This is a genomic window from Methylobacterium sp. Leaf465, from assembly GCF_001424705.1.
GTDB lineage: Bacteria > Pseudomonadota > Alphaproteobacteria > Rhizobiales > Beijerinckiaceae > Methylobacterium.
Genome location: NZ_LMRA01000004.1, coordinates 1 through 112,605, shown reverse-complemented (window position 1 = coordinate 112,605; position 112,605 = coordinate 1). Strand labels below are relative to the sequence as shown.

The window sequence follows — 112,605 nt, the reverse complement described above, 5'->3', positions numbered from 1 at the left end:
CCTGGACCGCAAGGCCGAAGGGCTTGTTCAGGATCATCATCTCGGCATCCTCGTAGAGGATGAGCGAGCGGATGAAGTCGGCGTCCGTGGCGTCCTTCGCGGCCGAGCGGGGACGCTCGCCCTGGGCCTCGAGCTTGAGCGGCGGCACGCGCACACTCATGCCCGGATCGAGCCGATCGTTGGGCTTGGCGCGTTTGCCGTCGACCCGGAGCTCGCCCTTGCGCACGATGCTCTGGACGCGCGTGAAGGGAAGCTGGGGAAAACGCGTGGTCAGGAAGCGGTCGATCCGCATCCCGGCCTCGTCCTCCTCCACCGTGAGGGTCTGGACGCCGGAGGCCAGGGTGGCGGAGGCGGCCGCGCGCTGCTCGCGCCGGGTCGGTCCCTCCGGCGCCGGTGCGGTCTCACGCGAGGCCGCGCCCGGGCGACGCGCCGGCGCGGGACCGGCCGGCGCCGGTCGCTCGGCGCGGGTGCGCGGCGCCCGCCGGGGGGCTTCGGTCACGGTCTCGAAGCCGTCCTGGGGGCCGGCCTCGCGGTCGCTCGCCTCCTGGCCGGGGCGCCAGGGGGCGTGCTTGGCCGCGGCATCGCCGCGCCCTTGCGCCGCGCGCTGGGCGGCATCGAGGGCGCTGGTGCGCGGCCCCGTGCGCTCGCGGTCCGGCCGCCGGAAGGCACCCGGTTTGCCCGGCCGGGGGGAGCGGCCGGGCGGTGCGCCGCGGCCCGTGCCGGCGCCCTTGCGCCCGGAGCCGCCGCGTGAAGGTGGTCGTGTGGTCATGGCCTGCTCGTAACACCCACGGGCGCCACGACAAAGGGCACACGGAGCGTGTCGCCCGACCGGGTCGATCTTTCTGGGCTCCGATCGGCCTCAGGCCGCACGCCGGGCCGCCTCGAGGGTCAACCCGGTGCCCACGGAGCCGAAGGTGTCGCCATCGACCACGCGGGCGTTCGGGACGCCGGCGGTCAGGGCGGCGCGGACATGGGGCAAGCCGGTGGAGCCCCCGGTGAGGAACAGGGCGTCGATCCGGTCGGCCGTGAGGCCGGCTTGCGCGAGGCATCGGTCGATCCGCTCGGCGATCCGCCGCGCGAGTTCGTCCGTATGGACGACGAGGCCCTGCCGGTCGATCTCGGCCTCAAGCCCCGCCTCGACCCAGTCCAGGGCGATCCTGCCCTGACCGGCCTCCGAGGTCGCGATCTTGGCGCCTTCCACCTCCATCGCCAGGGAATGCCCGCGCTCGGCTTCGACGACGGTGTGGAGCCGCGCCAGCAGGTCGGGACGCTGCGCGTCGCGGCGGACCTCCTCGATCTCGCGCAGGGTCTTGGCGTTGTAGAGCCGGTTGATGCTCGACCAGGTGGCGAGGTCGTGGAAATAGCCCGTGGGAACATCGATATCGCCCCGCGTCATCGGGCTGCCGAGGCCGAGCAGCGGCATCACCGTGCCGAGGCTCAGCCGGCGGTCGAAGTCGGTCCCGCCGATGCGCACCCCGTCATTGGCCAGGATATCGCTGCTGCGATCGGGCTGCGCATGCCGCTCCGGCGAGAGGCGCACGATGGAGAAGTCCGAGGTGCCGCCGCCGATATCCGCGATGAGGGCGATCTCCTCCGCGCGGACCTGCTGCTCGTAATCGAGGGCGGCCGCGATCGGCTCGAACTGGAACGAGACGTGGCGGAAGCCGATGCTGGTGGCGATCGCGCGCAGGGCCTCCTCGGCGCGGGCATCGCCCTCCGGATCGCCGTCGACGAAGTGAACCGGGCGGCCGTGGACCACGGTATCGAGGACGCGGCCGGTCTCGGTCTCCGCCCGCGTCTTCACGGCCGCGAGGTAGCGGGCGATGACGTCGCGGAACCTGATGCGCTCGCGCCCGACGGGGGTCGTCTCCTCCAGGAGGGACGAGCCCAGCACCGACTTGAGGCTTCGCATCAACCGGCCCGGCGTTCCCTCGAGGTACTCGGCCATGGCGGCCCGCCCGACGAAGGGCGCCTGCCCCGGCGGAAAGAAGATCGCGCTGGGGATCGTGACGTGGCGCCCCTCCAGGGGCACGAGCTGCGGGCGCTGTCCGGTGACGAGGCCAAGGGTGGTGTTCGAGGTGCCGAAATCGAGGCCGCAGGCCGCCATGAGGATCTCCGGACGTCAGGTCCGCTGGTGGAGGGGCCGCCGGCCTACAGGCTGACCCGCGTCCGGTCCACCGTCCGTGAACCCGAAACGACGGACCGCGCCCGCGCGAGGCGGTCGGCGAACCGAGCCGGGCGGCGGTTTCGGCGACGGCCTCGCCGCGCGCCGGTGCACTTCGGCCGCCGCCGCGAGCCCCGCGCGGACAGGGCGGCGATCGCCCGGCGCAGGCGTCTCAGCCCTCTCCGAGATACCGGAGCCGCAGGTGAGCCATGAAGTCCTCCGCGCCGAGGGGTTTGCCGGTGGCGGCGACGAGCAGGTCGTCGGTCTCGAGCAGGGAGCCGCGGGCGTGGACGGCCTCGCGCAGCCATCCGCGCAGGGCCGTGAAATCGCCCCTGGTCAGATCGGACGGCAGGCCCGGCCTCTGGTCCCGAGCCGCGCGGAACAGCTGCGCCGCCGCCATCGCGCCGAGGGTGTAGGTCGGGAAGTAGCCGAAGCTTCCGCTCGGCCAGTGGATGTCCTGCAGGCAGCCCAGCCGATCATCGGGGACGGTGAGGCCGAGGAGATCGCGCAGGCCGTCGTTGAAGGCGCCCGGCAGGTCGGCGAGCGCCAGATCGCCCGCGATCATCGCGGTCTCGAGTTCGTAGCGCAGGAGGATGTGGGCCGGATAGGTCACCTCGTCCGCATCGACCCGGATGAAGCCCGGCGCCACGCGCGTGTAGCACCGGTAGAGGTTCCGCGCGCTCCAGGCGGGTCCCTCCCCGCCGAAGGCCTCCGCCAGGATCGGCGCGAGATAGGCGCAGAACTCACCCGAGCGACAGGCCTGCATCTCCACCAGCAGCGACTGGCTCTCGTGCAGGGTCATGCCGCGGGCCGTCCCCACCGGCTGGTGATGCCACGCGGCGGGCAGGCCCTGTTCGTAGAGGGCGTGGCCGGTCTCGTGCAGCACGCCCATCAGGGCGCCGGTGGCATCGGCGGCATCGTAGCGGGTGGTGATCCGCACATCGTCGGTGGCGCCGCCGCAGAAGGGGTGGAGGCTGACGTCGAGCCGGCCCCGCTCGAAATCGAAGCCGACGGCGCGCATCAGCCGTTCCCCGATCGCCTTCTGCGCCTCCACCGGGAACGGGCCGGTCAGGGGCAGCGGGGCCGGCTCCCGCGCCTGACGCGCCTGAACCGCCGCGATCAGATCCGGCAACGCAGCGCGCAGGTGGGCGAACACCGGATCGATCGTGGCGCGGCGCATCCCGGGATCGTAGCCGTCGAGGAGGGCGTCGTACGGATCGAGGCCGAGGGCGGACCCCTTCGCCGCGCCGACCTCCCGCTGCAGGCGCAGGGTCTTGCCCAGGGCCGGCGCCAGCATGGCGAAATCGGCGCGCGCCCGCGCCTCCCGCCAGATCATCCCCGACTGGGACGACGCCTTCGAGCTCGCCGCCACGAGATCGGCCGGAACCGCGGCGGCATGCAGATAGGCCCGGCGCATCTCCCGCAGGTTCGCCCGTTCCCACGGCCCGAGGCTCGCGACGTCGTCGAGGGACCGGGCGATCAGGTCGCCGGTCTCCGGGGCCGTCAGGATCTCGTGGCCGATGACCGCGAGCTGGGCGAGCTGCTCGGCCCGCATGTCGGCCGCACCCGCGGGCATCAGCGTCTGGCGGTCCCAATGGAGAAGCCCCGCGGCGTCCCCGAGGGCGCCGAGGCGCGCGAAGCGGGCGGAGAGGATCGGATAGGTCTGCATGCTGGCTCGAAGGGACCTGCTGGATCGTGGCCTGGGCACGGAGCGTGACCGAGGACCGCTGGGACGTCGGTCCGGGGTGTCACGCACCCGGCCGCGCGGCGAGACCGGAGACGCGAATCCCACCATGGCGGCCACCCGGTTGCAAGGCCGGGCCGCGCGATCGCGCAGCTCCGGCGCCTCGCGCCGAGCCGAGACATCGGACGCCCCGCAAGACTGGCCGCCGGCCCGGCCAGACCAGATCTGCCCCGGCCTGGGCAGTTAAGACGGCGTTAGCGGACTCGGTCCAGTTTGAGCGACATGGAACCCGTGCTTGTCCCGCTCAACGACGACTCCGCCGCCTTCGATTTCAGCGCATTCCCGCTGGCGCCGAGCGGCGCGGCGCCCGCGACCTCCCGGGCGGCGGCTGTCCCGGACGTGCCCGCCCGGATGCTGGCCGGAACGTCGGCCGGCTCACGGCCCCATTCCCTCCACCGGACGCTGCTTCCCTGGATCGGCGGTCAGGTCGCTGCGGCCATCGGTCTCGGCACCTGCCTCGCGCAGGCGATGCCGCCCGTCTCCGCCAAGCCGCTGCCCACCGACGAGATGGCCTTCGCCCTGCGCGTCGGCGATCCGGCGGAGTTCACGGGGCCGGTCCCGAGTGCGATCCGGGACGGCTTTCATCTGCGCCTCGTCTCGAGCGACTAGATTTCCCTCGTCTGCCTGAGGCAGCGGGCGCGCGACGCGTCGCGAACTTTCGACGGAGGAGACGCGGGCTTCAGTCCTCGTCGGCGCGTCGCTGCCGGCGCAGGGCTTCCCAATGGGCCAATCGCTCGGTGTAGCGCTGCTCCATGCCCCGATCCGTGGGATCGTAGAAGTGCTGGCGCCCGAGCTTTTCCGGCCAGTAATCCTGGCCCGAGAAGGCGTCGGGCTCGTCGTGGTCGTAGCGATACCCCTCGCCGTAGCCGATCTTGCGCATCAGCTTCGTGGAGCCGTTGAGAATGGTGCGGGGCGGTGGCAGCGAGCCGTGCTCCTTCGCCACCCGCGTGGCGGCCTTGTAGGCCTCGTAGACCGCGTTCGATTTCGGCGCGCAGGCGAGGTAGATCGTGACCTGGGCCAGCGCCAATTCCCCCTCCGGCGAGCCGAGGAAGTCGAAGGCGTCCTTGGCGGCGGTGGCCACCACGAGGGCGTGCGGGTCGGCCAGCCCGATATCCTCCACCGCCATGCGCACGAGGCGGCGGGCGATGAAGAGGCGGTCCTCGCCGCCGTCGAGCATCCGACAGAGATAGTAGAGCGCCGCGTCCGGGTCGGAGCCGCGCACGGTCTTATGCAGGGCGCTGATGAGGTTGTAGTGCCCCTCCTGGGACTTGTCGTAGATCGGCGCGCGGCGCTGGATGATCGCCTGCAAGTGCTCCGCGTCGAAGGTCTCGCCCGGCTTTGCCGAGCGCCAGACCTCCTCGGCGAGGGTCAGCGCGGCGCGCCCATCCCCGTCGGCCATGCGGACCAGGACCCCGCGGGCCTCCGCGTCCAGGGGAAGCGGCTGGCCGGTCAGGGCCTCCGCCCGCACCAGCAGCTTGGCGACGGCCGCGTCGTCGAGCGCCCGGAAGAGAAGGACGCGGGCGCGGGACAGGAGGGCGGCGTTCAGCTCGAAGGACGGGTTCTCCGTGGTGGCGCCGACCAGCGTCACCGTGCCGTCCTCCATCACGGGCAGGAAGGCGTCGAGCTGCGCCCGGTTGAAGCGGTGGATCTCGTCCACGAAGAGCAGGGTTCCCCGCCCCATGGCCCGGCGCCCGCGCGCCGCGTCGAACACCTTCCGGAGTTCCGCGATGCCGGAGAAGATCGCCGAGATCTGCTCGAAATGGAGGTCGGTCTCGTGCGCCAGGAGCCGCGCCACGGTGGTCTTGCCGGTGCCCGGCGGTCCCCAGAACACCAGCGAGCCGAAGGAGCGGGCATTGAGGAGGCGGGTCAGGGCCCCGTCGGGCCCGGTCAGGTGCTCCTGCCCGACCACCTCCGCCAGGGTTTTCGGACGCAGGGCATCCGCGAGGGGGCGGGGGGCGGCGTTTGCCAAGCCGGCGGAGGCGAACAGGTCGGACATCGGCGCATCAAAGACGCGGGTGTCCGCCGCCCGCAACCGGGAAAATCGCGGCCTCCCCTGCCGGCTGGGCCATCAGCCCCCGAACATCGAGGTCATGACCTCGCCGCCGCGGTTGATCGAGACCTCCCACATGTTGAGGCTGTTGCGGGTGATCCGTTCCAGGTCCTTGGTGGTGGCGATCGGCATGCCGTTGATGGCGACGATCATGTCGCCCTTCTGCAGGCCTGCGCGCGCGGCGACCGAGCCTTCGTCGATGCTGGCCACCGCGACCCCGTCCGACGGGAAGTCGGCCTGAAGCTCCTCCGCCACGGCCGGGGACGTGTTCACGAGGGTCGCGCCCAGGAAGGGCGAGCGGGTGCGCACCTTGAGGGTGTCGCGCGGACGCGTCTCCGGCGCGGGGCCGAGCTTCACCGCCACGGTCGAGCGCCCGGTGCCGCGCAGGATGCCGAACTGGGTCTGGCCGGTGAGTCCCTTCAGGGCGAAGCGGTAGCCGAAGGCTTCCGGGTCGTCGACGCTCTTGCCGTCCACCGTGAGGATGAGGTCGCCGCGCTTGAGGCCGGCCTCCTCCGCCGGACTCTTGGCCTGGAGGCTCGCCACCAGCACGCCGGTGGGATGATCCAGGCCCATGCTCTCGGCGATGTCGGGCGTCACGCTCTGCACGCGGGCGCCGAGCCAGGGACGCCGCACGGCGCTCGCCCCGCCCTTGGCGGTCTCCACCACGGCGCGGACCATGCTGGCGGGGATGGCGAAGCCGATGCCGTGGCTGCCGCCCGATTGCGAGTAGATCGCGGTGTTGATCCCGACCAGTTGGCCCTGGAGGTTGACCAGGGCACCGCCCGAATTGCCGGGATTGATGGCCGCATCGGTCTGGATGAAGAACTGGTAGTCGGAGGAGCCGACCTGCGTGCGCGCCAGCGCCGAGACGATGCCCTGCGTCACCGTCTGCCCGACCCCGAACGGGTTGCCGATCGCCATCACGAAGTCGCCGACTTCGAGGGACTCGGAGTCGCCGAACGCCATCGGGCTCAGCCCGCCGGACGGGCTCTTGATCTTGACCACGGCGAGATCGGTGCGGGGGTCGCGCAGCACGATGGTGGCTTCGAACTCGCGCCGGTCGGCGAGCGCGATGCGCACCTCGTTCATGTTCTCGATGACGTGGTTGTTGGTGATGACGAGGCCGGATTCGTCGACGATCACGCCGGAGCCGAGGGACTTCTGGGCGCGTTCGCCCGGCGCGCCCCCGCGCCCGCGTCCCGCGCCGTTGTCACCGAAGAAGCGCCGCATGAACTCGTCCATGGCGCTGCGGCTCTGACCCCGCGTGTCCACGTGCGAGGCATAGACGTTCACCACGGAGGGGGCGGCCCGCTTCACCACCGGGGCGAAGGACAGTTGCACCTGGCCCTTGGCGAGGGGCACCACCTTCTCCGGCGCCCCCGGCTCGGGGACCGCCGGCGACTTCATCATCTGCGCCGTGGCGGGCGCGGCGGCGAGCGTCGCGGTCAGCAGCGGGACGAGCAGAAGGGACGTGCGCGGCATGGGAACTCCCGGGACGAGGGCGCGGCGGCCCTGCCCCGGTCTGGGACGGCGCCGCGACGGATTCCCGGATATCTAGACGCGTCGAGCCGCCGGCGCGAGGGGCGCCGGAGCCGGATCTTTCAGCGCCGGCCGATCGTGCCGGTGAAGCGGCTCGCCCGCTTGGCGAGGGCCGCGAAGCAGCTCAGCGACGCGTCGGCGGCGCGCTGCATCTCGGTGACCTGGAGGCGGATGGCATCGGCCGGGGTCTTGGCGCCCGAGAGAGCCTGCCAGTGGGCCACCGCCGCGGCGCCCTCGCCGCGAAGATAGGTGAGCACGGTGGTGTTCACCTCACCGAGTTCACCCATCACCTCGGAGATCCGCGGCGACTTTGCGAGGTCCGCGAGCTTGCCGAAGGAAGCCTGGGAGCCTTCGAGGACGGACCGCGCCGCCGGCAGGGGCTCGGCCATGGTCGCGGGCAGGGTCTGAGCGATGGTCTCCACGGCGTCGGTCGCGACTTCGACAGCGTCGGCCGCGGCCTGGACCGTCTCCCGCCCGCCTCCGCCCGGTGCCGCCGTCTCTTCCGGGACCACGGTGAGATCCTCGACGCGTTCGGAGGTCTCGGTCGTCGCGGTGGCGGACTCGGTCACGACCGGGACCGGCGTGCCGTCGCTTCCGGCTGCCGCCGCCAGAGCGTCCGGGGACACGCCTTCGAGGAGCGCGTCATGGAGGTTCGGCGCATGGTCCGACCCCGATGGATCGTTCGGGTCACCCATCTCGACGGCCTGCACGGTGTCGATGTTCATCGGTCCATCCTCCTGGCTGCCGGCGGTCTGCGGGAGCGCTCCGGCTCGGTCCTGCGCTTTGGAGGGGGGTCTGCGCCGTCTTGCCATGGCTTCTGTCTCCTTGCCGCTTCGAGGGGAAGAATAACCCGAAACGGCGGGATGTCTGCGGGGAGCCGCGCGGGCGGGCGGCACCCCGAGGCGCTGAAGGGGGCCGGCCGCGCGTTTCGGGCCTTCGGCCGGGTTCAGGCGGAAGGGCGCAGGGTGTTCTGAGCCAGGGCGCCCAGATCCTTGGCCTGGGCCTGCAGGGTGGCGATCTGGCTGCGGATGAATTCGCCCTGCAACGCCATCGCCTCGCGGACGTCGCGGGTCCGGACCAGCTTCTGGGCGAAGTCGAAGGTCGCGGCGGCATTTTCCTGAGCCTGGTCGAGACCCTTCGCGACGACGGTCTGCATCGACTCCTGCACCGACTTCGACGTCGTCTGCATCTGCTCGGCCGTCTTGACCGCGGTGCCGATGAAGGTGCTCACGGCGGTGCGGGCCTGATCGACGCTCTTCTCGGCGAAGGCACGCATTTCGGCGGGGATTTCGAAGGTCTGACCGGTCATCTCGCTTCTCTCCAGGCTGCACCGACTCGTTCGATGCATCGCGGGAAATCTATGTTGCGATGCAACATGAACGTCAAGATCATCGGTCCGGAAAGATGCAGAATTTTGCCAACTTTCTGCGCCGCCTTCAAGCGGCCGAGGCAGCCGCTTCCGCGGGCAGCCGTTCGACGGCCCGGGTTGCGAGAATGCGTTCGTAGACCGCGATCAACGCATCGGTATGAACCCCCAGCGTCATCGGGCTTGCCCAGTAGCGGGCATGCGCGGCGGCGCCGAGGCTGGCTGTGCGTGCGTCGTCGTGGAGCGTCGCGGCCGCCCGGGCCCAGGCCTCGGGCTCCGGCGAAACGGAATAACCGTTCACCCCGTCGAGGACCTTCTCGGACGCTCCGGATCGGTTCGAGGCCATCACCGGGATGCCGTTGGCCAAGGCCTCGTAGACCGTCAGGGGCCCGGTCTCGTACCAGCGGGACGGCGCGGCGATCGCCCGGGCCCGGCGGCGCAGGAGCGACCAGACCGCGTCCGGCGCCTGCCAGCCCACGAGTTCGACCCCGGGGCGCGCACGAAGCTCGTTCTCCAGGGGACCGGTGCCGACGAACAGGGCCGGAAGCCCGGCGGCCCGCGCGGCGTCCGCCACGAGGTCGACGCCCTTCTCACGGGTCAGGCGGCCGACATAGGCTAGCGCATCGCCCCGTGCCGGATCGGCCGGCACCTGCTTCGTGACGCGCACCGGATTGTCCATCCGGTGATGGGTAACCGCGAGACCCTCCAGGAGCGTACCCATCCGCGCCACGCTCGCGTCGCAGACATGGATGACGTCGAGGCGCTGCCGCTTCAGGGCCGCGCGCAGGGAGACCGAGCGCCCGACGCGCACCAGCTTGTGGAGCCGGCTCCGGCCGTCGCAGGGCGCTGCGAGGCAGGCGGCCGAGAGAGGCTTCAGAGCACAGGGCTCGGCCTGATCGAAGCGGTAATAGACCCCGTTCGGGCAGGCCAGGAAGTAGTCGTGCAGGGTCGTCACGACCGGGAGACCGCGCGCGAACAGCGCCGGGAAGACGCTGGGCGACAGGCTGCGCGTCCATTGGTGCAGATGGATCAGGTCCGGCCGCACCGGCAGCGCGTCCAAGGCGGCGCCGAGACGGGCGGCGGCCTCCGCGTCCCAGAGCCCGTTGAGCGCGGCGCGATGCGCCGGACGCTGCCAGATGTCCGTGTTGCCGAGGCCGATCCGGCGGATGCGGGGATGGTCGAGGAGGTCATCCACCGGCCCGTCGATGGCCTGGATGTAGGTCACGTCGAGTCCGGCCTCGGCGAGGCCCCGTGCCGATTCGACGGCCACCTTCTCGGCACCGCCGCTCGCCACCGCGAATTCCGCCAACACGACGATCTGCATGGGAGGTCCGAGATTGTGCCGATGCCTGAGGAATTCGCAGCGGACGACCCGACGACCACCGCAAGAATCTGGATTTACCGGAGATCAACGTACGTTCGGTAAAGATCGGGGAAGACCTCGTCGTTGGCCGGGACAGTTCACCATGCACCTCGTCCTTGTCGTGGACCACGCCTTCATCAACGGCGGACAGGCCAAGGTGGCCCTGGATGCCGGCCTCGGGCTGCGTGCCCGCGGCCACAGCGTCACGGTGTTCGCCGCCGTCGGCCCCGCCGACCCTCGCCTGGAGGCGGCCGGCATCCGCGTGGTCTGCCTCGGCCAGGACGACATCGGCACGACCCGGAACAAGCTCGCCTTCGCCGCGCAGGCGATCTGGAACCGTCCGGCCGCCCGGCGCCTGGCGGAGGAACTGCGCGGTCTCGACCCGCGCGACACCGTGGTCCACGTCCACGCCTTCGCCAAGGCGCTCTCGCCCTCGATCGGGCGCAGCCTCGCGGCGTCCGGACTGGCGCTGCTCTATACGATGCACGAGTTCTTCCTCGTGTGCCCGAACGGCGGCTTCTACGAGTATCCGGCCGCCCGGATCTGCCACCGCACGCCGATGTCCCCGGGCTGCCTGACCACGAACTGCGACGCCCGCAGCTACCCGCGCAAGCTGCTGCGGGTGGTGCGCCACCTCGCTCTCGAGCACGTGGCCGGCCTGAAGGCGCTGTTCCCGCACATCGTCACCCTCAGCGCCCTGCAGGAACGGGTCGTCGCCCCGCATCTGCCGAGCGCGACCCGCTTCCACAGGGTCGACAACCCGATCGCGGTGGCCAACGCGCCCCTCCGCTCCGGGGCGCCGGGCGATTTCCTGTTCGTCGGGCGCATCTCCACCGAGAAGGGCGCGCCGATCTTCGCCGAGGCGGCCCGCCGCGCCGGCGTTCGCCCGGTCTTCGTCGGGGACGGGCCGGCCCGCGCCGACCTCGCGGCGCGCTATCCCGAGGCCGTGATGCTGGGCTGGCGCGACGAGGCCGGCGTCCAGGCCCTGATGCGGCAGGCCCGCGCCCTCGTCTTTCCGAGCGTCTGGTACGAGGGCCAGCCCCTCACGGTCTACGAGGCCCTCGCCTGCGGCGCGCCGGTGATCGTCAGCGACGCCTGTGCCGGCCGGGAGGCGGTGGAGGACGGCGAGACCGGCTTCTGGTTCCGCTCCGGCGACCCGGACTCGCTCGCCGCGCATCTCGTGCGACTCTCCGACGACGGCCTCGCCGAGCGCATGAGCCGGGCGGCCTACGAGCGCTACTGGGCGGCACCCCTCACGTCGGACGCGCATCTCGACCGGCTGATGCAGGTCTATGACTTCGTCCTGCGCGAGGCCCGAACCGCGGGCGCGCCGGCCGGCCGCGTCGCCACGCGCTCTCAGCTTCCGGCCGTATCCTGAGACAGCGGCCGAGATCCATCGACCGCGATGGAATGGCCCGGATGACGGATGTCCGGAACCGGGTTGGGCGTTTGGGCCGGCCTGTCGACCCTTGGGTGGACCGATCCGGTCATCGGGCCCGGATCCCCCAATGGAAACCCCACGCGCGCCCGGCGTTGTTTCGGACGACGTGCCGAAGAAGGCGCTGAATCCCCGAACCGAAGGAGTGCCCGCATGGCCGATCACCAGAAGACACCGGAGAGCGACACGATCTCCACCACGGGCCAGGCCGCCCCGAAGGGGTCGGATAAGAACCGCCCCGAGAACCAGAAGGGCGAACTCGACGCGCGCCTCGACGAGGCGCTGGAGGAGACCTTCCCGTCGAGCGATCCCGTCTCGGTGAAGGTGACCAAGTAGCGCGACCTCGACGACACCTTCTTTGAATACCGGAACGCCGGGGCGATCGGATCCCCCGGCGTTACGGCGTCGGAGTGCGAGGCTCAGGCGGCTTCGAGCAGGCGGCGGGCGATGACCTGCGCCTGGATCTCGGCGGCACCCTCGAAGATCGAGAGGATGCGCGCGTCGCAGAGCACGCGGCTCACGGCGTATTCGAGCGCAAAGCCGTTGCCGCCATGGATCTGCAGAGCGTTGTCGGCCGCCGCCCAGGCCACGCGGGCGCCCAGAAGCTTGGCCATGCCGGCCTCGAGATCGCAGCGCTTGCCCTCGTCCTTCTCGCGAGCCGAGAAATACGTCAGCTGGCGGGCGATGTTGATCTCCACGGCCATCATGGCGATCTTGTCGGCCACGCGGGGGAAGTTGATCAGAGCCTTGCCGAACTGCACCCGGTCCTCGGCGTAGCGCAGACCAAGGTCGAGGGCGTTCTGCGCCACGCCGATGGCGCGAGCCGCCGTCTGGATGCGCGCGGATTCGAAGGTCTGCATGAGCTGGGCGAAGCCCTTGCCCTCGACCTCGCCGAGGAGGTTGCCAGCAGGGACCTCGAAGTTGTCGAAGGCGAGTTCGTACTCCTTCATGCCGCGGTAGCCGAGCACGTGGATCTCGCCACCGGACAAGCCCTGGACCGGGAACGGCTCTGCGTCGGTGCCGCGCGGCTTCTCGGCGATGAGGAGCGACAGACCCTTGTGGCCCTTCTCCTCCGGCTTGGTGCGCACGAGACAGGTCATGATGTCGGCGCGCACGGGGTGCGTGATCCAGGTCTTGTTGCCCGAGATCTTCCAGACGTCGCCGTCCTTGACCGCCTTGGTGCGCAGGCTCGCGAGATCGGAGCCCGTGTTCGGCTCGGTGAACACGGCGGTCGGCAGGGTGTCGCCCGCGGCGATGCCGGGCAGGAAGCGATGCTTCTGCTCTTCGGTACCGCCGCACAGGATCAGCTCGGCGGCGATCTCCGAGCGGGTGCCGAGGGAGCCGACGCCGATATAGGCGCGCGACAACTCCTCGGAGACCACGCACATGGAGATCTTCGGCAGGCCCATGCCGCCGTACTCCTCCGGGATCGTCAGTCCGAAGACGCCGAGCTCGGCCATCTTGGTGACGATCTCCATCGGGATGTAGGCGTTCTGGCTGTGCCACTCGTGCGCGTGCGGCACGACCTCGGCGAGGCCGAAGCGACGCATCTCGGAGCGGATCGCCTCCATGTCCTCGTCGAGACCGGACTTGCCGATGGTGGCCGAGCCGCCGTTGTCGCGGATCCGGGCCACGAGGGCGGCCCGGTTCTCGGGGGTGTTGCCCTCGGCGATCAGGGTCTCGACCGCCTCGGTGCGGAATTTGGCGACTTCGCGCGCGGCTAGGCCGAGGGAGCCGGTGGGCCGCACCATCTCGCCCTGGCTCATCGGAATGCCCGAGAACATCTGGTCGAGGTACTCGCCGAGGCCGATTCGAACCAGGAGGCTCTCGGTCTCGCCGAACTCTCCACTCTCCGTCAGACGCTGCGCGTACGCGCCGAGCTCACGCACGCCCTCGGCATAGGTCGCGATCCATGCGAGACCATGCGTGGCGTGTTGCTGGGTCTCCATCTTCTCGGCCGAGATCTTGCCCTCGTCCGATAGGATCGTGGCGCGCACGCGCCGCGTGGCCTCGGCGACGAGACCCTTCGCGGCCCCGGCGGCCTCACGGGCCAAGGTCACGAGATCCTGCGGTTCGGTCGAGACGACGGGAGAGGCTGACATGGCAAACTCGCTAGCAAAGGAACGATACTTTGCAGTCCATTATAGGCAGGTTTGTCACGGCTGTAGAGGCGTCTCGCCGCACTGCGGCACTATCCCGCCTGAATTCATTATCCGTGGGCGTGAAAAACCCTGATTTCTGTTTGCTAACCAAGGGATGATGAATTTTATTGAGATGCTTCTCAAAGAAAAAGTCACCGCCGCACCGGCGGGGGCTCATCCGCGACTGGCCAGAGCGACACCGAGGGTAGCGATGGCCATGCCACCCATCTGGACCGGCGCGAGCGACTCTCCGAACAGGAGGTACGCCATGACGGCCGAGACCGGCGGTACCAGGAACAACAGCGACGCGACACCCGCCACGGCGCCGCGCTTAATCAGCATCAGAAGCAGGAGGATGCCACCGACGGAGTTGACGAGGACCGACCAGGCAAGGCCGAGCCAGAGGGGCGTGGAAGCATCGAATCCACCCGTCCCGAACAGGAGGGCGATTGGAACGGCAAGGAGTACAGCGCCCGCGAACTGAATGGCGGCATTGCTGAGGAGATCCGCACCAGCCCCATGTCGCTTCTGCCAGAGTGTTCCGCCCGTCATCGCCACCATCGCGCAAAGGCAAGCAGTCAGGGCCGGAACCGGGATGCCGGAAGGATCCGAGGCGCCGATCTTCGGTGCCAGGACGAGAAGCGCACCGGAAAAGCCGATGCCGATACCGAGCCAGCGCCGCCGGCTCACGGACTCCCCAAGGACGCGACCTGCCAGGCTCGCGGTCAACAGGGGCTGCAGGCTGCCAACGAGGGCAGCGATGCCGGACGGCAAGCCATGCTGCACCGACCAGAACACGCCGATGACGTAAACCCCCTGCATCAGCACGCCGGCGAACGCGGCATGGAGCCAGCCGGTGCGGTCGCGTGGCCAGCGGGCTCGGAGCAGGAGCGCCAGGGTCGCCAGCACCAGCGCGACGGCAACGACCCGGATTGCCACGAAGGTGAAGGCCTCGGCATGGGGAGCCACGAAGCGGGCCGCGACGAAGCCCGTCGCCCAGATCAGAACGAACAGGGCGGGGACGAGGAACGGAGCGGGCGCGGGCATGATGGCGGCCACGCATCACAGGGTCGCGATAAATTCAAGCGGGTAGGGCGCCGCCTCGCGCACAGCACGTTGCGCGAACCGGTCGCGTGACGTTTAGAAGACACGCCCGCCTGCCCCGTTCGAGGACGAACCCCCGCCCCGTGAGACGTCTCCGCAAACCTTTCGAGATCGCAGGCGTCGCCGCCCAGCGTTTCGTCGCCCATGACGGCTGGGCCATCGCCAGCCACATCGCCCTCTCGAGCCTGACCGCGCTGTTTCCGTTTCTCATCCTGCTCGCCGCCCTGGCTGGTCTGTTCGGCACGAAGTCGCTCGCCGACGAGGCCAGCGTCCTCATCTTCGATGCCTGGCCGCGCGAAGTGGCCAAGCCCATCGTCAATGAGGTGCACCGGGTGCTGACCGAGCAGCGCGGAGGCGTGCTGACCCTGGGTGCCTTGCTGGCGCTTTACTTCTCCTCCTCTGGGGTCGAGAGCCTGCGGGTCGGGTTGAACCGTGCCTACGGCCTGCGCGAGGTACGGCCCTGGTGGCTGACGCGTCTCGAATCCATCGGCTATGTTGTCTGCGGTGCCTTCGCCATGCTGGCCTTCGCTCTCTTGGTGGTGCTTGGCCCCCTGATCTGGCGCAAAGTCATCAACGTGGCGCCGGGGCTCGAGCCCCTCAGCCTGACCGTCGCGATCGGACGGATCGGAATCACGGCCTTCCTGCTCCTCACCGTACTCGTGATCGCTCATAAGTTTGTTGCGACAGGGCGCCGCTCCGTCCTGGCGGTGGTCCCCGGAATCGCGGTGACCTTGCTGCTGTGGTTCCTGGCCGGCCTCGGTTTCGGCTACTACCTCGACCGCTTCTCCAACGCCTACGCCTCCACTTATGGCGGCCTCGCCACCGCGATGGTGTTCCTGGTCTTCCTGTATTGGCTGGCCGCGATGTTCCTGTTCGGTGGCGAGATCAATGGCACCGTCATTGCAGCGCGACGCGTGCGGCTTCAGGCGCGGATGCAGGAGAAGCAGGCCCGGGCTCGGGGGCTCTGAGTCTGTACTGCTTCATCTGCGCGCAGGGCGCGCGATGACATCCGCCTGTGACCCTGGCGGCCTAGTGTCCCGGTTCGGGCACGGGCAGTGATGGCGTAAGCGGCGGCGCGGCGGCCGGCCCGGGGGAGCTTCGATGCGGATCAGGTTCGGTTGCGAGATGGGCTATGATTTTCCGCAGCCGACGCCCGTCATCGCCCGCCTGAACTCCTATCCGGTGAACGGCTTGGCTGCCGTACCGCCGGACGTGCTCACCCTCGATCCACCGCTGCCCCTGCGCACCTTCCGCGATGTCTTCGGCAATCGGACCGTGCGCTTCATGGCTCCCGCCGGTGCCCTGACCCTGAGCGTGCATGCGGAGACGGAGGACGACGGCGCCCTCGATCCGGTGGTGCCGGAAGCCGAGGAGCACGCGGTCGAGGATCTGCCGGAAGAGGCGCTGCCGTTCCTCGTAGCGAGCCGCTACTGCGAATCCGATCTCCTCTCGAGCGAGGCTTGGCGGCTGTTCGGGGACCTCGAGCCTGGGTGGTCGCGGGTGCAGGCGATCTGCGACTACGTCCACGGACACATCACCTTCGGCTATGGGTATGCCCACGTCGACCGCACCGCTGCCGGTGCCTTCGCAAGTCGGCGCGGCGTGTGTCGCGACTATGCTCACCTGTTCGTCGCCTTCTGCCGGGCCCTGAATATCCCAACCCGCTACTGCACCGGCTATCTCAGCTTCATCGGCGAGCCCGAGCCGCACGCTCCGGGGGATTTCGCCGCCTGGAGCGAAGTCTATCTGGGCGGCGCCTGGCACGTCTTCGATCCACGCAACAATGCTCCGCGCCGAGGCCGGATCCTGGTGGCCCGTGGGCGCGATGCGGCGGACGTGCCCCTGACCCATACCTTCGGACCGAACCGCCTGACGAAGTTCCGGGTTTGGGCGGAGGACGGCGCGACGTCCGCCGCGGCGGATTGATCGCCTGCACCTGAAGACGCCGCATCGAGCGGGACGCGGATACCGTTCAGACGCAAGCGCAGCGTAAAGCCATAACTTTCAGGGTGCCGTCTAAGTCCTTGGCAAGACAACCAAAAGCCCTCGTCCAAGAACCAGCGAGGGCTTTTGGTTGTCGATTTGCGCTGCGCGGATCACGCCGCGAGCGGCATGCCTTGCGGCTCGGACCCCGCCATGAACTGGGCTCGCGCGAGATCGGCGAAGCGTCCGTTCTGAGCGACGAGCTCGTCGAAGCTGCCCGATTCGACGATCCGGCCCTCATGAAAGACGAGGATGCGGTCGGCGTTACGGATCGTCGCCAGGCGGTGGGCGATGACGAAGGTGGTGCGGCCTTCCATCACGGCCTCCAGGGCACCCTGCAGCTTGCGCTCAGTGGTGGCATCGAGGGCCGAGGTGGCTTCGTCGAGGATCAGCACCGGCGGGTTCTTGAGGAGCGCGCGGGCGATGGAGAGGCGCTGGCGCTCGCCGCCGGAGAGCGAGCGTCCGCGCTCGCCGATCACCGTATCGAGGCCGTCGGCTTGGCGGGCCATGAACTCGGTGGCCTGCGCCCGCTCCAGGGCGTCGAGCATCTCGGCATCGGTGGCGTCCGGGCGGCCGACCTGCAGGTTCTCGCGGATCGAGCGGGCGAACAGCATCGGCTCTTGGAACACAACACCGATGTTGTGGCGCAGGCTGGACAGTCCGATGTCGCGGATATCGCTGCCGTCGATGCGGATGGCGCCGTGGTCCGGGTCGAAGGCGCGGTGCAGAAGGCCGAGCGTGGTCGACTTGCCCGAACCGGTGGTGCCGACCAGGGCGATCGTCTCGCCGGCCCGGGCTATGAAGGAAACATCTTCCAATGCCTTGCGGCGAGCGTTGTACGAGAAGCCGACGCCTTCAAAAGCGACCTCACCGTCGAAGCGCGTGACGTGCTGGGCACCCGGACGGTCGTGGACCGCTGGTGTGGTGTCAAGGATTTCGAAAAACTCGTCGATCTTGGGCATCTGCTGGAACAGGCCGTTGATGCAGGTCGCAACCTGGTCGAGGCGCGAGACCAGCATGGTCGCGAGGCTCATGAAGGCCACGACCTCGCCGACGCTCGCCTGACCGTGCTGGTGCAGGGCGATGCCGGTGATGAAGATCGCCGTCATGGTCAGGGTCGCGGAGGCGCGGGTGGCAACGTTGGCGAGCGCCCACCAGGACAGAACCGGGATCTGCGCGGCGAGCAGGTTGCGGATGATGTCGTGCATCGCGTCCTTCTCGGCCTTGGCACGGGTAAAGGATTGGATGACGGCGACGTTACCCAGCGCGTCAGAAGCGTGCTCGGCCAGGCCCGACTGGTAGGCCTCGACCCGGCCCTGCAGGGTCTCGGTACGACGCATGACCATCGTGGTCAGGGTCGTGAAGGCCAGCACGAGCACAACCAGGATCGAGCCGAGCTGCCAGTTCACGAACAGGGTCATCGGCAGGAGGACGATCAGGGAGACGAAGGCCACGAAGTGATCGCGGAAAAAGCCGAGCCAGAGCCAGAACATGCCGTTTGAGCCCTCCAGCATCGCCTTCAGGACGCGACCGGAATGGTTCGAGGAGTGGAAGGCGAGCGGCAGCTCGAGCACGTGCTCGAAGTAGTTGGCCATGGCGGTCAAACGGTTGCGGTGGGCCAGCCGGTCCGCGTGCAGGGCGATCGTCACGCCGGCCGCGATGGTGAACAGGCCGAAGGCCACCCAGGCACCAATCAGGGGCGCCAGCGTCGTGAAGGCATTGGTGCTGCTCTTGAGGTGGGTGAGCTGGTCGATGATGCGGCCCATGAGAAGCGGCTCGGCGAACGCCGCCACCGCCAGGGCCACATTGGCGCAGGCCAGGACCGCCGCCAGACGGCGGTCGGAGCCCAGAAGACCCATGACCCGTACGTAAAGACGAACCAACGACATGATACCGTGTGCTCCGATCCCTGACCGGGTTGCGCGAACGCGTCCCGGCGGAGGCCGCCAAATCCTTGGCGTTGCGTGCCTTATGCGGAGCGCTCCCTGAACGGTGCATGACGCGAACCCCTCGGGTTTGGCCAGAGTCCGGCGGTGTTTTTTACGGTTCGTTCAACCTGAATCCGTAACGGTGGGGACGGCGCCTCGTCGTGCGGCGCCAACGCGGCATGCGGGCAGCCGCTCAGGCTCGAGTGATCATGGATCTCGCAACCGGTATCGGCCTCGTCGGCGGCTTCGCCGTCGTCTTCGTCCTGATCATGATCGACGGCGGCAACTTTGCCGCCTATTTCGACAAGCACGCCGTCATCGTCATCTTTGGCGGCGCCACCGCCGCGACGATGATGCGCTTCCCCTTCTCGACGATGATGCACGGGCTCCCGATGGGCCTGCGCTACGCCTTCTCGATGCGCGCCATCAAGCCACGCGACCTCATCGAGGAGATCACCAAGATAGCCGACGTGGTGCGGAAGTCCGGCCCGATGGCCTTGGAAAACATGGAGATCTCCGATCCCTTCCTGGCCCAAGGGGCACGCTACATCGCTGATGGTTATGACCGCGAGTTCATCCGGGACACCATGGAGCGCGACCGCGACAACTTCCTCATGCACCTCGACGAAGGCTCGAAGATCTACCGCGCCTTCGGCGACTGCGCCCCGGCCTGGGGCATGATCGGAACCATCCTCGGCATGGTGACGATGTTCGCCAACATGTCGGACCCCTCGAAGCTGGGCCCGGCTATGGCGACTGCCCTCCTCGCCACCCTCTACGGCGCCCTGATCGCCAACATGATCACCCTGCCGCTCGCCGACAAACTCCACGTGAAGCTGGAGGAGGAAGATGTGTCGCGCTCGCTTATCATCGACGGCATCCTGCTCATCCGCGACGCCAAGAGCTCCTCCCTGGTGCGCGAGATGCTCATCGCCTACCTCCCGCACAACCACCGCGACGAACTCGTGGCCGAGCCGGCGTGATGGCGCGCACCCGCATCACGCGCGACGGCGCCGATGGCTAAAAAGAAGCGCGGCGGCGCGCATGGCGGCCACGGCTGGTTCGTGACCTTCGCCGACCTGATGGCGCTTCTCATGAGCTTCTTCGTGATGATCGCCGCCTATTCGACCCAGGACCAGAAGAAGATGCAGGCGGTGGCCGGCTCCATGCGCGACGCGTTCGGCGTCAACAAGGAGTCGCGCTTTGCTGGCATCATCGAGAAGGACGGCCTCGCCCACGCCGACAAGGTCAAGTACAAGCGCGACATTCCCCCTGACCTTGCCTCCGATCACACCACCCCGCCCGCGGTCGACGGCAACGTTGACGAGGGTATGCCGGACAAGGGCTACCCGGACGGCGCCGGTCTCGCGGCAGCGAGCCTGCGTCAGGCGTTGCAGGACATGCCCGAGGTCGCCGAGCTATCGAAGAACATCATCGTCGCCCCCTCGCAACGCGGGATCGACGTGTCGATCGTCGACCAGGATGGCGCCTCGATGTTTCCCGATGGATCGAGTCGGCCCAATGCCCGTACCCGACGCCTCTTGGAGCGGATCGCCGGGACCTTGCGCAAGATGCCTAATCGCATCGCCATCACGGGCTACACTGCGACGGAGAGACCCGGAACGCGACTTCTCGCTCCGCCTTGGGAGCTTTCGGCCAATCGCGCGATCAGCGTGCGCGAGATCCTGGCCGGCAGCGGCGTACCCGATGACCGTTTCGCATCCGTGACCGGGAAAGCCGATACGGAGCCGCTGTTTCCGGACAATCCCTACCTCCCGGCCAATCGCCGGGTGACGGTGACGCTCCTCAGCGAAACGTCACCGACGCCTCGCATGAAGAACTTTCCCTGAGCCGCCGAGCCTGCGCCTCGTGCACCGTCCGGCCTGACGGCTGGCTCGATCGAGAGGCGTCATCGGCAACGGAAAAGTTTTTCTCGCCCAGCCATCCGGGGAGGCCTCCCTCCCCCCACCCCCCGGAAAACGCGCTCGCAGTCTGACGTCCGGTGGCTGTGCCAGCTTCCGGCCGGGACAGGCTATCCCTGGATAAAGCCTACTGTGCCAATAGGAGGGCCCAATAGACCTTGTACTTCGATCCTGGTGCGTAGGCGGTGGCGATGCCCATACGCTGCACACCGGGCGCAAGCATCGCTGCATTGTGTGCCGGACTATCGCGCCACCCGGAGAACGCCTCGGCCAAGGTGTGATACCCGGCCGACAGGTTGGCCTCTGCTGACTCGAAGCCGAGCCGCTCGACGGCATTCTTGACGGTCTGAGCCCGGCTCGGTCGATCGGCGGCGGCCATGGATGCCGCCTCCGCCTCCGCCAGCTTCTGCAATTCAAGATCAAGGCGCAGGGGCCCTGCGCCGTTTCGCGCGCGGTAGGCCGAGATCATGTCACGTGCAGTCGCCGTATCGACCTGCGCCGACTGCGTCGTCATCGGCCAGTAGAGGCTGGGAAGCGTAGAATTTACAGGCTCCGGGGTAGCGCAGCCGGTGAGCAGAGCCAGACCGCCGGCCATCATGCCGGCTCCGAAAATTAGTACCGTCCTCCGCCCCACGCCTCGTTCTCCCTACGCACCGTGTCAGCTCCCCGCGCGCCGCCTCCCCGCCTCCGCGGAGCGCATCGGCTCGGCCTCGTCGAGCCGGTCCTCAACGCGCTGCGGCGCGGTTTGGTCTCCGGAGCGTTGCGGTTGGGCGAACGCGCTGGCGATCTGCCCTACGGCGCTCTGGAAAGAATCCAAGCCTTGCACCGTGACCACGCTGGACCCCGGCCCGAGGGCAGGGATCATTCCAGCCTGCGACAAGGTCTGAAAGACCGTAAGGTTCAAATCGTTCTGCACTTTCAGGCCAAGACTGACGTCGACGATCATGACGATCAGCTCGAATTCCAGGAAGGGATCGCCGATCTTGCGGAAGACGACGCGGGGCGGCGGTTCCTTGAGCACGTCCGGTTGGGCTTGAGCGCAGCCCATCAGGAGTTCGGCCGCGTGAACGGGGTCCTGGTTGCGCAGAACGCTGACCGTGATGCTGACGCGGCCGGTCCGATCGCCACGGACCCGGTTCTTCACAATACCGGAGATCAGGTTCGAGTTCGGCACGATCACAGCCGAGCGGTCGAAGGTCTGAATCTCGGTGGAACGCACCGAGATTCGTTTCACGATGCCTTCGCTGTCTCCGATCAGGACCTGATCGCCGACGCGGATCGGGCGCTCCCAGAGAAGAAGCAGGCCTGAGACGAAATTGTTGACGATGGATTGGAGACCGAAGCCGATACCGACCGAGAGGGCACCGGCCACGATGGTGAGTTTCTCCAGGCTCAGGCCCAGGTAGGAGAAGGCCAGCGCCAGGGTTAGTAAGAAGCCGATATAGCCCGCGATCGTCGAGATCGAATTGCGCAGGCCTGCGTCGAGGTCGGTGGCCGGCAGGTAGGTCTGTTCGAGCCAGCGCTGGATCGCCCGCGTCACCGCCATGCCGAGGAGCAGGAGACCGATGGCGAGCGCGATCGTGGAGAGCGAGATCGTGACGTCGCCGACCTTGAAGCCGAAGAAAGCGCTGCGAACCGAGCTGAACACGTCGGTCGAGTCGAGGCCCCAGGGCGCCAGGGCAAGCAGCGCGGCCACGAGGACCAGTACCACTCGCGCGAGGCCGGTCGCCAGCACGGCGATCTGATTGATCGAGCGCTTGCGCAAGCCGGTATTGGCCTGGAGCGCGGTGGCGATCTTGGTGTCGTCGCAGAGCGTCCCCCCAATGAAGGTGTCGGCGCTGGAGATCAGCAGGAACAGCAGGACGAAGAGCCCCGCCGTCCAGACGAGTTGGTCGATGACGAAGGCCGCGAAGGCCACGTAGCCGACGAGGGGGGCGATGGCGATGACCACCACCGCCGCCCAGCCGAGAAGCCGCGCCGGGCCGCCGATCCCGGTGGTCGCCTCCGGCGCCACGTAGGGGCCGAAACACGCCTCCTCCTGCTCGGCCGAATCGGCGAAGCGATGCAGTCCGATGGCGAGGATCAGCGCTGTGGCGAGCGCGCCGATGCCGCGCGTGGCGATGGAGATGGGCAGCGCCGCCGAGATCCCCGAGTTCAGGGCCTCGATCGACTTGACCACTGTGATGACGATGGCGATGCCGACGGCCAGACGGGTTACCCGCGCAGCGGCGGCGTCGCTCATGGTCGCGACGCGCCAGGACGGCTTGTCGGGTGAGAGCAGCGCGTCGGCCAGGGCCTCCACGAAGGCGATGAAGGCCAGGCCTCCGAGGATGGCGCCCGCCACCGGCAACAGGCGCAGGGGTAGGAGATCGGTGGCATCGAGGGCGTAATAGACCGCGTAGCTGCCGATGAACGCCGGGATGGTGCCGAGGAGGAACACGCGCCAGGCCGCGAGGAGCTTCCGGCGCTGCGAGGGGTCGACGGCCTTGGCATCGCGCCGGCCGAGGCGTGGGGCGATGTTGCGACGCCCGAAATACAGGGCGATCGAGATACCGAAGGCGATCCCGAGGAGCAGCAGGTTTCCAATGGTGCCGTTGCGGGCGAACAGGGCCGCCGTATCCTCCACAGCGCCTTGCAAGGCGCGTCCGTCGCGTGGGATGTCGGCCGCGATCCTCATCCACAGGTCGGGATTCACGAGGGCGGTCGATCGCTCGAACAGGCCGCGAGTGAAGGCCGCGCGACGGCGGTTCGAGACCTGATCGACGATCTGGTCACTCTGGACCAGGAGGGAGCGGGCAAGTCGCTGGGTCTCGTCGATCTCCGCAACGGCGTGCTCGCGCTCCGTCCGCTCGCGCGCCACGTCCTCGCCCTCCTCACCGTCCTTCGGCTTCGGACCGAGCTGTGTCAGCCGCTCGCGGGCCGCATCGAGGCGCGGGGTGGTGATGTCGATGACGTGACGGATCTTGTCCGCGATCACCTCGATGCCTTCGCGGGCGCGGGTCAGGTCGCCGCTCCCGATATTCGGTCCGGTGAGAATTTTTTCGCGCTGCTCCAGATCCGCCTTGGCGCTGTCGAGCTGGTCGCGGACGTTTTGGATCTGCTCCGAAACGGCCGGCTTCGGGGCTACCGCTTTGGCGGCCGGCTTGCCATCTGCGGGGGCTGCTGGCGCAGGGGCCGGGGCAGCCTTCGTCGGAGCCGCGGCGGGCGCCGCCGTGGGCGTGCCCTGCCCGACTGCGCCCGCAGGAGCCAGGACGAGGACACCCAGCCAAGCAGCGATCAGTGCCGCACCTCGGGTGCCTCGGGTCGTCTGGCCTCTCGGGATACCACCCATGATGATCCTTTCGCGCTGCGCCGTCGCGCGGTTCTGGCGCGCTGTCGCGCCTCGCCTCGTCGGGCCACTGGCAACCCGCATGCCCGAACCGGACGGGTAGAACCTGCACGACTCGGAAGCACGGGGAGCGACCGGAAACCGCCCCATCGCCGAGCAATGGGGCGAAAGGCTGACGGTGCGGCAGATACAGGCAGCTGATCGGTACGGATCGCCGATCTGTGGGCGCGACCTCGTGGAGAGCGGGGGTGACCTTCACAAGCGTGTCACGCTGATATTAGACTAAATCCCGATGGACTTGGCCTTTTCGTTCCCGTGCGAGGAGGTGGCGACGACCATCCGCGCCGATGTGCGTCGCCACGAACCGGGCGTTCCCGCCCGATGCGACGGCTTTTGGCCAATGCCTGGCTCTCCCACCCCTCCTCGGCGCTTGTCGAGCGGCTGGGCCCTACCCCCATTTCCGCCTGCGCCACGACGCTCCGGGACGCGGAGATGTTTGATCTTTCACCAACCTGGGACGATGCGCCCACCGACCTCCGCGCGTTGTCCCTCTGTTGACCCGTCGAGAGGGTAGCGCCGATGCTGGATCTTCAAACGCTCGTACTGAATGCGGATTATCGGCCGCTCTCTTATAATCCGCTCTCCTTGTGGTGTTGGAAGGATGCCTTCACAGCATTGTTCCTCGATCGAGTCACGCTGGTGGCCAGCTACGACGTCGAGGCTCGGTCCCCGTCTCGCTCGCTGCGCGTGCCTAGCGTCGTTGCCCTGAAGAGCTATGTGACGCTGGCACGTAGCCCGGCCTTCACCCGCTACAACATCTACCTGCGAGACACTTTTTCCTGTCAGTATTGCGGCCTGCGCCTTCCGGCGGGTGGCCTAACCTTCGACCATGTCGTGCCCCGGTCCCGCGGCGGCCTGTCGAGCTGGGAGAACGTCGTCGCGGCCTGTTCCCCCTGCAATCTGCGCAAGGCCAATCGCACCCCGGCAGAGGCGGACATGCCTCTGCTCCACGAGCCGCACCGGCCGACACGGCATGAGCTGCACCGCCGCCAGCCGGAGTTCGATCACCGGGAGTATCACCACACTTGGCTCGATTATCTCTACTGGGACACCGAGTTGGAGACCTGAGTGCGGTCAGAGCGCCTGGAAGCGCGGCGGAGGCTCATTGTAGAGCGGTAGTGCGAGAGAGCGCGGCACGCGACGGACGGGAATCAGGACGACCGGGCGTCGCGGGGCAACGTAGACCGGATCCCGGTAGGCGATGTGCGGCGGGAGGAGCGGGCGCCGGTCGCCCCGGCCGGGTTCACCGCCTGCGTGAGCGGGCGCTGCTCCTACGAACGAGGCCGCAGCGCTCGCGAACAAGGCCGCGGCGCTGCCGAGTAAAATGTGGCGACGCATGAACGAACTCCCGGCGGCGGCGTGGTCGCCGCGCGGACGACCGTAAAAGAAAAGAGCGAGCGATCGCTTAAGGGCCTTCAGAATTTCACGGCGGCGCCGGCCCGCACGGTGCTGATGGCGATCCGGTTCGCGGCACTCTGCTGGAAGTCGTTGAGCATGACGTACTGATATTCGCCACGCAGGAGGATGTTGCTCGTCAGGGCGAACTCCAGGCCGCCACCAAGAACGAAGCCGCCCATGGTCTTGGTCTTGGCAGTGCGGACCACCTGGGTGGCCGGAGTTCCGGATTCCGGGTTGTTCGGGTCGAAACCGTTCGCAGTGTAGCCGAAGTTCTTGACCGCCACGGGATTGCCCGTCGTCAGAGCTTGATTGGCCTTGTAGGCGATCGTGTCGTAGCCGTAATCCTGAATCGCGACGGATTGCTCGGTATGGACCCGGCCGATGGCGAGGCCGCCCGTAACGTATGGCAGGAAGTTTCCGATCGCGTAGCCGCCGCGGGCGCGGATCGTGCCGTAATCCTCGATCCGCGCGGTCGCGGCACCGGTCAGCGAGACCGTCTCCAGGTAACCGTCGGATCCGACCTTGAACCGGCTAAGGCTGTCCCGCGTCGAGGCTGTCCGGTCGAACCGCGTATAGTCGGCCTCAATGCCGATCACGGTCTCGTCAGACTGGTAGTTGAAGCCCGCGAAGGCGCCGTAGCTGGCCCCTTCCATATTGCCACCGCGGGACGCAAGCAGGCTGGAGGCGTTGAAGGTCGTTTCTGCGGTGGAGTAGCGCAAGGCGTTCGACACCAGCGGCGTGTAGGCGTTCTTGAAGCCGGCGGTCGCCGACGAGTACCCGCCGTGTCCACCGAAATAGACGCCGTTCCAGTCGATGATCTGGACTTCGGGTTCGTAGTCGGAGCCGCGCAGGATGCCGTAATCGAGGTCCGCGCCCCACGCCGGCACGACGATTCCGACAGTGAAACCGGTCAGGAGCGCGAGGGAAACGGTACGCATCGATGTCGTCCTTAGGGCGTGAGCCCGATGGGTCAGATGGCTGAGCCTATGGTTCGGTTTTACTTGAGTAACCTTAACGTTCCGTTGCCCTGTCCTTCGCGGGAACGGTAAGGAGCCCGGCGGCGAGGCGCTCGCCGGGCCGGGTCCCTTATTCGTAGGGATTTCGGTTCCAGCTCGCACCGGGGAGGCTCGCCGGACCGCCAGCGAAGCGGTAGCGCAGGCCGACGCGGACCTCATGCGAGGCGAGGTCCTTCAGGCGCGAATCGAAGCCGTAGGTGTCGAGCCCTGTCTTGGCGCGGCCGAGATCGACGTAGCGATAGCTGGTGTCGAGGCTCAGGCCGGCGCCGATCTCGTAGGACACGCCGCCTATGAGGGCCCAGGCCAAGGAAGCGACCGAGCGGCTCGGGCGCCGCACAACGTCGCGCAAGCCGGTGCCCGCATTGCCGTCGCAGGCTTCCAGGATGCAGGTCGTCTGGGTGTAGGCCTTGCCGAGATGCTTATCGGCGAAGCCGATGCCCCCGCCAATATAGGGCGTCAGGCCCCACCAGGTCCCGAGGTCGGCATAGATGTTCACCAATCCGGTGAGGACGTCGAGCTGAGCGGATTCGATGTTGTAGCCCGTCACGAAGTCCGAGCCCGACGAATAGGCGCTGTAGCGGGCGGGTATCCGCTGATCGATCGTGGCGTCCACGCGCAGCCAGTTGTTGATGCGGTAGCCGACGCCGCCGCCATAGCCGGGAACCGTCTCGAGATTCAGGCGCGTGAGGGGATTGAGGGGGCGTCCGTCGGCCGGCGCTGGGGTCGCATCATGGGGACGGGCATAATCGCTGACCGTCGCGTCGACCCGGAGGTACCACCCCTCCCCGATGGCGACCGGGGCCGGTGGCGGTGGTGGCAGGGGGCGAAGATCCGCCGCCGAGGCGGTGGGCGCCAGCCCTTGAGCAGCGAGCATCAGCCCGAAGGCCGTGACGAACCGGAACGTGGATGCGGCCATGACACTCTCGAACGCTGAACGATTTGAAGCGATCGAAGGGGCGCGCGGCACGCCTCGGATCACGCAACGCCGCACTTTAGAGCGGAACCGTTAGAGAGGACTTAACCCTAACGCTTTGTCGCAACGGGGTTTTTGATGATCGCCGACGCCCGGAAACGGACGAAGGCCGAGGACGCGGCACCCCGCGTCTTCGGCCTTCGGATCCATCCGGTCTCTGTCCCTGCTGGGGGGGGCCACCCGGCAGGGCACGCCTCCGTCAGTATTTGCGAACCAACGGGGCCGGCTCGGGCTGATACTCGGCGACTGCAGGGGCGACGATGCCACCGAGCAGCCAGCGCATGCCGATCCGGACGTCGTGGGAGGTGACCTCCTTCACCTTGTAGACCGCGCCACCGCAATCCTGGTTGATGCAGTTCACGACACCCGAGCGCACGTCACCCAGATTGAGGTAGCGATAGCCGAGTTCCAGCTTCAAATTGGGCGTCACGCTGTAGGCGAGACCGGCCATAGCCGCCCAGGCCAGCGTGTTCGAATGTTTGTCCTTCGCGAATCCATACCCGCCGGTCGCGTTGCCGAAGCCGCGATCGTTGAATCCGGAAAAGTCGTGGAACGCAGTGCCGACGCCGCCGCCGACGAAGGGCGTCACGCCATACCAGGTGCCGAGATCAATGTAGCCGTTCGCCATTACGACGACGGACGCCAAGTTGGCTTGATACGCGTTGACCCCGCGGCACCCATCCGAGCGGCAATCCGCTCCATAGCTGTCCTGGAAGGTCAGCTTGCCGCCGCCGCGGTACTCGGCCGTGATATCGCCGTGGAAGTAAGCGCCGAACTGATAGCCGACACCGCCGCCGGCGAAAAATTGGCTTTCGATGGCCTTCTGGTCGTATCGGTACCCGTCCGGAAGCGATCCCTTCAGGACCGTGGTCGAGATGGCGCCCACGCTGGTTGCGCCAACGCCGACGTCGCCGCGCAGGTACCAGCCGCCGCCGATCTCAACGGGCGGGGGCAGCGGCTCGGGCGGCAGGGGCGGAAGCAGATCCGCCGCTTGGGCGAGGCAGGGCGCTGCCACGCTCGCAAAGAGCGTGATCGAGCGCGCCAAGGCAGACAGCTTGGTGCGGCGCATCGGATGTCCTTCAATCGACCGTGTGCCGGAAGCCTGAAATGCCGGCGGGATGACGGGGACATCATGGGATCCAAGAGTTAAATCGGATTTAACGTTAAATTTTATCCTTGCGGATGCGTTGACGGCTGTCACACAACGCTTGGTCCGTGATTACGGCGGAATGCACGCTCGTTTTGAGTAGAAATTTAAGCGACAGGGAAACACTGCCCGTGCCCAGCAGACCAGAGGATGTTCGCCGCTTGGCCGGGGCACTTCCTGAAGTAACCGAGGGGGCGCACAACGGACACCCGGACTTTCGGGTTCTTGGGCGGATCTTCGCGACGCTGTGGGTGGAAGAGGAACGGTTGGTTCTGCGCCTCTCGCGAACGCTGCAGGCCGAGTGGATCGAGGCCGAGCCCGATCTCTTCGAAGCGGTGGACGGCGCTTGGGGTCGGCGCGGTTGGACTTGTCTCACCCTTTGGGAGGCGGATGAGGACATGCTGGCCGCAGCTCTCCTGGCCGCCTGGCGAGAGGTCGCACCTGCGGCTTACGATCAGATCTAAGGTCTCGCATCTCGAATGGGCCAAAGCATCTGTGCCGAGCCGTTTTAGTCAAACCCGAGCGAATTCACGCCGCAGCTTTGGCAACAGCCTCGACTACATCATCCACCACCTCCGTGACGAGGCCCCGGTCGTCCCCTTCGGCCATCACACGGATCACCGTCTCTGTGCCCGACGGGCGGATCACCAGGCGGCCGGAATTGCCGAGGCGCTCACGCGCCTGAGCAATTGCCGTGACGACCGAATCCGCACTCAGCGGCTGGCCGGACCGGTAGCGTACGTTCTTGAGGATTTGCGGCAGCGGCTCGAAGCAGTGGCAGACTTCGCTAACCGGGCGCTCCTGACGCTTCACGACGCTGAGCAACTGCAAGGCCGCCACGAGGCCGTCGCCGGTGGTGGCGTAATCCGACATGATGATGTGTCCAGACTGCTCGCCGCCGAGATTGTAGCCGTGCTCTCGCATGTGTTCGAGCACGTAGCGGTCGCCCACTGCGGTGCGCGCTAGATTCAGACCGATGCCACCCAGGAAACGCTCTAGGCCCAGGTTCGACATGATCGTTGCGACCAGCCCCGGCTGCGTTAGGCGGTCATCCTCCTTCCATGACCGAGCGACCACGGCCATCAGCTGATCACCGTCGACGGACTGGCCCTTCTCATCGATGATAAGGACCCGGTCTGCGTCGCCATCCAAGGCGATGCCGATATCAGCGCGCAGCTCCCGAACCTTGGCCGCAAGCGCAGCCGGCGCGGTTGAACCGACGTCACGGTTGATATTGAAGCCGTCTGGCTCAACGCCGATGGCGATCACTTCGGCACCCAACTCCCAGAGGGTTTCGGGTGCCACTCGGTAGGCGGCGCCGTTCGCGCAATCCACGACGATGCGCAGGCCGTCAAGGGTGACGTTGCGCGGCAGGGAGCGCTTGGCGAATTCGATGTAGCGGGCGTGCACGCTCTCGATGCGCTTGGCACGTCCAAGGTCCCGCGAACCAGCCAGACGCTTATGCAGTTCGCCGTCGATCAGTGCCTCGATCTCCCGCTCGACATCGTCACTGAGCTTGAAGCCGTCGGGCCCGAACAGCTTGATGCCGTTGTCCTCGAAAGGATTGTGCGAAGCTGAGATCATCACGCCGATATCGGCGCGCATGGATCGGGTGAGCATCGCAACGGCCGGGGTTGGCATCGGCCCGAGTTGGAGTACGTCCATGCCCATCGATGTGAAGCCGGCAATCAGAGCGGTTTCAATCATGTAGCCCGAGAGACGCGTATCCTTGCCGATCACGACTCGATGGCGGTAATCGCCGCGCTGGAAGATTAAGCCTGCCGCTTGACCGACCTTCAGGGCAAGTTCCGGCGTGATGACGCCGTTGGCCCGTCCCCGGATACCATCCGTGCCGAAATACTTGCGCGACATGCTTTTCGCGTCCCGTCTGCTGTTCTCGTGTGTAGGGGAACTGAGTCCGCCTTAAGACGCAATCCTCCGACTGACCGCCGGTGATGATGCTTCGGCATTAGGTTCACCCATGGGATGAAAATCCGGTTGCCGGATCCCGCCCTTGAAGACCAAATCCATCATATCGTTAGGACGGCCTTGATACGAACGAGCCCGCCGGTGGCGGGCTCGTGATGTCAGATGTGGCTTATCTCAGGTTTTAAGTCTGTGGCTGAGGCTCCAGTCCATCACTGCCGCGTGGACGGCCACGGCCGGCAGACGGAACGGATGAGCCGCGCAGCGTGGTCGGTCCATCGCCCGCGTCCCGTATCGGAGGTTTGCCCGCGATGAGGTTCTTGATCTCGTCACCGGACAGGGTTTCGTATTCGAGGAGACCCTGAGCCAATGCCTCCAGATCGTCCTTGTGCTCACCGAGGATGCGGCGCGCCTCTTCGAGGCCGGTTTCCACGAGGCGGCGAACTTCTGCGTCGATCTTCTGAGCGGTCGCCTCCGAGACCGTCTGCTGACGACCCATCGACATGCCCAGGAAGACCTCGTCGTTGTTCTCTCCGTAGGCCACGGTCCCAAGCTCGGGCGAGAAGCCCCAGCGGGTCACCATCATGCGGGCAAGACGAGTCGCCTGCTCTATGTCGGACTGTGCACCCGAGGTCACCTTGTCGGCGCCGAAGGTCATCTCTTCGGCGATGCGTCCGCCCATCATGATGGCGAGGCGCGAGGTCATCTGTTCAAAGGACATCGAGAGCTTGTCGCGCTCGGGCAGCTGCATGACCATGCCCAGTGCCCGGCCGCGCGGGATGATCGTAGCCTTGTGGACAGGGTCCGTCGCCGGGACGTTGAAGGCCACGATGGCGTGGCCGCCCTCGTGATAGGCGGTCAGCCGCTTCTCGTCCTCGGTCATGACCAGGGTGCGCCTCTCGGCACCCATCATCACCTTGTCCTTGGCATCCTCGAACTCGTGCATCGTGACTATGCGCTTGCCGCGCCGCGCGGCGAGCAGGGCCGACTCGTTGACGAGGTTCATCAGATCGGCGCCCGAGAAGCCGGGGGTGCCGCGCGCGATGACCTTGAGGTCAACGTCCGGCGCCAGGGGCACCTTGCGGACGTGGACGCGCAGGATGCGCTCACGGCCGACGACGTCGGGATTCGGCACCATGATCTGGCGGTCGAAGCGGCCCGGACGCAGCAGGGCGGGGTCGAGCACGTCGGGACGGTTGGTCGCCGCGATGATAATCACGCCCTCGTTGGCCTCGAAGCCGTCCATCTCCACAAGGAGCTGGTTCAGGGTCTGCTCGCGCTCGTCGTTGCCGCCGCCGAGGCCGGCGCCACGATGGCGGCCGACCGCGTCGATCTCGTCGATGAAGATGATGCAGGGGGCGTTCTTCTTGGCCTGCTCGAACATGTCGCGCACGCGCGAGGCACCGACACCGACGAACATCTCGACGAAGTCAGAGCCGGAGATGGTGAAGAAAGGCACGTTGGCTTCGCCCGCGACCGCCCGGGCGATCAGGGTCTTACCCGTGCCGGGGGGGCCGACGAGAAGCACGCCACGCGGAATACGGCCGCCGAGACGCTGAAACTTCTGCGGGTCGCGCAGGAACTCCACGATCTCCTGCAGGTCCTCCTTGGCTTCCTCGACGCCGGCGACATCGTCGAAGCTTACGCGGCCGGAGGCCTCGGTGAGAAGCTTGGCCTTCGACTTGCCGAAGCCCATTGCGCGCCCTGCCCCGGACTGCATCTGCCGGGAGAGAAAGATCCAGGCGCCGATGAACACGAGGATCGGCAGCCAGCTCACGAGCAGCTGAATGAACCATGGCGTGTTGTCGGATGGGGGACGAGCGGTGATCTGCACGCCCTTGCTTTGCAGCTTGGACACGAGGCTCGGGTCGTTGGGGGCATAAGACGTAAAGTTGCCGCCGCCGACATAGGTGCCGCTGACATCCTGCCCGGAGATCACAACCGTCTGAATCTTACCGGAATCGGCATCATTCAGGAGCTGGCTGTAGGCGATCTCGGAACCGCCACCACGATGACCCGGGTTTTGAAACAGGGTCACAAGGGCGAGCACGAGCAGGAAGATGACGACCCACAAGGCGAAGTTGCGGAAATTCGGGTTCATCGATCAATCCCTGGAGGCATCGGGGCCCGCCGCGCGAATTGGGGCGGGTCGCTCCTGACGCTCCCCGCCAATGTAGGCAGCGAGTCCCCCCTTGCCAAGTCGAAGGGGAGGCCGTGCCATGGCCATGCCGCCGCGGCAAGGCCGCATCGGATGGGAGGGTTACGAAGATTTCCTTCCTCGGCGCAGTGGCGCCGAGGTCAGCACCAGATCCCCTGCCCGCGTCACTTCGAACAATATCCCACGCAGAGTCCGGCGTACTGGAATCCCCTCATGCAGGGCGGGTCGAAGGTCATCCAGAACGAGGGCTTCGAGCCGTTCCAGCCGCTCCGGGCTATCGGGCTTCATCTGCTCCGCCGCGAGGCTCGCAACACGAAGAAGTACGGCGTCCGGCAGGAAGCGAAGATGGGGACCGTCCAGGTGGATGCCGGGGCGGCACTCCGGCCGGAGTGCCGTCGCGAAAGCGATCCGCGCCGCTTCCGTCAAGGCCGCGTCGTCACGAGCGCAGCGCGCCGCGAGACGGCAGAGCCGATCCGGACTCAGACCTTCGCGAGTGAGGTCCGGTATGAGCCGGCGCAGGCGTGCTCGGGCGAAGCGTTCGTCGTCGTTGGATGGGTCGCGCACGAAGGCGAATTGCCGGCGCTCGCAATAGTCCACGAGTTGAGCCTTCGCGATTTTCAGGAAGGGCCGTGCCAGTCTGATGGAAGGTGTCAGGGATCGCTCGGTGCGCATACCCGCGAGGCCTGCCGGCCCGCTCCCCGCCAGGAGACGCATCAGAACGGTCTCGGCCTGATCGTCCCGGGTGTGCCCGGTGAGCACGAGCCCGGCACCGATGGTTTCGGCATGGGTGGCAAGGAGAGCGTAACGCGCGATGCGGGCGGCCTCCTGAAGCCCCCGCGACGGCTTTGGTCCGGTCCAGGCCAAGGTTCGGTGGGGGAGACCGACAGCTTCGGCGAGGCTGGCGACCGCCTCGGCTTCCACGCCCGCTTCAGGCCGAAGGTTGTGATCGACCGTGGCGACGTGGACGGTCGCCGCAGGATCGACGGCCGCCGCTGCAGCCATCAACGCGGTCGAGTCGGGTCCGCCGGAGACCGCGAGGAGGACCGTTCCGCCAGTCAGATAGGGGCGGAGCGCGTCCTCGACCGCGTCGACCGGTTTGCTCAGGCGGCGCAGCGCGCGCGCTTCTGTTCGCGGGTCACGCCCTGGCGGACGCTGGCGCTGGCAGAAGGAAATTTACGCTCCAATTCCGCGAGGGTCGCACAGGCCTGCTCGCGGGCTCCGAGCGCATTGAGCGAAGCTCCGAGCTTCAACATGGCATCCGGCGCCTGCGCCGAGCGTGCATAGTCCGTGGAGACTTTCAGGAATTGCTCGGCCGCCTCGCGGTTGCGATTGCGCTGTAGGTAGCTCTCGCCGAGCCAGTAGGTTGCTGATGGCACCAGTGCGTCGCGCGGGTGGGATTGGATGAATTGGCGCAGGCCCATCTCGGCCTGCTCGTACTGGCGCTGAAGGATGTAGGCGTAGGCCATCTCGTAATCGGCGCGCGCATCCCCCGTCCCCGTAGCAGCGACGCTGCCGGCCCGGGGCGGATTCGGAAGTGCACCGGTGGTCGGAACGCGGGCGGGCGGTGACAGGTCGACTGGGCCGCCGAGACCAGGCGGCGTCAGGCCGGGCTCCTCGTCATCCGCCTCGACGACCGCCGGAGGCACGTTGCGAGCCCGGGGCGCTTCGGCCCCCGCCCCGCTCGGCGTGGTGGTACCCAGCTGCATCGGCGCGCCCGGTTTGCCAAGATTGTGCTCGGGATCGAAGGCGTCGCTGCGCTTCTGGGGCTTGGCCGGAGCCGGATTGGTCCCCGATGGAGCGCCGCTGCGGCCCCCCTTCGCCTCCTGCAGGCGGAACTCCACGTCCTCTTGAAACTTGCGGAGCTGCTCCTTCAACTGGCGATTTTCATACTGCAGCGTTTCGATCTGCCCCGCGGTCTGACGCGACTGGTTTTCCAACCGATTGAGCCGGACGACGAAGTCGGACGCGTCCTGCGCCATCGCGGGAGCCGACATCCCCCAGAGGATCGATCCCGTGACGGATCCGGCTGCAGTGGCGAGGCGGGTCGCGAGGAGGAGGCGGGCAAGCATGACGGTGGTTACCGGTGGTCGAGGATCGGAGGTGCGTTCGCGAAGATCGCAGCCCGCCGATAGCAAATGCTGTCCCACGCGGCAAAAATGCGGCCATGCCGCGGCACATCGTTTCGGGCGCGGGATCCTGAAGAGGGTTCGGCTCCGAGATCCCGCGGCATCCTTGCGTCAGGAACCAGCGCCGCGATCGAGCACAGTGACGGCGCGGCGATTCTGGGACCAGCACGAGATGTCGTTGCACACGGCCACCGGACGCTCCTTGCCATAGGAGACGGTACGGATCCGCCCATTCGCGATGCCGCGCGAGGCCAGGTAGTCCTTCACAGACTGGGCGCGGCGCTCGCCGAGGGAGAAGTTGTACTCTCGGGTGCCGCGCTCGTCGGCGTGCCCCTCGATCAGGAAGGTGTAGCGCGGATAGCGCTGCAGCCAGTTGGCCTGCTTGTCCAGGGTGGCGGTGGCGGTCGAGGTCAGATCGGTGGAGTCCGATTCGAAGAACACCCGGTCGCCGATATTCACCACGAAGTCCTGGGCACTGCCGGGGGTGTTGGCGCCGCCGTTCATGCCACCGCCGGCGCCGAACCCGGAGGCGTCGGCCAGATCCTTGTCGTTGGTGCAGGCTGCGACGCTGAGGGCGGCGCAGAGGGCGGCCGCCAGCGGAAACACGCGGAAGCGCGCAATCATGGACATGATCCTGTTCTCCTCGGGCACAGCCGCCGGATCCCTGATGATCAGACCGACGACGTCGCCTCATGTGACCCCCTCGGGGACACAGCGGCGGTTCTTATGCGGTCTCGGTTAAGCGAAGGTTCCGTCAACCTTGAACGGATCTTTCCGAAATCGGCCAAAGTCTCGTGAAACCCAGTCTCCATGCACGCCCGCTCCGGATCGCTCCATCGACGGCGAGGTGAGACGAACCCCGGAGATCGGCCCCGATTGCGGCATCGGCGCGACGCTGAAGTCGATGTTTGTACGCGCGTCCAATCCGTGGCGGCATGGCAACATACGAAGCCCCGCGGGCTTTAGGATTGGTTTCGGATCGCACGGATCGCCGTCACCGCGGCTTCGGCGGATCGCCGGACGGCTGCCAAGGGCGCCGCAAGATCGGTTCCATCCAGGCAAGCCCGCTCCATCTCCGAACAGCGCTGGGAGAGATCGAAGAAGCCCAGGGACCCACTCGCGGAAAGCAGGATGTGGGCATCCTGCCCGAGGACGATGCGTTCCGAGGCGGGCGCCTGAAGCCGTCGGCCGATCTCGGTTCTCAAACGGTCGAGAAGATCCATTAGGCGGGCCCGGCCGAAGATGTCTTCCAACTCCTTGAGTGTGCGGGGCTCGTAGATCGGCCCTACCCGCGGGGCGGGCGCATCAGGGGCTGCGGACGTCTCGGCCTCGCGGGTCGAATGGTCCGGCATGAGGTCGTCCAGACTAGGTCGAGGGCGGGACTTGGCCCAGCCACCGCCTCTGTTGATCGGTGGTTAACCTCTACCGGACAAAGCCCACTGTGCAAAGAGTTGGTGCGATCCATGCACCGGCGTCAGGTCCTCGTCGTCGGGGACAATCACCGGCTTCCTGAAATGCCGACCGCCCTGTGCCAGCGGAACGGCATTGCCGTGGTCTCGGTTTCCGGCGGCGAGGCGGCTGTGGCCGTCCTCCGGCAGGCCAGCGCGACAGAGAACGGAGTGGGCAATACTTCGTACTCCTGTTCACCGCCATCAACCTTCCAGGCCTCATCGACGGCTGGTCCGTTGTGCAGGCTTTTCGCGCGCTCGATCCCGATGGACTGGTCGTCTGTTCGTCGACCCGCGTCTGCAAAGATCGCCATGCCGTGCCAGACAGCGTCTTCCCGGCAAGCCCTTCCGGACCCGGGATGTGCTTGTTTTCGCCGGCTCGCTAAAGCCTGAACCCGCCGCCGGATGGGAGCCGCTGAGTCTGCCGGCGACAGGCTGATGTCGGGGCGCAGTCAGGCCCTGAACAATGCCCGCACGGCGGGGTTCGCCCGCCAGCCCGCGACCCGGATGCATCCGAGAGCCTCCGGCGCATGGCGCCGATAGATCGCGAAGCTCGCCGCAATGAAGGCCCGTAAGTCGTATAGCTTCGGGTCGCCCCGGCGGGCCCGGTCCTTGAACAGCATCGTGCCGGTTAGGCCATAGTGCACCGCGAGGTCAGGGTAGAGGGGCCAGACCACGTCGGCGGCCAGATCATCCGGGAGATAGTCCTCAACCCGGGCCGGAAGCGGTTCCAGGCCCGCTTCGGTGGCGAGCCGCCGGGCAATATCAGCCAGCACGAACAATTTGGGATGGTTCAAGACGTGCATGAAGCAGCCGCGTCGGGACCATCGGGCGAGCTCCGCCTCCAGCGGAAACATGATGTCGCGTGCGCTGCCGAGAAGCTCCGCTGCGGCGACGTTCCAAGCTTCGTAGAAGCCGAGTCGTGTGTAGACCGACTCGCGGAACAGCTTCACGGTGTCCTCCAGTCCCAGCCCTTCCAGATAGGCGCACAGGACGATAGCGGAGTGATAAGGACCTGTCGGCGAGGCGATGAGGCGCGAGGCGGAGAGCGCACCGACATCACCCACGAGGACCATGTCGGGCTGATAGCCCGGGAACAGGATGGTCGGGTACAGGCGGAGGCGCGGATCGCCGTCGCCGAGGGCATGGACGTTGCCGCCCTCGACGAACCCTTCGGGGAAGAACTGTGTGAAGACGTGGTCGAAGGGGGCGAGATCGGCCTTCAGGCGCTCGAGGCTGCCATACCGTCGTCCGAGGCCGTCGAAGGGTACGAGGTGGACCTGCGCGCTCGGAAGCAGCAGTCTCAGAGATTGGGCGACGCCCTCGGCCTGGCAGTTGCCTAAGACCGCTATCCGCGATCCGTCCCGAACCGGGTCAAGCGAGTCGATGCGGGGCTTGCGCCATGCTCCCGCCCAGGATCGCCACGATGAACCCGGGCGTGCGAGGGAGGCAGCCAAGGCCGCGACAGAGTCCGGGACCAGTGTCTTGGTGGACGTGCGCGGCAATGGCCTGAGCGATCGGATGGAGATGCCGCCGTGGTGATGAACCCTTACGCCGATCTACCGGCCGAGCGATTTTGGCGCAAGGCCGTGGCAGGCGTGGCGCCCTTCGCCCTGGCACCCGCCCCGAGCGGCCGCTTTACCATCGCCCCCGAGTCCCGGGTGGCGACCGCTGGTTCGTGTTTCGCCCAGCATGTCGCCCGCGCCCTGACCCGGGCAGGGTTCGGGCATTATCTCGCCGAGGCCGCGCCCGACGGCATGGCGCCCGAAACCGCCGCCGACCGTCAATACGGGATCTACTCGGCCCGCTACGGCAACCTCTACACCGCCCGCCAGCTTCTGCAGCTCTTCGACCGGGCTTACGGCACCTACGCCCCTGCCCTCTCGATCTGGACGCGTCCGGACGGTCGCCTGGTCGATCCCTTCCGCCCCGGGATCGAGCCGGCGGGCTTCGCTGACGCGGCCGAGGTAGATGCCGATCGCCGGCGGCATCTCGCGGCGGTCCGGGCGATGTTCGAAAGCCTCGACGTCTTCGTCTTCACCTTGGGTCTGACGGAGGGCTGGATGCATCGCGCAGATGGCGCGATGCTCCCGGTGGCCCCCGGGGTCATCGGCGGCAGCTTCGACCCGGATGCCTACGCCTTCGTGAATGCGCGGGTGGGTGACGTCCGCGACGACATGCTAACCTTCCTCGAGCGGCTGTTCGCGGTCAATCCAGCCGCCCGGGTCATCCTCACAATCTCGCCGGTGCCCCTGATCGCGACCTACGCGGACCGGCACGTTCTGGTCTCCAACACCTACAGCAAGGCCGCCCTGCGAGCCGCGGCCGAGGAGATCGTCGCGGCCGAGCCGCGCGCCGTCTACTTTCCCGCCTACGAGATCGTCACGAGTACCGCCAATGCCGCGCGCTACTACGAGGACGACCTGCGCTCGGTCACGCCCATGGCGGTCGCCCACGTGATGCGAGCGTTCCTCGACGCCTTCACCACCCAGGCGAAGGCCCCGATCCTGACTCAGCCCCTCGGAATCGAGTATCGCCGCGCGGCCAGCGTGATTTGCGACGAGGAGGCCATCGAGCGAAGCCTGACGTGAGCGCCTACTGGAGGTGCCGTGTGTAGGTGTCGCCCGCCGCGCGCTTCAACGCCGCGCCGGCCTCGCGCCCGATGCGGGCGGCGTCCGACACGGCGCCGGAGCGCTGGACGGCCCAGTGGGCGCTGCCGTCGGGCAGGAACAGCAGGCCGTCGAGGTTCAGCGTGTCGCCGCTGATCCGTGCCAGGGCGGCGATCGGCGTCCGGCAGGAGCCATCGAGCTCGGCCAGCAGTCCGCGTTCGGCCTCGAGCTCGGCGGTGGCGGTGGCCGAGACCAGGGGGGCCAGGAAGGCGCGCACGGCGACGTCCGCCGCGCGGCACTCGATGCCGAGGGCGCCCTGCGCAACGGCCGGGAGCATCTCGCCGACATCTAGCACGCTCCGGGCCATGTCGGCCATGCCGAGGCGCTCCAGGCCGCAGAGCGCCAGGAGCGTGGCGTCGCAGGTCCCCTCCTCCAGCTTGCGCATGCGCGTGTTGGCGTTCCCGCGCAGGGGCACGATCCGCAGGTCCGGACGGCGCATCAACACCTGCGCCGCGCGGCGCAGGGACGAGGTGCCGACCCGGGCCCCCGACGGAAGCTCGGCGAAGCCGGACGCGCGCGGCGACAGGAAGGCGTCGCGGGGGTCATCTCGCTCCAGGATGCAGGCGATCACGAGCCCGTCGGGCAGCCAGGTCTCCACGTCCTTCATGGAGTGGACGGCAACGTCGACCACGTCGGCATAAAGCGCCTGCTCGAGTTCCTTGGTGAACAACCCCTTGCCGCCAATCTCGGAGAGCGGGCGGTCGAGGATGCGATCCGCGACGGTGTTGACCACCACGATCTCGGTCTCGAGGCCCGGATTGGCCGCGACGATCTTGTCCCGGACCATTCCGGTCTGGGCCAGGGCCATCGGACTTCCGCGCGTTCCGATGCGGAGGGGACGTTGGATCATGGGCGAGGATCGCTCGGTGGTGGGGGCGGCCGGAACCCGGGGGGCCGGGCCGGTCCGGTCTGCCGAACCTAGGTACGCAGTCCGCGCGCGGATGTCACCGGGACCGCGTTCGATCCGCCGCCGGCCGCTAAGTATTCCGAAACCACGCGTACAGGTCGCGCCTCCCGCGCCCCGCGATCTTAGGCCAAGCTTATCGCTCTCGACGTGTATCTGGTGCGACGAGGATGTCACGAGCCAGGTCGGCGGACGCTCACCGATGAAGCGCAGCAAGCTTGAAGCCTATTACGAGCAGGAGTTCGGTCCGCGCGACGACGAGCCGGACGACCGCCCGCTTCGGCGTTCGTCCGGTCGGGATCGGGCGCCGGCCAGGCCCCGGCGGCGGCGCGGCGGGTTCGGCATCGTCCGTCTGCTCAAGGTCACGCTGATGCTCGGACCCATGACGATCCTGCTGGCCGCGAGCCTGCTGATGGATTGCCAGGGGGGCGTCCGGGGATCCTGGGTCCCCGACATCCTGCGCAGCACCGCCTGCGCCCGCCGCGACCTGGCCGGCCGGGTTCTCCATCTCGACAGCGACCTTCGAACGGTCGCGAACGGCCTGCGGTAGCGCGGCGTGATCGGGACGGACCATCGCGATCGTGGCGGGAGGCCGCGGTGAAGCTCGGAGCTCGGATCATGCCCCTGGAGACGCTCGCCGCGCCGGTGCGGGACGACCCTGCGGTCGACGCGGGCACGCCCGCGCACGCCCGGATCCGTGAGGCGATCATCCGCGACGGCCTGCGCACGCCCCGGACGGTGCGCCGGTTCCGGGAGCTTGAAGGCGAAGCGGACGCGGAGGTCCGGTCCTTCACCCTGGGCTGGGCGCCGTCCCTCCTCCTCAACCTCCTCCTGCTCACCGCGCCCTTCGCCCTGGTGATCGGGCTGCCGCCGGTCCTGGCCTGTCGCGAGCGCGCCGAGCAGTTCGGCTTCTTCGCCGGCGAGACCCTGTCGGGTTGTGCCGCGCGCGGCGTCCGCGCGCGGATCGGCCGGCTTGACGACCGCATCAAGATGCTGGTGCGGGGCTCCGGCTCGTGACGCGGCCTTAAAAGGCCTGGAGCGCCAGCTCGGTGTGCTCGACGCTGGGCGGCGCCTCGAAGCAGGGCGAGACCATGGCCCGGTAGTCCTTCCAGGCCTGGGAGCCGGTGAAGTCCACGGTATGGTTCTCCAGGGTCTCCCATTCGATGAGCAGGCGGTAGCGCTGCGGCTTCTCGATGGAACGGCGGACGGCGAAGCTGCGGCAGCCCTTGGCGGATTTGAAGATCGCCGCCGCCTTGGCGATGCCGGCCTCGAACTCGGCCTCCAGGCCTGGCTTGACGTCGATCTGCGCGATTTCGAGGATCATGAATCTCTCCGGCCGTAAGGTTCGAGGGGGGATCAGCGAAGGGGGCGGCCGAGGGCCTGGGCGAGCAGGCGCTGCGGGCTGCGCTCGGGGCGGGCCTGGTCGGCCACCGCGAGGTAGGCGGTCTGCTCCAGCATGTACTGGCCGCCCATGGCGCCGTGCATCACGAGGTCCGAGAAGGTCACCCAGGTCTGGCCGGGGGAGAAGTGGACATCGGCCTGGGGCGCCGTCTCCTGGTAGGTCATGTCCTGCTTCAGGGCGTCGTGCAGGTGCAGCATGAGGTGGTCGTACTCGCTGCGCCGCGCCTTGGTGATCTTGAGGAGCGCCAGCATCCGGGCCGAGAGCGGCGAGTAGCCGGGCAGGCGCGGCAGGAATTTCCGCGCCATGGACGGAAAGTCCTCGCCGACCCGCCAGTGGCGCGGCTGCCCGTTGGGGTTGATGTTCCGGAAGATGCGCAGGATGCGCTTCTCGCCGATCGGGTTCGACGGGAAGGCGTCCACGTGCAGGCGGGTATCGTCGCGCCGCCAGCTCAGCTTGCGCTGGTCCACCTCGAAGGGGCGATAGGAGGTGCCCGCGAAGGAGACCTTGCCGGCATAGGCCGGCAGGTGCGCGGCGACCAAAGCCTCGGCGAAGGCGCGGTAGCGGATGAGGACCTGGCGCAGGGCCTCCTGCTCCTCCGGCGTGCCGGCCGCGCCCCGCAGGGTGGCTTGCGGCCCGCGGATGTTGACGTTCTTGGCCTTGCCGTCGGCGAAGGGGCGCTCGACGAAGCGCTCCTCGAAGGGGCTCAGGGGAAAGTCGAGGTCGGGGAACATCAGGACCGCGCCGCCTTCGAGGGCATCCACCAGAGACGGCGTGCCGGGGGGCGGCCCCGCGCGTGAGACGGATACGATCGGGCTGATCATCGGGCGGGGATCCTCGAAAACCGCGGCGGGACCGGCGGTTTAGCCGAACGGCGCGCCGCTGGCCACGGGCGCGGCGGCCCGTCGTCGATCCCCCTGCCCGTCCCGGCCCGGATCGGTCCCGACGGATAGCGGTGGATGACGGCGCTTGCCTGTTGTCACACCGCCCGAACCGGCCCAACCCTGACGGCCTGTCCGGAGCAACCCTGGCGTTTCGGTCGCGTTGATGGAACAGTCGCGGTTCCGACCTCACGGAACCCTGCGGCGATGAGGATGCCGACCATGGCGACGTTGAAGGAATTCGAGGAGTCCCTGCGCGAGCACGGCATGCACATGGCCCTCGCCCTGCTGGAGCGCCTGCGTGAGCGGGACCGGGCGACGCGGACGATCAAGCCGGCCCGGCGCCTGACTGGCCAGAAGATGACCTCGGAACTCGCCCGCGCGATCCTCGACCTCCACGCCTCCACCGGCATGACCCAGCAGGAGATCGCCTTCAAGGTCGGCGTGAACCAGGGCCGGGTCAACGAAGTGATCAAGCGCGGCAAGTGGCTGGACGACGATCCCCACGCCCCGGAGGCGGTCGCTCGCGACAGGGCGAAGGCCCGCCTGCGCGCCGATCCGCCGGCCGAGCGACCGGCCGCCCGCCGGTCCGTGGGCAAGCCCGCGGCCAAGCGGGCGAAGGGAACGCCGCCTGCGCGGCGTCCGAGCCCGCAAGGACAGCTGATCTTCGGCGACCTGTGATCGCACCCGGCGGTCGAGGAGCCTAGGCGTGGGGCGTTCCGCGTCTCTCTCGCGGGATCGACCGGGCGGGCTGCGCGTTGGCCCGCCATGCCGAACCGCGTCGCCCTCGCCGCCCTCGTTCTCGCCCTCTGCAGCGTCCCGGCGCTCGCGCAGCGGGCCTCGACGGTTGCCATGTCCTGCGGTCAGGCCAAGGGGCTGGTGGACCGGCGGGGCGGCCTCGTGCTCGGAACCGGCGGGCAGACCTATGACCGCTTCGTGCGCGATCGCAGCTTCTGCGAGGTCACCGAGATCACGGTCCCGGCCTTCGTGCCGGCACAGGATACGCCGCGCTGCTTCATCGGCTACCGCTGCAAGGAGCCGAGCCGCAGCGACTGGTTCGACGGCGGTTTCTGACGCGATCGCATCGCCCCATGGGAAAGCGCCCCGGCCACGGGACCGGGGCGCTCCGAACGTCCGTCTGGGCCGATCAGGCGGCCTGCTGCGTCGAGCCCTCGATCACAGGCGCTCGCGGGGTGCGGCCGGTGGCGATCTGGATCTGACGCGGCTTCTTCGCCTCCGGAATCTCGCGGACGAGATCGATGTGGAGGAGGCCGTTCTCGAGGGCGGCCCCCGTCACCTGGACGTAGTCCGCCAACTGGAACCGACGCTCGAAGGCGCGGGCCGCGATGCCCTGGTGCAGGAATTCCGCCGGCTTGGCGGGATCGGACTGACGCTCGCCCTTCAGCGTCAGCGCATTCTCCTTCACCTCGATCGCGAGATCGGACTCCGTGAAGCCGGCCACCGCCACCGTGATCCGGTAGGCGTTCTCGCCGGTGCGCTCGATGTTGTAGGGCGGATAGGTCGGGGCCGCGTCGGCGCTCACGAACTGGTCGAGGGCCGAGAACAGGCGGTCGAAACCGACGGTGGAGCGATAAAGGGGAGCAAGGTCGAACTGACGCATCACATATTCTCCGTAAGAAGCAACATGCTGGTTCTGGGTCCGCCCGAGGGCCGGACCAGTCGCACCGCCGTATTGGCCGGTGCTCACCTAATATCGGAGCCGGGTTTCAGCCTCGCAAGAGCCTCAGCCGGCGCCTCGGCCAAAAAATTCGGTTCCTTTCTTGCCGCGAGACTGCGTCGATGCTGACCCTGCGTTCCACCCCGGACAATCCCGTTCCACCGGGCGGTGCCCTGAAGGCGGTGCGCACCGATGACGGACTCGAGCTGCGGGCCGCCCATTGGCGTCCGACCACCCGCCTGGTGAAGGGCACCGTCTGCCTCCTCCAGGGCCGGGCCGAGTTCATCGAGAAGTATTACGAGACGATCGCGGACCTGCGCGGGCGGGGCTTCGCCGTCGTGGCCTTCGACTGGCGCGGACAGGGCGAGTCGCAGCGGCAGGTCGACGATCCGCATCGGGGCCACGTCGCCCATTTCGACGATTACCGCCTCGACCTGAAGGCGATCACGGATGCGATCCTGCATCCCCTGATGCCGCATCCGCATCTCTGCCTCGCGCACTCGATGGGCGGGGCCGTCGCCCTGACCGGTGCCCATGACGGCTGGTTGCCGTTCCGGCGCGTCGTCATGGTGGCGCCGATGCTGTCGATCCGGATGGTACGATGGCCGGCCGGGGCGGCCCTCCTGGCCGGCACCCTGCACGCGATCGGGTGGGGCCGGCGTTACATCCCCTTCGGCTCGGCGGTTTCGATCGCGACGAAGCCCTATCCGGACAATCGCCTGTGCCGCGATCCGAAGCGCTACGCCCGCAACGCGGCGGCCGCCCGGGATGTCGGGGCCGGTGCCGTGGGCGATCCGAGCATTGCCTGGCTCGCGAGCGCCTTCCGGGCGATGAAGCGCCTCGCCGACCCGCGCGTGCCGGGCCGAATCTCGGTGCCGACCCTCATCGTTGCGGCAGGCGCCGACCCCGTCTGCGGCACCTCCACCACCGAGCGGTTCGCCCGCCGCCTGCGCGCCGGGCACATCCTGGTGCTGCCCGATGCCCGGCACGAGATCCTGTCGGAGCGCGACAGCATCCGGCAGGACTTCTGGGCGGCCTTCGACGCCTTCATGCCCGGCTCCGACGCGACGGAACCGACCGACACGCGCGTGCGGCAGGAGGCGTGAGCGTCAGGAGCGGGAAGCGGCGCAGGACTCGGGAGCAAGGAGGGGCGTGCGCTTCAGGATCAGGTGCGGTCGTCCAACTCCGCGATGCCGCTCTGACGGTCCGCATAGGCCGCTTGGAAGGCCGGGCGCTGCTGCCAGCGCTTCCAGAATGCGTCGATGTGCTCGAAGCGCTCATCCAGCGGCGTGGCGTTGACCGGGAACTTCGAGAAGGCAATGGCGGTCGCCATGGTGATGTCCGAGAAGGTGGGTGCCGCGCCGCCGAGAAGCCATTCGCGACCGTCCGACAGATGCTGGTTCACCAGGCTCGCATGCGCCAGGGCTTCCTTGCGGCAATGTTCGCCCCAGGCCGGGTTGCTGGTGAGTTCGAGCTTCGGCCCCAGGCCCTGATGCAGAACGTGGAACGCGGTGACGATCCGGTAGAGGATGTGCACCCAGATGCGGTTGTCCCACATCGTGTCGAGCCCCTGCTGCAAGGGGTCTTCACCCATGATGCGCCGACCGGGGAACGCCTGATCGAGATATCGAACGATCGCGGCCGTCTCCGAGAGGACGCTCCCATCCTCCAGCTTGAGGGTCGGCGTTTCGCCCCAGGGGTTCATCTTCAGGTGCGGCCACTGCCGTTGCTCGCCGCCCGGTGACATGTCGTAGACCCGTTCGGCGAAGTGATCCGCGATGCCTTTCTCGTACAGGAAGATGCGCAGACGTTGCGGATTCGGGAATGCCGAGGGCGAGGTGAAAAGCTGGAGGCGGGACGCGGTCTCGGTGGTCATTCAAATCTCCCTGTCTGTCAGTAGGCAGGCGGAGAGCTAGGGCTGTCCTTTCGATCGGTCAACACCTATCTGCCAACTGGCAGGCACTGAAGGAACGCGAGGCGGCGCGATGAAGGCAGACAACAAGGAGGCGATCCTCGCAGCAGCGAAGCGGACGGCGATGGCGCATGGCTACGCTGGCTTGAACTTCCGCGATCTTGCGGCCGAGGTCGGCATCAAGGCAGCGAGTGTCTACTACCATTTCCCGGGCAAGGCCGAACTCGGTGTGGCGGTTGCGAAGCGCTATTGGGAAGACATCGCCGCCGATCTCGACGCCATCTCGAACCAAGCGTCTGACCCTCTTGCCAGTCTGCACAGATATCCCGAGATTTTTCGCACGTCCTTGCAGAACGACAACCGCATGTGCCTGTCGAGCTTCATGACGGCCGAATACGACGATCTGCCGGACGTCGTGAAGCACGAGGTGCGGGCCTTTGCCGAGGTGAACGTCGCTTGGTTGAGCGACGCTTTGACCGCAGCGGGGGTGGTGGAGGCGGTCGACAGCGACGGGCGGGCGGGCGCCATTTACGCGGCCGTTGCGGGCGCCCAACTCATGGCGAGAGGTCGAGCAGATCTCTCGCTCTTCGACACTCTCATCGACCACTATCGCGCGACCGGCCTTCTCCCCGCGTAGGGATCCGCCCATTACGGAAGAATGTCCGCTCCCGATCCGACGGCGGTCGTCCGGAGCGACTCGATCGGGTTGCCGCTGACTGTTCTTTGTAGGCCTCCCGAGGGAGGACCAAGGGCCAGAGCTGGACCACTGGGCGGGTGAGCCCCGAGGAGCGTCAAAAAGCCGTGCGCCTCACGGATTGAGGTGGCGCAGGGCCGCCTCGTGCAGGCGGCGGTCCCCGGCGGCGACGATGCGCCCGCCCCCCGTCGCCGGTCCGCCGTCCCAGGTCGTCACGATGCCGCCGGCGCCCTCGATGATCGGGATCAGCGCGACGATGTCGTAGGGCTTGAGCCCGGCCTCCACCACCAGGTCGATCTGCCCGGCCGCCAGCATGCAGTAGGCGTAGCAGTCGGTGCCGTAGCGGGAGAGGCGCACCGCGCCCTCCAGGTCGAGGAAGCGCTCCCGCTCCGCCCCATTCGCGAACAGGCGCGGGTCGGTGGTGGCGAGGACCGCCTGGTCGAGGGCGGTGCCGCGGCGGGTCAGCAGCCTGCGTTCGCCGCGGGGCGACCGCAGGCGGGCCTGGGCGCCGTCGCCCGAGAACAGTTCGCCGAGATAGGGCTGGTGCATCAGGCCGCGCACCGGCGCCCCGTGATGGGTCAGGCCGATCAGGGTGCCCCAGGTGGGCAGGCCAGCGACGAAGGCGCGGGTGCCGTCGATGGGGTCCAGGACCCAAACGCATTCGGCCTCGAGGTTTTCGGACCCGAACTCTTCGCCGAGGATGCCGTGGGTCGGCAGGTCGCGCCGGATCATGCCCCGCATGGCCACCTCGGCGGCCCGGTCCGCCTCCGTCACCGGATCGAAGGCCACCCCGCCCCGCGCCTTGTCGTCCATGCCGAAGGCGGCGCGGAAGAAGGGCAGGATCGCCTGTCCCGAGGCCGCGGCGAGATCGTCCATGAACCGCGCGAGATCGACGACGCTCATCGGCATACCCCTCTTCCGGTCGGTGCCCGCCGGACAAAGCCCCATCCGGCAGAGATCCATCGGGATGGTCGGGGAGCGAAGCGGAGGGAGGGGGCGGCGGTCAAGCCCAAAACCGTGCCGTCAGACCGGCATCGGTTGGACCGGGGCGAATTTCGTCTCGACCGCGGGCGGTTCGTCGGCCGGACGACGGGTCCCGTGCGCGGCGGCCACGACGGCCTCCACGGCGGCCTTCAGGGACGACACGTGGATGTCGGCCTCCACCGCCCGGCGCCGGGTCGCCTCGTCGAGGCTGGCATCGTCCGCCTGCCACAGGCCGAGGACGAAGCAGGCGCCCGGGAGCTTGCGGTGCAGGCGGTCGGCCAGCCGGCGCAGGTGCGTGGGCTCGCCGCTGATCGCCATCGACACGATGCAGACGAGCTTTGCCGGGCCGGGATCGAAGGCGTCGATCCGCGCCCGTGCCACGTCGGCGAACGGCACCACCCGGGTGCCGATCCCGCGCTTGGCGAGGAGCTGGGCCAGGATCGCGCAGGCGGCCTCGTCGACGAAGCTGCGCCCGGCGACGCACAGCACCGTGCCGTCGGGCCGCCAGGCTTCCGGCACCGGGTCCGGGCGCGGGGCGTCGGGGTCGGCCTTCGCCTCGGTGTCGCCGCGCAGGTCGTCGCGGTCGGCCATCTCCTCGATCAGTCCGCCGACACTGGCCCGGATGTCGTTCTTCTGCTCGGTGGTGAGCACGCCGCGGGCGGCGTCCCGGGCGGCGAGCTCGAGGCCCCTCACCACCACCTCGTCGTAATAGGCGGTGAGCGAGCAGGTCTTCAGGATGAGGTCGGCATGCTCCTGCGCCTCCTCCGGGTCGTCGGCCAGGATGCGCTGGTAGAAGTTCTCCACCGGAGTGAGGGCCGGCCGGTCGCCGAACAGGACATCGAGGAATTCGAGCTTGTCCACGTGGCGCCCGAGCACCACGAGGCAGACCGTCAGCGGCGTGGACAGGAGCAGGCCGACGGGTCCCCAGAGCCAGGTCCAGAACAGCGCCGAGACCAGGACCGCGAAGGGCGACATGCCGGTGGACTGGCCGTAGAGCATCGGCTCGATGAAGTGCCCGACCAGGGGTTCGAGGATGAGGAACAGGATCAGCGTCCCGATCACCATCGACCAGCCGGGATCGACCGCGGCGGCCAGCGCCAGGGGGAACAGGGCCGACACGAAGGCGCCCACATAGGGCACGAAGCGCATCAGCGCCGAGAAGATGCCCCACAGGACGGGATTCGGCACGCCGAGGAGGTACAGCCCGATCCCGACCACGAGGCCGAAAGAGGCGTTGAGGCCGAGCTGGACCAGGAAGTAGCGGCTGAGGCGCTTGGCGGCGTCGTCCATCGCCACGGTGGTGCGGTGGAGGTCGCTGGAGCCGGCGAGCCGGATCATCCGGTCGCGCAGGTCCTCCCGCTGCATCAGCAGGAAGAGCAGCACCACGAAGACGATGCCGATGGTGGCGAGGGGGTGCAGGATGGGCGAGATCAGCGTGCCCGCCATGGTCACCGGACCCGGCACGCGCTCCTTGACCTCCACCAGGATCGCCTTCTCGGGCGGGGCCGGATTGGCCTGGGATTCCGGCTTGGTTTCGGGCTTCGGTTCCTCGTGGCTCTCGTGCATCGTCCGGCCGATGCTGGCGACGTAGCCGGCCAGGCGCCCGGCGGGCGTGTCGTTGAGGCCCTCGATCTTGCGCTCGATCGTGCTGCGGTAGCGCGGCACGTCCTTGGCGATGTCGGCGAGCTGCACGCCGATCAGCGTCGCCAGGGCGGCGGCGGTGCCCAGCGCCAGGAGGACCGAGGCCGCCACCGAGAGGAAGCGGCCGAAATGCCAGCGCCGCAGCAGGTTCACCAGGGGGCCGAGGACGAAGGAGAGCAGGATCGCGATGGCGATCGGGATGAGGACGTCGCGGCCGACATACAGTCCCACCATGATCAGGGCGGCGACGATGATCGGCGACGTCACGGCCTGGGTCGGCGTGCCGGCGGCCGCGATGCGCGTGGGTCGCGGGGGGACGAGGGACGGCTTCGGGGGGGATCGCAGGGCCATTCCGATTCCGTGTTCGAGACGCGACGCGCGGGCCGCCGACGTGGGACGTGGCCGGCACCGACGCGGTGAGAACGACCCGCGCGCGCGAATCGATCCCTCCCAGGGGTTCATCTCGTCGCGAAACCGTGATCGAGGCGGGTTGAGCCTGCCTCCGATGCATAGCTGAGCGGCGGCGCCGCACCGGTCTTCGCGCCGTCCGCCCGGGGTTGCCGCGTATCCGTCCGCCTGGACGCCGTCATCCTGAACGTTCGGGTGCCAGCGGGAGGACGAGCGCTTCGTCGATCCTTGGGCGTGTCTTGCGCCGAGGACAGTTCGACCTGATCGCGTCCGGGTAGGATGGGCCGATCGTGTTCGACGCCGTATGGAGACGTGCTTGGACTGCGCGAATTCTATGTCTGTATTAGGACGCCTGCGCGAAACATAAGATAATTTCGGGGTCTATTTTGGGATGTGCAGGCGCAGCGATTGGTTTTAATGGAACTCTAAGCTTGGTTGCGTACGGTGTTCGACAGCGAGGGGACGGGGCCCGTCCGACGATGGCTGGAGGCAGGTGTGCACGACACGGCGAGTGATGCTGGCACGGGACCCGGCGTGGCCGATGCCACCAACCTGCGGGGCATTGCCACCGAGATCGCGGCGCTCCAGCGCATCGCCTCGGACAAGAGCCGGCGCATCCAGTCGATCACCGGCCAGGTGAAGATGCTCGCTCTCAACGCCCTGATCGAGGCCTCCCGGGCCGGCGAGATGGGCCGCGGCTTCTCGGTGGTGGCGCAGGAGGTGCGGGCGATCGGCGCCGAGGTCGAGACCGTCGCCCGCGCCCTCGAGGTCGAACTCTCGAACCGCATCGCCGGTCTCCAGGTCCGGGTCCGGAGCTTCGCCGACGAGTCCCAGACCCAACGGCTGATCGACCTCGCGCTCAACGCCGTCGAACTCATCGACCGCAACCTCTACGAGCGCACCTGCGACGTGCGCTGGTGGGCCACCGACGCGGCCCTGGTCGCCTGCGCGGCGGAACCAAGCCCGGAAGCCGCCACCCACGCGACCCGGCGGCTGGGCATCATCCTCGACGCCTACACGGTCTATCTGGACCTCTGGCTCTGCGACCTGAAGGGCAACGTGATCGCCCACGGACGCCCCAACCGCTATCCCGGCCTCATCGGCCGCAACGTCGCCGACCAGGACTGGTTCCGGCGCGCCGCCGCCCTCCCCGACGGGGAGGCCTACGTCGCCGCCGATGTCATGGGGCAGCCCGGTCTCGGCGGGGCGCAGGTGGCGACCTACTGCGCGAGCGTCCGCGCGGACGGCGACAGCCGGGCCGGGCCGATCGGCGTCCTGGCGATCCACTTCGACTGGCAGGCCCAGGCCCGGGCCATCGTCGACGGCGTGCGGGTGGCGCAGGAGGACCGGACTCGCACCCGCGTGCTCCTCGTTGACGCGCGCAACCGGGTGATCGCCGCCTCGGACGGGTGCGGCGTCTTGGAGGAAAACCTGCCGCTGGCCGCCGGCGGGCGGCTGAGCGGCGCCGACCAGGATCCCCGGACCGGCCGGATCGTCGCCTTCCACCGCACGCCGGGCTACGAGACCTATGCGGGCCTCGGCTGGTACGGTGTCATCGTCCAGACGCCGGAGTGAGCGCGCTCAGACCAGGACCGGCATCGCGGCCTGCCCCGCGGCGCCGAAGACGCGGGTGTAGCGCTTGATCTCCTCGGCCGGGCCGATCGCCTTCGACGGATTGTCGGAGATCTTCACGGTGGGCCGGCCGTCGGCGGCGATCACCTTGCAGACGATGGAGATCGGGTCGAGGCGGCCGTCCGGCACCAGGCCGCGGAAGTCGTTGGTGAGCAGTGTGCCCCAGCCGTAGCCGATCCGCATCCGGCCGTGGAAATGGGCGTGGATCGCCTCGATGGTGTCGATGTCGAGCCCGTCGGAGAAGATCGCGAGCTTTTCGCGCGGGTCGGAGCCCCGGGAGCGCCACCAGGCGATGGCCTCCTCGCCGCCCGCGATCGGCTCCTTCGAGTCGATGCGGATGCCCGTCCAGGCGTTCATCCAGTCGGGGGCGTTCGCCAGGAAGCCCGTTGTGCCGTAGGTGTCGGGCAGCATCACCAGGAGGTTGCCGGCGTAGTCCTGCTGCCAGTCGGCCAGTACCGCGTAGGGCGCGCGGGCGAGGCCCGCATCGTCGTCGGCCAGCGCCGCGTAGACCATCGGCAACTCGTGGGCGTTGGTGCCGACCGCCTCGACCTCGCGGCGCAGGGCGATGAGGCAGTTCGAGGTGCCGAGGAAGCGGTCGCCCAGGGCCTCGTGCATCGCCTCGACGCACCAGTCCTGCCACAGGAAGCCGTGGCGGCGCCGGGTCCCGAAATCCGCGATGGACAGGCCGGGCAGGCGCTGCAGCCGCTCGATCTTCTCCCAGACCCGGGTCATGGCCCGGGCATAGAGCACCTGCAGGTCGAGCTTGCCGAGGTGGCGCACGACGCCGCGCGTGCGCAGCTCGTTGAGGATGGCGAGGGCCGGCACCTCCCACATGGTGGTCTCGAGCCAGGCGCCGTGGAAGGTCAGGACGTACTGCCCGTCCCGCGCCTCCAGCTCGTAATCCGGCAGGCGGAAGCCCTCCAGCCAGTCCATGAAGTCGGCCGAGAACATCTGGCGCTGGCCATAGAAGGTGTTGCCGCGCAGCCAGGTGGATTCGCCCCGGCTCAGGCGCACCGAGCGGGCATGGTCGAGCTGCTCGCGCAGCTCGCCGGCATCGACGAACGTGGCCAGCCGCACCTGCCGCGAGCGGTTCTGGATGCCGAAGGTGACGCGGGCGTCGCGATGGCGGCGGAAGATCGTCTGCGCCATCAGGAGCTTGTAGAAGTCCGTGTCGAGCAGGGACCGGACGATCGGGTCGATCTTGAAGCTGTGGTTGTACACCCGCGTGGCAAGATCGAGCATGGTTCGGATCACGGCCCCTCAGGCGGCGCCCCCGGGCGTCCGCGCGGCCGCAGAGGCGCACGGCACCGCGGGCCGAGTCAATCGGTGACGCAGAGCGGTTGGGGGTGCGGCTGTGGGCGAGGCGGCGACCCGGCCGGTTCGGGCGATGGCGGGTGCCGCGGCGGCATCCACGTCACCGGTGCCCCACGCTGAGGGCAGGTTCTCAACGACTGCCCGCGACCCGACCTCGCCGCTTCGCAGCGCGGCGCGGACGCGAATCTCGGTCCGAGCGCGATCCCGCCTTCACCGAAACGGAATGCTTGGCCGAAACGGGATTCTTGGCCGAAACGGAATTTGGAGTTGTTCGCACTTGAGTGCATCCTGCCTGGGCATCGGGCCGGCTCGTCAGGAACAATAAGACGGGACGCTCGGCCGTGGAGGACACATGAACGAGATCGTCAAGCCCGACTCCCTGATCGTCGCCGAGGCCGAGAGCCTGACCGAAACCTTCTTCGGCGGCTGCCCGCACGATTGCCCCGACACCTGCTCGATGCTGTTCGAGGTGAAGGACGGCGAACTCATCGGGGTTCGGGGCAACCCGGATCACCCGATGACCCGCGGCGGTCTCTGCGTGAAGCTGAAGGACTACGAGAAGCGCCACTACCACCCGGACCGGCTTCTCTATCCGATGAAGCGGGTCGGGCCGAAGGGCTCCAAGCAGTTCGAGCGCATCACCTGGGACGAGGCCCTCGACACCATCGTGACGCGCTGGAAGGCGATCATCGATCAGCACGGGCCGCAGGCCATCGCGCCCTACAGCTATCTCGGCAACCAGGGCCTCGTGCACGGGCTGAACGGCGGCGACGCCTTCTTCAACCGGATGGGCGCCACGGTGATGGAGCGGACCTTCTGCGGCGAGGGGTCCTGCACGGCGTGGCTGCTCACCGTCGGCCCGACCGCCGGCCTCGACCCGGACAGCTACATCCACTCCAAGTACATCGTGATCTGGGCCTGCAACTCGGTCAGCACGAACCTACACCACTGGGCTATCGTCAAGGACGCCCAAAAAAAGGGAGCCAAGGTCGTCGTCATCGACACCTACGCCTCGCGCACGGCGAAGGCGGCCGACTGGCACATCGCGCCGAAGCCCGGCACGGACGGGGCGCTGGCCATGGCGCTGATCAATTCCATCATCGAGCAGGGCCTCGTCGACCAGGACTACGTCGACAACCACACGGTCGGCTTCGAGGAGCTGAAGGAGCGGGCCAGCACCCGCACGCCGGAATGGGCCGCCGCAATCACCGGCGTCCCGGCCGCGGAGATCCGCAAGCTCGCCCGCGAGATGGCGACCGAGCAGCCGGTGGGCATCCGCATGGGCGTGGCGCTGGAGCGCCACTACGGCGGCGGCCAGACGATCCGTGCCGTCACCTGCATTCCGGCGCTCACGGGCGCCTGGCGCCACGTCGGCGGCGGCGTCACGCAGTTCGGCGTCTGGGAGCACCCCTACAAGTTCGACGTCATGTGCCGGCCCGACCTGATCCCGGAGGGGACCCGCGTCGTCAGCAACCTGCAGATCGGACGCGCGCTCACCGGCGAGATGAAGCTCGACCCGCCGATCATGTCGATGATGTGCTGGAATTCGAACCCGGTCACGCAGGCGCCCGAGACCGACAAAATCGTCGAAGGGCTGATGCGCGAGGACCTGTTCATGGTCTCCGCCGAGCACTTCATCTCGGATACCGCCTCCTACGCCGACATCCTGCTCCCGGCCACGATGGGGGCGGAGATGGAGGACATGATTCTGTCCTGGGGCCACCTCTACCTGACCTACAACACCAAGTGTGCGGACGCGCCCGGCGAGGCGATCCCGAACAACGAGATCTTCCGTCAGCTCGCCGCGCGGCTCGGCTTCGAGGAAGAGAACTTCAAGTGGACCGACACGGAGTGCCTGGAGCACTACGTCGACTGGAACGCCCCGGCCTGCGAGGGCATCGACCTCCAGTACATGCGCGCGCACGGCTTCGCCCGACTTAAGGTCGGTACGCCGGACGACCGGGCACCACATAAGGAAGGCAACTTCCCGACGCCAACCGGCAAGTGCATGTTGATGGTCGAGGGTGCCACGAACTTCGTCGCCCCGCCGTTCCGTCAGATGTACGAGGGCTTCCAGCCCGGCGAGGCCCTCGACCCGCTGCCCGACTACCTGGGCCCGCGCGAGTCCCACACCAACGACCCGGAGCTGGCCAAGCGCTTCCCGCTCAACATCGTCTCGCCCAAGAGCCACTACTTCCTGAACTCCTGCTACGCGAACATGGAGGACAAGCAGAAGGGCCAGGGCGAGCAGTTCGTCATGATCAGCCAGCACGACGCCGATGCCCGCGGCATCCGGGACGGCGACCGGGTCCAGGTCGCCAACGATCGCGGCGCCTTCAAGGGCGTGGCGCGCATCACCGACGACGTGAAGGCCGGCATCGTGGTCGCGACGCTGGGCTACTGGCGCCAACTCAATGAGGGGACCGTCAACAGCATCTCGTCGGGGGCCTTCACCGACATGGGCCACGCACCGTCCTTCTCGGACAATCTCGTCGAGGTCGCGCGGGCGAATTGAGGGCGTCGCCGGCGAGCGGGGCGACCCCTCGAACCGAGGCGCGCAAGCGTCCCACGGGACGCTTGTCTTTCGCGCCGCCGCCCGCGTGCCGGATTTCCCGGCAATCGGCAGGGACGCAGCCCGCGTGCCTGTCGCCGGTGGGCCCGGCGCGGCTCCCCTGCCCGCCCCCGGGATGAGGCCAGGCCACGCGCGTCGTTCCGGCGCGATGCCTGTCCGCAGACGGCACTCTACGAACCAAGAGGGCGGCGCGCCCTTCGGCACGCCGCCCTCCGGCACGACACGGGCGTCCGATTCAGGCGAGGTCGACCTTCTTGGTCTCGGTCTTGGGCGACTCGCCGGTCAGCGCGGCCTTCACGTAGCCGTAGATGTGCAGCATCGTGGCGTTCGGGCTGTCCCAGTATTCGCCCTTCTCGGGATGGACGCGCAGCAGGGCGACCTCGGGATCCTCCTTCCCGTTGGGGAACCAGGTCTTCAGGCTCTCGCTCCACTTGTCGTTGATGACCGCCTCGTCGGTGACGATCTCGGCCTTGCCGGCGATCGAGACGTAGGTCTGGCTCGACGGATCCGAGTAGGCGAGGTTGATCTGGTTGTCCTTGCTGATCTCGGCGGTCTTCGGGGAGTGCAGCTTGGTGAAGAACCACAGGTCGCCGTTCTCGTCCGCCTCCTGGCACCACATCGGGCGGCTGTAGAGCTTCCCGTCCTGGTCGGCGGTGGTCATCATCGCGACCTTGACGTCCTTGATGAGGGCGAACAGCTTCTTGGCGCCCTCGTGGTCGCGGTGGTTGCCCTGGTGCATGGGATCGCAGTCTCCAACTCGTCGAAAGGGTTTCCGGCGCGATCATCGGCAACCGGATCGTGGGCTCAACGAGCCAGGACCGCATTGGTTTCGGAGAGGCGGGCCGGCGCCGGCGGCGCGAGGGCGGCCGGGGGCGACGTCCGGGCGGGCTTGCGACGCATCGCGCCGAGCCGGCCGAGGCGGCGGTCATCGAGGATCACGGCCGCGTCGCCGATGACCCGGACCACGTGGCAGTTCCGGCCCAGGCCCTTGGCCTCGTAGAGGGCGGCATCCGCCTCGGCCAGGAGTTCGGCCGGGGAGGTCGTCCGTCCGGCTGGCACCACGGCGACGCCGATGCTCACGGTGACGAAGGGATGGCCGTCGCCCCGGGCCACGTGCGGGATCTGCAGGCCGGCGATGCCGGCACGCAGGCGTCGGACCACCCGGGCGACGGACCGGGCGTCGCATCCGCGCATGAGCACGGAGAACTCCTCACCGCCGTAGCGGGCGACGCAGTCGCGTCCGCCGCGCGTCTCCCCCGCGATGGCTTCCGCGATCCGGCGCAGGCAGGCGTCGCCGGCCGGATGGCCGTAGGCGTCGTTGAAGCGCTTGAAGTGATCGACGTCGATCATCAGCAGGGCGGTGCCCCGCGCCTGGCGGGCCGTCCTGGCCAGGGCGGCATCGAGGGCGCGGCGGTTGGCGAGGCCCGTCAGGGCATCCGTCTCCGACAGCACGGTCAGGACCCGGCGATCCTGCTCGAGGCCGGCCGAGCGCAGGATCTCGCGCAGGGAGACGAGGTAGGCCCGGCGGCGCACGCCCTCGATCTGGTGGTTTCCGTAGAGGACGAAGAAGGCGCCCGCCAGGGTCTGGAACGCGAGGCAGAGGGCGAGCTCCGGGGCGAGATCCGTGCGCAGGGCGATGCTGGCGAACGAGGCCGCCGCGCTGAGGCCGGTGAGGAGGAGCGCATGGGGGAAGCGCAGCACCAGCATCATGGTGGCGAACACCATCATAAGCGGGTACTCGATGTAGCAGATGGCGCTCATCGCCTCCCGCTCCAGGCTGAACAGCAGGATCGGCACCGCCGTCACCAGCAGCATCGTGGCGGTGACCATGCGCTCGCGCCGCGGCCCCGGCATCCGGGTGACGGACCAGGCGAGCAGCAGGCCGAGGGGCGTGACCAGGAACAGCCGCAGGCCGATCGCCAGGGGCAGCATGCCCGGCATCAGCAGGGCGGTGGTGAGGTTGTAGGCGTTGTGGAAGACGAGGCCGATGAGGATCGTCCGGCGCAGATGGAGCGCCCGTTCCCGGCCGGTATCGATTTCGTAGCGGGCCGAGACGGGCCGGGAGAACCGCAGGAGATACGGGCTCATGGTCAGGTCGCCTTGAGCGACGTCGCCGCGCGGGTGCCGTCTCGATGGCCGCGCGGGGTCGGAAAACCTGTATCGGATCCAGGCGTACACGAATGAGCGTTCCTGCAACGGGCGAGACCGCCGCCGGGCGGTCTCTTTGTGTTGCATCGAACGTTGCGGCGGGCCGCGCGGACCCAAAACCGCGGCCGTCCCGTCGACTCATGCCTAGCGAAACCTGAACGCCTCCATGGAAACCCCGGGCGCGACGCCCCGTCCCGACATGTTCCGGCCCCCGCCGCGACCAGGGGTCTCGCCCCCGGCAGATCAGGGAAGCGCTTGCACTCCGGCACCGCCTGTGCTGTCGCATGGGTTCGTCGCGGGTGGGCCGGCCGAGGCCGCAGCGTCCGCGATCCCCCGTTTGTCGCCGCGCCTTGGCCCTCCGGCCGGACGCGGCCAGGAGCCCGAACCTTGGCGATCACCCGTGACGACGTGCTGAAGGTGCTCTCGACGGTGACCGTCGATGCCGCGGGCACCACCCTGCCCGCCTCCGGGCGCCTGTCCCAGGTGGTGGTGGATCCGACCAACCGTGTGATGTTCTCCATCCTGATCGACCCCAGCGAGGCCGAGCGCTTCGAGCCGATCCGGCGCCGGGCCGAGGGCGCGATCCTGGCGACGCCGGGGGTCTCGGGCGTGTTCGCCAGCCTGACCTCCGAGCGTGGCCCGAACCAGCCGGCCCAGAACGCCCCGCAAGCCGCTCCTCCGCAGCCGCCCGCCCCCGGCCGTCCCGCCGCGCCGCCGCCGCGGACCGGCCCGGCCCTTCCGGGCGTGCGCCACATCGTGGCCGTCGCCTCCGGCAAGGGCGGCGTCGGCAAGTCCACCACGGCCTGCAACCTTGCGCTCGCCCTCTCGGCCCAGGGCCTCAAGGTCGGCCTGCTCGATGCCGACATCTACGGCCCCTCGGTGCCCAAGCTGTTCGGCCTGTCGGGGAAGCCCCGCGTCATCGAGGAGCGGCTGCTGGCCCCGATGGAAGGGTTCGGCATCAAGGTCATGTCGATCGGCTTCCTGATCGAGCCCGAGACGGCGATGATCTGGCGCGGGCCCATGGTCCAGTCGGCCATCACCCAGATGCTCCGCGAGGTCGCCTGGGGCGAACTCGACGTGCTCGTGGTCGACATGCCTCCCGGCACCGGCGACGCCCAGCTCACCATGGCGCAGGCGACGCCGCTCTCCGGGGCGGTCATCGTCTCGACCCCGCAGGATCTCGCCCTCATCGACGCGCGCCGCGGCGTGACGATGTTCCGCAAGGTCGCGGTGCCGATCCTCGGCGTCATCGAGAACATGGCGACCTTCATCTGCCCCCATTGCGGCACGGCCTCGCACATCTTCGGGCATGGCGGCGCCCGCGCCGAGGCCGAGCGGCTGGAGGTGCCGTTCCTCGGCGAGGTGCCGCTGAACATGACGATCCGCGAGACCTCCGATGCCGGCCGCCCCGTGGTGGCGGTGGACCCGGACGGGCCGCACGCGCAGATTTATCGCGGCATCGCCGCCAAGCTCTGGGGCAACCTGACCGGCGGTCCCGCGCCGCGGGCGGCTCCCCGCATCGTCATCGAGTAGCCGCGATGGCGCCGGTGCTGGGCGTGATCCTCGCCGGCGGGCTGGCGCGCCGCATGGGCGGAGGCGACAAGCCCCTGCGCACCCTCGGCGGCCGCACCCTGCTCGACCGGGTGCTCGCCCGCTTCGCCCCCCAGTGCGCCGCCGGCGTGATCCTCAACGCCAACGGCGATCCGGGCCGCTTCCCGGATTTCCCGGGTGCGATCGTACCCGACGGCGTGCCGGACAATCCGGGGCCGCTCGCCGGCATCCTCGCGGGGCTGGACCACGCGGCCATCCATCATCCGACCACGCGCCACGTGGCCAGCGTCTCCGGCGACGCGCCGTTCCTGCCCCGCGACCTCGTCGTCCGCCTCGCCGAAGCGGCCGGGCGGGAGGGCGTCATCGCCATGGCGGCGTCGGGCGGGCGCGAGCACTTCACCGTGGCGCTCTGGCCGGTGGCCCTGCGGGCGGACCTGCGCGAGGCCCTGGTGGCCCGCGGCGAGCGCCGGGTCGGCGGCTTCCTGAGGCGCCACGGCGCGGTGGCGGTGTCCTGGCCATCGGAGCCCGCGGACCCCTTCGCCAACATCAACGCGCCGGAGGATCTGGCGGCGGCCGAGGCCCGGCTTGGCGGGAACGACGACGCCTGACGCCTCAGGGCGGGGCGCTCTCGACCGCGGCGCGTGCCCGCCAGCGCGGAGAGAGCAGCCCGAGGGCGAGGCCGCCGAGGACCAGGCCGGCGGCGGCGAGCTTCCAGGCCGGCAGCGGCTCCCCGAGCCAGACGGCCGAGGCCCCCATGCCGAAGACCGGCACCAGCAGGGCCATCGGGGTGATCTGGGCGGCGGGGTGGCGCGCGAGCAGCCAGCCCCAGATCGCGTAGCCGAACATCGTATTGCCGACGGACTGCCACACCACCGCGGCCCAGGTCGTCAGGTCGGCCCGCAGGAGGCCGTTGCGGATCGCGTCCCAGCCTTCGAGGAGGACCGAGGCAGCGAGAAGCGGGGGCGCCGAGAACAGGCTCGCCCAGACGACGTAGGGCAGCATCGCCCGCGCCCCGCTGCGCTTGGCCGCCATGTTTCCGCCCGCCCAGCTCAGGGCGGCGCAGACCACGAGCCCGAGGCCGAAGGGCGTCGTCGCGGCGTCGGTATGGGCGGCGATGACGGCGAGCCCGGCCGCGGCGAGGCCGAGGGCCGCCCATTGCGGGCCGGACACCCGCTCCCCGGTCAGTCGCATCGACAGGCCGATGGTGACGAAGACCTGGATCTGGATCACCAGTGAGGCGAGGCCGGGGGCGATGTGGCCGCGCAGGGCGATGAAGAGCAGGCCGAACTGTCCGGCCCCGATCAGGAGGCCGTAGGCGGCGAGGTTGCGCCAGGGGACGGTCGGGCGAGGCAGCAGGAACACGCCCGGCAGGGCGGCGAGCACGAAGCGCAGGGCGGCGAACAGCAGCGGCGGCAGGTGGTCGAGCCCGATCCGGATCACCACGAAGTTCGTGCCCCAGACCGCCACTACCGCCAGGGCGAGGAGGATGTCGCGAAGCGGAAGCGTGCCGGTCATGGGCCGCCATGTCCCAATTGGCGAGGGCCCTGCCTAGGCGTGGCGGGCCTCGAAACGAAAGAAGTGTCCGCACCTTCGCGCGGACACTTCCCTCGAACGCGGACCGAGCGAGTCGGATCAGGCGGCGCCGACGGTCGCCTTGACGATCTTGTCGGGCGAGCGCGGCGGCTCGCCCTTGTTCAGGGTGTCGACCACGTCCATGCCCTCCACGACCTTGCCCCAGACGGTATACTGCTTGTCGAGGAAGCGGGCATCGCCGAAGCAGATGAAGAACTGCGAATTGGCCGAGTGCGGGAAGTTGGTGCGCGCCATCGAGCAGGTGCCGCGCACGTGCGGCTCGGCGTTGAACTCGGCATTGAGGTCGGGGAGATCGGAGCCGCCCGATCCCGTGCCGGTCGGGTCGCCGGTCTGGGCCATGAAGCCGTCGATCACGCGGTGGAACGGCACGCCGTCGTAGAAGCCCTGGGCGGCGAGCGTCTTCAGGCGCTCGACATGGTTGGGGGCGAGGTCGGCGCGAAGTCCGATCACGACGCGGCCCTTGGTGGTCTCCAGGATGATGGTCTCGGTCTCTGCCATGGGTTTAGACTCCTTTTCCCTTAGGTCCTTGGTAGATGAAGCGGAGCGCGATGGGGCGCCCCGCGATGGCCGCGCCGAGGTCGGGGGTGATCCGGGCTGGCGTGCAGCGCCGGATCGCCGCCAGGGTCGCATCCGCGAGGATGCGATGGGCGCGGGGGTCTGAATTCGGGGCCGAGAAGATCACGCGCGGCGTCCCGAGGACGCTGCCGTCCCGCCGAACTGCGAAGCGGGTGGTGATCTCGGCCTGGGCCGAGCGGGACAATCCCCGGGGGGCCTCCCAGCAGGCCGCGAGGGTGGGATAGAGGTCTCGCAGGGTGTCGGCCGGTTTCGCGCTCTCGGCCAGGCCGCCCAGCGGGCCTTGCTCTTGGGGAACCCGGACCGTGCCGCGCAGGGTTTCCGGAAGGGTCAGCGGGCCCGTGGAGGGCGCCGCCCACGCGGGGAGCCCTACGGCGACGAGCGCCGCGAGAGCTCCGAGCTGGACGCCGCCCCGCAAACTACTTGGCTCCCTGCGCCATCTGCATCTTCACGATCTTGTCGGGGTTCTGCACCGCCCCGCCCGGCGCGCCGGGGGCCGCCTTCTTGATCGCGTCGACGGCTTCCATGCCCGAGGAGACGAGGCCGACCACGGTGTACTGCCCGTTGAGGAAGGGGGCGTCGCCGAGGCAGATGAAGAACTGCGAGTTGGCGGAGTTCGGGTCGGACGAGCGGGCCATGCCGACGGTGCCGCGCTTGAACGGCGCCGGCGAGAACTCGGCCGGGATGTTCGGCAGGCTGGAGCCGCCGGTGCCGTTGCCCTTCGGGTCTCCGGTCTGGGCCATGAAGCCGTCCATCACCCGGTGGAACTTGAGGCCGTTGTAGAAGCCCTGCTTGATCAGGGTCTTGAGCTGGGCGACGTGCTTCGGCGCGATCTCCGGGCGCAGCTCGATGGTGACGCGGCCGTCCTTGGTGTCGAGGTACACCGTGTTGTCGTCCGCCGCCCAGGCTGCAGGCGCCGTCGCAAGGAGACCGGCGAGGCTGAGGAGGGCGATACGGCGATTCAGTCCAAGGGCCATGGGGTCAGCATGCTTTCGTTGGTCGTGGAAGGAGAGATCAGGCCGCCCGGAAGCGCTGCGCGAGGCGCGTCGCCACCAGCGGCGGCACGAAGGGGGAGACGTCGCCGCCCATGGCGGCGATCTGGCGGACGAGGGTGGCGGTGATCGGCCGGACGCCGGTGGAGGCGGGCAGGAACACGGTCTGCACCTCCGGCGCCATGGCACCGTTCATGCCGGCGAGCTGCATCTCGTAGTCGAGGTCGGTGCCGTCGCGCAGGCCGCGGATGAAGACGCTGGCGCCGACCCGCCGGGCCGCGGTCACTGCGAGGTCGTCGAAGGTCACGATCGTCAGCGCCGTGCCCTCGGCCTCGGCCAGGGGCTCGCAGGTGGCGCGCAGGAGTTCCGCCCGCTCCTCGGGCGAGAACATCGGCGCCTTGCCGGGATGCACGCCGATCGCGATGACGAGAGTCTGCACGAGCCGGCACGCCTGACGGATGACGTCGAGGTGTCCGTTCGTGACCGGGTCGAACGAGCCGGCATAGAGGGCGGTGCGGATCATCGCGGCCCGGGGTAGAGCATTTCGACCCGAAACGGAACCTCCGGCCCCGGCATGAAAACGGGCTAACCCCCGCGCCCTGGGATGCGGACGGCCGCGGGGCCGTCCGCTTGACGGGGTGCGATCGGCCTTACGCGGCCTCGTCGCCGCCCTCGCTCTCGTCCTCGCCCTCGATGTGCTCGACGGACACGACCTTCTCGGTCTTCTCCGTGTTGAACACCGTCACGCCCTGCGAGGCGCGGCCGACGATGCGGATGTCGTCCACCGGCACGCGGATGAGCTGGCCGCCATCGGTGACCAGCATGATCTGGTCGGAGGGTTGGACCGGGAAGGAGGCCACGAGGTGGCCGTTGCGGGCATTGACCCGCATCGCCGTGATGCCTTTGCCGCCGCGGCCCGAGGTCCGGTACTCGTAGGACGAGGTCCGCTTGCCGAAGCCGCGCTCGGAGAGGGTGAGGACGAACTGCTCGTTGGCGCCCATCTCGTTGTAGCGCTCGAGGGAGATGGCGGTGGCCTCGGCCACCCCCTCCTCCGCCTCCGGACTCGCCGTCTCCTCGCCCTCGACCCCGTCGCCGATCACGGCGCGGCGCATCTTGAGGTAGCCCGCCCGCTCCTCGGGCGAGGCGTCGAAGGCGTTGAGGATCGTCATCGAGATGACGCGGTCGTCCTTGCCCAGGCTGATGCCGCGCACGCCGGTGGAATCGCGGCCCTTGAAGACTCGGACGTCCTCGACGGGGAAGCGGATACACTGGCCGGCCTGCGTGGTGAGCAGCACGTTCTGGTCGGCACGGCAGATCTCCACGTGGACGATGTGGTCGCCCGCATCGAGCTTCATGGCGATCTTGCCGGCGCGGTTCACCTGGACGAAATCCGAGAGCTTGTTCCGGCGCACGCTGCCGCTCGCCGTGGCGAACATGACGTCGAGGGTCTCCCAGGAGGCCTCGTCCTCGGGCAACGGCATGATGGTGGTGATGCGCTCGGTGCCGGCATCCATCGACAGGATGTTGACCAGCGCCTTGCCGCGGGCGTTCGGCGCCGCCATCGGCAGGCGCCAGACCTTCTCCTTGTAGACCTGGCCCTGGTTCGAGAAGAACAGCACCGGCGTATGGGTGTTGGCCACGAACAGGCGGGTGACGAAATCCTCGTCGCGGGTCGCCATGCCGGAGCGGCCCTTGCCTCCGCGGCGCTGGGCCCGGTAGGTCGAGAGCGGCACGCGCTTGACGTAGCCCGCATGGGACACGGTGACGACCATGTCCTCGCGCTGGATCAGGTCCTCGTCCTCGACGTTCGAATCCCAGTCGAGGATGACGGTGCGGCGCGGGGTGGCGTAGGCCTCGCGGACCTCCGCGAACTCCTCCTTGACGATGCCCATGATGCGCAGGCGCGAACGCAGGATGTCGAGGTAGTCGGCGATCTCGTCGGCGAGCTTCTTCAGTTCGTCGCCGATTTCGTCGCGGCCGAGAGCGGTGAGGCGCTGCAGGCGGAGATCCAGGATGGCGCGGGCCTGCACCTCGGAGAGGCGGTAGGTGCCGTCGTCCGAGACCCGGTGGCGCGGATCGTCCACGAGGGCGATCAGCGGGGCGATGTCGTGGGCCGGCCAGTCGCGCGCCATCAGCGCGTCGCGGGCGGTGTTGGGATCGGGCGAGGTCCGGATCAGGCGGATCACCTCGTCGATGTTGGCCACCGCGATGGCGAGGCCGCACAGGACGTGGGCGCGCTCGCGAGCCTTGTTGAGGAGGAACTTGGTCCGCCGGGACACCACCTCTTCGCGGAAATCCACGAAGGCCTGGAGCAGGTCCTTGAGGTTCATCAGCTCGGGGCGGCCGCCGTTCAGCGCCACCATGTTGCAGCCGAAGGACGATTGCAGGGGCGTGAAGCGGTAGAGCTGGTTCAGCACCACGTCCGCCATGGCGTCGCGCTTGATCTCGACGACGATGCGCATGCCGTCGCGGTCGGACTCGTCGCGCAGGTCGGAGATGCCCTCGACGCGCTTCTCCTTCACCAGCTCAGCGATCTTCTCCATCAGCGTCGCCTTGTTCACCTGATACGGGATCTCGGTGAAGATCAGCGCCTCGCGCTCCTTGCGCAGCTCCTCGACGTGGGACTTCGCCCGCATGATGATCGAGCCGCGACCCGTGGCGTAGGCCTGGCGGGTGCCGGCCCGGCCGAGGATCGAGCCGCCGGTGGGGAAGTCGGGACCGGGTACGTACTCGGTGAGCTGCTCGATCGACAGGCCGGGATCGTCGATGAGCGCGACGCAGGCGTCGATCAGCTCGCCGAGATTGTGCGGCGGGATGTTGGTGGCCATGCCCACCGCGATGCCGCCGGCGCCGTTGACGAGGAGGTTGGGGAAGCGCGCCGGCAGGACGGTCGGCTCCTCGCGCGACTCGTCGTAGTTCGGCTGGAAGTCGACGGTGTTCTTGTCGATGTCGGCCAGGAGCGCGTTGGCCGGCTTGGCCAGGCGCGATTCGGTGTAGCGCATGGCCGCCGCCGGATCGCCGTCCACGGAGCCGAAATTGCCCTGCCCGTCGATGAGCATCAGGCGCATCGAGAAGTCCTGCGCCATGCGGACCAAGGCGTCGTAGATCGATTGGTCGCCGTGCGGGTGGTAGAGACCGATCACATCGCCGACGATGCGGGCGGACTTGACGTATTTGCGCTCGGGCAGGTGCCCGCTCTCGTAGGCCGCGTAGAGGATGCGCCGGTGCACGGGCTTGAGGCCGTCGCGCGCGTCCGGCAGCGCCCGGCTCACGATCACGCTCATGGCGTAATCGAGGTAGGAGCGCTTCATCTCGTCGGTGATGGAGACGGGCTTGATGTCGGAGGCGGGCGGCGGCGTGCCGGCGCCCGGAATGTCGTTCTCTGCCAAGGTCTTCGGTCTCTACCTGTCCGGGGTCCGGAGCAAGGGCGGCCCGTGTCGGCTCCGCTCGCTCACGGCGTTGTCGCGCGCGTCTCCGGCCGCTGAGCCGGACCGTGCGATGTCCTGCCCAAACCTATAGCGCATCTCGCCGGCCCAGGCCAACAAATCGCGGCTTAACCCCCTGGTAACGAACGGTTTGCCCGCGCGGCCGGAACCCCGTGCGCGCCCGGCTTCCTAGAGGAACTTCGCCGGGTCCGCGCTCGGCGGGGCCGGCTTCACGTCGGCCCGGTTCCACCAACCGCCGCCGAGCGCCTGGAACAGGGCGGCGGTGTCGGCATACTGGTTGGCGCGCGCGCCCGCCGAGGTGACGAGGGCCGAGAGGTAGGATTGCTGGGCGATCAGCACCTGCGCGCTGTTCAGGGCACCGGCCGCGTATTGCTTGCGGATGAGGCCGAGGCTCTCGTTGGTGGCCCGCTCGGCGGCCGAGGCCGCCGCCACCGCCCTGGCGTCGGACTGGAGCGCCCGCAGGGTGTCGGCGACGTTCTGGAAGGCGCCGATCACCACCGCCCGGTACTGGGCCTGGGCCTCGTTCAGCGTCTCCTCCGCGGCGCGCTGGCGCCGGAACAGGGTCCCGGCATCGAAGACCGGCTGCGCCACGGTGCCGACGATGCCGTAGAACGAGGCGGCCGAGGTCGCGAGCTGCGCGATCCGCACCGCGCTGGCGCCGCCATTGGCGGTGATGGTGAACTGCGGCAGGCGATTGGCCACCGCGACCCCCACCGCCGCGCTGGCCTGCTGGACGTTGGCCTCCGCAGCCTTCACGTCCGGGCGTTGCTGCACGAGGCGCGACGGCAGGCTCACCGGTAGGTTGGTGGGCAGGCGCAGGGAGGCCAGGGTGAAGGTCGGCGCGATCTCCTCGCTCGGCAGGCGCCCGACCAGGGCCGTGAGCAGGTTGCGCTGCTGGGCGAGCTGCTTCTCCAGGGGCGGCAGCAGCTGCATCGAGACCGAGAGGGCGGCCTGCTGCACCACCACGTCGGCCCCGGCGATCTGCCCGAGCGAAAGCTGCTTGTTGTAGAGGTTGAGGACCTCGGTCTGGGCCTGGATCACCTTGCGGGTGGCGTCGATCTGGGCGCGCAGCGACGCCTCCTGGATCGCCGCCAGCACGACGTTCGTGGTCAGGGTGAGGTAGGTCGCCTCGAGCTGGAAGCGCTGGTTCTCGGCCTGCGCCTCCAGGGATTCGATCTGGCGCTGGTTGCCGCCGAACACGTCGGGGGTGAACGAGACCGTCACCTGCGGCGTGTAGAGGCTGTAGAACAGCTGCCGGGTGTCGTTGAGCGGCCCTTGCAGGGCACCGCCGGGGGCCTTCTGGCGCGAGCCGAGGCCGTTGGCGCCGACCACCGGGAACAGGGTGCCGCGCTGCGCCTCGACGTTCTCCTGCGCGATCCGGAGCGAAGCCTGCGCGGCGTCGAGGTTCGGGTTGTTGGCGAGCGCCTCGGCCACGAGGCGGTCGAGGGCGGGGGAGCGGAAGAGGGTCCACCACTGGCCCGGCACGTCGGCCCCGGAGACGAAGGTCTGGTCGGCGGAGCCGCCATGGGCGGTGCGGATGGTGTCGGCGGCGGTGGGGTTGCGCAGGGGCTCGCGGGTGTAGCGGGTGACCGGCGGATCGGCCGGCGGCACGTAATCCGGGCCGACGACGCACCCCCCGAGGCCCGTGACCGCCAGGACGAGCAGGCCGTCCCGGAGACGGCGCGACCTCCGGCCCCGGCCGGCCGGCGCCGCGTTCTGGGGGGATGCCACCATGGTGCCAAGGAATCCTGTCGCCGTCCTGGGCCGTAGAGGCGCCGGGCCGGGATCGAAGTCAACGCGGCCGGCGGCGCGCGCGCGAGGCTGTGACCGGCCCATCACGCGTGCTCCGCGCGGGCCGCCGCCCGGGCGGCCCCCTCCGACGGGATCGCGGCCGGGACCCGCCGGGAGAACAGCGCGATCAGGATCGGAACCACCACGAGGATGAGGTTCGGTGCGAGCAGGATGCCGCCGACCACCACCAGGGCGAGCGGCTTCTGCACCTGCGAGCCGATGCCGGTGGAGATCGCCGCCGGCAGCAGCCCGACGCAGGCGGCGACGCAGGTCATCATCACCGGGCGCATGCGCACGTTGGCGGCGTGCCACACCGCCTCGGTCCGGGCCCAGCCCTCGTCGATGAGCTGGTTGTAGTAGGAGAGCAGGATCACGCCCTCCATGGTCGAGATGCCGAACAGGGCGATGAAGCCGATCGCCGCCGAGATCGAGAACGGCGTCATCGTCAGGAACAGCGCGAAGATGCCGCCGATCATCGCCATCGGGATCACGCTCAGCGTCAGCACCATGTCGGTGACGGAGCTGAAGTTGACGTAGAGCAGCAGGGCGATCAGCGCGATCGTCACCGGGACCACGACGGTCAGGCGCTGCACGGCATCCTGCAGGTTGGTGAACTGGCCGACCCATTCGAGGTGGAACCCGGGCGGCAGGGTCACCTCCTCGGCGATGCGGCCCTGCGCCTCCAGTACCGCGCCGCCGAGGTCCCGCCCGCGCACCGAGAACTTCACCGGAATGTAGCGCTCCTGATTCTCGCGGTAGATGAAGGCCGCGCCGGAGACCAGCTCCACGGTGGCGATCTCCGAGAGCGGGACCTGGATCACGCCGCCGGCGGGGTTGGCCGCCCCGACGGTGATGTTGCGGATGGTCTCCAGGCTGCGGCGGTACTGCGGCGCGAGGCGCACCCGCATGGGGAAGTGCCGGTCGGAGCCGTACTCGTAGAGATCGCCCGCGGTCTGGCCGCCGATCGCCGCCTGGACGGTGGTGTTCACGTCGCCCGGCGACAGGCCGTAGCGGGCGGCCTTGCGCCGGTCGATGTCGATCCGCACCGTGGGCTGGCCGAGGGAGGCGAAGACCGCGAGGTCGGCAATGCCCGGCACCTTCGCCAGGGTGGCCTTGATCGCTTCCGCGGTCCTGGTCAGGTCGTTGAGGTCGTTGCCGTAGATCTTGACCGAGTTCTCGCCCTTCACGCCGGAGGCGGCCTCCTGGACGTTGTCCTCGATGTACTGGGAGAAGTTGAACTCGATTCCCGGGAAAGCCTCGTCGAGCTTGGCCGAGAGGTCGCGGACCAGCCCCTCCTTGTCGAGCCCCTTGCGCCAGGTGTCGAAGGGCTTGAGGGGGGCGAGGATCTCCACGTTGAAGAAGCCGGTGGCGTCGGTCCCGTCGTCCGGGCGGCCCTGGTGCGAGAGCACGGTGACCACCTCCGGTACCTCGGCGATGATCTTGCGCAGGCGCTCCACGTAGGCGTTGCCGGCCTCCAGGGAGATCGAGGCCGGCATGGTGCCGCGGATGTAGAGATTGCCCTCCTCCAGCTTGGGCAGGAATTCGAGGCCGAGCGTACGGGCGGCGATGCCCGAGACGCCGAGCACCGCGGCGACCACGAGGAGCGACAGTACCTTGTTGCGCAGGCCGAAGCGCAGGATCAGCACGTGGCCGAAGCGCAGGAGCCGCACCACCAGGGTGTCGCGCTCCTCCACGTGTTTGGGGAGGATCAGGGCCGAGAGGGCGGGCGAGACCGTGAAGGTGGCGATGAGGCCGCCGAGCAGCGCATAGGCGTAGGTCTTGGCCATCGGGCCGAAGATGTGTCCCTCGACGCCCGTCAGGGTGAAGAGCGGCAGGAAGCCCACGATGATGATCGTGGCCGAGAAGAAGATCGCCCGGTTCACCTCGGCACCCGCGAGGGCGATCGTGCCGAGGCGCCCGGTCAGGCTCCCGCGCGGCGTCTGGCCCTCGCCGTGTTCCGATTCGGCGAGGTGCCGGAACACGTTCTCGACCATGATGACGGTGGCGTCGACGATGAGGCCGAAATCGATGGCGCCGAGGGAGAGGAGGTTCGCCGAATCGCCGCGCAGGACCAGGATCAGGATGGCGAATCCGAGCGCGAAGGGAATCGTCGCCGCCACGATGATCGCGCTGCGCAGGCTCCCCAGGAACAGCCACTGCACCACGAAGACCAGCGTCACCCCGAAGACGAGGTTGTGCATCACCGTGTGGGTGGTGGTGTGGATGAGCCCGCTGCGGTCGTAGATGCGCTCCACCCGCACGTTCGGGGGAAGGATGCCGCTGGCGTTGATCTTGTCGATCTCGGCATTGACCAGGCCCAGGGTCGGCAGGCTCTCGCCGTCCCGGCTCATCAGCACGATGCCCTCGACGATGTCGTCGTCGCCGTCATGGCCGACGATGCCGAGGCGCGGCGCGTGCGAGACCCGCACCTCGGCCACATCGCGCACCAGCACCGGTACGCCGTTGACCTGGGTCAGCATCGTGTCGCGGATGTCGTCCATGTCGCGGATGAGGCCGATGCCGCGCACCACCGCCGACTGCTCGCCCACGTTCAGGGTCTGGCCGCCGACGTTGATGCTCGAATTGTTGAGCGCGGTGACGAGCTGCACCAGGGTCATGCCCTGGGCCTGGAGCCGGTTCAGGTCGACGGCGATCTCGTATTCCTTGGTCCGGCCGCCGAAGGCCGTGACGTCGACCACGCCGGGAATCGCCTTGAAGCGGCGCTGCAGCACCCAGTCCTGCAGGGTCTTCAGGTCGGTGGAGGAATAACCCGGGGGGCCCGTCACCTTGTAGCGCATGATCTCGCCTACGGGACTGGTCGGCGAGATCTGCGGCTGGGCGCCGTTGGGCAGGGGGGGCAGCTGCGACAGGCGGTTGAGCACCCGCTGCAGGGCCTCCTGGTAGGTGAAGGCGTAGCTGAACTGCACCTTCACGTCGGAGAGGCCGAACAGCGAGATGGTGCGCACCACCGTGGCGTTGGGAATGCCGGCGAGCTGCACCTCCAGGGGAATCGTGATGTAGCGCTCGATCTCGTCGGCCGACTGCCCGGGATTCTGCGTGATGACGTCGACGAGCGGCGGCACCGGATCGGGATAGGCCTCGATGTTGAGCTGCGTGTAGCTGGCATAGCCGAGCGCCAGCATCACCAGGAACAGCAGGCAGACCAGCACTCGCTGGCGCAGGGCGAAGACGATCAGGCTGTTCATGGCAGAGTTCTTCCGGCCGAGGCCCGAGGACGAGGAAGGGGCCCCAGGCCCGACGGGTCAGGAGGCCTTGTCACCGCTCGTCGCCCGATCCATGAACACGGCGCCGCGCGTGACGATCGCCTCCCCCGCCGCGACCCCGGCGGTGACCTGCACCATCCCGCGGGCGGTCAGGCCCAGGGTGACGTCGCGGGCCTCAATGGCCCCGTCGGGCCGCGCGATCCAGACATGCGCCCGCGCGCCCTCGTACACGATGGCGGCGGCGGGCACGGCGGGCGCCGTCTGCCCCGGCCCGGTGAAGATCGTGAAGGTGGCGAACATCTCGGGCTTCAGGACCTGGTCCGGGTTCTCCACCTCGCTGCGAACCGCCAGGCGCCGCGTCGCCGGGTCGAGGCTGGCGGACATGTAGTCGACCCGCGCCTTGAAGACGCGGTCGCCGAAGCCCGCCACCGTCGCCTCCACCTCCTGGCCGATCCGGATGCGCGGGATCTCGCTCTCGCGCACATTGGCCACCAGCCAGACGGTGGAGAGGTCGCCGATGACGAAGACCGGGTCGCTGGCGGTGGAGAGGTACTGGCCGAGGCCGACCTTGCGCTGGACGATGGTCCCGGCGATGGGCGCCCGGATCTGGGTCTCAGGGCTGAGGGTGCCCTTCTTCTCGAAGGCCGCGATTTCCGCGTCGGTCTTTCCGAGGAGGCGCAGGCGGTTCTTCACCGCTTCGAGCCCGGCCTCGGCGGTCTTCAGGTCGCTCTGCGCCCCGATGACGTCGTTCTGGGCCGACTGATAATCCTTCAGCGCCACCGCCTTGGCCTGGAACAGCTCCTGCTGGCGCGCCGCGATGGTCTGGTCGAGCTTCAGCAGCGCGGTCGCCTTGGCGAGGGTGTTGAGAGCGGCCTGGTAGTCGTTCTGGGCCTGGACCATGTCCGTGGCCTCGAGGGTGAGGAGCACGTCGCCGGCCTTCACCGCATCGCCGGCGCGGACCAGCACCTTGGTCACCCGGCCGGCATAGGGCGAGGTTACCGGCACGTTGTCGTCTTCGTTCAGGGCGATGCGGCCCTCGGCCGTCCCTTCCGGCCGGAAGCCGACCGTCGCGATGGGGACGATGTTCAGGGCGGCGCGCTGGGCCGGGCTCGGCCGGAAGAGCCGGGCCGGCCCGCCCTCGCGGGGCTCGCCGCCCGCGGCGGTCTCGGCCTCACTCGTTCCGAAGCGCTCGCGAATCGCCGTGCTCAGCCCCGTAAAGACGCTCATGACAGGGGCCGGCCAGAGGGTAACGGCCACCACCACGCAGATCAGCAACCCGAGGGGCGCGAGAAGGGTCGCGATCGTGCGCTTTGTCCCAGTCATGTGCCGCAGAAGTGCTTTCAGGTTGGTGGCTGGTGGTCAGGTCGGAGGCGTGTGCGTGGCTCGGACGACCTGATCGGGCGATCCGGATACTGGAGATCGGGGTCAGGTGTGGCGGGGAATACGTGTCTCACCAAAGCAACGGCCTCCCCATCCGAAGGTCGGACAGGTCGAGGGCGACCGCTGCGACTGTCTTAGCCAAGTCGCGTCGTGTTTGTGTGACGCCATTCGTGGCAAATTTCCGATTGGAGTCCCACCTACTCACCGACGACCGGCCCGTCGTTCTCCCCGGGGCCGGGGACGGCCAGGGACGGGCGGTGACGCCCGCGGGCGGCGCGCCGGGAGGAGTGAGAGGGCCAAGCTTGCGCACGAGTCAATCCGCCGGTCGCGCCTCGCGACGAGCGGCGGCGGCCGTCCTCTCGCGAGGCGCGGGGCGGCTGACGATTTCGTGTTTGCGGGGGGGCTGCCGAGACCGGGAGAGCGCAGGGCACGTCGCGCGATCACCGCGCCGAGGCCGGTATCCGGGCGCTCCCGCGGCCGGTCATCGATGGTCAGGATGCTGGACATCTCATTGTGGGGGCAATGAGCTCAAATGGTCGGAGCGAGAGGATTCGAACCTCCGACCCCTAGTCCCCCAGACTAGTGCGCTAACCGGGCTGCGCTACGCTCCGACGCCCCTCGCGGGGTGAGGGGTCTTTAGCTTTCCGGTTTGCGGGGCGCAACCCCAAAACACGAAGCCCGGATGCGAGGTTCGCATCCGGGCTCGGGTCGGTCTCAGGCGTGGGAGGGCGCCGGGTGCGGATCGTGCTTGTCCGGCGTGGTGTTGTGCGGGTCCTTGCCGCGCTTCTTGGCGAGCCAGATCAGGAAGTTCCGGATCACCACGTAGAAGACCGGGGTCAGGAAGAGGCCGAACACCGTGGCGCCGATCATGCCGAAGCAGACGGCGGTGCCGAGCGCCTGGCGCATCTCGGCACCGGGGCCGGTGGCGATCACCAGCGGCACCGTGCCGAGGATGAAGGCGAAGGCCGTCATCAGGATCGGGCGCAGGCGCAAGCGGCAGGCCTCGACGGCGGCGGCCACGGGGCCCTTCCGCTCGGTCTCCTCCAACTGGTGCGCGAACTCCACGATCAGGATGGCGTTCTTGGCCGCCAGACCGATCAGCACGATCAGGCCGATCTGAGTCAGGATGTTGTTGTCCTGGCCCCGCAGCTGCACCCCGAACAGGGCCGCGAGCACGCCGGTGGGCACCACGAGCAGGATCGCCAGCGGCAAGGCCCAGGATTCGTACTGCGCGGCGAGCACGAGGAAGACGAGGAGCACGCCCAGCGCGAACACGTAGATCGCCGTGTTGCCCGCGGCCTTCTGCTGGTAGGCGATCTCGGTCCAGTCGTAGGCGTATCCGTCCGGCAGGTTGTCCTTGGCAATGGCCTCCATGGCGTCGAGGGCCTGGCCGGTGGAGATGCCGGGCTTGGCCGTGCCCTGGACCGGCACCGAGTAGTAGAGGTTGAAGCGCTGGACGATCTGCGGGCCGGTGATCTCGCGGATCGTGGCCAGCGTCCCCATCGGCACCAGGGCGCCGGTGGAGGAGCGGACCTTCAACTGCTCGATGTCCTGCTTCGAGACGCGGAACGGGGCGTCGCCCTGCACGCGGACCTGATAGATGCGGCCCAGGGTGTTGAAGTCGTTGACGTAGGCGCCACCGAGCGCCGTCTGCACCGTCGAGAACACGTTGCCGAGCGGCACGTTGAGCATGCGCGCCACCGTGCGGTCGATGTCCAGATAGAGCTGCGGCGTGTCGTTGCCGAAGGTGGTGAACACCCGCTGCACGTCGTTGCTCTGGTTCGCCTTGCCCAGCACCTCGCCGACCGCGCCGAGGAGCGGGCCGATGGCGGAGCTCTGCCGGCTCTCGATCTGCATCTTGAAGCCGCCGCCCTGGCCGAGGCCGCGCACCGGCGGCGGTGGGATGACGATGACGCGGGCTTCCTGGATGTCGGCGGTCGCTTTGATCACCTCGTTGGTGATCACCGCCGCGCTCCGCCCCTGGCCCGCCCGCTCCTTGGCGCCCGCCAGGGTGATGAACATCACGCCCGAATTGGTGGTGTTGGTGAAGGTCGCGCCGTCGAAGCCCGCGATGATGACGGTGTTGGTCACGCCCTCGATCTTGCGGGCCGCCGCCGCTGCCCGGTTCACCACCTCGGTGGTGCGGTCGAGGGAGGCGCCCGAGGGCAGCTGCACCACGCCGATGAGGTAGCCCTGGTCCTGGTCCGGGATGAAGCCGGTGGGGGTCGTCTGGACCAGGTGGAGGGTCGCGGCGATGACGGCCGCGTAGACGAGCAGCATCGCGATCAGCCCGACCGCGTAGTTCGTCAGGCCGTAGATGATCCGCCCATAGGTGTTCGAGAGCCAGTCGAAGCCCTTGTTGAACATGTCCGCCAGCCAGGCGACGAAGCGGAAGAGAAAGAACTTCGGCTTGGCGTGCGCGTGGTGGGGCTTCAGGAGCAGCTTGCAGAGCGCCGGCGACAGCGTCAGCGAGTTGAACATCGAGATGATGGTCGAGGCCGCGATGGTCAGCGCGAACTGCTTGTAGAACTGGCCGGTGATGCCGGGAATGAAGGCGGTCGGAATGAACACCGCCGAGAGCACCAGGGCGATGGCGATGACGGCGCCGCCGACCTCATCCATGGTCTTGTGCGCGGCGTCGCCCGGCGACAGGCCCTCGGCCATGTTGCGCTCGACGTTCTCCACCACCACGATGGCGTCGTCGACCACGATGCCGATGGCGAGCACGAGCCCGAACAGGGTGAGGTTGTTCAGGGAGAACCCGAAGGCCGACATGGCCGCGAAGGTGCCGACCAGCGAGACCGGGATCGCGATCACCGGGATGAGCGCGGTGCGCCAGCTCTGGAGGAAGACCAGCACCACGATGACGACGAGGCCGACGGCTTCGAAGAGCGTCTTGTAGACCTCGTGGATCGACTCCTCGATGAACTCCGTCGGGTTGTAGGCGATGCGGTACTCGATGTCCGGCGGGAAGTTCTTCTTGAGGTTGTCCATCACCTTGCGCACCGACGCGGCGGCGTCGAGGGCGTTGGTGCCCGGGCGCTGGAAGGCGCCGATGCCGATGGCGGGCGTGTCGTTCAGGAACGAGTTGGTGGTGTAGTCCTTCTGGCCCATCTCGACGCGGGCGATGTCCTTCACCCGGACGAGGCGGCCGTCGGAGGCCTTGACGATGACGTCGGCGAATTCCTCGGGGCTCTGGAAGCGCCCCTGCGACTGCACGATGAGCTGGAAGGCCTGGCCCGTCGCGGCCGGCGGCGAGTTCAGGGCGCCGGCGGCCACCTGCACGTTCTGCTCGGACAGGGCCGTGATGACGTCGGAGGTGGTCAGGCCGTAGGCCGCGAGCTTGTTCGGATCGAGCCAGACGCGCTCGGCGTACTCGTTGCCGCCGAAGATGGTGATGTCGCCAACGCCGTCGAGGCGCAGGAGCTCGTCGCGGATGTTCAGGTAGATGTAGTTGGCGAGGTAGTTCTGGTCGTAGGTCTTCTTCGGCGACAGCAGGTGCACCACCAGCATCAGGTCCGGCGAGGCCTTGCGGACGGTGACGCCGAGGTTGCGCACGTCCGGCGGCAGGCGCGGCTGGGCGACCGAGAGGCGGTTCTGGACGAGAACGTTCGCGATATCGAGGTTGGTGCCGACCTTGAAGGTGACCGTCAGCAGCATGTTGCCGTCGTTGGTCGACAACGACGTCATGTAGAGCATGTTGTCGACGCCGTTGACCTCCTGCTCGATCGGGGTCGCGATCGTCGCCGCCACCGTCTCGGCGTTGGCGCCGGGGAAGCTCGCACGCACGGTCACGGTCGGCGGCACGATCTCGGGGTACTGCGCCACCGGCAGCGACAGGTAGGCGACGTAGCCGAGGATCAGGAAGACGATCGACGTGACCGACGCGAAGATCGGCCGATCGACGAAGAAGTGGGCAAAACGCATCGCTTGAACCTCTCGCCGCATGCGGCCCGCACGCGCGGGTTCGAGTCGGCACCGTTTCTTCGTCCGCGGTCTGGTGGCCGCTCCCCGGCCGTGACCGGTCGGGGATGATCCTCGTAGGGGCTGCGCCTGCCTCGGGGCTCACCCGTCAGGTCATAGTGGGCGTCAGGTCTTGCTGGGCGGCAGGGTAGAGGATTCGGCCGCCACCTTGGCGCCCGGACGGACGCGCGTGACGCCGTTGACGACGACGTTCTCGTCGCCCTTCAGCCCCTCGCGGATCACCCGGTAGCCGTCGACCTTGGGACCGAGCTTGACTTCGCGCAGGGACACCGTGCCGTCGTCGGCGACGATGTAGACGATGCGCTTGTCCTGGTTGGCCGAGACCGCCTCGTCGGGCAGCAGAATGCCCTGATAGGGCTTGGTGGCGGGCAGCGAGACGACGCCGAACAGGCCGGGCTTGATGAACCCGTCGGGGTTCTCCACCGTGGCGCGCAGCAGCACCGTGCCGGTGGCGTTGTCGACCCGGTTGTCCACGAAGTCGAGGGTACCCTTGCGGGTCGGCTTCGCCTCGCCGGTAAGCGCGATCAGGATCGGGACGCCCTTGCCCTTCTGGGTCTCGCCCATGCCGATTCCGAGGCTGCCCTGGTACTTCAGGAACGAGCGCTCATCGACGGTGAAGCCGAAATAGATCGGGTCGAGGGAGACGATCGTCGTCAACAGGGTCTGGTCGGTGATGACGATGTTGCCCTCGGTGACCAGGCGCCGGCTGATGCGGCCCGAGATCGGGGCCTTCACCTCGGTGAAGTCGTAGTTCAGCTGCGCCTGGCGCAGCTGCGCGTCAGCGCTGTCGACATCGGCCTGCGCGGTCTGGGAGGCCTGCCGGCGCTGGTCGGTGACCTGCTCGGAGATGTTGCCGGACTTGCTCAGCGTCTGGGCCCGGTCGAGGTCGGTCTGCGAGAAGTTCAGCCGGGCCTTGGCCGAGACCAGCGCCGCCTGGGCCTGGTCGAGGGCCGCCTTGTAGGGTCGCCGGTCGATGACGAAGAGCAGGTCGCCCTTCTTCACCGTGGCGCCGTCGGTGAAGTTCAGCTTCTCGAGGTAGCCGGTGACGCGGGCCCGGACGTCGACGATGTCGACGGGGTCGAAGCGGCCCGTATAGGTGTCGGTCTCGACGATCTCGCGGACCACCGGCTTGGCCGTGGTGACCTTCGGCGGCGGTCCGCCCGGGGCCTGGGCCTGGGCGGGGGATACGAGGACCGGCGCGACGAGCGCCGAAGCGACCAGTCCGACGATCGGAAGAAAACTGAAGATCGAGCGCATGCGCATATGGTTATTCCCTACGATGCGCCAGCTAGAGGTCCGCCGCGACCTATGTCGTGCGCTGCCACACATGCTCCGCGCATGCCTCAGACCTCGACCGGTTCGCCGGAGCCTGCCCAATCCTTGAATCCACCCCGGTAATGCGCCTCGATCGGCAAGCCGGCGTTCTGGGCGGCTGCCAGCGCGTGAACCGAGCGTACGCCCGACATGCACGAGAAGACCGGTGTCCGGGCGTCCTCGGCAATCAGCGCCGCGAGGGTCCCCGGGTCGAAGGTCGAGAGCGGATAGGTAACTGCGCCGGGGATGTGTCCTTGTTCGAATTCATGCGGCTCGCGCACATCGATCACCAGCATGGACTGGTCGGCGAGGCCGGCCTTGATCGCATCCCGGTCCAGGTCGACAACCTTCATCCGTTTGTCCTCTCTCGCACCGTCCCGTGCACGGTCGGTCACTGACGGATGTTCTTAGGCGTCAGTCGTCAGGACGGCAAATGGTGCGTGCCAGAACCGCCTCGACGGTCTCGAAATGCGCGGTCCAGCTCGGCAGGTCGGTGTCGGCCGTCCGGCATGCGAGCGCTTCGCGAAGCGTGGAGCCCGGCACCGAGAGGTCTTCCACCACCTGGCGCCAGCCGGGTCCGTCGAGCGGATCGAGGAACCGCGCGAATCCGGCACCGATCTCCCTGTGGACGGCGAGGTCCGAGGCGACGACCGGCAGGCCCGAGGCCGCGGCCTCGACCACGGGCAGGCCGTACCCTTCCGCGAACGAGGGCATCAGCAGGGCGGTGGCCGAGCGCAGCAGCGCCGCGAGGCCGTGGCTCGACAGGCCGCTGACTTCGGTCACGTGCGTGCGGATGGCGGGGCACCGCTCCAGCATGTCGATGATGTTCTCCGCCTCCCAGCCCCGTCGGCCGACCAGGACGAGGCGGGGCGTTTCGGGCCCGTGCCGCTCGGCGAGGTCGCGCCAGAGATGCAGCAGCGCCAGGTGGTTCTTGCGCGGCTCGATGGTGCCGCAGGCGACGAAGGTCGGCCGCGCGGGCGTGAAGGACGGTCCCTCCCCCACCGGCCGGAACACCGGCTCGACCCCGAGGAGTGCCGCCGTCACGGGCGGCGTCGGCCGCCCCAGCGCCGCGCAGTATCCGGCGAAGCGCTCGCCGACGTCGCGGGAATTGACCAGCACGTGCGCGGCGTGGCGGGCGACGGTCTCCATCCGGACCCGGTGCCGCTCCGCCTCCCCGGGCCGCCCGTATTCCGGATAGTCGATGGGGATGAGGTCGTGGACGAAGAAGATGGGCCGGACGTCGCGCCGGTCGTAGAGCCAGTCGAATCGGCCGGGCTTGTCGAGGCGCAGGTGCGAGCTGTGCAGGTAGACGGTCCCGGCCGGCAGGATCTCGGGGCCACGCGCGCGAAGGGTCGTGGCCGCCGTCCGGGCCTGGATCCGCCGTCGGTCCCCGATGCCGCCGCGCTCCGGAGCCCCGGCCGCCGTACCCCTGTCGTCGCTCGTCGACCCGAGGGTCGACGCCAGCCGGCGGTAGACCGGATCCTGCGTCGCGTCGCGGTCCTCGACCCAGGCCGCCGCCACGGCCTCGATGATGCCGAGCGCCTCCGCCCGGGCCAGCACCCGCGGGCCGAACGCCGTCGACACCAGGCCGAAGCGGTCTCCGGCCTGGGCCAGGACGTGCCGGGCATAGGCGAGGTCGACCCGGTCGATACCGCTCGGGCTCGGATGCCGCAGGCGGGTGATGAGACGGGTCAGGTCGAAGGCGAGGCTCGGGACGGGCATGATCCTCCGGTGGCGTTCAGGTGCGGTGCCGTATGGCCGGTCTCCGCCTCGCGCCTATATGCGCACGCCTCAGCCCGAGGCTACCCGCGGCCGACGCCGCCAACGAGAGCAACGCTTCGTGTCTCCCGGATACCTGCCCTTCGCCGGCGCCCTCGACCTTCCCGCCTACACCTGTGACAATTGCGGGTTCTGGCAGCGCCATTTCGAGCGCCCGCCGGCCTGCCCGATGTGCCTCGACGCCCGCCACGTGGTGCCACAGAAGGGTTGGCAGTTCTGGACCGAGCGGGAAGCGCAGGACCGGTTTCCCTGCCATTGGGAGGAATTGGAGCCCGGCGTGTGGCGGTTCTGGAACGATCCCGTCTCGGGCATCGGGCCCAGCGCCTATCTCGTCCAGACTCCGGCCGGAAACATGGGATTCGAGGCCTGCCCGGTCTTCAGCGAGGCCGCTCTCCAGCACATCGCGCGCCTCGGAGGGATGCAGGTGCTGTCCTCCTCGCACCCGCATGCCTACGGCGCGCTGGTCCAGCTTCAGGACCGCTTCGATCCGGAGCTGTGCTTAGCCGCGGCGGACTTCGTCTGGAGCGCGGCGCTGCAGGTGTCCTGGCCCTACGACGATTTCCTCGAGCCCCTCCCCGGCCTCGAACTCCATCGCACGGCCGGCCACTTCGACGGCCACGCGGTGCTGTTCGATCGCGGGCGAAAGATCCTGTTCTGCGGCGACGCCCTGAAGTTCGAGCTCGACCCGCAGGACTTCCGGCGGGCGCTGACCATCTCGGCCCACAAGGCCTTCGTGCGCGGGGTGCCCCTGACCACGAACGAATTGCGGCGCTACCGCGACGTCTTCGCCCAGCTCGACTTCACCCAGACCTGGACGCCCTTCGAGCCGGCCGCCAATTGCGGCCGGGCCGAAGTGCTGGCGCTGATCGACGGCATGCTGGCGACCCGCCCGCACGCCGCCCCGGTGCCGCTCGACACCCTGGGGCGCTGAGGACCCGGGCAGGCCCGATCCGCTCGATCCCGCCGGGAGAGCGGATCGGACCGCGCCAGGGCGCTGCCCGGTCCGGATCAGCCGCGCGTCGCGGCGGTCTGGCCGAACATCACCTTCTTGGCCTCCTCGCTCAGGGTCTTCCCGAAATCCGGGTTGATCTCCGGAGCGCGGGCATAGGCGGCCTTCGTCCCCGGGCGCTCGGCGATCGCCCGGAACCAGCGCTGGAGGTTCGGGAAATCTTCCAGGCGCTGGCCCTGCTTCTCGTAGGGCACGATCCAGGGATAGCAGGCCATGTCGGCGATCGAGTAGTCCGCGCCGGCGACGAAGGGGCGGTCGGCGAGCCGCCGGTCGAGGACGCCGTAGAGGCGGTTGGTCTCCTTGACGTAGCGGTCGATGGCGTAGGGCACCTTCTCGGGCGCATACTGGGTGAAATGGTGGTTCTGGCCGAGCATGGGCCCAAGGCCGCCCATCTGCCAGAACAGCCATTGCAGCACCTCGGCGCGGCCGGGCACGTCCCCGGCGATGAAGCGCCCGGTCTTCTCGGCGAGGTAGAGCAGGATCGCGCCGGATTCGAACAGCGAGACGGGGGCGTCGGCGCCGGCCGGGGCGTGATCGACGATCGCCGGCATGCGGTTGTTCGGGGCGATGGCCAGGAAATCCGGCTTGAACTGGTCACCCTTGCCGATGTTCACCGGCTTGAGGATGTAGTCGAGCCCCGCCTCTTCGAGAAACATCGTGACCTTGTGGCCGTTCGGGGTCGGCCAATAGTACAGATCGATCATCGCGGTCTCCGTGCTGCGCGCCGGGGCTCGGTCCGGTCGCGTCGGGCCCGAGGTGGGCCTCGGAGGAACGGGGGTCAAGCCGGGACGGAGGAGGGCCGCGGTCGGTCGTTCAAATGCGCCGTAGTTTCACAACGGGGAATTCAGGGGACCGTGGTTGCCTCGCGGGAAATGAGGGAGCGACGGCATGGTCAGCGCAATTTCGGCGAGCAGCGGCGGGCTTCTGGCGGCGACTCAGCGCTACGCCACGGCCGCCGAGGGGATCGCGACGCTCGGCACCAGCCTGCCGAGCGCGACCCAGGTCGATCTCTCGACCACCGCCGTCCAGCTCATGCAGGAGAAGGCCAATATCGGGATGAACACCGCCATCCTGAAATCCACGCTCGATTCCGAGCGCCGGGTCCTCGACATCCTCGCCTGAGCCGCGGCCCCCCTCGCACGTTTTCGGAGGATCGACGCCCATGACGATCACCGTTCCCCTCATGCAGGTCGGGATCATCCGCGCCACCGAGATCCTGCATGGCGCCCGGAACGATGCGGCGCGACGCCACGAGGCCGAGCCGCGCACCGTTTCCGTCGAGGTGGATCGGGCACGGGATGCCGAGGGGGACGTGGTGGGCCGCCAACGCCGCATCGTCGACGTGCGGGTGTAGATCGACCCCGTCCACGAGAGACGCCAGGGCTCGCAGGCACACCTTCGCCCGCGGGGCGTACGCCGTTCTGCGCAACGTGACGGACCGCTCGATTTCCGTAAGTGGCGCGATCCGGACGGGCCGTGTGCTCCGGATTCCGTCCCGCTTTTGGGGGAGCGCGTGGTCAGCGCGACCGTCGTTGCTGGGAGTGACGCGGATCGTCGTTCGACGCTTCCCCAGGGGCGAGGGCTGCGCCCCGGGTGCGGCTTGCCTCAGGCGGCCTTGGCGTTGCGCGCCGGCTGCTCGGCATCCGCGCCGGTCTCGCGACCCTTGGCGGCGATGTCGCGCAGCATCTTGACCATGGCGTCCGTCCGGTCGTCCATGGCTTCGTCGAAGGCCACATCCGTGCTCCCATCGTCGCCCCGGCGCAGCAGGATCACGGCACCGGCGGCGGCGGCGCAGAGGCTCGCGGTCAGCGGCGCACCCAACAAAGCGGTCAGGATGCCGTACGGCAGCAGCAGCGCCGTCGAGAACATGCCTCCGCCCATGGCGGCCAGTAGAATCAAGACCATCGATCGACCCTCGTTCGACCTTCATTACCATGGTTCCACTGCGAGGATCGCGTCGGTTGCCGTCATCATGACCGCCACGTTAACGATCGGCGTCGAATGCGAACTGTGTTCCCGACGTCTCGTCGGCGGTCCTGCCGATGAGGCCTCTCAGGACCAGACGCGCAGGATGATCAGCAACCCGACCGGGACGACGAACATCAGGGCGATCGCCCATTGGATCTCGTTCCGCGCGCGTTTCACCTCGCCCTCCAAGGCATCGATGCGCGCCTCCAGGGCGCGGTATCTCGCGTCGCTCATGCCCGGCTCCGTCGATTCGGTTCGCATGGGCGATGTGGAAGCGCGCGACCGTCGCTGTCCAGCAATGGGGGGGAGCCGGCGAGGGCGGACGGGCAGGTCCCCCGCACGCGGTGCGGGACTCTTCCCGGTCCCTGGGGGGCCCGATCAGGGCGTCGGGCGGTATTCGTTGCCCTGATCCCCGCCTCGCCCGGTTGCCATTTGCCCCTCGAAACCGTACGTCCCGTCTACGCGCAAGCGTGTCGGGGTGTAGCGCAGTCTGGTAGCGCATCTGGTTTGGGACCAGAGGGTCGTAGGTTCGAATCCTATCGCCCCGACCATCATTTCCCGCCGAGGCTCCCTGGAGTTGGACGACCCGATGACGAGCGCCCGCATCTACCAGCCCGCGAAGGATCCGACGCAGTCCGGGACGGCGCGGGCGAAGGCCTGGGTGCTGGAATTCGACCAGACCGCGCCGCGCGAGACCGACCCGCTGATGGGGTGGACCGGCTCGTCCGACATGCTGCAGCAGGTCCATCTCGAGTTCGAGACGCGCGAGGACGCCGTGGCCTACGCGACGCGGGCGGGCCTGTCCTACCGGGTCGAGGAGCCGCAGAAGCCGATCCTGCGCAAGGGCCTGTCCTATTCGGACAATTTCAAATTCAATCGCACCGCTCCCTGGACCCACTGAGGCGCTGCCTCCGGCGCGTCAGAGCTGGATCAGGATGGTGACGGCACCGAAGATCAGGACGGAGCCGACCGCGGCGGCGAGTAGGATCAGGGCGGCGCGCGATTCGCGCAGGTCGTCGTTCATCATCGCCGCAGGCTAGCGCGGCTGGGGGCCGCCGCCAATCCTCTCATGAGCCGCGCTGTTGCGTGAGCCGTTAGGCCGCGCCCGCTCTGTCATACCAAATCCTGTCCCCGGGGGCTGGCGGATTTCGGCTTCGCTCGAGCGCCGCGCCGGCTTGCCGATACGGGCGCCGCTTCGCGGAAACGCAGCCCGGATCAGAAGAAGATCGGCCGCGCGCTGGCATGGTGCTCGGCCAGCACCGCGTCGTTGGCCGGATCGATCTCCTTGAGAACCGCGTCGTAGCCCCAGAGATCCGCCAGGTGCTGAAGCACCCGCTTGGCATCGTCCTTCTGCAGGGTGATGCGATTCAGGGCGCGGTGATGCACGATGAGGCGCCGGTCGCCTTCGAGATCGACGTCCACCACCTCGATATCCGGGTCGAGCCACGCCACGTCGTATTGCCGGGCGAAGGAGCGACGCATCTTGCGATAGCCGCGCTCGTCGTGGATCGCCTCGACGTAGAGCTCCGACTCGTCGGGGTCGTCGACCACGTGGAACAGGCGCATGTCGCGCATGAGCTTGGGCGACAGGAACTGCGCGATGAAGCTTTCGTCGCGATAGTTCGCCCAGATGTCGCACAGGGTCGCCATGGCGTCGCCGGTGCCGGCGATCTCGGGGAACCACACGCGATCCTCCTCCGTCGGCTGCTCCACGATGCGGGCGATGTCCTGCATCATGGCGAAGCCGATGGCGTAGGGGTTGTGGCCATTGTAGCCGCGCTCGTTGTAGTTCGGCTGGCGCACGACGTTGGTGTGCGACTGCAGGAACTCCAGGTAGGCCGCCTCGCCGATCAGGCCCTTCTCGGACAGGGCGTTCATGATCCGGTAGTGGCAATAGGTGGCGCAGCCCTCGTTCATCACCTTGGTCTGGCGCTGCGGGTAGAAGTACTGCGCCACGAGGCGGACGATGCGCAGGATCTCCCGCTGCCAGGGCCGGAGTCGGGGGGCCACCTTCTCCAGGAAGTAGAGGATGTTCTCCTGCGGCAGTTCGAGGAGCGCCTTGCGCCGCTCCGCCGCGATGTCGGGACGCCCGGCGGCCGCCTTCTGCGGCAGGGTGCGCCAAAGGTCGTTGTAGATCTGCTCGCCGTGCTCGGCGCGCTCGCGCTCGCGGCGCTGCTCCGAGGCGAGGTCGGGCCGCTTCTTGCGCGGATAGCGGTGGACGCCCTGGCTCATCAGCGCATGGGCGGCGTCGAGCACGGCTTCCACGGCGGCGTGGCCGTGGCGCTCTTCGCACCGTGAGATGAAGCCCTTGGCGAAGTCGAGATAGTCGAGGATGCCTTCTGCGTCGGTCCACTGCTTGAAGAGATAGTTGTTCTTGAAGAAATGGTTATGGCCGAAGGCCGCGTGCGCAATCACCAGCGTCTGCATCGTCGCCGTGTTCTCCTCCATGATGTAGGAGATGCACGGGTCCGAGTTGATGACGATCTCGTAGGCGAGCCCCATCATGCCGCGCCGGTAGCCGGCTTCGTGCTGGGCGAAGTGCTTGCCGAAGGACCAGTGCTTGTAGAACAGCGGCATGCCGATCGACGCGTAGGCGTCCAGCATCTGCTCGGCGGTGATGATCTCGATTTGGTTCGGGTACCACGACAGGCCGAGCGCCCGCGCCTCGACCTCGCAGGCGTCATGGATGCGCCGGATCGTGTCGAAATCCCAGTCGTTGCCCGTGAAGAGCGGCTCCTGGCTACCGGAGATCCGCTGGGGCGTGGGGCGGATGATGCTGCCGACCATACGATTTACGCCTTCCTCGAAGGGTCCGTGCTCGAAGGGTCCGTGCTCGACGGGGCCGTGCTCGAAGCGTCCGGGTCCCGCTTGGCCATGCCCCGTCTCGCCGGGTTCAGGCCTCCGCTTCCGCCCGGGCGTCCTTGCGCCCGAACAACTCGCGGAACACCGGGTAGATGTCGCGGCGGTGATTGACCTTGCGCATGGCGATGGGTGCGCCCGTCTTCGCCAGGCCCTCGTAGGTCCGCCACAGGGTGGTGCGATGCTCGACGAAGCCGGCCCGCGGGCCGTTCTCGTCGCCGACCTCCAGATAGGCGAAGTGCTGGCAGGCCGGCAGGATGTGGGCGCGCAGCAGCTCCGTCGAAGTTGGGCCGTCGCTCGACACGTTGTCGCCGTCGGAGGCCTGCGCGGCGTAGATGTTCCAGTCGTTGGGGTCGTAGCGCTCGGCGATGACGCGCTTCATCTCCACCAGCGCCGAGGAGACCAGGGTGCCGCCGGTCTCGCGCGAGCCGAAGAACGTCTCCTCGTCCACCTCCGTCGCCTTGTCGGTGTGACGGATGAAGACGATCTCCACGTGCCGGTAGCGCCGGGTGAGGAAGATGTGCAGCAGGATGTAGAAGCGCTTGGCCAGATCCTTCATGTGCTCGGTCATCGAACCCGAGACGTCCATGAGGCAGAACATCACCGCCTGCGCCACCGGGCGCGGATAGGTCTCGAACCGGCGGTAGCGCAGGTCGAGGGGGTCCACGTAAGGGATGCGCTTGGTGCGCTCGCGCAAGCCCGAGAGCGCCAGGAGCAGGTCCGGCAGGTCGGGATCGCTCGACGGCATCGCGGCGATGCGGGCCTCCAGGGCGGCGATCTCGTCGGGTTTCGGCCGCTTGAGGGCGATGCGCCGCGACATGGAATTGCGCAGGGTGCGCGTCAGGGCGAGGTTGGCGGGCGAGCCCGAGATCGTATAGCCGGCCCGGCGAAGCCCTTCGGTCTCCACCACCGAGAGCCGGCGCTTGGCGAGATCGGGCAATTCGAGGTCTTCGAGGAAGAGCTCGAGAAACTCCTCGCGGGTCAGGACGAAGCGGAAGGCGTCCTCGCTGTTCTCCGAGCCCTCGCCGCCCTCCCCCGAGCCCTTGCCGCCGCCGCCCGACGGAGGGCGCTCGATCCGGTCGCCCTCCACGTAGGTCTTGTTGCCGGGCAGGATGTGGTCGTGCAAGCCGGTGCCGGACTGGCGGGCGAAGCGCGGCTCGCGAACCCCATCGACCGGCACCGAGACGCGGCCGTCCTTGCCGAGATCCTTGATGTCCTTTTCCCGCGCGGATTCCCGCACGGCCCGCTGGGCCACGTCCTTCACGCGGCGCAGGAAGCGTTGGCGATTGGCGAGGCTCTTGCCCCCGGGATTCAGACGGCGGTCGACGATGTGCATCCGATGTGTGTGCCTTCGCCCTCGAGACCAATGTGGGATCGGCGGAGCGGGGCGACCACCCGTGGCGGCCGCCCCGTCACCGTGCGGACAAGGCTCGGTCGATGCCCTAGCCCGCCTGCTTCACCCGCATGTACCACTCGACCAGACGGCGGACCTGCCGCTCGGTGTAGCCACGGGCCACCATCCGGTCGACGAACTCGCCGTGCTTCTTCTCCGTCTCGCCGTCCTTCTTCGAACCGAAGGAGATGACCGGCAGGAGCTCCTCGACCTGGCTGAACATGCGCCGCTCGATGACCTCGCGCAGCTTCTCGTAGCTCGTCCAGGAGGGGTTGCGGCCGCCGTGCTGCGCCCGCGAGCGCAGGGCGAACTTGACCACCTCGTTCCGAAAATCCTTCGGATTGGCGATGCCGGCCGGCTTCTCGATCTTGGTGAGCTCCTGGTTCAGAAGTTCGCGGTTGAGGAGCTGTCCGGTCTCGGAATCCTTGAAGTCCTGGTCCTCGATCCACGCATCGGCGTAGTCGATGTAGCGATCGAATAGGTTCTGACCGTAGTCGTGGTAGGATTCGAGGTAGGCCTTCTGGATCTCGTGACCGATGAACTCCGCGTAACGCGGCGCCAGCTCCGTCTTGATGAATTCCAGGTAGCGCTTCTCGGTTTCGGGAGGCAGCTGCTCGCGCCGCAGGGCCTGCTCCAGCACGTACATGAGGTGGACCGGATCGGCCGAGACCTCGGTCGTGTCGTGGTTGAAGGTCGCCGCCATCACCTTGAAGGCGAAGCGGGTCGAGATCCCGTCCATGCCCTCGTCGACGCCGGCGGCGTCCTTGTACTCCTGCATCGAGCGGGCGCGGGGATCGACCTCGCGCAGGGACTCGCCGTCGTAGACCCGCATCTTCGAGAAGGCGTTGGAATTGGCGTGCTCGCGCAGGCGCGAGAGCACCGAGAAGCGGGCCAGCATCTCCAGGGTTCCCGGCGCACAGGCGGCGTCGGACAGTTCGGAGCCCGAGACCAGCTTCTCGTAGATGCGCTGCTCCTCGGTCACCCGGAGGCAGTAGGGCACCTTGATAACGTAGATGCGGTCGATGAAGGCTTCGTTGTTCTTGTTGGTCTTGAAGGTCTGCCACTCGGACTCGTTCGAGTGGGCCAGGATCACGCCAGTGAACGGGATCGCACCGATGTTTTCCGTGCCGACATAGTTGCCCTCCTGCGTCGCGGTGAGCAGGGGGTGCAGCATCTTGATCGGCGCCTTGAACATCTCGACGAATTCGAGGACGCCCTGGTTCGCCCGGTTGAGGCCGCCGGAGTAGGAGTAGGCGTCGGGATCGGCCTGCGAGAGCGTTTCCAGGCGCCGGATGTCGACCTTGCCGACGAGGCTGGAAATGTCCTGGTTGTTCTCGTCGCCGGGCTCGGTCTTGGCGATGCCGATCTGGCGCAGGCGCGAGGGGCGGACCTTGATGACCTTGAACTTCGAGACGTCGCCGTTGAACTCGTCCAGTCGCTTGAGGGCCCAGGGGCTCATCAGGCCCGTAAGTCGTCGCTTGGGGATGCCGTAACGCTCCTCGATCTCGGAACCCATCGTTTCGGGGTCGAACAATCCGAGCGGACTCTCGAAGACCGGCGAGACCTCGTTGCCGGCCTTCAGCACGTAGATGGGGTGCGTCTCCATCAGGGCCTTGAGGCGCTCGGCCAGGGAGGACTTGCCGCCGCCAACGGGGCCGAGCAGGTAGAGGATCTGCTTGCGCTCCTCCAGCCCCTGTGCCGCGTGGCGGAAGAACGAGACGATCCGCTCGATCGTCTCCTCCATGCCGTAGAACTCGGCAAAGGCGGGATAGACCCGGATCGTGCGGTTCATGAACACGCGCCCGAGGCGCGGATCCTTCGCGGTGTCTACGAATTCGGGCTTGCCGATCGCCTCGAGGATGCGCTCCGCGGCGGAGGCGTACATCAACGGTTCGTCGCGGCAGGCTTCGAGATACTCGGAGAGGCTCATCTCCGTATCGCGACGCGCCTCGTAGCCACGGGCGAAGCTCTGGAACAGGTCGTTCGTCGACGGCATAGGCTTTCCGATCCCCTCACGACAGCGACAGCTTCATCCTGTCTCGCCTTGGATGCAACTGACAGGCCCAGTTTTGTCGCAGCGCATTCACGACGGAACTTGGGCGTGGGATGCGTGCCACAGTGCACCAGGCGGCCCTGCCATTCGGGTTCGGTGTCGGAGCCGCGGATGGCAGACCACCGCGGCCCCGGGGGAGGCTCACAGGTCCGTGGAATCCTTCTTCGCCGCGTCCGGCTTGGTCGCGTCGGGTTTGGCGGCGCCGACCGTGATTTTGATGTTCTGGGTCTGGACGTTCCCGTCGGAATCCTTGACGTCCACCGTCACTTCGTCGCTGCCGGTGAATCCGTCCTTGCTCTGGTAGAACACCGCCTGCACGGCGGCCTCCTTGCTGGGGCAGCGGTACTTCGCCGGGGTCTTGATCTTGCCGACCTTGGTGATCAGCGAGCCGTTCTTCGGCGCGCCGCTGACGCGGATCTCGGGCATCGGGCCGGTGGAGCAATCCTTCTTCAGGTTCGGCACGATGGCGAGGCGCACGCTCTTGCCGCTGGCGGCAGTCTCGCTGCGGGTGACCGTGGTCTGCGCCAGGGCCGGCCCCGCCAGGAGGGTGCCGGCGGCCAGGAAGGTGAGGGAACGGGCGAGCAGCATGCGGGACGAACTCCGATCACGCCGGGCGATCCGCGCGGGACGCGGTGGATTCGGCCCGGCTGCAGCGGATGTGGGGATCGCAGGCGCGGCCGTCGAGTGGGCGTTCGCCCTCCCCGCGATCACCGCTCCGCCCTCAGGCGTCGCCGATGGGTTCGGGAGGCAGGCGCAGGTCCGCCAGGGCGGCACGGCATGCCCGGAGGTCCGCGAGGGCGTCCGCCAGGACAGCCCGCTGCGCGGCGGTGAGGCCGTCCCCGGGGGCGAGGTCGGCCGCGGGCGCCTCGTGCTCGGCATCCTGGAGCGAGGGGGCGGCCGCCACGGCCTCGCCCCGGCCCACCGACTGGACGAAGCGCAGGCCACGTTCCCGCAGGACCCGCTGGGCGCCCTTGATGGTGTAGCCCTGCCCGTGCAGCAGGTGCTTGATGCCTTTCAGGAGGTCGAGATCGTCGGGCCGGTAGTAGCGCCGGCCGCCGGCCCGCTTGACCGGGCGGATCTGCGTGAAGCGCGTTTCCCAGAAACGCAGGACGTGCTGGGGCACGTCGAGTTCGTCCGCGGCTTCCTTGATGGTGCGGAAGGCGCCCGCGCTCTTCTCGGGACCCTCACGCACGGCCGCCTCCCCGTCGCGAGAATCGGATTTTGCGTCTTCGATCCGCGCGGCGAGGGACATGGCGGGCCTACGCGTCGTCGTGCTCGGCCGCGCCGTTCAGGCCGTTGATCCGGGCCTTCAGCACGTTCGAGGGCTTGAACACCATGACCTGGCGGGGCTCGATCGCCACCTCGACGCCGGTCTTCGGGTTGCGCCCGACCCGACGGCCCTTGCTGCGCACCACGAAGGACCCGAACGAGGACAGCTTCACCGTCTCGCCGCTGGCGAGGCAGGCGCAGATCTCGGACAGCACCGTTTCGACCAGGGCGGAGGACTCGGTCCGCGAGAGGCCGACCTGCTGGTAGACGGCCTCGCTCAAATCGGCGCGTGTGACCGTCTTTCCCGTCATGCGATATTCCCCAAGGCGATTCGAGTTTTCTTAGTATCTCTATGATTGCGCACGCTAATCGGCGTTCAGGCCGGGGTCAACAGTGCGTGAGGCCCCGTTTCGGAAACCGGTCGCGCCTACCAGCGGATGAGGGCCGCGCCCCAGGTGAATCCGCCGCCGATCGCCTCGATCATCACGAGGTCGCCGGGCTGGATCCGGCCGTCCTTGCGGGCGACGTCGAGGGCCAGGGGGATCGAGGCCGCCGAGGTGTTGCCGTGCCGGTCGACGGTGAGGACCACCTTCTCGCGGGAGATGCCGAGCTTGTCGGCCGACGCCTCGATGATCCGCCGGTTGGCCTGGTGCGGCACGAACCAGGCCAGATCCTCAGCCGTGGTCCCGGACGCCCGGAAGGCGTCGTCGACGACGTCGGTCACGGAGCCGACGGCGAAGCGGAAGACGTCCTTGCCCGTCATCCGCAGATGGCCGGTGGTTCCGGTGGAGCCCGGGCCGCCATCGACGTAGAGTTTTTCGCGGTGCCGTCCGTCCGAGCGCAGGCTCGCGGTGAGCACGCCGCGATCGGCGCTGGTGCCCTCCCCTTCCCGGGCCTCCAGCAGGACCGCCCCGGCGCCGTCGCCGAAGAGCACGCAGGTCGTGCGGTCCTCCCAGTCGAGGATCCGCGAGAAGGTCTCGGCCCCGATGACCAGGGCACGCTTGGCGCTCCCCGTGCTCAGGAACTTGTCCGCGGTGGTCACGGCGTAGACGAATCCGGCGCAGACGGCCTGAACGTCGAAGGCGAAACCGCCGCGCAGGCCCAGCGCTGCCTGGATCTCGGTGGCGGTCGACGGGAAGGTGTGGTCGGGCGTCGAAGTGGCGCAGATGATGAGGTCGATGTCGTCGGCGCTGAGGCCCGCCTCGTCGAGGGCCGCCCGGGCGGCGCGCGCGCCGAGGACCGAGGTCGTCTCGGTGGCATCCGCGAGGTAGCGCTGGCGGATGCCGGTGCGCTGCACGATCCAGTCGTCGGAGGTGTCGACGGTGCGGCTGAGCTCGTCGTTGGTGACGCATCGGGCCGGCAGGGCGGAGCCGCAGCCGACCACGACGGAGCGCAGGACCTTTCCGGAATGGGCCGTCCCGGTCGTGACCGTCATGGGGCCGTCCTTCTGTGCGCGGGTCGGCTCATGACGCGACCGCGGCCGGCGTCAGGTCGAGCATGTCGCGGATGGTGCGCATGAGGTCGTGCCGGGCCATGTCGTGGGCGAGGTCGACCGCCGCCGCGAAGCCGTGCGCGTCCTCGGAGCCGTGACTCTTGATGACGATGCCCTCGAGACCGAGGAACACGCCGCCATTGGCCCGGCTCGGGTTCATCTTGTCCCGCAGGGCCTTGAAGGCCTGGCGGGCGAAGAAGTAGCCGATCTTGGCCGAGAGGGTCCGGCTCATGGCGGCGCGCAGGTAGCTGCCGATCTGCTTGGCCGTCCCCTCGGCGGTCTTCAGGGCGATGTTGCCGGTGAAGCCCTCGGTGACGACGACGTCCACCGTGCCCTTGCCGAGGTCGTTGCCCTCCACGAAGCCGTGATAGGCGAGGTTCGGCAGGTCGGTCTCGCGCAGGTAGCGTGCCGCTTCCTTGACGGCCTCGTTGCCCTTCATCTCCTCGGTGCCGACGTTGAGGAGGCCGACGGTCGGCCGGTCAAGGTCGAACACGATCCGGGCCATGGCCGAACCCATCACCGCCATCTCGACGAGGTGCTCGGCGTCGGTGCCGATGGTGGCGCCGACATCGAGGACCACGCTCTCGCCGCGCACCGTCGGCCAGAGGCAGGCGATGGCCGGGCGCTCGATGCCCGCCAGGGTCTTCAGGCAGATCTTCGACATCGCCATCAGGGCGCCGGTATTGCCGGCCGAGACGGCGGCATCGGCCTCGCCGTCCTTCACCGCCTGGATCGCGCGCCACATCGAGGACTTGCCGCGCCCCGAGCGAACGGCCTGGCTCGGCTTCTCGTCCATGGAGATCGCCATCGTCGTGTGGCGGATCTCGACAGCGCCCTTCAGGCGCGGCTCGGCGGCCACCAGTGGCGTGAGGATTGCCTCATCCCCGAACATCAGGAACGTCATCTCGGGATGGCGCTCGCGGGCGATGGCGGCGCCGGGCACCACGGTCGTGGGGCCGTGGTCGCCGCCCATGGCGTCGAGCGAGATGCACACTCTCTGGGACATGGTGGGTGGCCGGTGGCCTCTGATCGCGGAAGGAACGGCCTCCCGGCGGGAGGCATCACGGTGGGCGGGGTGGCGGCGGACGACCGGCCCCCTGCCCGGCGGGGCGGAAAATAGCGATTGAGGCCCGGTGGGCAAACGAAATCTGAGCGTTTCGCCCAAAGCCGGTCCGATGTGCCGGTCGCGGATCTCAATCGTTGGCGGGCTTGAGCCCGCGCAGGGCCGCCAGCGGCGGCTCGTCCAGATCCTCGATATGGGGCTCGAACGCGACGCCGGGCTTGCGCGGATAGGGGTCGAGCCCGAGCGCCAGGAACTCGCCCGTGATCGCGCCGAAATCGATCTTGCCTCCCACGATCGGGTCGGGGACGTCGGCATCCTCCGCGTCGGTCCCCGCGAGCCGGTCGGTGTCGGTGAACAGCAGGTCCACCGGCTCCGAGACCGGCCCCTCGAAGGGCTCCAGGGACACCGTGCAGACCTGCGTCACCTGCGCCGTCACCGTTCCGCGCACCCGGAAGGCCGAGGGTGGGCCGCTCGTCTCGAAGGTGCCCACGAGGTCCCGGATGGCCGGGATCTCGAAGTCGGCGGCCAGGGCGGCACACTCCTCCGGGCTCGCGGTGACGACGAGCCGCCCATCGCTGCGGCGCAGGCGGTCGACGCTGACGATCCGCGCGAGCGGTCCGGTCTCTCCGTGACGGGGCGTATCGTGGCGGGTCATGGGACGATCCGTGTCGTGGTGCCGTCCGGTCCGGCCGGGGGAGCGGCGAAGGATTGCGGCGGCGGGAATGCCGGGCCGGTGGCGATCAGCCCGTCGAGGTCGGTCCGGGCCAGGGCGACATCGCTGGCGAGGACGTAGCGGGCGAGGCCGGCCGCCGCCGCCGGCGCGCCGACCCCGAGGACGTTGCGCGCGAGCGCGGCCGTCAGCGCCGCCGTATTCCCGGCATCGAGGGCGGCATCGTAGCCCTCGGCCCGGCCGTAAAAGGCGGATCCGAGCTTCTTCATGCGCTTCGGGACCCCGAAATCGCCGATGCCGGATTCCCGAAGGGACGAGTCGAGCTGCAGGAACACCGCGTTCACGAGGTCCTGGGCCACGTCGGCCGCCGGTTCCGGCAGGCGGTTCAGGCGGCGCAGAACCAGGATGACGTGCAGGATCAGGCACTCGAACCGTCCCTCCAGCGTGTCGGGTACGCCGAGGTGGAGGTAGAGGTCCGGTTGGCGGGCCGCCTCGTTGATGCGCCCGTGCAGCGTCTCGATCACCCGCTCGCGCGGGCTCGACCGGCCCCAGGCGCGGAGCCGGTCCAGGAGCCGCGTCATCATGCGCATCTCCCGGGCTCGCCGGGCGCGAAGCCGGCGCGGACGGCCGGCGGGTGTGGCCGGGCTTGCCTTGTCAAAACCATAACCCCGCGTTACGGCAGCGAACGGTCAAGGTGCAACCTCCATCGGGATACTTCTTGCCTCGGTGTCGGGTCGGGATCGGGGCCGCAAGACACCGTCACGGAAGACGCCTTCCCGGAAGTCGCGTCCAGTTTCTCACTGTCAGCAAGGGTGGCCGATGTCGCGCCGTCTCGTCTCGTCGCTCGCTCGCCTCGCCGTCCTCGGCGTGATCGGTGCCGGTGTGTCCGGCTGCATCGGCGAGGACATCCGCCACGGCTACCAGATCGACCAGGCCGCCCTCGCCACCGTGAAGCCCGGGATGAGCGCCGAGCAGGTGCTGCAGATCCTCGGCACGCCGTCCACCGTCTCTACCGTCGGCAACAAGTCGTGGTACTACATCAGCCAGAACACGCGCCGCACCGTCCTGTTCCTCGGCGAACGGGTCGAGGACCAAAAGGTCACCGCCGTCTATTTCAACGGCGCCTTCAAGGTCGAGCGCGTGGCGCTCTACGGCCTGCAGGACGGTAAGGTGTTCGACTTCATCGAGCGGACCACGCCGACCAGCGGCGCCGATCGCGCCTTCCTCAGCCAGCTCTTCCGCGGCCTGACCAAGTATGAGCCGTTCGGCAGCGGGTCCGGCACCAGCGTCGTGCCCGGCGCCAATCGCGGTCTGTAGGCATCGCGGTCCACCCCTCGGGAACCGAGGGGCTGGGCGACCGGCCGACTGAGGGGGCGCGCGTGTGGCGCGGACCGTGAATGGCTCGCCCGGGCTCGACGCCAGGCGGGCAGAGGACCCGAGGATGCCGTTTCGCGAAGCCTTTCTCGTCGAGGGTGGCGAGACCGGCGCGCTCCTGCGCAGCCATGACTGGTCGGCGACCTCGCTCGGCATGCCGGGCGGCTGGCCCCAGGCCCTGAAGACGCTCGTCGGCGTGATGCTCGGCTCGCAGCAGCCGATGCTGATCGTCTGGGGGCCGGACTACATCACCCTCTACAACGACGGCTACGCCGCTATGTGCGGCGCCCGCCATCCGGCCGCCCTCGGCGGCTCGTTCCGCGACCTCTGGCACGACATCTGGGATCAGGTGGAGCCGATCCTGGCCCGCGCCTATGCGGGCGAGGCGACGCACATGGACGGCATCGCCTTCATCATGCACCGCAACGGTTATCCGGAGGAGACCTACTTCTCCTTCGGGTACACGCCGGTGCGCGACGAGGCCGGGCAGGTCGTCGGCATGTTCTGCGCGTGCGCCGAGACGACGGGCCGGGTGCAGGCCGAACGGCGGGCGAGCGCCGAGCGCGAGCGCCTCGAGCAGCTGTTCGCCCAGGCTCCGAGCTTCATGGCCGTCCTGCGCGGGCGCGAACACCGCTTCGAACTCGCCAACCCGGCCTACCGGCGCCTCGTCGGTGACCGGCCGCTTCTGGGTCGGACCGTCGCCGAGGCTCTTCCGGACGCCGTAGACCAGGGCTATCTCGACCTTCTCGACACCGTCTATCGCTCCGGCGATGCCTTCACGGCGACGGCCTCGAAGCTCACCCTGCAGGGCGTGGCGGACGGGGCGGAGGTCGAGCTCTATCTCGACTTCGTCTACCAGCCGATCTTCGACGATGACGGCGCCGTTACCGGCGTCTTCGTCGAGGGCGTCGACGTCACCGACCGGGCGCTCGCCGAGATCGCCCTGCGCCGGAACGAGGCGGAATTGCGCTTCCTCAACGCCGATCTGGAGCGCCAGGTCATCCTGCGCTCCAACGAGCGCGGACTGACTTGGCTGGTCAGCCCGGACCTGCTCGGCGTGCTGCACCCGGACGGCTACTTCGAGCGCCTGAACCCGGCCTGGGAGGTCGTGCTCGGCTGGTCCGAATCCGAGATCGCCGGCCGGTCCGTGCTCGACCTGATCCATCCGGACGACGTGGAGCGCACCGCCGAGGTCGTCGGAGCCCTGGCGGGCGGCACGCCCGTCTTCCGTTTCGAAAACCGCTATCGCACCCGCGACGGCGGCTATCGCTGGCTGTCCTGGACGGCGGTGCCGGAGGGCGGGCGCTCCTACTGCAGCGGCCGCGACATCACCGAGGAGAAGGCGCGGGAGGCCGCCCTCGCCCAGGCCCAGGAGGCCCTGCGTCAGGCGCAGAAGATGGAGGCCGTCGGTCAGCTCACCGGCGGCGTCGCCCACGATTTCAACAACCTTCTGACCGTCATCAAGTCCTCCACCGACCTCCTGAAGCGGCCGGGCCTCGCCGAGGATCGCCGCCGCCGCTACGTCGATGCGATCTCCGACACCGTGGCGCGGGCCGCCAAGCTCACGGGCCAGCTCCTCGCCTTCGCACGGCGCCAGGCCTTGAAGCCCGAAACCTTCAACGTGGGCGCGGGCGTCGCCGCGATCAGCGAGATGGTCGGCACCCTGACGGGGGCCCGCATCGCCATCGTGGTCGAGGTGCCGGAGACGCCCTGCTACGTGCATGCCGATCCGAGCCAGTTCGACACCGCGCTGGTGAACATGGCGGTCAATGCGCGCGACGCCATGGAGGGCGAGGGCCGCCTGACGATCCGCGTCGGCGCCGTCTCGGGGATCCCGCCCCTCGACATCCGCGGGGACGCCTTCGTGGCCGTATCGCTGACCGATACCGGCTCCGGCATCGCCGCGGGGGACCTGCACCGGATCTTCGAGCCGTTCTACACCACCAAGGGCGTCGGTCAGGGGACCGGCCTCGGCCTCAGCCAGGTGTTCGGTTTCGCCAAGCAGTCGGGGGGCGAGGTTCTCGTCGAGAGTGAGCCGGGGCGCGGCTCGACCTTCACCCTCTATCTGCCGCGCGTGTCCGGCCTATCCGAAACCGCCAGGCCGCTCGAGGAGGCCGAGCCGCTGACGGAGGGGCACGGCACCTGCGTCCTCGTCGTCGAGGACAACCCGGAGGTCGGCCGCTTCGCGACCCAGACCCTGGCCGAACTCGGCTATCACACGGTCTGGGCGACCTCCGCCGCCGATGCCCTGCGGCAGCTCGAGAAGATTCCCTTCCGCTTCGAGGTGGTGTTCTCCGACATCGTCATGCCGGGCATGAATGGGATCGAGCTCGCCAAGGAGATCGTCCGGCGGCGGCCCGACCTGCCGGTGGTACTGGCCAGCGGGTACAGCCATGTCCTGGCCGAGGAGGGGGCCCACGGGTTCGAACTGCTGCACAAGCCCTATTCGGTGGAGCAGCTCTCACGGGTCCTGCGGAAGGCGGTGGCCGGCAGTCGTCGCGGACGGCGCGATCGACTCTGACCGCTTCAGCGGCTTCCCGGCTCGCTGGAATCGAGCTGCGCGATCAGGCTCGCGAACAGGTCGGAGACCTCGGATTCGGGCTGAGGGGCATAGGTCGCCTGCAGGCCGCCGGCGAGGCAGGCGACCAGGAAATGCGATCGCGCCCCGCGGGCGCGGGACCGGCGGACCCCCGGCTCCCGATCTGGAGAGACGGCCGGTCCGATCGGTTGCGATCGCTGCGTCTTGTCCATGCACAAGCTTTCCAAGTGTAGCGTCGCTCCGGATGCCTCACCTAACGGACGTTAGCGTGGCGTGCGGAGGGAGCAATAGGCAATCCGGCCGGCCCGAGCGCTGTGCACTTTCCGATCCCCTGTGGCGGGGTCGACACGACGGTCCGGCCGATCGCCGCGGGGTCGGCGAAGAGGTGCTCCGGCGTTCGCGCCGCAAGTGCGTCGGCGCGGGTATAGCCCCAGGTCACGGCCCCGAAGGCACAGCCCGCTTCGGTCGCGGCCTGATGGTCGCGGATCTCGTCGCCGACGTAGAGCGCCGCGGACGGGGCGAGGCTGGCGTCACGGATCAGGGCACGCAGACGCCGGGCCTTGCCGAACAGCGACGCACCGCAGGTGTAGTGAGTGAAGTGGCGGGCCGCCGGTCCCAGCGCCCGCCGGATCGTCGCCTCCCGATTCGAGCTCGCGATGCCGAGGCGCAGGCCCGCTCCGTCGAGGTCGGCGAGCAGGTCAGGCACGCCGGGAAACAGCCGGATCCCCCCAATATCCCGGGCCGCGAGCCGGTGCATGTGGCGGGTGATCAGCGGTAGCTTCCAGGCCGGAATCCCGAGATGCCGGACGATGCTCCGCGCATCCATGCCCCGGAGCGTCTCGGTCTCGTGCTCTGCGATGCGGGCGAAGCCGTAGCGGTCGGCCACGCCGTTGATGACACCAGCGAACCAGGGAAAGCTGTCGGCCAGGGTCCCGTCGAAATCGAAGACAACGAGGCGATACGGAGGGAGACTCACGATTTGAGGTGATCCACCGGGATGACGAGGCGCATCACGAGACCGCTCGGGGCCCAGTCCTGCTCCAGCGTACCGTCCAGCTGCCCGACGACGCTGCGCTGCGCCAGGACCGTGCCGAAGCCCTGCCGGGTCGGCGGACCGGTCACCGTGGGGCCGCCGCTCTCCGCCCAGGTCAGAATGTAGGATGGGCCGTCACGCCGGCCGGTGAGGCGGACGCCGCCGGTCTCGGTCGAAAGGCCGCCATACTTCATCGCGTTGGTGGCCTGCTCGTGCATGATCAGCGCCAGCGCCGTGGCGGCGCGCTCGCCTACGGCCACGTCGTCCCCGTCGACGACGATCCGCGCGCGCCCGTCCTGCACGTAGGCCGCCATGATCAGGCGCATCAGGCCGAACAGGGTCTGGCCCTTCACCGCGGGGGCGCTCGCCGGGGAGTGCGGGCGCACGTATTCGTGGGCCTGCGCCAGGGCGCCGAGGCGCTCCCGGAAGGCCGAGACGAAGGGACGGGCGGCCGGATCGGTCCGGGCCGACAGGCCGGCGATGCCGCCGACCACGGCGAAGATGTTCTTGATCCGGTGCGACAGTTCCTTGATCAGGAGGTCCTGAGCCTCCTCCGCCCGCTTGCGCTCGCGCAGGTCGCGGGTGACGGTGGCGTAACCGACGAACCGACCCTCGTCGTCCCGCACCGGGAAGATGTTGTAGAGGACCGCGATCCCCTCCCCCGTCCCGAAGTGCCGGAAGGCGAGCTCGCCCTCCCACCAGCCCTGCCGCTCGACGGCGGGCAGGACCATTCCGGTGACGAGCGCCTGACTCTCGGGCATGAAATAGTCGAGGAGCTGCGTGCCGGCCACCGCGGCGACGTCGGGGAGTCCGACGAGGCGGCGTCCGGCCTCGTTGATGTGCTGGACGAATCCCTCCCGGTCGGCCATGCCGATGAAGTCCTGTGACTGCTCGACGATGGCGGCGAGTTTCAGCGCCTCGGCCTCCGCCCGCTTCAGGTCCTCGATATCGGTGCAGGTGCCGAACCAGCGCTCGATCCGCCCCTCGGCATCGAAGAGCGGCATCGCCCGCCCCAGGGTCCAGCGATAGGCCCCGGAATGGTGGCGCAGGCGGTACTCGACCTCGTAGGGGTCGCCGGTGGCCAGGCTGTGGCGCCAGCGCGACCAGGCCCGGTCCTGGTCGTCGGGATGGAACATGCCGTTCCAGGCCTCGCCGTCCGTCGAGCCCGGCGGGACGCCGGTGAACGCGTACCAGCGGTCGTTGTAGAAGTCGTGATAGCCGTCGGGCCGGGTGGTCCAGACCATCTGCGGCATCGCGCCGGTCATCACCCGGAACCGACGCTCGCTCGCCTCCAACTCCGCCTCGCGCGCATCGACTTCGCGGCGGGTCCGGGTCAGCTCGATCAGCGTCGCGGCCTGCCGGGCCAGCGCCTCCAGCATCTCGGCCTGCACCGGGGTGATGCCCTCGGGACGCGCGATGCCGTCGAGGACGCAGAGGGTGCCGAGGGGATAGCCCGAGCGCGAGCGAATGACCGCACCGGCGTAGAAACGGAGCTGCCGCTCCCCCGTGACGAGGGGGTTGTCGCGGGTGCGCGGATCGAGGGTGAGGTCCGGGATGACGAGGAGCGCCTCGGCCTCGAGGGCGTGCGCACAGATCGACATCCGCCGTGGTGTCTCGGGCAGCTCGAACCCGACGCGTCCCTTGAACCATTGCCGGTCCGCTTCCACGAGGCTGACCAGCGCGATCGGCGCATTGCAGAGCAGGGCCGCGATGCGGGTCAAGTCGTCGTAGACGGCTTCCCGGCCGGTCGCGGCGAGATCCAGGCTGGCGAGCTCCGCCAGCCGATCGGACTCGGTCCATCCGGTCGGCGCGACTGAGCAGGCATCGGTCGATGGCAAAAGCGGCTATCCTCGTCGGTCGCAACACATAGGATGTCTCCCGTCCGAGCGATAGCGCTAACGGTCTTCGATGTGGATCGAGGTGAATCCGCGATGGTCCGGGTCTCACGACAGTCGAGGAGCCGCCTCGTGTATAGAACTATACAGTAGACGGCTCCGATCGGCTCGCGTTGGCGGCTCAGGCCGCCTTGGCGGCACCCTGGGTCGGATAGTCGACGTAGCCTTCCGGACCCTGGCTGTACCAGGTCTTCATTTCGTCGTTGTTCAGCGGGGCGCTCGTGAACAACCGTTCCGGCAGGTCGGGGTTGGCGATGAAGGGCCGTCCGAAGGCGATGGCGTCGGCCTGGCCCTCGTTGAGGGCCGCCTGCGCCCGCGGGCCGTCGTAATCCGAGTTCAGGATCAGGGGGCCGTCGAAGGCCGCCCGCATCGCCGGGGCGATCGGGGGATGATTGGACGTCCCGAACGTGCCGTTCGGGCCCGGCTCCCGCAGCTCGAGGAAGGCGATCCCGATCTTCGAGAGGGCCGCCGCCGCGGCGCCGAACAGGGCCTCGGGGTTCGAATCATCCACGCCCTGGATCGCGCCGTTGGGCGAGAGGCGCACGCCGGTGCGGTCCCGTCCGACGGCCTCGGCCACGGTGCGCGTCACCTCCGTGAGCAGGCGCAGACGGTTCTCGATGGAACCGCCGTAGGCGTCGGTGCGGAGGTTCGTGCCGTCGCGTAGGAACTGGTCGATCAGGTAGCCGTTCGCCGCATGAATTTGCACGCCATCGAACCCGGCCGTCATGGCGTTGCGCGCGGCGCGGTCATAGTCGGCCAGCAGGCGCGGAATCTCGTCGACGGACAGCGCCCGCGCCTCGGCGTAGGGCTTCTTGCCCGCGTAGGTGTGCGCGGCGTCCGGGGCCGTTGTCGCCGAGGCCGAGATCGGCTTCTGGCCGCCGAGGAAGTCCGGATGCACGATGCGGCCCATGTGCCAGAGCTGACAGACGATCTTGCCGCCGGCGTCGTGCACGGCCTTCACCACCGGCTTCCAGGCCTCGACCTGTTCATCGGACCAGATGCCCGGCGCGAAGGGCCAGCCCAGCCCTTCCTGCGAGATGCCGGTCGCCTCCGTGAGGATCAGGCCGGCGCTGGCCCGCTGGCGATAATACTCCACCATGATCGGCGTCGGCACGTGCTCGCGCGAGGCGCGGCCGCGGGTCAGCGGCGCCATGAAGACGCGGTTCTTGGCGTCGATCGCGCCGATGCGGATCGGGTCGGACAGGGAAGGCATGGAGGAAGCTCACGTTGTTTCAAGGACGAACGGACGGCGCGCGGATTTCACCGCGCCCGTCGATGTCCTCATGTGGTCGTCGCGCCGGGCACCGCCAGACGTCGGCGTCCACCGACGCACCCCGCCCGTGCGGGCGCGCACGCGCCGTTCGATTTCGATCGACTCGCGCGGCTCCTAAGGAGCGAAGGGGCGGCTCACCCGCCTACGGCGGTGCGCCGACAGAGCGATCGGTGAGATCCGGCTGGGACGCGAGGCTCCGCATGGCCGCTCCGAAGCCGGGCACGGTTCACGGTCGCGCCTCGAAATCCGGGGTGACGCGCGTCTCCCACTCGGGTATCGCTCCTTCCATCGCTGCGGAAGCGAGAGGGCCTGTAGCTCAATGGTTAGAGCCGACCGCTCATAACGGTCTGGTTGCAGGTTCGAGTCCTGCCGGGCCCACCACCTCTCCCGTTATAAACCTCCCCCACTGGGGCCGGTGCGGCACCGGCGATCCGGGTCCTTCGGATCACGGGCTGCACAGCTGTCGGGGTCGAGGCTGGGATTGGCCAGCCTGCCCGCCAAGGCTGCCGGTCGTAACGGTTCATCGAGCGCCGGCCCGGCGTCACGGGCGCAACAAGCACCGGGGGAGCTTCATTTCCGCCCGCGGAGACGAGAGCGTCACCCACGCGGTCGCGTGCCGTGACCCTCTCGTCCGCGCTCATATCCAGATCGATTGGAATCCGCAGGGGGCTCGCTTACATCCGGTGGCCGCGGTGGTGTCCCATCATGTGGCCGCGATGGTGACGGTGGCCCATCCGGTGATGGCGGTGGTGGTGACGCATCATGTGGCCGCGCATGTGGTGGTGACCCATCATGCGACCATGGCCGCGATGGCCATGCATGCCGTCCATCCGGACCTCGGTGACGGCGGTCGGCGCGTCGACCGCTCCGATCACACCGGGGGCGGCAGAGGCCGGGGCGGCCGCGATGGCGCCCAGGGTTGCCAGGATGGCGGCGGCGAACAGAGACTTCCTCATGGGCGTCCTCACAGGGGGTTTTTGCCGGCGCGGCATCGGGGCTGACGCCGGCCGGGCTCAGGGAACGGCTCAGTTTCGCATACCGTTCCGCGTAGTCCGTCGTTCTCCGCCTCCGCCTCGAGAGAGGAAATTCCTCTCGGTGAACGCCGGCTGGGCGTCCCCCCGGCTTGCCAAGTGGGCAGGCTGGCGACCCCTGGAGGAAATCGGTCCGTTCGCGATGCCGGCGGCGCGGCAGGCCGCCTCGATGGTCCGCGTGACGTCGGAGTCCGGCTGGAGCTGGAAGCGGGCGAATCGCATCAGCGCCTCCGACACCGAAACCGGTCCTGGCAGCGACGCCCTGCGGTCGATCTTTCGTCGCGGGATCAGGGGCCGGTTCAAGCCGATGGCCGATCAGACGGCCTTGCCGACGAGGTGACCGATGCCGGCCGTGACGGCCATCGCCAGGGCGCCCCAGAACGCCACGCGGGCCGTCGCCCGCAGGACCTTCGCGCCGCCGACCTTCGCGCCGAGCGCCCCGAGAACGGCGAGGAACATCAGAGAGGCGGCGGAGACGAGGGTGACCACGAGGTTCGCCGGCGAGATCGCAGCCACGAGCAGCGGCAGTGCCGCCCCGGCCGAGAAGGTCGCCGCCGAGGTCAGCGCGGCCTGGATCGGGCGCGCCGTCGTGAACTCCGAGATGCCGAGCTCGTCCCGGGCATGGGCGCCCAGCGCGTCCTTGGCCATGAGCTGGTCGGCCACCTTCAGCGCGAGTTCGTGGTCGAGGCCGCGGCCGACGTAGATCGCCGCCAGTTCCGCGCGCTCGGCCGCAGGGTCCTGCTCCAGCTCGCGGCGCTCACGGCTGAGATCGGCCTGCTCGGTGTCGGACTGGGAGCTGACCGAGACGTACTCGCCGGCCGCCATCGACATCGCGCCGGCGACCAGCCCGGCCGTGCCGGCGACCAGGATCTCGCCGGTGGCGGCCGTGGAGGCCGCCACGCCGACGATCAGGCTCGCGGTGGAGACGAGCCCGTCATTGGCGCCGAGGACCGCGGCGCGGAGCCAGCCGATCCGGTCGATCAGGTGGCTCTCGGCATGGGACCGGCGCATGGCAGTCAGTGCCTCCGGGTCGGGCTGGCGCGGTGCGCGCGCGGCAGGATACGACGCAGAATGCCGTCGTGCCAGCGCCCGTGCGATGGGTTCGCGAGCCGAGAGGATCCGGGGAGTCCACCCTGCGGTCGTGACGGCGGCCGGGGCCGGGACATCCGTACGGGGATGTCCCGGCCCCTCCTCCCCTCACGAGACGCCGGGGGGCGGGTTACCGCGTCCGGACGTCGTAGCGGTCGAGCATCATCACCTTGTCCCAGACCTTCACGAAATCCTTCGTGAACCGGGCCTCGCCGTCGCTGCCCGCATAGACCTCGGCGACGGAGCGGAGCTGCGCGTTCGACCCGAACACTAGGTCGCAGCGCGTCGCGGTGAACTTCGCCGCTCCGCTCGCCCGGTCGACCAGCTCGAAGGTCATGCCCTTCGGGTCGGTCTTGCGCCATTCGAGATCGACGCTCGTCAGGTTCGCGAAGAAGTCGTTCGACAGCACGCCGACCCGATCGGTGAAGATGCCGTGCCGCGAGCCGTCGTGATTGGCTCCGAGGGCCCGGAGGCCGCCCACCAGGGCCACCCATTCGGGGGCCGTGAGGGATAGCAGGTACGCCTTGTCCAGGAAGAGCTCCTCGGGCGAGACGCGCGGTGCGACCGCCGCGAAGTCCTCCGCCACGTAGTTGCGGAAGCCGTCGACGACGGGCTTGAGCCACGTGAACATCTCGATATCGGTCAGCTCCTGCCGGGTGTCGACGCGACCCGGCGTGAACGGCACCGTCGCGGGGTGGCCACCGTCGGCGAGCGCCTTCTCGACGGCGGCACATCCGCCGAGCACGATGAGATCGGCCAGCGACACCCGCTTGCCGGCCTGATGCCCGTTGAAGGCGTCGGCGATCTGCCGCAGGGCGGCCACCACCGGCACGGTCCGACGGTTGATCGACCAATCCTTCTGCGGGGCGAGCGCCAGCCGACCGCCATTGGCGCCGCCGCGCTTGTCGCTGTCGCGATAGGTCGATGCCGCCGAGAAGGCCGTGAACGCGAGATCGGAGACCGACAGGCCCGTCGCCAGGATCTCACGCTTCAGCGCGGCGATGTCGCCGTCGTCGATGAGGTCGTGATCGCGGGGCGGGATCGGATCCTGCCAAAGCAGATCGTCCTCGATCTTGACCTCGGGGCCGAGGTAGCGCTCCTTCGGACCCATGTCGCGGTGGGTCAGCTTGTACCAAGCCTTCGAGAAGGCCAGGGTGAACGCATCGAAGTCATTGAGAAACTTCTCGCACACCTTGCGGTAGTCCGGGTCGACCTTCAGGGCGATGTCGCTGGTCATCATCATCAGACCATGCATCTGGCCCGGTACATGCGCGTCCGGGGTCTTGGGCGCGTCCGGATCGGCCGGCGTCCATTGCGATGCACCGGCCGGACTCTTGGTCTGCACCCATTCGAACTTGAAGAGGTTCTCCAAGTAGGCGTTGTCCCACTGGGTCGGGTTCGGCGTCCAGCTGCCCTCGATGCCGTTGGTCATCGTGTACTGGGCGAAACCCGTGCCCTTGGGGTTGTGCCAGCCCAGGCCCATCGCCTCCATCGGAGCAATTTCCGGCGGTGGGCCGACCTGATCGGCCGACACCATACCGTGGCTCTTCCCGAAGGCATGGCCGCCGGCGATCAGCGCCACGGTCTCCTCGTCGTTCATCGCCATGCGGGTGAAGGTCGTGCGGATGTCGCGCGCGGACCCCATCGGGTCTCCGTTCGCGTAGGGGCCTTCGGGATTGACGTAGATCAGCGCCTGGTGCGATGCGGCCAGCGGATTTTCGAGATCGTAATCCGTATCGCCGTTCTGGCCACGCCAGCGCTTGTCGCGGCTTACCATGCTGTCGAACGACGCGACGTCGTTCGGGTCCCAGATCTCGGGTCCCCAGTAGGTCGCGTTGTCGGCTTCCCACGCGTCCTGACGTCCGCCGGCAAAGCCGTAGGTCGGGAAGCCCATGATCTCCAGGGCGCAATTGCCGGTCAGGACCATCAGGTCGCCCCACGACAGGGCGCTTCCGTACTTTTGCTTGATCGGCCAGATCAGGCGCCGGGACTTGTCGGTGTTGCCGTTGTCCCACCAGCTGTTGATCGGCGCGAAGCGCTGGAGCGCCTCGCCGGCTCCGCCCCGACCGTCTGCGATCCGGTAGGTGCCCGCCGCATGCCAGGCCATGCGGATCATCTGCGGGCCGTAATTGCCGTAGTCGGACGGCCACCACGCGACGGATGTCGTGAGGAAGGCCTTGATGTCCTGCTTCACCGCATCGAGATCCAGTGCCTCGAACGCCGCCTTGTAATCGAAGTCCTCGCCCAGGGGATTGGCCTGCGGGCCGTTCTGATGAAGGAGCTCGACCTTCAGACGGTTGGGATACCAATCCGAGAGCGCCGGCGGACTGCCCACGGCGCCACCGATGCGGTCGCCGCCGAAGGGGCATTTCCCCTGCATCTCGAAGGTCTCGGTGTTCAGTTTGCTGGAATCGGCGATGGTCAACGCGGCGTCCTCTTCCTCGTCGTCGGGAGCGTCTGCTCGAAAAGCGCTTGCCCGGAAACGCCCCCGGAGCGCTCCGCGCTATTGGAGGCAATAACCCGAGGAATTATAGCGGGCCTGCAAAGAACGGACACGCTATCACGGCGATTTGATGGTCTGTGTATTCAGGCTCATCTTTTGGCGTGGCCCCTCATGCTGACAGAAGTCGCTGAATAATTCGTTGGACCGATCAGGACCGTCCGTAGATTCGGACCGGTGATCCGCGATCGATGCCGGGTGCGGCACAGTGTTCGCGTGTGTTCACGCCGTGGACGGTATCGGCCCGGAGCGTTTGTGCTGACGAGGGCAGGTTCGATGATCGCGCGAATCACGCGGACCCCAGGGGCGGAGGGCCTCCTGGTTCCCTCGTTGGAGGAACGGGCGTGTTGCGGCCTCACTGAGGGTGGCCGATGCTTACGCTGCGGCCCGGCCGGCGGTTGGACATTCTCGCCTCCACGGTCGTGACCGCGCCGCCGGACCAGGACGGCGCGGATTCGTCGGCGCCGCCCAACATCGGGAAGGGCTGTTCGGCTCGAGCGTGGGTCACTTTCCGCCCAGCGGAGCGTCCGGGGTTTTGGCGAGCGGCCGATCTGATTTGGTTCCAGGACAAAATCCCGTCCGCGATTCGGAACGCTTCGTCGCGTCCAGCTATTTCCGGTCCCCGTTCCGGGACACAGGAGTTCCCCATGCGTCGCCTCGTTCTCGCCCTCGCCGCCGTTACGGCGCTGACAGGACCCGTTCTCGCCAAGGACGAGGCTCCCACGCCGCCAACCACAGTGAAGTTTGCCCCCGTCCCGCAGGACGCCGTGCTGAGCTACAACCTCATCGGCCTCAACGTCGTCGACGGCACCAACAGCAATGTCGGCGAGATCAAGGATCTCGTCATCGAGAAGGGCAGGCTCACCGGCTACATTATGTCCGTCGGCGGCTTCCTCGGTGTGGGCGAACGCTACGTGGTGGTCGATCCGTCCTCGGTGGCGCTGACCTACGACGCCGGGGCGAAGAAGTGGAAGGCCTCGGTGAATGCCAGCAAGGACGCCCTGAAGGCCGCCCCCGAGTTCAAGTACGACGGCAAGTTCAAGCGCTGAGCGCACTTGGCGGGAGCGTTCGCGCGCGAGGTGGGTCGCGGTCCGGCCGAGGGCGGTGCAACGGCCCGGATCCGCTCCCCACCGCGGACCAATCGCGCGTCGGTTTCCGCCCGGGATCGACCCCGGCTCCATGCGGCGGACAGGGTGCCCCCCCTGTCCGCCGAACCGATGAAGGGCATCGGCGGCGGTGCGCTCAGAGAGACGGCGCCGGCGCCGGGTCGCCCCAGGTCTTCACCGGGAAGGTCACGTCGTAGGCCAGGTTGAAGACGAAGGCGTAGGCCACATAGAAGGCTGCGATCGCGAGATCCATGAAGAAGGCTTCGGTGAAGCCGATGCCGAGATACCAAGCGATCGGCGGCAACAGGATCACGAGAAGCCCCGCCTCGAACAGCACCGCATGCGCCACCCGCAGCATGAGGCTCTTGCGGGTATGCCCGACGACGCGCTGCATCGTCCGGTCGAAGCCGAGGTTGTAGAGGTAGTTCCACACCATCGCAGCCAGGGCGCTGCCTACGCCGATCACGCCCATGGCCGAGGCCTGCAGCCCGAAAAGCAACGTCCCGAGCGGGATGATCAGGGCGAGCCCCAGCACCTCGAACAGGATGGCGTGGCGGATGCGATCGCGAGTCGTGCGCATGATGTTTCCCGAAAACGGTCCCTTTGGTCCGGCGTCTTCTATCTGCCATACACCGATCCGCAAGTTAGAACGTATCGGAAAACCGGATGGATCATGGTCTCGCTCGATCAACTTCAGGCATTCGTGGCGGCGGCCGAGGCCGGATCTTTCTCGGGCGCGGCCCGCGTGCTGCGGAAAGCCCAGTCGGCCGTCAGCACCCAGGTGGCGAACCTGGAGGCCGATCTCGGTGTCGTCCTGTTCAGCCGAGCGGGCCGCAATCCGGTATTGACCCCGGCAGGCGAGCGGCTGTTGCTGGAGGCCCGCGTGGTGCTCGAGCGGCGCGAGCACCTCGTCGGCGTGGCGCGCAGTCTGGAGCAGGGGGTGGAGAACCGGCTCGTGGTCGCCATCGACGAACTCTATCCCGAGCACGCCCTCGGCGCGCTGTTCGCGGACTTCGCGCGGCACTTCCCCTTCGTCGAGCTGGAACTGCTCTTCCCGCTAATGGAGGATGTCAGCCGCATGGTGCAATCGGGGGCGGCCGACCTCGGCGTGATGTGGCGCCAGGAGGTGCTGCCCACGGAACTCGGCTTCCAGACCATCGGCTGGGTGCCCCTCAAGCTCGTCTGCGGGCGCGACCATCCCCTGGCGAAGGCGCGGGTGGCGTGGGAGGAGTTGAAACGGCATCGCCAGATCCTCGTCGCCGCGCGCAGCGACGGGCCCGAAAAGCGCCGCCTGCGGGTGGCCGCCGAGGTGTGGTGGGTGGAGAGCCACTGGGTCATCCTCGAGATGGTCAAGCACGGGATCGGTTGGGCCTTCGTCACGGACCACGTCATCGCCGCATCGCAGACGGCGCCCGATCTCGTCACGCCGGATCTGCAATTCGATCAGGGCGACTGGCCCATCGCCCTGGAACTGGTCTGGCACAAGCAGCGCCCCTGCGGACCGGCCGCGGCCTGGCTGCGCGAGCGCTTCGCGGCGGAGCGGGTCGGCAACGCGTCGGGCGTCGGCCGGACGGCTTGAGGACGGGAACTTCGGCGCGCCCTCGTGTCCTGCGGACCCGCCACCGGGGCATGCCGATCCGGGTGAGCGGCATAGCCGTCCGACCGGTCTCGCGCGTTGATCCCTGGCGGACGCCGCGTCGCGAACCCGCTTGTGCGTACGGGGCGGTGCGACGACGACGTGCCGGATACGCAGGACGAAACCTGGCATGAAGAGCCCCCGAAGCGGTGGCGCGCCGTTTCCATCGCCGCGTAGGCCGCCAAGCGTTCGTCGCGCGCGGACCGGTGCCGTCCAGCGGTGCCTGCGGCACAGCGCGCGGAGGACTCTTCGGAAGCGGGTGGGCAAAGGCGTCGCGGAGAGGTGTGGGTCGTGCAGGGCGGATCGGAGGAGGACGGGCCCGCCGCAGGGCCCGAGGCGGCACCGGCCTGTCTCGCGGGGGGCGGCGAGATGGCGGCGAGGCTGCGCACGCACGACTGGTCCGGTTCCTCCCTCGGACGACCGGAGACCTGGCCGGCCGGTCTGCGCGCGACCGTGAGCCTGATGCTGGGCTCGCGCTTTCCGATGTTCGCGGCCGTGGGGACCGAACTTGCCGTCCTCTACAACGACGCCTTTGCCGAGATTCTCGGGCTCCGGCATCCGGCCGCCCTCGGCCGGTCTTTTCGCGAGGTCTTTTCGGGTGTGTGGAGCGAGGTTGAGCCCATGGTCGCGCGCGCCCTCGCCGGCGAGGCGACCTTGTCCGAGAACATGCCGTTCGTGATCGAGCGGGGCGGCGACGCGGAGTCGGCGTCCTTCACGGTCTCCTACTCGCCCCTGCGGGACGATGCGGACAGGGTCGTCGGTGTGTTCTGCGCCTGCGCCGAGACGACGGCGCAGATCGCGGCACAGGCGGACCTCGGCGAGACGGAAGCGCGTCTGCGCCTTGCGAGCGAGGCCTCCCACATCGGCTTCTGGGACGTGGACGTCGTGAACGACACGGCCTTCTGGCCGCAGCGGGTGAAGGCGATGTTCGGCATGTCGTCCGACGCCCCGGTCTCGGGCGCGGAGTTTCTCGCCGGCCTGCATCCCGACGACCGCGAGGCGACGATGGCGGCCTTCGCCGCTGCGCTCGATCCTGCGCGCCGCGCCGTCTACGATGTCGAGTACCGGACCGTGGGCCAGGCGGACGGACTGGTCCGCTGGGTCGCCGCCAAGGGGCGCGGCCTCTTCGAGGGCGACCGCTGCGTGCGCGTGCTCGGGACCGCCCCCGAGATCACCGCCCGCAAGCGGTCCGAGGAGGCCCTGCGCGCCAGCGAAGAGCAGTTTCGCGTCCTGTCGCAGGTGCTGCCCAACCTCGTCTGGACCACCGATGCGGCCGGCGCCGCCGACTGGTTCAACGAGCGGGTTTACGCCTACAGCGCGTTGCGGCCCGGAACCCTCGACGCGGCGGGATGGCTCGCCATCATCCATCCGGACGACCAGGCCCGCGTGGCCAAGCGGTGGGGCGAGACCGTCGCCTCTCTGTCGGAATACCAGTGCGAATATCGTCTCCGGCGCGGGGACGGCGCCTATCGCTGGTTCCTGGCGCGGGCGCAGCCGGTGCTGGCCGGCGACGGCACCGTCCTGCGCTGGGTCGGCACCAGCACCGACATCGACGACCAGAAGCGGGTGATGGCCGAACTCGTCGGCTTCAACGAGGCCCTGGAGCAGCGAGTCGCCGAACGCACTGCCGAGCGCGACCGGGTCTGGCGCAACTCGCGCGACCTCCTCGTCGTCATCGGGTCCGACGGTGTCTTCCGGGCGGTGAACCCGGCCTGGGAGGCGATCCTGGGCCAGCATCCGTCGGACGTGGTCGGGCGCAGCTTCCTGGCGTTCGTCTGGCCGGAGGATGCGGTCTTCACCGAGGCGGCTTTGTCTCAGGCCGCGGCTGCCGACCACCTCAACAACTTCGAGAATCGCTACCGCCACGCGGACGGCACCGCGCGCTGGATCTCTTGGCGGACCTCCGTGGAGGGGGGGCTCGTCTACGCCTATGGGCGGGACGTCACCGCGGAGAAGACCCAGGGCCAGGCGCTGCAGCAGGCCGAGGAAGCCTTGCGCCAGTCCCAGAAGCTGGAGGCAATCGGGCAATTGACCGGAGGGGTCGCGCACGATTTCAACAACCTGCTGACCATCATCCGGTCCTCGGTCGACTTCCTGCGCCGGCCGGATCTCGCGGAGGCGCGCAGGGCCCGCTACCTCAACGCAGTATCCGACACGGTGGACCGGGCGGCCAAGCTGACGGGACAGCTCCTCGCCTTCGCGCGGCGCCAGACCCTGAAGCCGGAGACGGTGGACGTCGGCAGCCGGCTGCGCAGCGTCGCGGACCTGCTCGATACCGTGACGGGGGCGCGCATCACGGTCCGGACGGAGCTGCCCGACCATCCGTGCTGCGTGCGGGTGGACGTCAGTCAGTTCGAGACCGCCCTCGTGAACATGGCGGTCAACGCCCGGGACGCGATGGATGGCGAAGGAACCCTGACCCTGCGGCTGGATTGCGGCGTGCCGCTCCCGTCCATTCGCGGCCATGCCGGGGCCCCCGGGCCCTTCGCAGCGGTCTCGCTCACCGACACGGGCACGGGCATCGCTGCCGACGTCCTCACCCGGATCTTCGAGCCGTTCTTCACCACGAAGGCGGTCGGCAAGGGCACGGGCCTCGGCTTGTCCCAGGTGTTCGGCTTCGCCAAGCAGTCGGGTGGCGACGTGGCCGTCGCGAGCGAGCCGGGCCGGGGCACGACGTTCACGCTCTACCTGCCCGAGGCGGAGATGGACTTCGTCGCGGCCGAGGACGGTTCCGAAACGGCGGCTCTGGAGCCGGGCGGCGCCGGCCAGCGCGTCTTGGTGGTCGAGGACAATATCGAGGTCGGGCGGTTCGCGACCCAGATCCTGCAGGACCTCGGCTACGCGACGGCCTGGGCGGCCAACGCGGAGGAGGCGTTGGACCGCATCGGGTCGGATGGCGGCGGTTTCGACGTTGTGTTCTCCGACGTGGTCATGCCGGGAATGGGCGGGATCGAGCTCGCCAAGCTGTTGCGGCGGCGTCTGCCGGACCTGCCCGTGGTCCTGGCCTCCGGCTACAGCCACGTGCTGGCCGAGGAAGGCGCGCATGGATTCGAATTGCTGCAGAAGCCCTACTCGGCTGATCAGGTCTCCGCCATCCTGCGCCAGGTGGTGAGGCACCGGACCGGTGGCGGGCGGTCTGCGACACCGAGCCGGGGCAAGGGTGCGAAAGGGCGCGCCGATAGCTGACCCGACGGAGGAACCGGCACACCGATCCTCGCCCCGCCGCGCACCGATGAGGCGACCGGCGCCCTCGGGCGACGCCGGCCGTATCCATGCTGGACCTCAGGCCGGGCGGCGGCCGTCGGCGGCGTAGCGGTCGATGGCCGAGGGCAGCTCGCGCGAGAGCCGGGAGAGGAGCGCGCCGCGGCTCAGGCCGGTCTGCTGGGTGAGGTGGTCGAGGGTGTCCGAGCCGATGGCCCGCTCCAGATCCCCCTCGGGGATGTCGCGGTTGGGGCCATGGCTGACCCAGGAGTTCGCGGTCTCGCCGTGACCGCCCTTGGTGAAGTGGTCGACGAGCTCGCTCAGGCCGCTGGCGATCAGGCCGCCGACCCCGGCGGTGCCGACGCCGCCCAGAAGCCCGGCCAGATTGTGGCCCTTCAGCAGCTCGGCGAGCTTGTCGCGGTTCTGGTAGCCGGCCACGGCCAGAAGGCCCAGCAGCGCGGTCATCGAGGGGTAGCCCTTGCTCATCGTCGATCCTGTGTCCGAGGTCTGGGAGAAACGGTACGATCCGAGGGTGATCGCTCGCCTGTCGGCAGGATCGCGATCGGCCGAGGCGGCGCGCGTAGGTTAGAGAACGGGGATGGGGCACCGACGGATCCCACGCTCCGTTCCGGGGCGGCTTCTCGGAGTCTTTCGCGTCCGGCAAGCCAAGCCCGGGAATCGGCTTGCGGATCAACGCCGGGGCCGGGCGAACCACCCGACCGCGAAGGCGACGGCGGCGAGGCCAAGGAGCGCTGAAGCGCGGTTGTCGTCGGCGTAGCGCACGGCCCGTCGGCCGTAGGTCGATCCGCGCTTGCGGGCGTGACGGGTTAAGGCGCGGCCCTCGTCGATCAGGTGATCGGCGCGGTCGCGGCCTTCCTCGATCCAGTGGCCGGCGTGGTCGCGTACCTCGTGGGCGAGGTGGCGGCCGTCATCGACGAGGTCCTGGGCCCGGTCGCGGGCGCGGCCGTAGGCGTACTGGGCGCCGCCGGCCACCTGGTTCACGGCGCCGCGCACCTGGCGCGCCGGGTCACCGGTGAGGCCGCCGACCACGGTCTGGGCACGGCCCTTGAGATGGCGCGAGGCGCCGCGGAATTGATCGCCGTTCATGGCAGGTCTCCTGCTGTTCGGGGATCCGGCCGGTCGCGGGGACCGGCCGGGACGAGGGCTCAGACGCGGCGGGCGTCGACGCTGTCGGCGAGGGTGAGGCGCTTGGGGGCGCCGAGGCGTCCGCCGAGGAAGCCGGCGAGCGCGCCCAGGATCAGGGCGAGCGCGCCGTAGAAGGCGCCCTGGGTGGCGGCGGACTTGGCGGCGACGGCCGCGGCTTCCGCCTTCGCCTTGGCGGTCGCGACGGTCTCGTCGTACTGCTT

The 112,605-nt window shown here is 68.6% G+C and carries 100 protein-coding genes, 3 tRNA genes and 1 pseudogene (1 of these 104 only partly in view); 33 read left to right on the top strand and 71 right to left on the bottom strand.

The window, feature by feature from the left end; translation table 11 throughout:
• The 3 genes from ASG51_RS04825 to ASG51_RS04815 all read right to left on the bottom strand — a co-directional run.
• Window positions 1-769: the 5' portion of an RluA family pseudouridine synthase gene (locus ASG51_RS04825; protein WP_056271736.1), read on the bottom strand. 662 nt of this gene lie to the left of the window's left edge; only the first 769 of its 1,431 coding nucleotides appear in the window; it begins with the start codon at window positions 767-769; the stop codon falls past the left edge of the window.
• Between the two features lie 90 nt (window positions 770-859).
• A complete protein-coding gene (locus ASG51_RS04820; RefSeq protein ID WP_056271733.1) occupies window positions 860-2,107 on the bottom strand; it encodes an Hsp70 family protein in 1,248 nt (415 codons plus the stop codon).
• Window positions 2,108-2,336: 229 nt separating this feature from the next.
• Window positions 2,337-3,833, bottom strand: a complete 1,497-nt coding sequence (locus ASG51_RS04815) for a carboxypeptidase M32 (protein ID WP_056379437.1) — start codon at window positions 3,831-3,833, stop codon at window positions 2,337-2,339.
• A 306-nt stretch (window positions 3,834-4,139) separates the two neighbouring features.
• Here ASG51_RS04815 and ASG51_RS04810 point away from each other — a divergent pair, with 306 nt between their 5' ends.
• Entirely contained in the window at window positions 4,140-4,517 is a 378-nt protein-coding gene (locus tag ASG51_RS04810; protein ID WP_210168756.1) for a hypothetical protein, read from the top strand.
• Window positions 4,518-4,587: 70 nt separating this feature from the next.
• Here ASG51_RS04810 and ASG51_RS04805 read toward each other — a convergent pair whose 3' ends face one another.
• The 5 genes from ASG51_RS04805 to ASG51_RS04785 form a co-directional block, all read right to left on the bottom strand.
• The gene (locus ASG51_RS04805; RefSeq protein WP_056379433.1) at window positions 4,588-5,904 is read right to left on the bottom strand and encodes a replication-associated recombination protein A; all 1,317 of its coding nucleotides are present in this window, start codon (window positions 5,902-5,904) and stop codon (window positions 4,588-4,590) included.
• Between the two features lie 72 nt (window positions 5,905-5,976).
• Window positions 5,977-7,440, bottom strand: a complete 1,464-nt coding sequence (locus ASG51_RS04800) for a Do family serine endopeptidase (RefSeq protein WP_056271721.1) — start codon at window positions 7,438-7,440, stop codon at window positions 5,977-5,979.
• A 119-nt stretch (window positions 7,441-7,559) separates the two neighbouring features.
• Complete coding sequence (locus tag ASG51_RS04795) at window positions 7,560-8,222, bottom strand: hypothetical protein (RefSeq protein ID WP_056379430.1); 663 nt, start codon at window positions 8,220-8,222, stop codon at window positions 7,560-7,562.
• A gap of 221 nt (window positions 8,223-8,443) precedes the next feature.
• On the bottom strand, window positions 8,444-8,806 hold the full coding sequence (locus ASG51_RS04790; RefSeq protein ID WP_056271717.1) for a phasin: 363 nt from the start codon (window positions 8,804-8,806) through the stop codon (window positions 8,444-8,446).
• A 127-nt stretch (window positions 8,807-8,933) separates the two neighbouring features.
• On the bottom strand, window positions 8,934-10,187 hold the full coding sequence (locus tag ASG51_RS04785) for a glycosyltransferase (protein ID WP_056379429.1): 1,254 nt from the start codon (window positions 10,185-10,187) through the stop codon (window positions 8,934-8,936).
• Between the two features lie 142 nt (window positions 10,188-10,329).
• Between ASG51_RS04785 and ASG51_RS04780 the strand changes: the two genes are divergently transcribed.
• Window positions 10,330-11,604, top strand: a complete 1,275-nt coding sequence (locus ASG51_RS04780) for a glycosyltransferase family 4 protein (RefSeq protein ID WP_056379427.1) — start codon at window positions 10,330-10,332, stop codon at window positions 11,602-11,604.
• 213 nt (window positions 11,605-11,817) lie between these two features.
• On the top strand, window positions 11,818-12,000 hold the full coding sequence (locus ASG51_RS04775; protein WP_056221130.1) for a hypothetical protein: 183 nt from the start codon (window positions 11,818-11,820) through the stop codon (window positions 11,998-12,000).
• An 83-nt stretch (window positions 12,001-12,083) separates the two neighbouring features.
• On the opposite strand, the gene ASG51_RS04770 is transcribed toward ASG51_RS04775, so the two are convergent.
• Both ASG51_RS04770 and ASG51_RS04765 read right to left on the bottom strand, forming a co-directional pair.
• Window positions 12,084-13,766, bottom strand: coding sequence for an acyl-CoA dehydrogenase family protein (locus ASG51_RS04770; RefSeq protein ID WP_056379425.1), 1,683 nt, complete (start codon window positions 13,764-13,766; stop codon window positions 12,084-12,086).
• Between the two features lie 213 nt (window positions 13,767-13,979).
• The gene (locus ASG51_RS04765) at window positions 13,980-14,852 is read right to left on the bottom strand and encodes a DMT family transporter (RefSeq protein ID WP_056379481.1); all 873 of its coding nucleotides are present in this window, start codon (window positions 14,850-14,852) and stop codon (window positions 13,980-13,982) included.
• Between the two features lie 140 nt (window positions 14,853-14,992).
• Here ASG51_RS04765 and ASG51_RS04760 point away from each other — a divergent pair, with 140 nt between their 5' ends.
• Both ASG51_RS04760 and ASG51_RS04755 read left to right on the top strand, forming a co-directional pair.
• The gene (locus tag ASG51_RS04760; protein WP_056271704.1) at window positions 14,993-15,877 is read left to right on the top strand and encodes a YihY/virulence factor BrkB family protein; all 885 of its coding nucleotides are present in this window, start codon (window positions 14,993-14,995) and stop codon (window positions 15,875-15,877) included.
• Between the two features lie 133 nt (window positions 15,878-16,010).
• Window positions 16,011-16,835 carry a transglutaminase family protein gene (locus ASG51_RS04755; protein WP_056379422.1) on the top strand — a complete coding sequence of 275 codons (825 nt, stop codon included), beginning with the start codon at window positions 16,011-16,013 and terminating at the stop codon, window positions 16,833-16,835.
• 170 nt (window positions 16,836-17,005) lie between these two features.
• Here the strand turns inward: ASG51_RS04755 and ASG51_RS04750 are convergent, their stop codons facing one another.
• A complete protein-coding gene (locus tag ASG51_RS04750) occupies window positions 17,006-18,781 on the bottom strand; it encodes a glucan ABC transporter ATP-binding protein/ permease (protein ID WP_056350040.1) in 1,776 nt (591 codons plus the stop codon).
• Window positions 18,782-19,029: 248 nt separating this feature from the next.
• On the opposite strand from ASG51_RS04750, the gene ASG51_RS04745 reads away from it, so the two are divergent.
• Window positions 19,030-19,803 carry a MotA/TolQ/ExbB proton channel family protein gene (locus ASG51_RS04745; RefSeq protein ID WP_056221112.1) on the top strand — a complete coding sequence of 258 codons (774 nt, stop codon included), beginning with the start codon at window positions 19,030-19,032 and terminating at the stop codon, window positions 19,801-19,803.
• A gap of 33 nt (window positions 19,804-19,836) precedes the next feature.
• Window positions 19,837-20,670, top strand: coding sequence for a flagellar motor protein MotB (locus ASG51_RS04740; protein ID WP_056271697.1), 834 nt, complete (start codon window positions 19,837-19,839; stop codon window positions 20,668-20,670).
• Between the two features lie 199 nt (window positions 20,671-20,869).
• Here the strand turns inward: ASG51_RS04740 and ASG51_RS04735 are convergent, their stop codons facing one another.
• Both ASG51_RS04735 and ASG51_RS04730 read right to left on the bottom strand, forming a co-directional pair.
• Window positions 20,870-21,340 (bottom strand): CAP domain-containing protein, encoded by a 471-nt coding sequence (locus ASG51_RS04735; protein WP_056271694.1) that lies wholly within the window; start codon window positions 21,338-21,340, stop codon window positions 20,870-20,872.
• Window positions 21,341-21,400: 60 nt separating this feature from the next.
• Window positions 21,401-24,073 carry a DUF3772 domain-containing protein gene (locus tag ASG51_RS04730; RefSeq protein WP_082513880.1) on the bottom strand — a complete coding sequence of 891 codons (2,673 nt, stop codon included), beginning with the start codon at window positions 24,071-24,073 and terminating at the stop codon, window positions 21,401-21,403.
• 576 nt (window positions 24,074-24,649) lie between these two features.
• Here ASG51_RS04730 and ASG51_RS04725 point away from each other — a divergent pair.
• On the top strand, window positions 24,650-25,198 hold the full coding sequence (locus ASG51_RS04725) for an HNH endonuclease (protein ID WP_055950293.1): 549 nt from the start codon (window positions 24,650-24,652) through the stop codon (window positions 25,196-25,198).
• Window positions 25,199-25,545: 347 nt separating this feature from the next.
• On the opposite strand, the gene ASG51_RS04720 is transcribed toward ASG51_RS04725, so the two are convergent.
• The 3 genes from ASG51_RS04720 to ASG51_RS04710 all read right to left on the bottom strand — a co-directional run bounded on the left by ASG51_RS04720 (window position 25,546) and on the right by ASG51_RS04710 (window position 28,586).
• Window positions 25,546-26,466 (bottom strand): outer membrane beta-barrel protein, encoded by a 921-nt coding sequence (locus tag ASG51_RS04720; protein WP_056379420.1) that lies wholly within the window; start codon window positions 26,464-26,466, stop codon window positions 25,546-25,548.
• 148 nt (window positions 26,467-26,614) lie between these two features.
• The gene (locus tag ASG51_RS04715) at window positions 26,615-27,460 is read right to left on the bottom strand and encodes an outer membrane beta-barrel protein (protein ID WP_200941325.1); all 846 of its coding nucleotides are present in this window, start codon (window positions 27,458-27,460) and stop codon (window positions 26,615-26,617) included.
• Between the two features lie 256 nt (window positions 27,461-27,716).
• Window positions 27,717-28,586: an outer membrane beta-barrel protein gene (locus tag ASG51_RS04710; protein ID WP_056379418.1), complete on the bottom strand. Its 870-nt coding sequence runs from the start codon at window positions 28,584-28,586 to the stop codon at window positions 27,717-27,719.
• 239 nt (window positions 28,587-28,825) lie between these two features.
• On the opposite strand from ASG51_RS04710, the gene ASG51_RS04705 reads away from it, so the two are divergent.
• Window positions 28,826-29,128, top strand: a complete 303-nt coding sequence (locus ASG51_RS04705) for an MmcQ/YjbR family DNA-binding protein (RefSeq protein ID WP_244472588.1) — start codon at window positions 28,826-28,828, stop codon at window positions 29,126-29,128.
• A 64-nt stretch (window positions 29,129-29,192) separates the two neighbouring features.
• Here the strand turns inward: ASG51_RS04705 and glmM are convergent, their stop codons facing one another.
• From glmM to pal, 5 genes are all read right to left on the bottom strand, one after another.
• Window positions 29,193-30,536, bottom strand: coding sequence for a phosphoglucosamine mutase (gene glmM, locus ASG51_RS04700; protein WP_056379416.1), 1,344 nt, complete (start codon window positions 30,534-30,536; stop codon window positions 29,193-29,195).
• 238 nt (window positions 30,537-30,774) lie between these two features.
• Window positions 30,775-32,691 carry an ATP-dependent zinc metalloprotease FtsH gene (gene ftsH, locus ASG51_RS04695; RefSeq protein WP_056379414.1) on the bottom strand — a complete coding sequence of 639 codons (1,917 nt, stop codon included), beginning with the start codon at window positions 32,689-32,691 and terminating at the stop codon, window positions 30,775-30,777.
• A 159-nt stretch (window positions 32,692-32,850) separates the two neighbouring features.
• Entirely contained in the window at window positions 32,851-33,807 is a 957-nt protein-coding gene (tilS, locus tag ASG51_RS04690; RefSeq protein WP_277996194.1) for a tRNA lysidine(34) synthetase TilS, read from the bottom strand.
• A 41-nt stretch (window positions 33,808-33,848) separates the two neighbouring features.
• Window positions 33,849-34,817, bottom strand: a complete 969-nt coding sequence (gene ybgF, locus ASG51_RS04685; RefSeq protein ID WP_056271680.1) for a tol-pal system protein YbgF — start codon at window positions 34,815-34,817, stop codon at window positions 33,849-33,851.
• 168 nt (window positions 34,818-34,985) lie between these two features.
• Entirely contained in the window at window positions 34,986-35,504 is a 519-nt protein-coding gene (pal, locus tag ASG51_RS04680) for a peptidoglycan-associated lipoprotein Pal (RefSeq protein ID WP_056221079.1), read from the bottom strand.
• 305 nt (window positions 35,505-35,809) lie between these two features.
• Between pal and ASG51_RS25440 the strand changes: the two genes are divergently transcribed.
• On the top strand, window positions 35,810-36,100 hold the full coding sequence (locus ASG51_RS25440; protein ID WP_347379726.1) for a hypothetical protein: 291 nt from the start codon (window positions 35,810-35,812) through the stop codon (window positions 36,098-36,100).
• Window positions 36,101-36,372: 272 nt separating this feature from the next.
• Here ASG51_RS25440 and ASG51_RS23865 read toward each other — a convergent pair whose 3' ends face one another.
• Both ASG51_RS23865 and ASG51_RS04670 read right to left on the bottom strand, forming a co-directional pair.
• On the bottom strand, window positions 36,373-36,636 hold the full coding sequence (locus ASG51_RS23865; RefSeq protein WP_156389570.1) for a hypothetical protein: 264 nt from the start codon (window positions 36,634-36,636) through the stop codon (window positions 36,373-36,375).
• Window positions 36,637-36,774: 138 nt separating this feature from the next.
• A complete protein-coding gene (locus ASG51_RS04670; protein WP_244480063.1) occupies window positions 36,775-37,779 on the bottom strand; it encodes a WcbI family polysaccharide biosynthesis putative acetyltransferase in 1,005 nt (334 codons plus the stop codon).
• Window positions 37,780-37,863: 84 nt separating this feature from the next.
• Here ASG51_RS04670 and ASG51_RS04665 point away from each other — a divergent pair, with 84 nt between their 5' ends.
• The gene (locus ASG51_RS04665; RefSeq protein WP_056379410.1) at window positions 37,864-38,913 is read left to right on the top strand and encodes a GSCFA domain-containing protein; all 1,050 of its coding nucleotides are present in this window, start codon (window positions 37,864-37,866) and stop codon (window positions 38,911-38,913) included.
• A gap of 4 nt (window positions 38,914-38,917) precedes the next feature.
• Here the strand turns inward: ASG51_RS04665 and hemC are convergent, their stop codons facing one another.
• Entirely contained in the window at window positions 38,918-39,841 is a 924-nt protein-coding gene (gene hemC, locus ASG51_RS04660) for a hydroxymethylbilane synthase (RefSeq protein WP_056379408.1), read from the bottom strand.
• 256 nt (window positions 39,842-40,097) lie between these two features.
• Here hemC and ASG51_RS04655 point away from each other — a divergent pair, with 256 nt between their 5' ends.
• Both ASG51_RS04655 and ASG51_RS04650 read left to right on the top strand, forming a co-directional pair.
• Window positions 40,098-40,445: a hypothetical protein gene (locus ASG51_RS04655; protein WP_056271672.1), complete on the top strand. Its 348-nt coding sequence runs from the start codon at window positions 40,098-40,100 to the stop codon at window positions 40,443-40,445.
• 47 nt (window positions 40,446-40,492) lie between these two features.
• Window positions 40,493-40,912, top strand: a complete 420-nt coding sequence (locus ASG51_RS04650; protein WP_156389569.1) for a hypothetical protein — start codon at window positions 40,493-40,495, stop codon at window positions 40,910-40,912.
• A 7-nt stretch (window positions 40,913-40,919) separates the two neighbouring features.
• Here the strand turns inward: ASG51_RS04650 and ASG51_RS04645 are convergent, their stop codons facing one another.
• Both ASG51_RS04645 and ASG51_RS04640 read right to left on the bottom strand, forming a co-directional pair.
• Window positions 40,920-41,219, bottom strand: coding sequence for an antibiotic biosynthesis monooxygenase family protein (locus tag ASG51_RS04645; RefSeq protein WP_056221064.1), 300 nt, complete (start codon window positions 41,217-41,219; stop codon window positions 40,920-40,922).
• Window positions 41,220-41,251: 32 nt separating this feature from the next.
• A complete protein-coding gene (locus ASG51_RS04640) occupies window positions 41,252-42,118 on the bottom strand; it encodes a Kdo hydroxylase family protein (protein WP_056221061.1) in 867 nt (288 codons plus the stop codon).
• A 279-nt stretch (window positions 42,119-42,397) separates the two neighbouring features.
• Between ASG51_RS04640 and ASG51_RS04635 the strand changes: the two genes are divergently transcribed.
• Both ASG51_RS04635 and ASG51_RS04630 read left to right on the top strand, forming a co-directional pair.
• Window positions 42,398-42,856, top strand: coding sequence for a hypothetical protein (locus ASG51_RS04635; RefSeq protein WP_056221059.1), 459 nt, complete (start codon window positions 42,398-42,400; stop codon window positions 42,854-42,856).
• Window positions 42,857-42,943: 87 nt separating this feature from the next.
• Window positions 42,944-43,249: a hypothetical protein gene (locus ASG51_RS04630; protein ID WP_056271659.1), complete on the top strand. Its 306-nt coding sequence runs from the start codon at window positions 42,944-42,946 to the stop codon at window positions 43,247-43,249.
• A gap of 73 nt (window positions 43,250-43,322) precedes the next feature.
• On the opposite strand, the gene ASG51_RS04625 is transcribed toward ASG51_RS04630, so the two are convergent.
• Entirely contained in the window at window positions 43,323-43,796 is a 474-nt protein-coding gene (locus ASG51_RS04625) for an Hsp20 family protein (protein ID WP_056350020.1), read from the bottom strand.
• 179 nt (window positions 43,797-43,975) lie between these two features.
• Between ASG51_RS04625 and ASG51_RS04620 the strand changes: the two genes are divergently transcribed.
• A complete protein-coding gene (locus ASG51_RS04620) occupies window positions 43,976-44,959 on the top strand; it encodes an alpha/beta hydrolase (protein WP_056271652.1) in 984 nt (327 codons plus the stop codon).
• Window positions 44,960-45,018: 59 nt separating this feature from the next.
• Here the strand turns inward: ASG51_RS04620 and ASG51_RS04615 are convergent, their stop codons facing one another.
• Entirely contained in the window at window positions 45,019-45,729 is a 711-nt protein-coding gene (locus ASG51_RS04615) for a glutathione S-transferase N-terminal domain-containing protein (protein WP_056379404.1), read from the bottom strand.
• Between the two features lie 109 nt (window positions 45,730-45,838).
• Between ASG51_RS04615 and ASG51_RS04610 the strand changes: the two genes are divergently transcribed.
• Complete coding sequence (locus ASG51_RS04610) at window positions 45,839-46,402, top strand: TetR/AcrR family transcriptional regulator (RefSeq protein WP_056379402.1); 564 nt, start codon at window positions 45,839-45,841, stop codon at window positions 46,400-46,402.
• A gap of 171 nt (window positions 46,403-46,573) precedes the next feature.
• On the opposite strand, the gene hisN is transcribed toward ASG51_RS04610, so the two are convergent.
• A complete protein-coding gene (gene hisN / locus ASG51_RS04605) occupies window positions 46,574-47,362 on the bottom strand; it encodes a histidinol-phosphatase (protein WP_056379475.1) in 789 nt (262 codons plus the stop codon).
• A 120-nt stretch (window positions 47,363-47,482) separates the two neighbouring features.
• The gene (locus ASG51_RS04600; RefSeq protein ID WP_082487111.1) at window positions 47,483-49,435 is read right to left on the bottom strand and encodes an AI-2E family transporter; all 1,953 of its coding nucleotides are present in this window, start codon (window positions 49,433-49,435) and stop codon (window positions 47,483-47,485) included.
• 591 nt (window positions 49,436-50,026) lie between these two features.
• On the opposite strand from ASG51_RS04600, the gene ASG51_RS25320 reads away from it, so the two are divergent.
• A complete protein-coding gene (locus ASG51_RS25320) occupies window positions 50,027-51,067 on the top strand; it encodes a methyl-accepting chemotaxis protein (RefSeq protein WP_082513878.1) in 1,041 nt (346 codons plus the stop codon).
• A gap of 6 nt (window positions 51,068-51,073) precedes the next feature.
• Here ASG51_RS25320 and ASG51_RS04590 read toward each other — a convergent pair whose 3' ends face one another.
• The gene (locus ASG51_RS04590; protein WP_056379398.1) at window positions 51,074-52,366 is read right to left on the bottom strand and encodes a nicotinate phosphoribosyltransferase; all 1,293 of its coding nucleotides are present in this window, start codon (window positions 52,364-52,366) and stop codon (window positions 51,074-51,076) included.
• A gap of 424 nt (window positions 52,367-52,790) precedes the next feature.
• Between ASG51_RS04590 and ASG51_RS04585 the strand changes: the two genes are divergently transcribed.
• Window positions 52,791-54,953 (top strand): molybdopterin oxidoreductase family protein, encoded by a 2,163-nt coding sequence (locus ASG51_RS04585; protein WP_056271638.1) that lies wholly within the window; start codon window positions 52,791-52,793, stop codon window positions 54,951-54,953.
• 292 nt (window positions 54,954-55,245) lie between these two features.
• Here ASG51_RS04585 and ASG51_RS04580 read toward each other — a convergent pair whose 3' ends face one another.
• Together ASG51_RS04580 and ASG51_RS04575 are read right to left on the bottom strand one after the other, a co-directional pair.
• Window positions 55,246-55,749, bottom strand: coding sequence for a pyridoxamine 5'-phosphate oxidase family protein (locus tag ASG51_RS04580; RefSeq protein ID WP_056379396.1), 504 nt, complete (start codon window positions 55,747-55,749; stop codon window positions 55,246-55,248).
• 65 nt (window positions 55,750-55,814) lie between these two features.
• Window positions 55,815-57,098 carry a GGDEF domain-containing protein gene (locus ASG51_RS04575; RefSeq protein WP_056379393.1) on the bottom strand — a complete coding sequence of 428 codons (1,284 nt, stop codon included), beginning with the start codon at window positions 57,096-57,098 and terminating at the stop codon, window positions 55,815-55,817.
• Between the two features lie 447 nt (window positions 57,099-57,545).
• Here ASG51_RS04575 and ASG51_RS04570 point away from each other — a divergent pair, with 447 nt between their 5' ends.
• Both ASG51_RS04570 and mobA read left to right on the top strand, forming a co-directional pair.
• A complete protein-coding gene (locus tag ASG51_RS04570) occupies window positions 57,546-58,691 on the top strand; it encodes an Mrp/NBP35 family ATP-binding protein (protein ID WP_056379391.1) in 1,146 nt (381 codons plus the stop codon).
• Between the two features lie 5 nt (window positions 58,692-58,696).
• Window positions 58,697-59,317, top strand: a complete 621-nt coding sequence (mobA, locus tag ASG51_RS04565; protein ID WP_056221026.1) for a molybdenum cofactor guanylyltransferase MobA — start codon at window positions 58,697-58,699, stop codon at window positions 59,315-59,317.
• Window positions 59,318-59,321: 4 nt separating this feature from the next.
• Here mobA and ASG51_RS04560 read toward each other — a convergent pair whose 3' ends face one another.
• From ASG51_RS04560 to ASG51_RS04495, 14 genes are all read right to left on the bottom strand, one after another.
• Window positions 59,322-60,224, bottom strand: coding sequence for an EamA family transporter (locus ASG51_RS04560; protein WP_056271628.1), 903 nt, complete (start codon window positions 60,222-60,224; stop codon window positions 59,322-59,324).
• 117 nt (window positions 60,225-60,341) lie between these two features.
• Complete coding sequence (locus tag ASG51_RS04555; RefSeq protein ID WP_056221020.1) at window positions 60,342-60,800, bottom strand: peptidylprolyl isomerase; 459 nt, start codon at window positions 60,798-60,800, stop codon at window positions 60,342-60,344.
• A gap of 4 nt (window positions 60,801-60,804) precedes the next feature.
• Window positions 60,805-61,209, bottom strand: coding sequence for a hypothetical protein (locus ASG51_RS04550; RefSeq protein ID WP_056379473.1), 405 nt, complete (start codon window positions 61,207-61,209; stop codon window positions 60,805-60,807).
• An 85-nt stretch (window positions 61,210-61,294) separates the two neighbouring features.
• Window positions 61,295-61,840 carry a peptidylprolyl isomerase gene (locus ASG51_RS04545; protein ID WP_056221289.1) on the bottom strand — a complete coding sequence of 182 codons (546 nt, stop codon included), beginning with the start codon at window positions 61,838-61,840 and terminating at the stop codon, window positions 61,295-61,297.
• 49 nt (window positions 61,841-61,889) lie between these two features.
• Window positions 61,890-62,390, bottom strand: coding sequence for a pantetheine-phosphate adenylyltransferase (gene coaD, locus ASG51_RS04540; protein ID WP_056221017.1), 501 nt, complete (start codon window positions 62,388-62,390; stop codon window positions 61,890-61,892).
• 127 nt (window positions 62,391-62,517) lie between these two features.
• Window positions 62,518-65,256, bottom strand: a complete 2,739-nt coding sequence (gene gyrA, locus ASG51_RS04535; protein WP_056221014.1) for a DNA gyrase subunit A — start codon at window positions 65,254-65,256, stop codon at window positions 62,518-62,520.
• Between the two features lie 225 nt (window positions 65,257-65,481).
• Window positions 65,482-67,047, bottom strand: a complete 1,566-nt coding sequence (locus tag ASG51_RS04530; protein ID WP_082513876.1) for an efflux transporter outer membrane subunit — start codon at window positions 67,045-67,047, stop codon at window positions 65,482-65,484.
• 101 nt (window positions 67,048-67,148) lie between these two features.
• Window positions 67,149-70,310: a CusA/CzcA family heavy metal efflux RND transporter gene (locus tag ASG51_RS04525; protein WP_056379389.1), complete on the bottom strand. Its 3,162-nt coding sequence runs from the start codon at window positions 70,308-70,310 to the stop codon at window positions 67,149-67,151.
• A 57-nt stretch (window positions 70,311-70,367) separates the two neighbouring features.
• Window positions 70,368-71,651 carry an efflux RND transporter periplasmic adaptor subunit gene (locus tag ASG51_RS04520; protein ID WP_082513875.1) on the bottom strand — a complete coding sequence of 428 codons (1,284 nt, stop codon included), beginning with the start codon at window positions 71,649-71,651 and terminating at the stop codon, window positions 70,368-70,370.
• 590 nt (window positions 71,652-72,241) lie between these two features.
• Window positions 72,242-72,319: transfer RNA gene (locus ASG51_RS04515), tRNA-Pro, on the bottom strand.
• Between the two features lie 103 nt (window positions 72,320-72,422).
• Complete coding sequence (locus ASG51_RS04510) at window positions 72,423-75,635, bottom strand: multidrug efflux RND transporter permease subunit (RefSeq protein ID WP_056221009.1); 3,213 nt, start codon at window positions 75,633-75,635, stop codon at window positions 72,423-72,425.
• A 162-nt stretch (window positions 75,636-75,797) separates the two neighbouring features.
• Window positions 75,798-76,949 carry an efflux RND transporter periplasmic adaptor subunit gene (locus tag ASG51_RS04505; RefSeq protein WP_056221282.1) on the bottom strand — a complete coding sequence of 384 codons (1,152 nt, stop codon included), beginning with the start codon at window positions 76,947-76,949 and terminating at the stop codon, window positions 75,798-75,800.
• Window positions 76,950-77,035: 86 nt separating this feature from the next.
• Window positions 77,036-77,359, bottom strand: a complete 324-nt coding sequence (locus tag ASG51_RS04500) for a rhodanese-like domain-containing protein (protein WP_056379387.1) — start codon at window positions 77,357-77,359, stop codon at window positions 77,036-77,038.
• A 61-nt stretch (window positions 77,360-77,420) separates the two neighbouring features.
• Window positions 77,421-78,728 carry a glycosyltransferase family 1 protein gene (locus tag ASG51_RS04495; RefSeq protein ID WP_056379384.1) on the bottom strand — a complete coding sequence of 436 codons (1,308 nt, stop codon included), beginning with the start codon at window positions 78,726-78,728 and terminating at the stop codon, window positions 77,421-77,423.
• A 118-nt stretch (window positions 78,729-78,846) separates the two neighbouring features.
• Here ASG51_RS04495 and ASG51_RS04490 point away from each other — a divergent pair, with 118 nt between their 5' ends.
• The gene (locus ASG51_RS04490) at window positions 78,847-79,716 is read left to right on the top strand and encodes an MBL fold metallo-hydrolase (RefSeq protein WP_056379383.1); all 870 of its coding nucleotides are present in this window, start codon (window positions 78,847-78,849) and stop codon (window positions 79,714-79,716) included.
• Between the two features lie 77 nt (window positions 79,717-79,793).
• Here the strand turns inward: ASG51_RS04490 and ASG51_RS04485 are convergent, their stop codons facing one another.
• Window positions 79,794-80,498, bottom strand: a complete 705-nt coding sequence (locus ASG51_RS04485; RefSeq protein ID WP_056379381.1) for a glutathione binding-like protein — start codon at window positions 80,496-80,498, stop codon at window positions 79,794-79,796.
• A 184-nt stretch (window positions 80,499-80,682) separates the two neighbouring features.
• Here ASG51_RS04485 and ASG51_RS04480 point away from each other — a divergent pair, with 184 nt between their 5' ends.
• Complete coding sequence (locus ASG51_RS04480) at window positions 80,683-80,916, top strand: hypothetical protein (RefSeq protein ID WP_056271609.1); 234 nt, start codon at window positions 80,683-80,685, stop codon at window positions 80,914-80,916.
• A gap of 40 nt (window positions 80,917-80,956) precedes the next feature.
• Complete coding sequence (locus ASG51_RS04475; RefSeq protein ID WP_056379380.1) at window positions 80,957-81,148, top strand: hypothetical protein; 192 nt, start codon at window positions 80,957-80,959, stop codon at window positions 81,146-81,148.
• Window positions 81,149-81,399: 251 nt separating this feature from the next.
• Here ASG51_RS04475 and ASG51_RS04470 read toward each other — a convergent pair whose 3' ends face one another.
• Window positions 81,400-81,699: a hypothetical protein gene (locus ASG51_RS04470; protein ID WP_156389568.1), complete on the bottom strand. Its 300-nt coding sequence runs from the start codon at window positions 81,697-81,699 to the stop codon at window positions 81,400-81,402.
• 147 nt (window positions 81,700-81,846) lie between these two features.
• Window positions 81,847-81,996, bottom strand: a complete 150-nt coding sequence (locus ASG51_RS23860; protein ID WP_156389567.1) for a hypothetical protein — start codon at window positions 81,994-81,996, stop codon at window positions 81,847-81,849.
• A 240-nt stretch (window positions 81,997-82,236) separates the two neighbouring features.
• Between ASG51_RS23860 and ASG51_RS04465 the strand changes: the two genes are divergently transcribed.
• Window positions 82,237-82,313, top strand: a tRNA-Pro gene (locus ASG51_RS04465).
• Between the two features lie 38 nt (window positions 82,314-82,351).
• Window positions 82,352-82,663 carry an ETC complex I subunit gene (locus ASG51_RS04460; protein WP_056271785.1) on the top strand — a complete coding sequence of 104 codons (312 nt, stop codon included), beginning with the start codon at window positions 82,352-82,354 and terminating at the stop codon, window positions 82,661-82,663.
• A 314-nt stretch (window positions 82,664-82,977) separates the two neighbouring features.
• Here the strand turns inward: ASG51_RS04460 and ASG51_RS04455 are convergent, their stop codons facing one another.
• From ASG51_RS04455 to ASG51_RS04410, 10 genes are all read right to left on the bottom strand, one after another.
• Entirely contained in the window at window positions 82,978-84,549 is a 1,572-nt protein-coding gene (locus tag ASG51_RS04455) for a SpoVR family protein (protein WP_056379375.1), read from the bottom strand.
• A 106-nt stretch (window positions 84,550-84,655) separates the two neighbouring features.
• A complete protein-coding gene (locus tag ASG51_RS04450; protein ID WP_056379373.1) occupies window positions 84,656-85,957 on the bottom strand; it encodes a YeaH/YhbH family protein in 1,302 nt (433 codons plus the stop codon).
• Window positions 85,958-86,063: 106 nt separating this feature from the next.
• Window positions 86,064-88,010 (bottom strand): PrkA family serine protein kinase, encoded by a 1,947-nt coding sequence (locus ASG51_RS04445; RefSeq protein ID WP_056220971.1) that lies wholly within the window; start codon window positions 88,008-88,010, stop codon window positions 86,064-86,066.
• 198 nt (window positions 88,011-88,208) lie between these two features.
• Window positions 88,209-88,655: a hypothetical protein gene (locus tag ASG51_RS04440; RefSeq protein ID WP_056220968.1), complete on the bottom strand. Its 447-nt coding sequence runs from the start codon at window positions 88,653-88,655 to the stop codon at window positions 88,209-88,211.
• Window positions 88,656-88,788: 133 nt separating this feature from the next.
• Complete coding sequence (locus ASG51_RS04435; RefSeq protein ID WP_244480062.1) at window positions 88,789-89,259, bottom strand: MerR family transcriptional regulator; 471 nt, start codon at window positions 89,257-89,259, stop codon at window positions 88,789-88,791.
• A gap of 67 nt (window positions 89,260-89,326) precedes the next feature.
• The gene (locus ASG51_RS04430) at window positions 89,327-89,647 is read right to left on the bottom strand and encodes an integration host factor subunit alpha (RefSeq protein WP_056220962.1); all 321 of its coding nucleotides are present in this window, start codon (window positions 89,645-89,647) and stop codon (window positions 89,327-89,329) included.
• A gap of 116 nt (window positions 89,648-89,763) precedes the next feature.
• The gene (locus tag ASG51_RS04425; protein WP_056379369.1) at window positions 89,764-90,771 is read right to left on the bottom strand and encodes a beta-ketoacyl-ACP synthase III; all 1,008 of its coding nucleotides are present in this window, start codon (window positions 90,769-90,771) and stop codon (window positions 89,764-89,766) included.
• 28 nt (window positions 90,772-90,799) lie between these two features.
• The gene (plsX, locus tag ASG51_RS04420) at window positions 90,800-91,834 is read right to left on the bottom strand and encodes a phosphate acyltransferase PlsX (protein ID WP_056220954.1); all 1,035 of its coding nucleotides are present in this window, start codon (window positions 91,832-91,834) and stop codon (window positions 90,800-90,802) included.
• Between the two features lie 187 nt (window positions 91,835-92,021).
• On the bottom strand, window positions 92,022-92,546 hold the full coding sequence (locus tag ASG51_RS04415; RefSeq protein WP_056220951.1) for a DUF177 domain-containing protein: 525 nt from the start codon (window positions 92,544-92,546) through the stop codon (window positions 92,022-92,024).
• Entirely contained in the window at window positions 92,543-93,145 is a 603-nt protein-coding gene (locus ASG51_RS04410) for a ubiquinol-cytochrome C chaperone family protein (protein WP_244480061.1), read from the bottom strand. Before ASG51_RS04410 ends, ASG51_RS04415 begins: the two co-directional genes overlap by 4 nt.
• Window positions 93,146-93,380: 235 nt before the next feature.
• On the opposite strand from ASG51_RS04410, the gene ASG51_RS04405 reads away from it, so the two are divergent.
• The gene (locus ASG51_RS04405; protein WP_056220949.1) at window positions 93,381-93,878 is read left to right on the top strand and encodes an outer membrane protein assembly factor BamE; all 498 of its coding nucleotides are present in this window, start codon (window positions 93,381-93,383) and stop codon (window positions 93,876-93,878) included.
• Between the two features lie 124 nt (window positions 93,879-94,002).
• Entirely contained in the window at window positions 94,003-96,456 is a 2,454-nt protein-coding gene (locus ASG51_RS04400) for a PAS domain-containing protein (RefSeq protein WP_056379367.1), read from the top strand.
• A gap of 5 nt (window positions 96,457-96,461) precedes the next feature.
• Here the strand turns inward: ASG51_RS04400 and ASG51_RS04395 are convergent, their stop codons facing one another.
• From ASG51_RS04395 to ASG51_RS04380, 4 genes are all read right to left on the bottom strand, one after another.
• Window positions 96,462-96,686 (bottom strand): hypothetical protein, encoded by a 225-nt coding sequence (locus tag ASG51_RS04395; protein WP_056379365.1) that lies wholly within the window; start codon window positions 96,684-96,686, stop codon window positions 96,462-96,464.
• Window positions 96,687-96,727: 41 nt separating this feature from the next.
• A complete protein-coding gene (locus ASG51_RS04390; RefSeq protein WP_244480060.1) occupies window positions 96,728-97,450 on the bottom strand; it encodes an HAD-IA family hydrolase in 723 nt (240 codons plus the stop codon).
• Window positions 97,447-99,345 carry a PAS domain S-box protein gene (locus ASG51_RS04385; protein ID WP_056379363.1) on the bottom strand — a complete coding sequence of 633 codons (1,899 nt, stop codon included), beginning with the start codon at window positions 99,343-99,345 and terminating at the stop codon, window positions 97,447-97,449. The genes ASG51_RS04390 and ASG51_RS04385 overlap by 4 nt, the downstream gene beginning before the upstream one ends.
• Before the next feature lie 178 nt (window positions 99,346-99,523).
• Window positions 99,524-100,615, bottom strand: a complete 1,092-nt coding sequence (locus ASG51_RS04380) for an alkene reductase (RefSeq protein ID WP_056379361.1) — start codon at window positions 100,613-100,615, stop codon at window positions 99,524-99,526.
• Between the two features lie 365 nt (window positions 100,616-100,980).
• Here ASG51_RS04380 and ASG51_RS04375 point away from each other — a divergent pair.
• A tRNA-Ile gene (locus tag ASG51_RS04375) sits at window positions 100,981-101,056 on the top strand.
• Window positions 101,057-101,349: 293 nt separating this feature from the next.
• On the opposite strand, the gene ASG51_RS04370 is transcribed toward ASG51_RS04375, so the two are convergent.
• Window positions 101,350-101,631 carry a hypothetical protein gene (locus tag ASG51_RS04370; RefSeq protein WP_056271201.1) on the bottom strand — a complete coding sequence of 94 codons (282 nt, stop codon included), beginning with the start codon at window positions 101,629-101,631 and terminating at the stop codon, window positions 101,350-101,352.
• A gap of 139 nt (window positions 101,632-101,770) precedes the next feature.
• Here ASG51_RS04370 and ASG51_RS04365 point away from each other — a divergent pair, with 139 nt between their 5' ends.
• Window positions 101,771-102,046, top strand: a complete 276-nt coding sequence (locus tag ASG51_RS04365) for a hypothetical protein (protein WP_156389566.1) — start codon at window positions 101,771-101,773, stop codon at window positions 102,044-102,046.
• On the opposite strand, the gene ASG51_RS04360 is transcribed toward ASG51_RS04365, so the two are convergent.
• Together ASG51_RS04360 and katG are read right to left on the bottom strand one after the other, a co-directional pair.
• Window positions 102,022-102,717, bottom strand: coding sequence for a VIT family protein (locus ASG51_RS04360; protein WP_056379357.1), 696 nt, complete (start codon window positions 102,715-102,717; stop codon window positions 102,022-102,024). The genes ASG51_RS04365 and ASG51_RS04360 overlap by 25 nt on opposite strands.
• Window positions 102,718-102,925: 208 nt before the next feature.
• Complete coding sequence (gene katG, locus ASG51_RS04355) at window positions 102,926-105,214, bottom strand: catalase/peroxidase HPI (protein ID WP_200941326.1); 2,289 nt, start codon at window positions 105,212-105,214, stop codon at window positions 102,926-102,928.
• A 728-nt stretch (window positions 105,215-105,942) separates the two neighbouring features.
• On the opposite strand from katG, the gene ASG51_RS04350 reads away from it, so the two are divergent.
• A complete protein-coding gene (locus tag ASG51_RS04350) occupies window positions 105,943-106,344 on the top strand; it encodes a PRC-barrel domain-containing protein (RefSeq protein ID WP_056274005.1) in 402 nt (133 codons plus the stop codon).
• Window positions 106,345-106,537: 193 nt separating this feature from the next.
• On the opposite strand, the gene ASG51_RS04345 is transcribed toward ASG51_RS04350, so the two are convergent.
• Complete coding sequence (locus tag ASG51_RS04345; protein WP_056217874.1) at window positions 106,538-106,981, bottom strand: PACE efflux transporter; 444 nt, start codon at window positions 106,979-106,981, stop codon at window positions 106,538-106,540.
• A gap of 90 nt (window positions 106,982-107,071) precedes the next feature.
• Between ASG51_RS04345 and ASG51_RS04340 the strand changes: the two genes are divergently transcribed.
• On the top strand, window positions 107,072-107,980 hold the full coding sequence (locus ASG51_RS04340) for a LysR family transcriptional regulator (protein ID WP_056217871.1): 909 nt from the start codon (window positions 107,072-107,074) through the stop codon (window positions 107,978-107,980).
• Window positions 107,981-108,406: 426 nt separating this feature from the next.
• Entirely contained in the window at window positions 108,407-111,223 is a 2,817-nt protein-coding gene (locus ASG51_RS04335; RefSeq protein WP_056379466.1) for a PAS domain-containing protein, read from the top strand.
• Between the two features lie 96 nt (window positions 111,224-111,319).
• On the opposite strand, the gene ASG51_RS04330 is transcribed toward ASG51_RS04335, so the two are convergent.
• The 3 genes and pseudogenes from ASG51_RS04330 to ASG51_RS04320 all read right to left on the bottom strand — a co-directional run.
• Complete coding sequence (locus tag ASG51_RS04330; protein ID WP_056379355.1) at window positions 111,320-111,724, bottom strand: YidB family protein; 405 nt, start codon at window positions 111,722-111,724, stop codon at window positions 111,320-111,322.
• Between the two features lie 204 nt (window positions 111,725-111,928).
• Window positions 111,929-112,345, bottom strand: a complete 417-nt coding sequence (locus tag ASG51_RS04325; protein ID WP_056379353.1) for a CsbD family protein — start codon at window positions 112,343-112,345, stop codon at window positions 111,929-111,931.
• Between the two features lie 59 nt (window positions 112,346-112,404).
• Window positions 112,405-112,605: pseudogene (locus ASG51_RS04320) on the bottom strand (PhnA-like protein); the annotation flags it as partial.

What these genes read in the sequence shown, in the direction of transcription:
- ASG51_RS04820 (WP_056271733.1), bottom strand. Translation starts at nt 2,107, where the DNA reads ATGGCGGCCTGCGGCCTCGATTTCGGCACCTCGAACACCACCCTTGGC.
- ASG51_RS04815 (WP_056379437.1), bottom strand. Translation starts at nt 3,833, where the DNA reads ATGCAGACCTATCCGATCCTCTCCGCCCGCTTCGCGCGCCTCGGCGCC.
- ASG51_RS04805 (WP_056379433.1), bottom strand. Translation starts at nt 5,904, where the DNA reads ATGTCCGACCTGTTCGCCTCCGCCGGCTTGGCAAACGCCGCCCCCCGC.
- ASG51_RS04800 (WP_056271721.1), bottom strand. Translation starts at nt 7,440, where the DNA reads ATGCCGCGCACGTCCCTTCTGCTCGTCCCGCTGCTGACCGCGACGCTC.
- ASG51_RS04795 (WP_056379430.1), bottom strand. Translation starts at nt 8,222, where the DNA reads ATGAACATCGACACCGTGCAGGCCGTCGAGATGGGTGACCCGAACGAT.
- ASG51_RS04790 (WP_056271717.1), bottom strand. Translation starts at nt 8,806, where the DNA reads ATGACCGGTCAGACCTTCGAAATCCCCGCCGAAATGCGTGCCTTCGCC.
- ASG51_RS04785 (WP_056379429.1), bottom strand. Translation starts at nt 10,187, where the DNA reads ATGCAGATCGTCGTGTTGGCGGAATTCGCGGTGGCGAGCGGCGGTGCC.
- ASG51_RS04780 (WP_056379427.1), top strand. Translation starts at nt 10,330, where the DNA reads ATGCACCTCGTCCTTGTCGTGGACCACGCCTTCATCAACGGCGGACAG.
- ASG51_RS04775 (WP_056221130.1), top strand. Translation starts at nt 11,818, where the DNA reads ATGGCCGATCACCAGAAGACACCGGAGAGCGACACGATCTCCACCACG.
- ASG51_RS04770 (WP_056379425.1), bottom strand. Translation starts at nt 13,766, where the DNA reads ATGTCAGCCTCTCCCGTCGTCTCGACCGAACCGCAGGATCTCGTGACC.
- ASG51_RS04765 (WP_056379481.1), bottom strand. Translation starts at nt 14,852, where the DNA reads ATGCCCGCGCCCGCTCCGTTCCTCGTCCCCGCCCTGTTCGTTCTGATC.
- ASG51_RS04755 (WP_056379422.1), top strand. Translation starts at nt 16,011, where the DNA reads ATGCGGATCAGGTTCGGTTGCGAGATGGGCTATGATTTTCCGCAGCCG.
- ASG51_RS04750 (WP_056350040.1), bottom strand. Translation starts at nt 18,781, where the DNA reads ATGTCGTTGGTTCGTCTTTACGTACGGGTCATGGGTCTTCTGGGCTCC.
- ASG51_RS04745 (WP_056221112.1), top strand. Translation starts at nt 19,030, where the DNA reads ATGGATCTCGCAACCGGTATCGGCCTCGTCGGCGGCTTCGCCGTCGTC.
- ASG51_RS04740 (WP_056271697.1), top strand. Translation starts at nt 19,837, where the DNA reads ATGGCTAAAAAGAAGCGCGGCGGCGCGCATGGCGGCCACGGCTGGTTC.
- ASG51_RS04735 (WP_056271694.1), bottom strand. Translation starts at nt 21,340, where the DNA reads ATGATGGCCGGCGGTCTGGCTCTGCTCACCGGCTGCGCTACCCCGGAG.
- ASG51_RS04730 (WP_082513880.1), bottom strand. Translation starts at nt 24,073, where the DNA reads ATGGGTGGTATCCCGAGAGGCCAGACGACCCGAGGCACCCGAGGTGCG.
- ASG51_RS04725 (WP_055950293.1), top strand. Translation starts at nt 24,650, where the DNA reads ATGCTGGATCTTCAAACGCTCGTACTGAATGCGGATTATCGGCCGCTC.
- ASG51_RS04720 (WP_056379420.1), bottom strand. Translation starts at nt 26,466, where the DNA reads ATGCGTACCGTTTCCCTCGCGCTCCTGACCGGTTTCACTGTCGGAATC.
- ASG51_RS04715 (WP_200941325.1), bottom strand. Translation starts at nt 27,460, where the DNA reads ATGGCCGCATCCACGTTCCGGTTCGTCACGGCCTTCGGGCTGATGCTC.
- ASG51_RS04710 (WP_056379418.1), bottom strand. Translation starts at nt 28,586, where the DNA reads ATGCGCCGCACCAAGCTGTCTGCCTTGGCGCGCTCGATCACGCTCTTT.
- glmM (WP_056379416.1), bottom strand. Translation starts at nt 30,536, where the DNA reads ATGTCGCGCAAGTATTTCGGCACGGATGGTATCCGGGGACGGGCCAAC.
- ftsH (WP_056379414.1), bottom strand. Translation starts at nt 32,691, where the DNA reads ATGAACCCGAATTTCCGCAACTTCGCCTTGTGGGTCGTCATCTTCCTG.
- ybgF (WP_056271680.1), bottom strand. Translation starts at nt 34,817, where the DNA reads ATGCTTGCCCGCCTCCTCCTCGCGACCCGCCTCGCCACTGCAGCCGGA.
- pal (WP_056221079.1), bottom strand. Translation starts at nt 35,504, where the DNA reads ATGTCCATGATTGCGCGCTTCCGCGTGTTTCCGCTGGCGGCCGCCCTC.
- ASG51_RS25440 (WP_347379726.1), top strand. Translation starts at nt 35,810, where the DNA reads ATGGCAACATACGAAGCCCCGCGGGCTTTAGGATTGGTTTCGGATCGC.
- ASG51_RS23865 (WP_156389570.1), bottom strand. Translation starts at nt 36,636, where the DNA reads ATGGCGATCTTTGCAGACGCGGGTCGACGAACAGACGACCAGTCCATC.
- ASG51_RS04665 (WP_056379410.1), top strand. Translation starts at nt 37,864, where the DNA reads ATGAACCCTTACGCCGATCTACCGGCCGAGCGATTTTGGCGCAAGGCC.
- hemC (WP_056379408.1), bottom strand. Translation starts at nt 39,841, where the DNA reads ATGATCCAACGTCCCCTCCGCATCGGAACGCGCGGAAGTCCGATGGCC.
- ASG51_RS04655 (WP_056271672.1), top strand. Translation starts at nt 40,098, where the DNA reads ATGAAGCGCAGCAAGCTTGAAGCCTATTACGAGCAGGAGTTCGGTCCG.
- ASG51_RS04645 (WP_056221064.1), bottom strand. Translation starts at nt 41,219, where the DNA reads ATGATCCTCGAAATCGCGCAGATCGACGTCAAGCCAGGCCTGGAGGCC.
- ASG51_RS04640 (WP_056221061.1), bottom strand. Translation starts at nt 42,118, where the DNA reads ATGATCAGCCCGATCGTATCCGTCTCACGCGCGGGGCCGCCCCCCGGC.
- ASG51_RS04635 (WP_056221059.1), top strand. Translation starts at nt 42,398, where the DNA reads ATGGCGACGTTGAAGGAATTCGAGGAGTCCCTGCGCGAGCACGGCATG.
- ASG51_RS04630 (WP_056271659.1), top strand. Translation starts at nt 42,944, where the DNA reads ATGCCGAACCGCGTCGCCCTCGCCGCCCTCGTTCTCGCCCTCTGCAGC.
- ASG51_RS04625 (WP_056350020.1), bottom strand. Translation starts at nt 43,796, where the DNA reads ATGCGTCAGTTCGACCTTGCTCCCCTTTATCGCTCCACCGTCGGTTTC.
- ASG51_RS04620 (WP_056271652.1), top strand. Translation starts at nt 43,976, where the DNA reads ATGCTGACCCTGCGTTCCACCCCGGACAATCCCGTTCCACCGGGCGGT.
- ASG51_RS04615 (WP_056379404.1), bottom strand. Translation starts at nt 45,729, where the DNA reads ATGACCACCGAGACCGCGTCCCGCCTCCAGCTTTTCACCTCGCCCTCG.
- ASG51_RS04610 (WP_056379402.1), top strand. Translation starts at nt 45,839, where the DNA reads ATGAAGGCAGACAACAAGGAGGCGATCCTCGCAGCAGCGAAGCGGACG.
- hisN (WP_056379475.1), bottom strand. Translation starts at nt 47,362, where the DNA reads ATGAGCGTCGTCGATCTCGCGCGGTTCATGGACGATCTCGCCGCGGCC.
- ASG51_RS04600 (WP_082487111.1), bottom strand. Translation starts at nt 49,435, where the DNA reads ATGGCCCTGCGATCCCCCCCGAAGCCGTCCCTCGTCCCCCCGCGACCC.
- ASG51_RS04590 (WP_056379398.1), bottom strand. Translation starts at nt 52,366, where the DNA reads ATGCTCGATCTTGCCACGCGGGTGTACAACCACAGCTTCAAGATCGAC.
- ASG51_RS04585 (WP_056271638.1), top strand. Translation starts at nt 52,791, where the DNA reads ATGAACGAGATCGTCAAGCCCGACTCCCTGATCGTCGCCGAGGCCGAG.
- ASG51_RS04580 (WP_056379396.1), bottom strand. Translation starts at nt 55,749, where the DNA reads ATGCACCAGGGCAACCACCGCGACCACGAGGGCGCCAAGAAGCTGTTC.
- ASG51_RS04575 (WP_056379393.1), bottom strand. Translation starts at nt 57,098, where the DNA reads ATGAGCCCGTATCTCCTGCGGTTCTCCCGGCCCGTCTCGGCCCGCTAC.
- mobA (WP_056221026.1), top strand. Translation starts at nt 58,697, where the DNA reads ATGGCGCCGGTGCTGGGCGTGATCCTCGCCGGCGGGCTGGCGCGCCGC.
- ASG51_RS04560 (WP_056271628.1), bottom strand. Translation starts at nt 60,224, where the DNA reads ATGACCGGCACGCTTCCGCTTCGCGACATCCTCCTCGCCCTGGCGGTA.
- ASG51_RS04555 (WP_056221020.1), bottom strand. Translation starts at nt 60,800, where the DNA reads ATGGCAGAGACCGAGACCATCATCCTGGAGACCACCAAGGGCCGCGTC.
- coaD (WP_056221017.1), bottom strand. Translation starts at nt 62,390, where the DNA reads ATGATCCGCACCGCCCTCTATGCCGGCTCGTTCGACCCGGTCACGAAC.
- ASG51_RS04530 (WP_082513876.1), bottom strand. Translation starts at nt 67,047, where the DNA reads ATGGTGGCATCCCCCCAGAACGCGGCGCCGGCCGGCCGGGGCCGGAGG.
- ASG51_RS04525 (WP_056379389.1), bottom strand. Translation starts at nt 70,310, where the DNA reads ATGAACAGCCTGATCGTCTTCGCCCTGCGCCAGCGAGTGCTGGTCTGC.
- ASG51_RS04520 (WP_082513875.1), bottom strand. Translation starts at nt 71,651, where the DNA reads ATGACTGGGACAAAGCGCACGATCGCGACCCTTCTCGCGCCCCTCGGG.
- ASG51_RS04510 (WP_056221009.1), bottom strand. Translation starts at nt 75,635, where the DNA reads ATGCGTTTTGCCCACTTCTTCGTCGATCGGCCGATCTTCGCGTCGGTC.
- ASG51_RS04505 (WP_056221282.1), bottom strand. Translation starts at nt 76,949, where the DNA reads ATGCGCTCGATCTTCAGTTTTCTTCCGATCGTCGGACTGGTCGCTTCG.
- ASG51_RS04500 (WP_056379387.1), bottom strand. Translation starts at nt 77,359, where the DNA reads ATGAAGGTTGTCGACCTGGACCGGGATGCGATCAAGGCCGGCCTCGCC.
- ASG51_RS04495 (WP_056379384.1), bottom strand. Translation starts at nt 78,728, where the DNA reads ATGCCCGTCCCGAGCCTCGCCTTCGACCTGACCCGTCTCATCACCCGC.
- ASG51_RS04485 (WP_056379381.1), bottom strand. Translation starts at nt 80,498, where the DNA reads ATGATCGATCTGTACTATTGGCCGACCCCGAACGGCCACAAGGTCACG.
- ASG51_RS04480 (WP_056271609.1), top strand. Translation starts at nt 80,683, where the DNA reads ATGGTCAGCGCAATTTCGGCGAGCAGCGGCGGGCTTCTGGCGGCGACT.
- ASG51_RS04475 (WP_056379380.1), top strand. Translation starts at nt 80,957, where the DNA reads ATGACGATCACCGTTCCCCTCATGCAGGTCGGGATCATCCGCGCCACC.
- ASG51_RS04470 (WP_156389568.1), bottom strand. Translation starts at nt 81,699, where the DNA reads ATGGTCTTGATTCTACTGGCCGCCATGGGCGGAGGCATGTTCTCGACG.
- ASG51_RS23860 (WP_156389567.1), bottom strand. Translation starts at nt 81,996, where the DNA reads ATGAGCGACGCGAGATACCGCGCCCTGGAGGCGCGCATCGATGCCTTG.
- ASG51_RS04460 (WP_056271785.1), top strand. Translation starts at nt 82,352, where the DNA reads ATGACGAGCGCCCGCATCTACCAGCCCGCGAAGGATCCGACGCAGTCC.
- ASG51_RS04455 (WP_056379375.1), bottom strand. Translation starts at nt 84,549, where the DNA reads ATGGTCGGCAGCATCATCCGCCCCACGCCCCAGCGGATCTCCGGTAGC.
- ASG51_RS04450 (WP_056379373.1), bottom strand. Translation starts at nt 85,957, where the DNA reads ATGCACATCGTCGACCGCCGTCTGAATCCCGGGGGCAAGAGCCTCGCC.
- ASG51_RS04445 (WP_056220971.1), bottom strand. Translation starts at nt 88,010, where the DNA reads ATGCCGTCGACGAACGACCTGTTCCAGAGCTTCGCCCGTGGCTACGAG.
- ASG51_RS04440 (WP_056220968.1), bottom strand. Translation starts at nt 88,655, where the DNA reads ATGCTGCTCGCCCGTTCCCTCACCTTCCTGGCCGCCGGCACCCTCCTG.
- ASG51_RS04430 (WP_056220962.1), bottom strand. Translation starts at nt 89,647, where the DNA reads ATGACGGGAAAGACGGTCACACGCGCCGATTTGAGCGAGGCCGTCTAC.
- ASG51_RS04425 (WP_056379369.1), bottom strand. Translation starts at nt 90,771, where the DNA reads ATGACGGTCACGACCGGGACGGCCCATTCCGGAAAGGTCCTGCGCTCC.
- plsX (WP_056220954.1), bottom strand. Translation starts at nt 91,834, where the DNA reads ATGTCCCAGAGAGTGTGCATCTCGCTCGACGCCATGGGCGGCGACCAC.
- ASG51_RS04415 (WP_056220951.1), bottom strand. Translation starts at nt 92,546, where the DNA reads ATGACCCGCCACGATACGCCCCGTCACGGAGAGACCGGACCGCTCGCG.
- ASG51_RS04410 (WP_244480061.1), bottom strand. Translation starts at nt 93,145, where the DNA reads ATGATGACGCGGCTCCTGGACCGGCTCCGCGCCTGGGGCCGGTCGAGC.
- ASG51_RS04405 (WP_056220949.1), top strand. Translation starts at nt 93,381, where the DNA reads ATGTCGCGCCGTCTCGTCTCGTCGCTCGCTCGCCTCGCCGTCCTCGGC.
- ASG51_RS04400 (WP_056379367.1), top strand. Translation starts at nt 94,003, where the DNA reads ATGCCGTTTCGCGAAGCCTTTCTCGTCGAGGGTGGCGAGACCGGCGCG.
- ASG51_RS04395 (WP_056379365.1), bottom strand. Translation starts at nt 96,686, where the DNA reads ATGGACAAGACGCAGCGATCGCAACCGATCGGACCGGCCGTCTCTCCA.
- ASG51_RS04380 (WP_056379361.1), bottom strand. Translation starts at nt 100,615, where the DNA reads ATGCCTTCCCTGTCCGACCCGATCCGCATCGGCGCGATCGACGCCAAG.
- ASG51_RS04370 (WP_056271201.1), bottom strand. Translation starts at nt 101,631, where the DNA reads ATGAGGAAGTCTCTGTTCGCCGCCGCCATCCTGGCAACCCTGGGCGCC.
- ASG51_RS04360 (WP_056379357.1), bottom strand. Translation starts at nt 102,717, where the DNA reads ATGCGCCGGTCCCATGCCGAGAGCCACCTGATCGACCGGATCGGCTGG.
- ASG51_RS04350 (WP_056274005.1), top strand. Translation starts at nt 105,943, where the DNA reads ATGCGTCGCCTCGTTCTCGCCCTCGCCGCCGTTACGGCGCTGACAGGA.
- ASG51_RS04345 (WP_056217874.1), bottom strand. Translation starts at nt 106,981, where the DNA reads ATGCGCACGACTCGCGATCGCATCCGCCACGCCATCCTGTTCGAGGTG.
- ASG51_RS04335 (WP_056379466.1), top strand. Translation starts at nt 108,407, where the DNA reads ATGGCGGCGAGGCTGCGCACGCACGACTGGTCCGGTTCCTCCCTCGGA.
- ASG51_RS04330 (WP_056379355.1), bottom strand. Translation starts at nt 111,724, where the DNA reads ATGAGCAAGGGCTACCCCTCGATGACCGCGCTGCTGGGCCTTCTGGCC.
- ASG51_RS04325 (WP_056379353.1), bottom strand. Translation starts at nt 112,345, where the DNA reads ATGAACGGCGATCAATTCCGCGGCGCCTCGCGCCATCTCAAGGGCCGT.